This window comes from Mesorhizobium sp. B2-3-10, from assembly GCF_006442275.1.
GTDB classification, from domain to species: Bacteria; Pseudomonadota; Alphaproteobacteria; order Rhizobiales; family Rhizobiaceae; genus Mesorhizobium; species Mesorhizobium australicum.
The window spans coordinates 112798-226858 of sequence record NZ_VFVT01000009.1; the positions used below are offsets into that span (position 1 = coordinate 112798).

Below are 114061 nucleotides of genomic sequence, written 5' to 3' on the forward strand. Positions count from 1 at the left end.
GTTCCGCAGCGCCTGCTTCAGCTTGACACCGAACCGGTGCTCCTCGTCGATCACCAGCAGTCCGAGATTGGCGAAGCTGACGCTCTTGGCCGCCAGGGCCTGAGTACCCACAACCACCGCGACCTGACCGCTCCGCAGCCGCTCCTTCACCGCTCTCGCCTCCGCCGCTCCGACCATTCTCGAGAGGTGGGCGACCTCGAGGCCGGTTCCCGCAAATCTTCTGCTGAACGTCTCGTAGTGCTGGCGTGCCAACACCGTTGTCGGCGCTATCACCGCCACCTGCTTCCCGCAGAGGGCCGCGGCGGCGCAGGCCCGCAGGGCCACCTCTGTCTTGCCGAAGCCGACGTCGCCGCAGACAAGGCGATTCATTGTTCTCCCCGACGACAGGTCGCCGAGCACGTCGCGGATGGCGGCAGCCTGGTCGGGAGTCTCGGTATAGGGAAACCGCGCCGCGAACCGGGCAAGGTCCGCGCGAGAGGGTTTTATGATCGCGGCAGGCTGGCTGGACCTGGCATTGGCAAGGTCCCTCAAGCGCTTGGCCAGCCTGTCGATATCGCGCAGCGCCGCCTTGCGTCGGTTGAGCCACCCATCGCTGTTCAAGCGATCGAGCGGCACTGCACCGGGTTCCGAGCCGTAGCGCCATATCCGCCCAAACTCATCGACCGGGACCAGCAAGGAAGCTCCGTCCTGATATTCCAGCCTGACGACATCCTGCTGCTGACCGGCCAACTCGACCTGTTCGACCGCCACCAGCGTGGCCAGGCCATGGTCCTCATGGACGACGACGTCGCCGATGCGCAACTCGGGTTCGAGTATGCTGGTGGCCGCGCTGCCGTTTGCTTTCAAGGCGTGGCCAAACAGGTCGGCCGCGGCCACCACCGCGATGCCAGATTGCTCGTCGACAAAGCCTTCGTCGAGAACGATCTCGGCCTTGAGAAGAGAGCCCCTTGGGGCCGAACGGATCCGCGGCCAGTCCGCCACTTCCCCCATTCGCCGACCAAGCTTCTGATCGAGCAGGCGATCGGCTCGCCGCAGTTCGGAGGCCTCGCCCGCGAACGCCACAGTGACACCCGACCTTGTCTGCCTTTCCGCAAATTCGGCGAACTGATCCCCGGATCGCGCCTGCTGGAAGAATTTGGGAACTCGCGCGGCAGAAACGGCGAGACTCGTGCCGTGGCGTTTACGGACTGCGACGTTCCATTCTTGACGCGACAGGTAAAACTGTTCCGGCAAGGGTTTGGCGGGCGCGGCAACCTCCTGCCTTGCACCACGAGCATCTTCGATCAGGCCCAGGAAGCGGTCGAGCGGCGCGCCTTCGAGACCTTCCGCGATGGAGACACAGGCGCCGGATGCCACATCGAAGACCGACGGCATGCTGCCGTACAATGCGACGAGGCGTTCTTCCATCGACGTCGCGCGCATCGCTGCCAACTCAGGATGATCCCCCGTTGCGAAAATCAGCTCGGATGCTGGCCCAACCGTGACCGACTCGCGCGACTGTTCGCTAAGCTGGCTGATGGGGTCATAGGTCTTGAGTTCCCGGATGCAGCTATCTGTACCGATGACGACGCGAACCGGGTGATCGGCGCCAGCAGGGAATATGTCCATGAGGTCGCCCCGAAAGGCTATCTCGCCCGGTTCGTCGACCCTTTCGTCGACACCGTATCCAATCGCCTCTGCTCTCGTTCGGAAACCATCCGGGTCGAACTCTTGTCCGAGTTCCAGAATTGTAAAACCGCCAGCAATGACTGGTGCGGGCGGCACCCGCTGGAGAGTAGTCTCGATCGACAGAACCACGATGCGCGGACGTTTTGGCTCGCTCGCGATCTCACGCAGAGCGCGAAGCCTCCGCCCCATATTGGCGCGTGTCGGCCATACCCTGTCGTAAGGCAGGCAATCCCAGGACGGCAGGAAGATGACGTCCGCGCTCGGCAGAAACTGACGCAAAGCCGCAGCGGCCTCTTCGGCACTGCGTTCCGAGGCGGCTATATGGACAATATGCTTGTTTGGACCGCTCTCAAGGGAGTCGGCCAGCGCCGCCGCGATTGCGGCGGAAGGCGAGGCGCCCTGGTCTCTCGCGAGGTCCCCGTCATTCGACGGGTGATCCATTTCTTCGATGATTTCCGTCCGCGAAATGGGTCTGTTCACTGAGGTCTCACCTTGCCACCGTCGAGAACGTCAGTGGGACCACTCCGTTCCTGAGGCGCGGATTAAAGTGTTGCAGGCAGTGGCAGCGCGCGCGGTCTTGCGTTCTTATCTGGCGACGCGCCAAAGATGCGCCTCTCGATGAGCCGCTTCCGTTGGCAGCGGTGCCGTCGCGGACGATGGCCGTTTAGCGACCATCCTTCCAGATCTCCCCTATGCTTGAACGAACTTGTAGCGGGCGCTAGGTGTCAGTCTTGCCGACCAGCGGGCTAGAATGGCCGCCTTGCTCGGAGACCTGGCTAGAACCCGTATGGAAGTCAGAGAGGCCGCCGCCGTCCGCGCTCATAGAAGAGGCACCGTGGGCGTGTGGCTTCAGGAGCTTCGCTTCCCGGACCAAGGACGACCAATTGAGCCCTAGCAGGGCTATCAGTTCGCGGGCGTCTTTTTCGCTGACGCTGGTTTCCTTGATCAGGCGATCAATGAAAGCTGTCTTAGGCTCATCCATGGCGAACTCCCCGAAGAGTCCGACTAACCGCGAACGCCTACCCTACGTTCCGGCGGAGCTGCGTTAGGTATGAAAACGTACAAAGCCGTGGGTGCGTTTGTTCCATGGGCTGCGGTTTTGATCGCGCCTTTGGCAAACCAGGTTCTGCTCATTCGGATTTCACCGCCATCCGGAACTTTTGGCTGGGATAAAAGTTCGGTGGGCAACATCAGCTAGGTAGCCATTTTGTCCCCCTCTTCGTCCTCGGATGTACTTATCCGCAAGCTTCAGACCATCTCGGACATTCGAGAAGCTGAAATCGCGGTTTTGAAAAGCATACCGATTCAGGAGAAAGATTTTTCGGCCAACCACGACCTGGTGCGTGAGGGTGACCATCCTGTTTACTCGTTTGTCGTCCTGGATGGTTTGGTCGGGTCCACCAAATACACAAGCGAAGGAAAGCGACAGATCACGTCTTTCTTCGTGGCCGGGGACATTCCCGATCTGCACGGGCTGCATCTGTCGGTCATGGATTGTAATTTCTCGACCATGACGCCGGCCCGAGTGGGCTTCATGCGACACGATGTTCTCCGCAGCATCTGTGACCAGCACCCTCGCATCGCCACCGCTTTCTGGCGGTCGACGCTGATCGACGCCGCGATGTACAGGGAGTGGGTCACCAACGTTGGAAGACGTGAGGCTTACACCCGCATGGCTCACATTTTGTGCGAACTCATATTTCGCTTGCGGGCGGTGGGACGCATTCAAGATCACATTGCGGATATTCCCATAACCCAAGCCGCACTTGGCGACGCATTGGGTCTGTCGACGGTCCACGTCAACCGAATGCTTCAGGAACTACGACGTGAAGGCCTGATCGCCACCACGGGGTCGAGAATGCATGCACTCGACTGGCCCGGCCTCACTCACGCAGGGGATTTCGACACGACTTACCTGCATCAAAAGAACCCGGCAGATTAGTGGTGACGGAAGCTCTCCCATGGCACGATTTTTCTTTGACACCGGCGATCGCGATTTGGTCTTGCAGGATGAGATAGGTGTCGAATGCGCTGGCCTGGAAGAGGTGCGCCGAGTCGGATTCGAGGGCCTTATCGATCTTACGAGAGACGCATTGAAAAGCGTCGACGGACAGAAATTGTTTGTCGAGGTGCGTGATGAAAATGGCGACAAGGTTCTGCGGCTAAGCCTCTCGCTTCAGATCAAATTGATGAGATGAATTCGGCCGATTTTCGCGCCATTATCGGATCAGCCCCCCACCCAACCAGCTTCAACATGGCCATCGGACTGCATCGAGCGAGAACTCTCGAAGAGCCGCGAGCCATAGGATCACTCAGGGCTCGGTCATGGAGTGGATCCATCGATGCAAGCGGGTGGGCGCTTTAATCTATGTAAGTGCGCCTAGTCGGCGACCGGATTAATTGGGTCTGTGCGTGCCGGGGGACAATGCACCCTTGCTCGCACGCAGGACCCTGCTGATGACGGGCCCGAGTATCAGCCTGGAGCAAAACATGACAATTGTCGCTTCTTGGACCCTTCACCCCACCAGATCAGACCGACACGAACCAGGTCCCATGTCCCTGGAGGATCGGTGTGATGGCTGACCACCGTCGCAAGCTCAACGCGTCCGATCCGGCGCTTGCGGAGCAGACACAGCCCGCTACCGACCCTGGCGGATCGTCCTTGCCATGTTCTGGCGAACAGACGAACCTGGTCGACCTTGTTCCCGCATTGCGGGCATTCGCACGTTCGCTCAGCGGCAGCATCGACGAAGCTGACAATCTTGTCCGAGAAACACTGGTCAAAGGGATTGCAGATCTCGATGGTCTTGACGGAAGCCGGGTAAAGCCCTGGATCTTCGCCACCCTGCGTAGGGCTTCCTTGGCCAGGCTTGAAGGCGCAGCCCCCCAGCCTCGAGGACCGGCGAGCTGCTTGTCAGAACCTTTTGCCACGGACACACAGGAACAGATGGAAGCCGGCCCAAGGATAGCGCATGCCATTGACCTCCTGGCGGATCCGGAGCGGCAGGCCATCGTTCTGGTTTGCATGCTCGGACTGTCCTATGAAGACGCCGCCGACATCTGCGATTGCGACACAGCCACCATCAAAGGCCGGATACAGGATGCGAGGACAAGAATGGCTGTCCTGTCGGGCGTCCCGGCGGAAGCCACGCCTGAAAAATCGAATTGACGGTGAGCAAAGCGGCCGTGTTCAAGGCAAAAAATTCGGGATGCCTTTCAGGCAGCCACACATCGCTTGCCTTGAGGTGGCCCATAGCTCAACCGCAGGTTTGTTATGCATGACAGGGAACCATGAGGGGATCCGCCGAGTTCGACCCTCGGACAAGTTCGGGTTCCCAACATGGAAGAAATCGGCAAGGCGCAACAGAAGGCCATAGCCCGTCTCATACGTCAGTGGATTGCATCGGACGCCAGCCGTCGCCAGCTTCGCCAGTTGCTGGACCGACCGACCGATGCGGACATGCCGCGCGAGCATCGGTCGTTGCTCGACGAACTCGACCGAAAGCTCGACGAATAAATGCATGCTTGCCGAGACACGGACGCTCAGTCGTCATCTTCCCAGCGGCTGCCGGGACAGCTGTTCAAGCTCGTTCTCGTCCGTGATCCCGGCTTGGTAGTAAGCAAGGATGCGCGATGCGCGCCGTTCTCTCTCGGCTTCAGTCTCGTTCTTGAGATTGCTGCGTGCAAGGACACGGCTCAGTACGGCAAGTTCCGATGGGGTATAGGCATCCCTATGCATTTCATCCCGCCCATGCACTGCAAGAAACCTACAATAAGGATTCTCCGGCGCGCCCCAACGCTGGTCGGGACAGAATGTTCCATGGATTTTCGTGGAAGGAGAAAAAGCTTATCAGCGCTAGGTGTGAGTTTCTGGGGCTTGCCGAGCGTTTAAAAGCTGCGAAACGGCGGTTATGATTTGCGGCAGAAAGAAGGGCTTGGTGATCATAATGCTGTTGGGCACTCCTTCCGCTCCCCAGTGTACCGCGCTGTCGCCGCTCATATAGACAACTGGAATGGTCGAGTTGGACCTACGCAAATGCCGGGCGATCTCCCACCCGGATTGTCCCGGCCCCAAACGGATGTCGGTGAGCACGGCCTTGAACCTGGTGGGATCGGGGTCGAAGGCCGCCAGCGCCTCGGCAGCATTTCGAACGCCGACGACCTGAAAGCCAGCCTCCTCCAAAGCTGACTCGAGGTCGAGCAGTATCATCGTCTCGTCTTCGACGATCAGAACAACGCCATCGCTCATCCGGGATATCCCCAAGTCGCCACGCTACTACGATCTCGGCGTCAACTTGGTTCCATATGACACGCATCGGCCTGTTGTCACCGCGACCTCGCGGCGGAGTCATGAGAAGCCCGCCTCGGAAAGCCGAGACGGGCTGAAGCTGCTTCGACAGCCTCGAAGGCCAAGACAAGGGAGGATTGTAGGCCCGCGACCGAACCTTGAAGTGCAGCGAATGTTCCTCTGGATGTAGGCTCTTATTCGATTAGCCTCCGCGGCAGCCCGCCTCCAATGCGGGGCATTTCGTTTTTGCTCAAGATTTCTCCTGATCTCCAGAAGCTTGCTGGATTTCCGTCATCACCTGCCGGGGATCGACATTCTCGGCCAGTTGCGGCAGCTCCTGATCGGCCGGTGTGGAGACATTGAGGCGCTCCGTCAAAGCAGCCACCATTTCGATGAGCCTCGTGGTTTCGTGCTCGTTGAGAAGGCTGATCTGCAGATCCAGCTCCGCTCGGCGCTCGCTGTGTTCGGCCATTCTGTTTTGGTTGATCAGCACGAAGGTGGACAGGAAGATCGCCTCGACCGAAGCCACCATGGCCAGGATCACAAAAGTTGGGTCCCAAGCTGGGACGGCCGGTATCAGGCCAAGGTTCGCAAGGATCCAGGCGACCAGAATTGCGAGATGCAAATAGACAAAGGGCATGCTTCCCGCGAAGCGCGAAATGATGCCGGCAATTCGCACCTGAACGCCTTGGTGCTCCTCCTGTTGTCGCCTGTGGTCGACCAGAGCCTGTATGTTCTGCTGAAGGACCGACTGCATGTCGGCGGGATGCTGATCGTTCATCTTTGAAAGCCCGGTTTGGCGGCCAATGTCGTCCGAGCGTTGCTCATCGCCCGCCTGGCACGTCCGGCGAGGCTGTACCGCCTGAACTCGCGGGCTCATGGCCGCCGGTCTCTTCAGACGAGGAGTGTCGTCCTGCAATCGTGTCCACCATGGCGATCACCGCCCCCGGGGCGCTCTGATGAACCATATGGCCGGCGCCCTCAACGACGTCGAGGAGGGACCCACCGACCTCCGCATGCAGGCGTCGTGCCTCCCCCTCGGCGTCGAACAGCCGGTCTCCAGAACCCGCCAGGATGCCTGTCGGGACACCAATGTCCGTGTAGCTGGCCTTCGTCAGCAGGGCCGCCGCCAGCATCGATGCCGATTCCGAACACACCGCCCGCAGTTGGGAAGGGCGGCTGGCGATATCTTTTGCGAGAACGGCGAAGTCGGCAGCGACATCCGCTGGGTGGAAGATCTTCTGCATCGTCCAAGGCCAGGCAAGCCTCACAAGCACCGGCAGCAAGGTGTGGCGAAACGCGGTGCCGACGAATGGCAGAGCCGGGAGGGCGGCCAGCGCAAGATCAAGCCGCGGCGGCGGATAGTAATAGCCGGAGACCAGCACGACGCCGGCAACCGAACGAGAATGCCTGCGCGCCAATTCGAGGGCTACCCAAGCGCCCCACGAATGTCCAAGCACGATGTAGTTCTCGATACCCAGCCTGCCGGCGGCGGCATGTATGAGATCGGCTTGGTCGCGGGCAGACCACCGCCGGCCGCGCGACCGCGTGCTTCGCCCGAAGCCCGGCCGATCAAATGCGAGTACCCGATAGGTTTTTGCCGCCTGATCGAAGATGCCGCTCGACTTGAAATCCTGTGCCATGGATCCGTTTCCATGCAGCAGAATGAGCGGCATGCCGGTGCCGGCTTCGATAAAATGCAGGCGAAGACCGTCAACCTCCATGACATGGCCGTGCGCCCGGCCAACAAGCGCACGTTTGGCGCGGGCGTGATTGTACCCGGCAAGTGCCGACAATGCGGCGATGAGCAGCACGGTCGATAGCTTCGGTCCATCCCTGTCGAACGCCATGCCCATCCTGCCAGCAACTGCCCTGCCCGGTGCCCTGCCTGCCCAAACCTTCGGAGTGGCGGCTTGTTCCGCTGGACAAAGACGACGCTTTGTAGCCGGCTCAAACGGCCTAGGCGGTAAGCTCTCTATGGGCATGGGACGCGGCGATGGCAGCTTGTCCAAACGCGACCGCAATCTGATTCAGCGCTTTCACAACGTCGCCGATGGCGTACATGCCGGCGACGGAAGTCTGCTGGTGCTCATCGACCGTGACGTAGCCCTCCGCGCAACATCTCGCGCCGACGGCCAGGGCGAGGTGCGAGCGCACCTTGCATCCCAAGGCCGCGTAGACTGCATCGAAGCGGCAGGTCGCTCCATCCTGCAAAATCGCCGCACAACCGTTAGCAGCCGGGCTGAGCCTGTCGAGAGTGTGACGGACGACTATCCCTCTTTCGGCCGCCGCGCGACGCGTGCTGGTTGAAAAGTCCGATGCGTGGGTCCCCAGCATCGTTACGTGTGGTGTGAATCGGCTGAGGAAAATGGCCTCGTGCAAGGCTCTGTCACCCTGCCCCACGACCGCTATCTTCCGGTCGATCACCTCATATCCGTCGCACACCGGACAAAGCCGAACGACACCGGCCGCAATTGCCTCCGCCAAGCGGGGCAATTCGGGTGTCGTGTCGACAATCCCGGTCGACAGGAAAACCTTACGCGCGCGGATTGCGCCGATCGAGGTCTCAGCATCAAAGCCTCCCTCGCCAGCGGCCAGCGAAAACACCTGCCCCCGCATCAAGGTTGCTCCGTACAAGCTCGCGTGGCGGCCAAGCCGATCGAGAAGGTCGGGGCCACTTATCCCTTCGGGAAAGCCCGGACAGTTATGGCTTTTCGGGATCAGAGCGGCACGGGGCTGGCCGGCATCGACCACCAGCACGCGATGGCGAAAACGGGCGAGATATTGGGCCGCGGTCAGTCCCGCTGGCCCGCCTCCGACGATCAGCACATCTTCAGCGTCGGCGAGCGGGTGACCGGCATGGCTTTCACCGCAGGTTTGCTCCATCAGCGGCGAACTATCTGGTTCGTTCGATGTTCCAGCACGACACGCGGAGAGACCGCATAAGCCCGGCCGGCTTCAGCCGCAGCCAGAGAGCTTCGATCTCGTTGTCACACCGGTCCTGCTCGGCGTCGAAACCTTCTTACCGCTTCGGGGTTAATCCTGACGGACAAGGTGAGCACCTGCGAAACACAACCGCTGACCTCGTCCTCAAACGACGTCGGGCGGCTCGCAGGCCATGAATGATATAAGTGAAGAGCTGAGGCCGCCGACAAAGGGCGCTGCCGAACTCGCTCAAACGGGGAGCGCCATTTTATGAATGGATGCCTCAAGGCTTCAGATGATCCGGGTCGCTACCTTTAACGTAAACGGCGTCAACGGTCGATTGCCGGTTCTGCTCAAATGGCTGGGTGAGACGCACCACGACATCATCTGTCTCCAGGAATTGAAAACATCGGACGAAAAGTTTCCTGCCGATGCCATCAGCAACGCCGGCTACGGGGCGATATGGCACGGACAGAAGTCGTACAACGGCGTAGCCATTCTCGCTCGGGGCAAGCAGCCGCATGAGCGTCGGCGCGGGTTGCCCGGTGACGCCGATGACACGCATAGCCGTTACATCGAGGCGGAGATCGACGGTCTCGTCGTTGGTTGCCTATACCTGCCCAACGGCAACCCGGCGCCTGGTCCGAAGTTCGACTATAAGCTCCGCTGGTTCGAGCGGCTGATCGACTACGGACGGCTCCTGATCAAGGACGCGCCCGCCAGCCTGCTTTGCGGCGACTACAACGTGGTGCCGGCGCCGATCGACGCCGCGGTTCCGGCACGATGGCTGGGCGACGCCGTCTACTTCCCGGAGAGCCGACAGGCTTACGCCGACCTGCTTGCCGATGGCTGGACCGACGCCGTCAGGCTGATCCGTCCCGAGAGAGGCGTCTATACCTACTGGAATTTTTCCTATCGGGGCGGTTACGACCGCAGCTCCGGCCTTCGCATGGACCATCTTCTCGTGAGCCCCTCGCTCACGAACAGGCTGGGCGGCGCGGGTGTGGATGAGTCGGTACGGGGATGGGACAAGCCAAGCGATCACGCGCCAGCCTGGATCGAACTCGAATGGCCCCGGTGAACCGAGACATCGGGCTTCAGCCAGACCGCATGACGCCAGGTTCGTCCGCCTCTTTTAATCGTTGCGAATCCTCGGGGGCGGCGACCAGATCCTGGAATCCAAGTGTGACGACGAGATAACCCGCCTCGTCGTAGACTTTCGTCACCCAGCTGGTCGGGTCCGCGCCATCGATAATTCCGTCAAGCATGGCCTCCTTGGCTGCGCGCTTCGCCTCTTTGATGGCCTCATCCCGATCAGCCATGTCGGCGAAGATTGCAGGCTGGGACATGCCTTCGATAAACTCGAAGCGATATTTCGGCATCGATCCCTCCTGTCGGTGGTGATAACGGATCGGCCATTGCTGGCAGGGTGAAGGTCAACGCCACCGTTTCGAAAAGGATGCACCGATTGTGCGTGCCTGCATCGGCAGAGGTCAGGCAGCGTTGCTGGCGTCCTTTTGCCAGTCGTCCTGCCAACGCGCGCGCACGGCAATCATCAGCATGGCCGATTCCGTGATCCCGGTCTGGAACAGCCTGATCAGCTCTCTCGCGATGGAGTGAGCCGCAGCGGTGTCTGGCAAAATGGCAAACTCCTGGCACATCGCGTCGAAGACCGCGCGAAGCGTGTCCAGGTCATTCGGGTAGAGGGTATCCGTGCGAATGGGTCGGTCAAGCATCAAGCGTCTCCAAACGAGCGAGAGTGCGATGGTCTCCCAAGCAGCGGAGCCCATTACATGCCCGCTGACCTCTCGCTTATGCGGCACAGCGCACGACGTGTCGCTAACCTATGATGGACCGAGGCAAGTTCGCGCACAAAAGATCCAATGCGTATAGCGACGCGGCTAGCGCCACGCCCAATGGAAGCCGCACGACCGTTGGAACCGCGAGTGTTCTAAAGTTCAAGGCGACCAAAGGGACATCGTAGATGTTTCTTGCCGTTCAAGCCGCGTCTCGTCGTGTGTCACTCAAGGTGTTCGCGCGAACCGCCGGCCTGCCCGTCAAAGAAGCGTGCGGGCCGCAATGGAACTCTTGGCCGTCAACTGCATTATCCAGTCCGGGCAAAACGGGGGCGATATGGGGGTCACTTCAGGCGATCGTCAATCTGAACTGCAGCGCTTCGAGCTGTTGGCGGCGCTGGGCGACCGGATTCGCGAGATTACTGATCCTGCCGAACTGGCCCACGCTGCCGCGGAACTGGTAGGGAGACATTTCGATGTCAGCCGAGCCGGATACGGCACGATCGATCTTGAGAAAGAAACCATCACGATCGAGAGGGATTGGAACGCGCCAGGCATCAAAAGCCTGGCTGGGACCCTGAATTTCAGGAACTACGGCTCGTATATCGAGGACTTGAAGCGGGGCGACACCGTTGTCTTCGAAAATGCCGAGACAGACCCGCGAACAAGGGATCATGCGGAGGCTCTCAAAGCCATCAGCGCCCAATCCGTCATCAACATGCCGGTTACCGAGCATGGCGGTTTGGTGGCGCTGCTATACCTGAACCACTCCGCGCCCAGACGCTGGGCCAAGGAGGAGGTTGCCCTTATTTCGGAAGTGGCGGACCGGACGCGTACCGCCATCGAGCGGCTTCGCGCTGAGCGAGCGCTGCGTGAGAACGCCGAACGCCTGGCTTTTCTCGACCGTCTTGGAAGGGAGATTGCCCTCGCGGCCGACGCCGACGCCGTCATGGCGATCACCACTCGTCTGTTGGGCGAACATCTTGCCGTCTCGATTTGCGCCTACGCCGACATGGAACAGGACCAGGACCATTTCACCATCCGTGGCGACTGGAGCGCACCCGGCTCGCCCAGCATCAGAGGGTATTACAGTCTTACCGATTTTGGTCGCCTGGCGGTCACCAATCTCAGCGCCAATCGGCCGCTCATCATCAACAACAACCTCGAGGAAATTGCACCCGAGGAGGCAAAGACCTTTCAGGACATCGGCATAACGGCAACCATCTGCATGCCCTTGGTAAAACAGGGCCGGCTGACCGCCCTGATGGCCATTCACGACAAGCAGCCCCGCGTCTGGTCACAGCGCGAACTGTCCTTGCTGACGGAGGTGACGGAGCGGTCCTGGGCTCACATCGAGCGCGTTCGCTCGGAACAGGCGGCCCGGGCCAGTGAGGAGCGCCTCCGGCTCGCCACGGACGCAGCCGCTATCGGGACCTGGGACTACGATCCCGTCACCAAGGCGCTGCGGTGGGATGACCGGTGCAAAGCCCTTTTCGGCCTCCCGCCAGACGCGGAGGTAACATATGAAAGCGCGTTCCTGGCGGGTATTCACCCAGAAGATCGGGCCCGCGCCGACGAGGCCGTACGCCAGGCGCTCGCGCCGGGCACGTCTTCCCGCTACGACATCGAATATCGGACGGTCGGCTTGCACGACGGCAAGGAACGCTGGATTGCGGCAGCGGGCGAGTCGCTTTTCCAGTCAGGGCGTGCGGTCCGCTTCATTGGTACCGTCATGGATATCACCGCGCGAAAGCGGGTGGAGCATCAGCTTCAGATGATGAACGTCACCGCTGCCGCGGTAGCGGCCGAGCTCGACGTGGAGCGGATTGTTCAAACGGTAACTGATGCCGGCGTAGCGCTGTCGGGCGCACAATTCGGAGCTTTCTTCTACAATGTGATCGACGACAAGGGCGACAGCTACATGCTCTACGCTCTGTCGGGCGCACCTCGCTCCGCGTTCGAAAATTTTCCAATGCCTCGCAACACGGCGGTGTTCGACCCCACTTTCCGCGGGACAAGCGTGGTGCGCTCCGACGACATCCTCGCCGACCCCCGCTACGGCAAGAACTGGCCCCGCAAGGGAATGCCGGAGGGCCATCTGCCAGTGCGTTCCTATCTTGCGGTACCGGTCGTCTCGCGTTCGGGAGAGGTGCTGGGCGGCCTCTTCTTTGGTCATGCAGAGATCGGCGTCTTCGCCGAACAGCAAGAGAAGGCCTTGCTGGGGCTTGCGGGCCATGCCGCGACGGCAATCGACAATTCTCGACTGTTCAAGGCGCTGCAGACGCTCAATGGCACCCTTGAACAACGTGTCATGGACGAAGTCGCCGAACGCACCAGAGCAGAAGAGCACCTGCGGCAGGCCCAGAAGATGGAAGCTGTCGGACAGCTTACCGGTGGCATCGCGCACGACTTCAACAATATGCTGGCTGTCATTATCGGCGGACTGAACCTTGTGCAGCGCAAGCTCAGAAACGGCGATACCAACGTCCACCAGTTCGTGACCGGCGCGATCGATGGAGCCCAACGTGCTGCAGAACTTACCAAGCGGCTGCTTGCCTTCTCCCGCCAGCAACCTCTGGCGCCCAAGCGCCTGAATCCAGATCGCCTCGTCTCGGATATGAGTGAATTGCTGAGCCGGACGCTTGGGGAGACAATCCAAATCGAGACCGTGCTCGCCGCGGGACTTTGGCATGTGGAAGTCGACGCAGGGCAGCTGGAAAGCGCGTTGCTCAACCTTTGCGTCAACGCGCGGGATGCCATGCCCGCTGGTGGAAGGCTGACCATCGAGACATCCAATGCCCATGTCGACGACCGGTATGCGAGAGAAAACGCAATACCCTCCGGCCAGTATGTGATGATAGCTGTCACGGACACCGGAGCCGGCATGACTGCTGACGTGTTGGCCAGAGCCTTCGATCCGTTCTTCACCACAAAGGGGGTTGGCAAAGGCACCGGGCTGGGGCTCAGCCAGGTTTATGGATTTGTTCGCCAGTCCGGCGGCAGCGTCAAGATCTATTCCGAGCAGGGTATCGGAACCACTTTGAAAATCTATCTGCCACGCTCGCACGGCGACGTGGTCGACAGCCCGGCCGAGTCCGTGGCGGGCGAGCACCCCGGCAGTGAGGACGAGATCATCATGGTTGTCGAGGATGAAGATCGCGTCCGGCTGATGGCTGCGGAGGCGCTGCGGGAACTGGGCTATTCCGTGTTGGAAATGCAAGGGCCGCGGGACGCGCTGGCGGCCGTCGCAAGCGGGCAAGTGCCGTCGCTTCTGTTCACTGACGTCGTCATGCCGGAGATGTCCGGCCGGGAACTGGTGGATCAGGTCAAGAGCATGCACCCGTCGCTAAAAGTGCTCTACACCACCGGCTACACACGAAACGCGATTGTCCACAACGGCACACTTGATTTTGGAACGGAGCTTTTAACCAAGCCCTACACGATTGACGAATTGGCAGAGAAGATCCGTAAGGTGCTGGATCGCAAGTGAATGGTCACTGTCCGAGGCACACCAATCCCTCTCCGCTTCAGTTACTTTACGGGACGCCGCGCTTGGGCGGAATTGATGCCTTCGGCAAGACAACTGCCGTACCGCAGAGGCTATTGGGGCTTCGTGCACCCAACAGTGAAACCTTTTCCCTACTCGCAGCTTGTTTGCGACACCGGAGGAAACGATCGTGTCAAGGCGAGATGGAGAAATGGGGGATCAACCGACCAAGAGGCGTCGTACACGTCCCTTGAAGGGCGAGGACGCGGAGGTCCGGCATGTCGTCGAAACGCATGACCTGTCGCCCGCTCAGGCAAGGGAGCTGGTACGTCGCCACGGCAACGATTGGCGCAAGATCGATGAGGCGGCGAAGTCATACAAGGACAGCACCTGACGGAAGCCTCCAGGTCTCTCGGGAAGACGCTAAATCCTATTTACAGCAGCGGCTCATCTCGCCTGACAGGCTTGTTCGAGAGCCCGCGATTTCCAATTGAAAAAGAAAGCCCACTGCCTCGGGGGAGTGCAGCGGGCGATCGGCTAGGAGTTGAGGGGACATCTCCACGCTGGGTAAACAACAGATCAACAGCGGATCGGTTCCAACGCTGCTCTCCGTTCATTCGCTTCGCAATACGCGCCCGTGGCAAGGGAGCCGACGCCTAATCTCTTTCCGTGCCTTGTTCATCATCAGAATGATCGATGAATTCCCCCTCTTGCAAGCTCATAACCGGGTATCAACCGCAAACCCAGGCAAGCCATGCTCCCGGCGTATTTGAATGCACCAGCAGCGGATCAGGACCATCACCAGGATTCTCGGCCCTCCCGCAGATGGATAGACGTCCCGGCCTACGCCCTGGATCAAGGTGGCCCGGCGCTGCGCCTTCATCAGAAGTTGGGCCCGGCGTTTGCGGATGTCGGGATTGCCGATCAGCTCAAGAAAGTCGCGGCCCAATATTCCGAAAAAGCCGCCGTGCATGACGGCGTGAATCAACTGTCGTATTTCGAGCTTGCAACTGCCGTCGAAGTCCTGTCCCGCCGGATCGCTGCCGTCGTTCCCGTGGGGCAGCCGATCGGAATTTATCAACCAAACTCCGTCTGGTACATCGTTGCTGTCCTGGCGAGCATGGCGGCGGGAAGGATTTCGGTTCCCCTCAACGCCCGGGACCCAATCGCCCGTGTCAACGAGATTGTCGGCGTCGCGCGGCTCCGCGCCATTCTTGGCGTTGGACACCGGCATGCGGGTTTACCCGAGGACATCCGGTGGATCGATGTGACTGCCAGCCCCGAGTCGACGGCGCCGCTGTCATCGACGCAATTGCCTGCCGTATCCGTCGATGCACCGGCGATGGTTCTTTACACGTCTGGCAGCACCGGATCTCCAAAGGGCATAGTCAACAGCCAGCGCAGCCTGCTCTGGCGGGTGCACCAATATGCCGATGCGTGTCACATCAATTCCGACGATGTCTTCCTCCCCTTGACCGGGCCGGCCACCATAGCCGGATGTCGAGAAATCCTGACTTCGGTCCTGTGCGGCGCCACTTTGCATATGGTCGACGTGGAAGCGATCGGCCTGCGTGCGGTTCGCGAGCGAATGCAGCAGGTTGGCGCGACGCTTACTTACCTCGTGCCCGCGCTGCTTCGCGCCCTCATGACCAATGCCCCCGCCGATGCGTTCGGATCGCTCAGGGTGGTCCGCGTCGGCGGCGAGAAAGTGCTTTGGACCGACATTGCCCTTTTGCGAAAGGCGATTCCTGCTCATTGCCTCGTACAGATCGGCTACTCGTCAACCGAGACGACCGGGTCACAATGGTTTCTGCCTCGCGTTCAACCAAAGAACCAAACGTCCGTACCGGTCGGCCGGCTCTTGCCAGGAATAGCTTTTGCGATCGTCAACGAGGACGGTGACAGCGTACCGCGGGGCGGAAGCGGGGAACTCGTCATCAAGAGCCCCTACGTCTTGCTCGGCCACTGGGAAAACGGCACCGTCATCCCTGCCGAGGCGGATCCCGATGATCCAAGTCAACGGATATTCGCGACCGGCGATCTCGTCCAATTGGACAATCGGGGCCTGCTGAGGATCGTCGGCCGCAAGGGGCGGCAGATAAAGATCAACGGTCGGCGCATCGAGCCGGCCGAAGTCGAGAGGATCCTGCGCTCCGCCTCGTCAGTCGAGGATGCGGTGACGATCGTGACCGAGGCCAACGAACTGGTCGCTTTCGCGATCCCCAGGAATTCCGCCGGTCCGGCCTTCGCCGACGACCTTCGCCAGCTGCTTGCAAAGACGCTGCCGCCGCCACTGCGGCCGCTTCGGCTCCACAGGGTAGAGGACATTCCGCGCCTGGCGGGCGGAAAAATAGATGTGGCGAAACTCGGGAAAATGGATCTTCTGGCCAAGAAGCCTACCCAAGTTGCCGATCCACCGATTTCAGGCAGCGATCTCAAGGCCCATCAAGCAGTGCAGAATGCCTGGACCAGGGTCCTCAACACGCGGGCAGCCGTCGGGCGATGGGATGAAGCGGGAGGGGACTCGCTGAAGCTGCTCCACTGCGTCATGGAGATCGAGAACGAAATCGGCCAGGAACTGGATCTTGAGGCATTTACCGTCGGGATGAGCGCCGAAGCGATGGTCAGCGCGGTCGCGTCCGCACAAGCCGGCAATGCGCCCGATCATGTGCTGGAGCATGATCGGCCTTTTCTCTTTCTGTTTCCCGGCTCCGTGGGCTATGGGCCTAGTCTTGCAGCCTTCGCCTCAGCCATGGGCAAAGTCGCAACGGTCCGTCCGATAAGATATCCCAGCCTCGCGACCATTCTCAGCGGCCAGAACGATCTTGCCGCCATGGTGGACGCCGCGCTTGAACAGATCAACCGCATCCAGCCGTCGGGCCATGTAAGGCTACTCGGCCACTCGCTCGGCGGAGCCGTCGCATTCGAAGTTGCCGTGCGCCTGCTGAAGGAGGGAAGGTCCGTCAAGTTTGTCGGTATCCTCGACACCAGCCTGGCTGGCGAGCGGAGCCGTCCGTGGGAGACAATCACCCGCACCTTGCGTCGGGTCCGGTCCAACCGCATGTCACCCTATCGAATGGCCTGCCGTGTTTTGGCGAAGCTCACGGTCAAGCTCGGCCAGGAAGCTCGTCTTGCCCAAGCCATCGACCACTTTTCCCGAGGACAATTCAACGCAACCAGCTTCCGCATCAAGCTGGAGCTGCAGGAAGTCTTGCGTGCGCAGGCCTTCTTCCGTTGGTTGGAGCAGCCAAGAACGGTGCTCCCGATCACCGGAACGCTGTTCCGTTGCGCGCGACCGGGAATGCCTCTTGCGATCGGATGGGATCGGGTGTTCGCGGACCTGCAGGTCATCCCGATTGCTGGTAACCACATTGATCTGGTCGTCGAACCTCACATCGGCGTCAATCGTCCGCTGATCGAGGAGGCGGTCGCTCGCACTTATTCGCCGGCCGAGTCTTCAACCATGAAAGGCAGCTTCGCGTGACTTCGCGGTTCGGCAAGGATGTTCTGGCACTGGATGCGGCCGCGGAGGTCGACCGCATCGTAGCATCCGTGCGCGAGCAGGTATTGGTCACGCTCCGCCGGCGCGGAGTGGTGGTCGGGCTCTCAGGCGGTATCGACAGTTCGGTGGTCGCGTCGTTGTGCGTGGCTGCCTTCGGCAAGGACAGGGTGCTCGGGATCTTCATGCCGGAGCGTGACTCGTCCGGGGACTCGCTGAGGCTGGGGCGCGTTATCGCCGGTCAGCTGGGCATCGACACCATCGCCGAGGACATTGCGCCGGCGCTCGACGCCATCGGTGCCTATAGCCGGCAGATAGAGGCCATTCGCACCGTTGTTCCGGACTACGGCGAAGGGTGGAAATGCAAGCTGGTGCTGACCTCGGTGCTGGAGAGCAAAGGCCTCAATATCACCCGTCTCACCGTTCAGGACCCCCAGGGGAAGATCGATACCGTGCGCCTGTCAGGAGCGGCCTATCTGCAGATAGTGGCCGCGACCAATTACAAGCAGCGCATTCGCAAGATGACTGAGTACTATCACGCGGACCGTCTCGGCTATGCGGTGGCGGGCACGCCTAACCGGCTCGAATATGATCAGGGTTTTTTCGTCAAGCAAGGCGACGGAATCGCTGACCTGATGCCGATCGTCCACCTCTACAAGACGCAGGTCTATCAACTGGCGGAATATCTCGGTGTGGACGGGGAGATCCGGCGCAGGCCGCCGACGACCGACACCTTCTCCATGGCGCAGAGCCAGGAGGAGTTCTACTTCGCCCTGCCCTATCATCAGACGGACCTATGCCTCTACGGCGTGAACCATGGCATCTGCGCCGATGATGTCGCTGATGTTGCCGGGTTGTCACCAGACGAGGTCCAGAAGGTCTTCAAGGATATCGAAGCCAAGCGTCGAGCGGCGCGCTATCTGCACGCCCAGCCTTTGCCTTCGGTGCCAATGACGGTGGACTGAACGGATGTGCGGGATCGCCGGAATTGTCGCGCTGAGCGCCACTGCCCCACCTCCTTCGCGGGAAGCGCTGTTGCGTATGGTGGGCGCGCTTGCACACCGCGGACCCGACGAGCGGGGGCTGTATCGCGACCGACGCGCGGGTTTGGCGCATGCCCGCCTGTCCGTGGTCGACCTGCTGCACGGCCAGCAGCCACTCGCCGACGTCAGCGGCCTGACATGGATCGTCTTCAACGGTGAAATCTTCAACTACGTCGAATTGCGCGACAAGTTGATCGCGCTTGGTCACCGCTTCCGCACGCATAGCGACACGGAAGTCGTGCTCCACGCTTACCAGGCCTGGGGCCAGGCCGCCTTTGAACGGATGAATGGTCAATGGGCAGTCGCGATATGGGACTCTGCTGCCGGCCGCCTGATCCTGTCGCGTGACCGCTACGGCATCTGCCCGCTGTATTATTGCGAGCACGACGGCCGCGTCTTCTTTGCAAGCGAAGTCAAAGCCATTTTCGCTGCGGAAACAGCGATTCCTCGCGCCTTTGATCCGACAGGAATCGATCAGACGTTTACATTCTGGACGGTGATCCCGCCGCAGAGCGTCTTCGAAGGCGTCAAGGAACTGCAGCCTGGACATATCCGGCTCTATGAGGGTGGCGTGGCCCGGGAGACGGCTTTCTGGGAGCCGCATTATCCGCGAATTTCCGGTTCCGAGCCTGAATGGTTCACCGGCTCGTGCGACGATGCCGTCGAGGCGATCCGCGGTGCGCTCGAAGCCGCGACGGCGCTGCGGATGGTGCAGGCCGACGTGCCGGTGGGCTGCTATTTGTCCGGTGGGCTCGACAGCTCGCTTGTCGCGGCGCTTGGGAGACGTTTCGCGGGGGAGCGCTTCCAGACATTCTCCTTGCGTTTTGCCGACGAGGAATACGACGAGACCTATTTCCAGCGCCTGGTCGCCGCCGCCACCGCGAGCGAGCACCACGAGGTGGTGATTTCCCGCCGCGACATTGCAGCGGTTTTTCCCGAGGTCGTCTACCACGCCGAGCGGCCAATCCTGAGGACGGCCCCGGCACCGCTCTTCCTTCTGTCCAAGTTGGTCCGCGAGCGCGGCATCAAGGTTGTGCTGACAGGGGAAGGCGCCGACGAGATTTTCGCCGGCTACGACCTTTTCCGCGAAGGCAAGATTCGCCGCTTCTGGGGGCGTCAACCTGCTTCGAGCCGGCGTGCGCGACTGCTTGAGCGACTCTACCCCTATCTGTCGCGCTCACCGGTTCACCAACAGGCCATGGCGCGACAGTTCTTCGGGCGCGATCTTCATGCCTGCGACAGGCCCGGCTTTGCACATGACACGCGGTGGCGCACCACAAGCGCCATCAAGCGCCTATTCTGCCCCGACATGCGCGGCGCCTCGCAGCACCGCAATGCGGTCTCCGAACTGCTCGCCCCTCTCCCCGCCGAATTTTCGCGATGGAGCTTCCTTGCCCAGGACCAGTATCTCGAAATCCGAACGCTGATGTCGGGCTACCTGCTCTCCTCGCAGGGCGACAGGATGCTGATGGCACACTCGGTCGAGGGACGCTTCCCCTATCTCGACGACGATGTCGTGGCGCTCGCGAATTCGCTTCCGGATGCTTACAAGCTGCGCGTCCTCGACGAAAAGCACGTGCTCAAGCGAGTGGCGCAGCCGATCGTCCCACCGCAAGTCGTTGCCCGCACGAAGCAGCCCTACAGGGCGCCAAATGCGCTTAGTTTCGTTGGTCATGATGCACCAGATTACATTCGCGAAGCACTGTCGGACACGGCATTGCGCGCGGCAAACGTCTTCGATCCGAAATCGGTGGCTTTCCTGCTTGGAAAGTGCCGGTCCAGGGCCGGCGGCGGCGATCTCTCCAACTCCGACAACATGGCACTGGTCGGCGTGCTGTCGACCCAGCTTCTGCATCAGCAGTTCATCGCGAGCCGCCCGGGCGGAGCGGACAAAGCCGAGCTCAGGATCGACGTTGATCACGAACAGCGGGAAAGGGTCCTGGCATGATCCACGGCGCCGTACCACTCCTGCAGGACTACCTCATCCATTCCGCCGTCCGGCTTGGCGGCAAGATCGCGTTGGTGGCCGGCAAGCAACGTGTCACCTATGCGGAGATCGATGAGCGCTCCGACAGGATCGCGCATTTCCTGGCCGCGGCGGGCGTCGAGCGTGGCGACCGCGTCATGATCTTCGCCGACAATACGGTCGAAACCGTCGTCAGCTTCTGGGGGGTGCTCAAGGCGAACGCCGTGGTCTGCATCGTCAACCCGCTTACGAAAAGCGAGAAGCTTCATTACCTGCTCAACGATTGCCTGCCAGCGGCGCTGATCACGGACAGCCATCTACACTCGATATTCTGCCAACCGTCGCGCGACTGTCACTCGCTGCGGGCGGTGATTGTCTCTGGGACGATCAACGAGGCCGAGTTCAACCGATTGCCGCACGCCGTGCGCTGGGACACGATCGTCGACAGACCTTCTGTTGCGCCGCCGCGCAAATCGATCGACATCGATCTCGCGGCCATCGTCTACACCTCCGGATCCACCGGCGAACCCAAGGGGGTCATGTTGACGCACGGCAACATGACTGCCGCGTGCACATCGATCGCCTCCTACCTGGAACTGCGTGAAGATGAGGTGATCCTCAACGTCCTGCCCCTCGCCTTCGACTACGGGCTCTATCAGATGATCATGGCCTTTCGCACCGGCGCACGGCTCGTCCTCGAGCGCTCCTTCGCCTTTCCGGCGCAGATCCTTCAGGTCATCAAGGACGAGCAGATCACAGGTTTTCCGGGCGTGCCCACGATCTTCGCGGCGCTTGCGGAGCTCAGATCGCTGAAGAGCAACGATTTCGCGAGCATCCGCTATGTCACCAATACGGCGGCCGCCCTGCCGCTCAAGCAGATTGCCATGCTCAGGGAGCTGTTTTCGGGCGCACGCATCTATTCCATGTACGGCCTCACCGAATGCAAACGCTGCAGCTATCTGCCGCCCGACGATCTCGGGCGAAAGCCCCTCAGCGTAGGCATTGCCATTCCCAACACAGAAGTGTGGATCGTCGACGAGAGTGGCAGGCGGGTCGGTCCGGGCGTCGTTGGCCAACTTGTAGTCCGCGGCGCAACGGTGATGAAAGGCTATTGGGGCAAGCCCGAGGCCACGGCAAGGAAGCTGAAGCCGGGGCCGCTGCCGGGCGAGCAGGTCCTCTACACGGGCGACTACTGCCGGATGGACGCTGAAGGCTATTTGTACTTCGTCGGCCGTGGTGACGAGATCATAAAATCACGAGGCGAAAAGGTCGCTCCCAAAGAGGTGGAAAGCGTGCTGATGGACGTCCCTGGGGTGAAGGAAGCCGCGGTCATCGGTGTTCCCGACGACCTCCTCGGGCAAGCGGTCAAAGCATTCGTCGTCATCGAGCAGGGAAGAATTGTCGGCGAAAGGCAGCTCCTGATGGAGTGCCGGAAACGGCTGGAGAATTTCATGGTGCCAAAGACCATCGTCATCGTGCCCAGCCTGCCGATGACCGATACCGGAAAACTCAAGAAAGCGGCCCTGTCGTAGATTGTTTCAGAAGCGCGATCGCAAGTCGCCTTTGCAACGGAGGATGGATTAGATGGATTCCATGATATCGGCCGCGGAAAGCGACGACATTCATATCAACCAGATCCGCAGCTTCCTGGCCTCGAATTTCTACATCGCGGACGTCAAGGCGCTATCCCTCACCGCATCATTGCTCGATCAGGGGATCGTCGACTCGACCGGAGTGCTCGAGGTGATCGGGTTCATCGAAGAGACTTTCGGCATCACAGTGGAAGACAGTGAACTCCTGCCGGAAAACCTCGATTCGATTCAAGGAATCGCGCGGTTCATCGTTCGCAAGAAGAAATGATCTGGACGGTCGGCCCGATACCGGCCGAACGCGGTCATGCCTGCCGCCTGGCCCCTGCCAGGACCACCCGCACTTCACCGGCATGGTTGGCGAAGGTGCGTATCTGCTCGTAGCCCTTGCTGCGCTCCAGAAGACTTATGACCTGGCGGTCCTGACCAAGCCCCACCTCGAACAGCAGGACGCCGCCTGGTCGGAGGTAGCGCAGCGCGTCCTTGACGACCCGCATATGAATGCTGAGCCCATAAGGACCGGCCGCGAATGCCTCTCGCGGCTCAAGCACGACCAGATGGCGGCGATCACCCTCGAGCCGCTTCTCCGAAATGTAGGGCGGATTGCAGACGATGGCATCAAGCGTGCCGTTGAGCTCCAGTCCGGACACGCCTTCGAACAAATCACCCTGATGCACTGAAATCCGGTCAGTCAAGCCATGATGAACGACATTTCGCCGCGCCGCGTCGATACAGCCGTCGGTAAGATCGCAGGCCCAAACTCGGGCGGATTGGATATGGCTAGCGATCGCGCAGGCCAGGTTGCCGGCGCCACAGCACATGTCGACGACACGCGGCGCCGGCAGGTCCATTGCGCGCAGGACATCTACGGCAACGGAGCCGAGCAGCTCTGTTTCCGGCCGCGGCACCAGTGCACCGGGCGCAACCAGGATCTTCATTCCCATGAAGATGATGCTGCCTTTGTTGTAAGCGCCGGCGACGCTGATCTCTTCGCTCACGACCGTTCTCGCAACGACATCGAAGATATTGCCGCTACCGGCGACGCCGGCAGCGATTGTCTATTGCACCGCCGCGTTTTCGAGCGCGCTGCTGAACCTGACCTCGATCGTATCACCCGGCGCCACCGCGGTATCCTGGTCGGCCGGCTGCTTGCGCCATTGCGCATCGACGGAGCGGATGATCGTCACCTGGGCCCGCACGGTTTCGCCGCCGATCGGCTGCGGCAAGGCGGATGCTCCCTGCGGCTGCAATTTCTGGCTGACCGCGTGCAGCCTTGCGGTGATGTCGGCAAGGCGCGCCTGTGTATCCCGCAACTCGTTCAACAAACCGGCACGCCTCTGGTTGTCATTGCGCTCGATCTGCCTTGCAAGATCATCCTGTTGGCGCCGAGCCCTCATGAGTTCGACCGAAGTTTCAAGCGCACGGCTCGAGGACAGAAGCACCGCGCGCCGGACATCGGCGAGCCGGTTGTTGGTCAGGTTGCCAGCCTTGAAGAGCTTGGTCACCTGCGCCAAATCCTCTTCATCGGCCTTGACTCCATCGGCTTCGTCCTGCTCGCGCTGGAGCAACGCCTGGACCTGGGTCGCTGCATCCTTGGCGCCCTTCTCCAGAAAGCTCTGCTCCTGCCCGAAATTGTCCAGCGAGAGCTTCAGCCCTTCTGCCTCGGCCTGCGCGATTTCGGTTGCGAGGGAAGAAGACAGCGGAAAGCCCTGGGGGGCCTTCATGTCGAAATCGGGCTGCTTTTGAAGTTCGGCACGTATGCGCGCACTGTGGAAATAGTCCTTGATGTATTCTCCCCAGATCGTCTCATAATCGCGCTGCAGGTCCGTTGGGTCCGGCCCAGCCTGGTTCGCCCGTGCACGCAAGAGGCTGAAGCCGCCGGCGACGGCTATCGCCTGCCGAACCGTCATGAGCGGACGAAAGGCTTGCTGCCCAGGAGCGAGCACTTCGCCAGTCACGTAGATTGGACGGTATTCAGCGATGATCGCCGTCACGTCGCCGGGCCTGACGACCGCCACCTGCTCACGGCCGTCCGGCATGCGTATGTGGTAGATCTTGGTCGGCAGGATCGCCTGCAAGCGCGTCTGAAGTTCGGACGGGGTCAGGCCGGCGACAGGCACCGTGCCTGCCTCGGCGAGAACGATGGTGCCGTCCATCTGCACCACCGCACGCTGCGTCCGCTCGGGAAGCGAGGTGATTGCGACCTCGATGGTGTCTCCGGGCGAAATTCGATAGATCGTCCCATCGGCTGCCGCAGCCATCGGCAGGGCGCAAAGCATCGCAAGTGTCGCAAGGAAGAATCGGCTAAGGTTGACCATTCGCGACAATCTCCTTCTTGTCCTGGTTTTCGGGCCAGTCGACGCGGGTGACGAAGTCGTAAACCGGTCCACCGGCCACGCCCCAATTGCTGGACCAGATCACCTGTGTGCCGTCCGGCGAAGGTGACGCATGCGTCTCGCTCCAGTAGTCGAAGGGCGCGTTGCGTGTCTGCACGATGCGCCGAACTTCGCCGCTGCCGTCGATGCGCAACGCGATGACTTCCCGTGCATATGGTGCCCAGCCTGGATTGGCCGATACCTCCTCAGGGTTGCCGCCATAGGTCAGGAAGACCCAGCCGGGCCGCTTCAGAGCCCGCGACGATGCATGCTCTGCTTCGCCGTATCCGGTCAGGGAGGTCACCTTCCCATCGGACAGTCTTCGCTTGACTACGTGATACTTGTCGGGGCCGGATTTGCTGATGCCTACATAGACCTCGCTGCCGTCGTCATCGAGCGTAAGGTCTCCGTGGCCCGGGCGGTGATGGTCTGTCCACCTCTGTCGCAAGGTACCATCGACACTGAAAATGGCCCTCTGCTCGGTGCCGTCTGCCAGGTTTTGAAAGCAAAGGATGTTCGTGCCGAGCGGGGAGATGGTGCAGGAGCTGGTGGTTCCAGGAACCTGAGCGAGATCGATGTCCGGGAATTTGAACCGATCCGCGAGATCGAAGGCGAACACCACCGCTTTTCCATCGGCGCGGACAGCGCGGACGGCTATACGGTTGCCGTCACGGCTTGGATTGCCCTTCGACGGCCCAAACTGCAGATCGTGGTATTGAGCCGTGACGAAGACAACGTCTTCGTGGTTTGTCCTTGGCGCCCATGTCGAGATCTTCCGATCCTCAACGCAGATCATCACGTCTGCGTTTCGAGGATGCCATTCGCATTCACCGCCTTTGTCGCGGTGGAATAGCGGAGCATATGTCTTGCCGTCGAGGAAGCACAGCCCGTTGCAGCCATTGGCCAGCACGAGCAGGCTCTGGTCCGCATTCCAGGCTTGAGCGCTCGAATAGCGATGACTGCAATATTTCGTCCCACACACGACACCTCCCCCAAGTGCGCCGGGTTTGGTGATGCGCATGAAATTCGTGCCGAATGCCGGATCTGTCGCGGGATGCAGATAATCTGGGAGATCCATCGGCATTGGCGCGACGAACGTCGTGGACATGCTGTTTCCCTGGCTGTCGGCCGCCCGCAGCAGGACGGCAAAGGCGATCAGGAGCAGTGCCAATGGAAATGGGTAAAACCTCATGTCATGTAGCTCATTTCGCGGCGCACCCGACCTTCGCCGAGGCGCGCCCGCCACCAATCGATGGTTCTGGCCAAGCCGTGGCGCAAACTCGTTTGCGCAGTCCATCCGGTTTCGCGTTCGAGCCGTGATGAATCGGCCAGCAGAGCGCGAACCTCGGAGTTTTGCGGCCGCAATCGACTCTCGTCGCGGTGGACGGGCTTCTTGCAGTTGCTCAGTTCGCGCACGAGATCGAGCACGTCCGATATGGTCACGGCACGCTGGCTTCCAGCATTGTAGGCATGGCCGAATTCGAGTGTGGCTGAACCCGCGCTCAGGAAGGCAGCCGCTGTGTCCTCGACGAAGGTCAGGTCGCGGACCGGGCTGGTATCTCCCACCATGATCGAAACACATTTTGGATCGAGCGCCTGCCGGATGATTGTCGGTATTATGGCTCGTTCGCTTTGTCGCGGCCCGAATGTATTGAACGGCCGGAGGATCACGACGGGCAGGTCGAACGATCTGGCATAGGACTGCGCCATCATGTCGGCGCCGATCTTGGACGCCGAATATGGCGATTGTCCCTGAAGAGGATGGGACTCGCTGATCGGCATGCTGAGCGCCGTGCCGTAAACCTCACTGGTCGAGGTGTGAATGATCCGTTCCGTCTCCCATTGGCGGGCCGCTTCAAGGACATTCAGCGTCCCCATGATATTGGTTTCCACATAGGACTGGGCGGCCGCGTATGAGTACGGGATCGCGATAAGCGCAGCGAGATGAAACACGACGGCTTGGCCGCGCACGATCCGGTTCAGGAATGCACCGTCGCGTACATCGCCTCGAACGAGTTTCAGATGACCTCGGATGTCGTCTGGCAGATCATCCAGCCATCCATGACTGTCGAACGAATTATAGAGGGCCAATGCGGTCACCTCGGCACCGTTGCGGACGAGTGCCTCGGTCAGGTGCGATCCAATGAACCCATCCGCGCCAGTGACCAGAACTCTCTTGCCATTGTAGCTCATAACCAGGTGTTCCTTCTTTCACCTGAAGCGCTCCGGTTGCCGAGCGCGCACACAGAAACAGCCTTCAACGCCTGAGTAGCCCGACAGGCACCCAGCCGATTACCGCCAGAAAACCGAGGATCATCCACACAACATCCGAAGCGATGGTTCGTCGGGGATAATAGGAAAGATCGAACTTGGCTTTGATCGGAAACAGCGCCTCCCTGTAGAAGGACGACAGGTCTCCTGAGGCCGGGTAGAGAGAGGCTTCGTGACGGAAAAGAACTTGCGTCGGGCCGACCAAGCCGGGTTTATATCTTAGGACCGCCTCGAAGCCGCCATGGAAGCAGTCAGCAAAGGCGAGGCTTTCCGGCCGTGGCCCGACGATGGCCATGTCGCCTCTGAGCACGTTCCAGAGTTGCGGCAACTCATCCAGTTTGGTGCTGGCCAAAATGCGCCCGATCTTCGTCAGCCGATGGTCGCCTACGCTGGTCAACGCAGGACCCTGAGGATCACACAGAACCTCGAATTTGCGGAATTTATAGATATGAAACATGCGGCCCCCTGCACCGATGCGAGGCTGCCGGAAAAGCACGGGGCGTCCGCCCTCGAGAAATAGGGCAAATGCAATCAGCAACATCAGCGGCGCGAAAACGATCGCGGCCAAGGATGCGGCCACGACATCCATCGCCCGTCTGCCAAAACCATGGCTCACGCCTGACACGACGGGCGGGTGGATGGACAGATCAAACGCGTTCATGCGGCGGTTCCCGCGTGGATGCCGCTATTGAGCGCGGTCGCCAGGACGTCCACCACGGCTTCAACCGCGGGCGCGGTAATCTGAGGATGCAGCGGAATGGTCAACTCGCGTTCCGCGAAATCCTCGGTGCGCGGCAGGTGGGTACCCGGGTAAAGCTCACGGTAGAGGGTCATCTGATGAACGGGCGGGTAATGGACCGTGGTTTGTATGTCCTGCGCCCGCAGCTCATCGACGACATGCTGCCTATTGACGTAGCGCGGCAAGAGGATCGGCATGATGTGGTAAGCCGAGGCTCGCGGTTCTTCGAAGGGTATTGTGATTGCCGGGCAACGCAACGCGATAAGGCGCCGGTACAACACGACAAGAATGCGCCGTATCTCGTTCCACTCCTGCAGGTTCTGGAGTTGAACCAAGCCGATCGCGGCCCGCATTTCGTCCATTCGGTAGTTGAAGCCGAGCATGGTCACATCGTAGTGCGCGGTGCGGCTGTTCAGTCGCTGGCGTGTTCCGGTGGTCATGCCGTGCGCGCGAGCCTGGCGAATCCTGTCCAGCAGTTGGGGGTCCCGGGCAATTACGGCCCCGCCCTCCGCCGTCGTCATGTTCTTGTTGCCGTAGAAGCTGAAGGCGGCGCCCGCACCAAAGGTGCCAACCGCTTTTAGGCCGGGAGCATGTGCCGCATCCTCGATGATCGAGAGCCCGCGTGCGCTGGCGAATGCTTGCCAGGCGTCCTTGTCGGCAAGATAGCCGGCGAAATGAACCAGGATCACGGCCCTGGTGCGAGGGCTGCAGCGTGCTTCTGCTTCCTTGAGCGACATCAGAGGGACGTCTGCCGATTCTATGTCGACAAAGACAGGAGTGGCGCCGACATAGAGCACTGCGTTCGCGGTAGCCACGAAGGTCAGCGAAGGAACCAGCACCTCGTCGCCCGGACCAATCCCCAATCCGTGAAGGATAAGATGAAGGGCTGCGGTGCAGGAACTAACCGCTACGCAGTCCTCTGCCTCGTGCATCAAGGCAAACGCCTCTTCGAAAGCCCGGACCCGTTCACCCATCGTCAGCCAACCGCTGTCGATCACTTTCGCCAAAGCCGCTTTTTCTGGCACTCCCAGGACCGGGGAACTTACCAAGAGCATCGTCACCTCCTCGATGATCCTCGCGCCTGGCCGTTACGCTGCCGCGGCGGCCACTTCGATGGACGCCGACTGCTCTTCCCAGGAAACTGTCTGCGCGTTCTGGAAGTCCTCGACGCGTCCGATGTCGAGCCAAAGACCTTCGTGCTTGTAGACATGCACGACGCGTCCGGCCTGGAGCATCTGCAGCATGAGGTCGTCGAACCCAAACGGTATCCCGGATGGGATGAAGTCGAGGACGTCCGGGTTCATGCAGTAGATGCCCATGCTTACCAGATGCGACAGCGCAGGCTTCTCGCGGAAGACCTGGACGGTGTTGTCAACCTCGTCGATCACACCGAAATCCATCTTGGTAAGCCGCAGCGAAGTCGCTATCGTGACGGAGTCCTTGTGCAGGCGGTGCGCTGCGGTAAACCGGCTGATGCTCAGGTCGGTCAGCACATCGCCGTTCAGGACAATGAACGGCTCATTCAATTCGTCTCTGATCAAGGAAAGCGGGCCGATCGTTCCGAGCGGTTCCATTTCCTGCGTGTAGCGGATCCTCAGATTCCACTGCGAGCCGTCACCGCACACGCTCCGGATCAGGTGCCCGAGATAGCCGGTGGTGACGTAGACGTCTTCGATTCCGCTACGCCGCAGCCATTTCAGCAGCAACTCGAGGACTGGCCGCGCGCCAATTGGCATCAGCGGCTTCGGCAAAACCGATGTAAATGGCCGAAGGCGCGTTCCCATGCCACCGCATTGAATTACCGCTTTCATTCGATCCTCCCTACGCACATGGCCAGAGTTGGCCTTGACGGCTGAAACTGCATCCGGAGCCAAGACGGCGAACCGCCTCGCGCAGCAGGGTTTCAGTTGTCCGAACCTGCGAGAGATTAGGGAGCCAACCGGGATACTGTCGTCGTGCGTTTGAATGGCACGGGCGAATTTCTCTGATCCCGGAACCGTAGGGGACGAAACATATCCCGCGGACCTGACGGGCGTGGTCGAGACGCGCAACAGACCAAGGTCCCACTTGAATTGCGATTGAAGGTAAACATTTTCCTAAAACCGAGCTACATTAGCGTACGGTAATTAGCAGGACGGGGTTGTAGGACGTCGGGGTCCACCTTTCTGGACGTACCGGCGCTCCTGCAAGGCGCGGCCAGGTAGTGCGGGTTGTTTGTGCGTGGGGGTTTCTATGTACAAGATCGTCATAGCCGATGATCATGGCCTTTATCGACGTGGCTTGCGCATGGCGCTGACAGCCGGAATCCCTGGAGCCGAAATAATCGAGGCGACCTGTTTTGATGCCGTGGTTGGGCTCCTGGCCGAACACGAAACAATTGATCTTGCGATCCTGGACCTGAACATGCCCGGGCTGCTCACCCAGGAAGTGCTCGGCGACGTTCTCGCCGCCTATCCCAAAAGCAGGTTTGCGATTGTGTCAGGAAACGATTCACGATCGGAAATTTTGTTGGCCCTTTCAGTTGGCCTCCACGGCTACATCGTGAAGTCGCAGCCGGATGAGGAGGTGGTGCTGGCCGTCAAAGAGATCTTGTCAGGCCGCATCTATGTACCAGCCCTCCTGTCGCGAAGCTCTGGCGCAGCCGCGCCTCAGACGCATAGATCTCCCGTGGAGGCTTCGCACCAGGCCTTGGCCAGCCCAGGTTCTCTGGGAAGGCTCACGTCAAGGCAAAAGGACGTGCTCAAGCTTATGGCCGAAGGTTATTCGAACAAGGAGATCGCCCGCGATCTCGACATCGCCGAGGCCACGACGAAGATCCATGCCGCCGCAATCTTGCGTGAACTGGGAGTCCGAAACCGCACCGAGGTGGCTGTTTTGATGAGGACATGGCTTGGAACGATCTGAGTTAAGGCTGAATCTCGCCCTGGGATAGGCGTAGCTGATATCGCAACCCACCAGCCGACATTTCCAGTTTCGAAGAGTGACCGACCAAGGGCGTTCCATCGGCGCCAAGGACAATCGACCCAAAACCTTTCCGCAGGACAGGCTTGGCATTTCGGCCGCCTCGTTCGATCCAGTCGAACACGATGTCGCCGTCCGAGCCCTCGGGTGCGACGCCCCACCTTACCTCCACCTGGCCTTGGGAGTTCCCGAGCACCCCGTGCTTGACCGAATTTGTCGTGAGTTCGTGGACGACCATCGCGAAACTTTCCGCGGCGCCTCCGACGATTCTGACATGAGGCCCTGTGATCGTTGCTCTGTGTGCCTCCGCGTAGGGGCGAAGCGCATGTGCGACAATATCGCGGATCGTAGATGATAACTCTGCATTGTTGATCAACAGCAGGTGCGTGGATTCGAGCGCCCGAATTCGCTCTAAAAGATCTCCTCTGTACTTGGAAATATCCTGGTCTGAAGCAGGGATCATTTTCACGACAGCCGTGATCACGGCAAACAGATTACTGAGCCGGTGCCGCTGTTCAAGTATAAGCCGCTCCTGTCTTCTCACCGCGGCCCGCAACAGTGTCGTCTGCCGCCGCTCGGTAAGGTCAGCCGCGATCCCGAACCGCTGATGATAGCCATCGCGGATGTCCTCACGGCCGCGCAGGGCAATCCAGCGGAACTGTCCGTCCGACCGCCGAACTCGAACCTCTGCGTCGTAGTTGGCGGTTGCCGCGATGAATTCTGAATGAGCCCCGAGTTTTGGCCAGTCCGCCGTATGAATGATCGCCGACAGCTCGTCCAGAGGACGGGAAGCGGCTGGCGGCAAACCAAGAATTTCCCAAAATTGATCTGAACCGGAGACAATTCTCTCCTTGTAGTCCACGCGCCATGTGCCAAGCCTTCCGGCGAGCAGCGCAAGGTCCAGCCATTCCTTTTGGCTCAAGAGCGCTTCGCTTGCAGCCCTGCGTTCAGTGATATCCTCGAAGACGACAAATATGCCCATCGGCAGTTGTTTCTCCGGACCAGACCAAGAGAGGGTCACGCGAGCCCAGAAAACAGTGCCATCCTTCCTTCTCAAGCGCATTTCCAAGCCAAACGACGGCGCCTCCGCGCTTAGACCACGTCCAAGCCTGGCGAACAGATCGCGTTCGTCAGGATGAACGAGCGTTTCGATATGCTGGCCGACGAGCTCTTCCTGTGCGTAGCCGGACATACTGCACATGCACATGTTGACCTGCAGCAGCTCACCACGGTCATTTGCGGTCGCAAATCCCAAGGCGGCCCGCTCGAAAGCCCAGCGATATCGCGCTTCGGTCGTCTCGATGGCGGTAAGCCTGTTCTCGGCGACATCGAGCGCGCTCCTCAACTCCTGCCTTGAACGATGGAAAAGAAAGGCGATCATCCCGCCGGACAAGGCGAGGAGAATGGCCCCGGAAAGATCATCTCCGACCAACTGACCGTTCGCCGCCAGGCGAACTGCCAAGCCGACAGCCACCATGGCAAACGTGGCAGCCATCGCAGGCCAGCGGTCCTCCAGGAAGGCGATGATGACAATCGCCGGCACACATTCCAGAAAGGCCGCACTGCCACCACCTGTCAGCGACGATTTCATCTCGATAAAAAGGGTAGCCAGCAGGACGGCCGACGAAACCAGATGTTGTCGTAGCCTGTCCGACAGTACGGGACCGCCTATCCGCAATCTCATCCTGACTACCTACAACTTTTGGCTTAGCCAATGCGGCTTAGAGCCTTTGGTTATCGGACCTAGTGCTGCTGCTCGCTTTCGCGCGCCGAAATGTCAGCCTATCAGAATCATCAGAAGAAAGTTCCAACACTTAGCCCATGCGCTGGCGCCGATCTGACAGCGAAACCGGAAAGTGGTGACGACAATGAACCTGGTCGAACGGCCGAGAAGTACTGTTTTCCAAGTGCAACGTGCGATGGCGGCCATGGGGCCTGGCAGCAGGCCGTCTCCCTTGCGCCATGCCCAAAGCTCCGACCGGCAGGTTGAAAGGCCTGCTGCCGCCACCGAAGGTGACCAACCGCCGCTGCATTCTTTCCCGGGTATGCTTGATCGCCTTGGCTACGGATGTCTCGTGCTCAGCGAAACCAGGAAAGTCCTCAAGTGGAACGCCACCGCGCGCGTCATTCTCAGCGGTTACGGCAGCCAGGTGAACAACGCCGACGGCCTTTCGGGAGCGCTCAGAAGCCTGATCGCGAACGTGCCGTGCCACCTCAATCCCGGATCGTTTGCATGGATTGTGGTCCGCAGCAGCGGAGATCGTCCCGTTGTCATCAACGAGCGCGGCCTCTTCGCAGCCGACAACACGATCGTCGTCGCCCTGTTGGACCGAGAGACGAAATCGGCGCCCAATCCTCAAACCCTGCAGCGAATGTTCGGTCTAACCGGAGCCGAGACACATCTGGCGGTGCGGCTGGCAAAGGGCTACACCCCGTTGGAAATCGCTGAAAGCTGTGCGCTCAGCCGGACGACCATCCGAACCCAGCTCGCATCACTGTTCGCCAAAACTGAAACCAGGCGTCAGGCAGAATTGGTCACCCTTCTCGCACGCGTCTCGGTGTTGCCCTAGTTCCCTGAACATCCGGGGATGATCGTGTCCAACCTTGCCGCACCGCAGGGGCGGCCGCCGTGTTCCGTGTTCCATAAATTGGTTCGGCGCGTGCCGCGTCCCGTGCGCGGCCTTGAACGGGTCAGCTCCATCACTGTCTTCGGGTATACCATGGCCCTAGGACCGGGCGGATCCTGAACAGGTATTCCACGAGGTACTGGCTTGCGATCTTCATCACTGATGGGCGAAGAATTTGCAGCGTGTCGCGGATAGTCACGGGCAAGGACTGGTGATGAAATCTGGCGGGTACGCGTGCAACCCGCAATGCTCGCAAGAGGCTCTCGGGGTCAGGAAGATTCCTTCTGTTTTCGAGCAGCTGCCAATTAAGCTGCTTAACGGCAAGCGTAACTTCGTCCACTTCCGTGTAGCTCTTCGATGTGGTGATGCTCGGATGGTTCGTCGCGTCGTAAAAAATCAGACCCTCATTAATCGCAACCATGTCTCCGTGACCGGCCAGGTCCACGAAGAACAGTTGGTCAACGCCGGCGGGGATCGATTTGTGTGCACGCATTCGGCATCCAGCCTGAAGAACCTTGCTGTTGATCAACAGTGTCGAGGGAATGATGCCGAGGCTCCTCGTCGTCCGGACAAGGTAAAGATCCCTGAGGCATTGCTGGCTCGAATAGACTGAAACGCGGTTTTCCTCCGATGGCGTCGAGCGGAGCATGATCCTGCCGTCTTCCACGATATTGGCTGCACAGGTCATGAATGCGGCCGAGGGATGCTCCTTGGACACCTCGGCAAATCGCTTGAGCGCGCCGGGCGCGAGCCAGTCGTCGTCATGCAGCAACTTGATCCAGGTGCCGGTGCAAGCCAGCATGGCATTGTTGGTATTCTCGACCTGGCCTCGCCCCCTGCCGTTCTCGACAATCCGGATGCGACCGTCGGCACGCGCATAGTCGTCGACGATCCTCCAGGACAGCCCTCCTTGCCCCTCGTCGTCGCTAACCACCAGTTCCCAATTCGCAAAATCCTGCTGGAGGATGCTGTCGATTGTCCTTCGAATGGTATCTGGCCTGCGAAAGGTCGGGATGGCCACTGAAATGAACGGCCGCAGTGTCACCAACTCCGCCGACCCCTCATCTTGCGAAGGTCCGACCCCTGTTGGCAAGGCTGCGGAAGGAAGGGGGTCGCGACTGTCCATCTGCGTCATGTTATCTTTCCTCCAAGGCGATGCACCGGCTGCGAGGCGACGTCTCGTCCGGTTGAACACTTTGCTTCAACAGATAGAGAGAGGCTGCCGTCTTGATGAAGAAGCCCCCGGCGCCGCCGGCAGCCATGAGATAAATGACAGTGAGAGGTTCCCAGCCAGCTCTGGCGCCGGCTAGAAGCGGACCAAACACGAGCACCGTCCTTACGGCATCGACGACCAGGCGCACCTCCTGCCGTCGCAGGAGAGCCGGCACATCCTGAAGCGGCGTCGACAAAGCTTGCACCGCGCCCATGAAAGCCAGCGCCGTCATGATTTCGGCGGCGGGCAGCCATGGCCGTCCCAATAGGGGTACGACGAGCTGCGGTGCGGCGAGGCCAAGAGCCAGAATGGGCAGTGAAGTGAGCCCGCCGGCAAGGATCAGCAGGCCTCGTGCGAGGCCGAGCAGATGCCTGCGGCCGCCGCCCTTGTTGGCTTCGGCGACAAAGACATTGCTGAGCGGCGTGGCTATGAGCGTGACGGGGCCGGTGACGAGCCGCGACGCGACGCCCAGATAGCCCGCATAGGCGGTCCCGAACATTGAGCCGACGAGTATCGCCGGAAGGTTGTTGATGGCGAAACTTGCGACCGTTGCCGGGATGTCGAACAGTGGAAATTTGTATTCGCGCCTGGCCTTTTCAAAGACCGTTTGCCACGGCGCGCGGGCAATACCGCACACGTCCTCCCAGCGGAAAATCCGAACGCCAAGGAACCCAATGAAGATGAATTGGCTGAGAATGTGAGCGTGCACCATCGCCTCTCCTCCGAGATGGACGATGCCGAACATCAGTTGCAACAACGCCATCGTCGCGGGCAAGATCAAGCGGCCGAGCGCGAAGTCGCGCAGCAGGCCGGCACGCAGGCTCCAGCAATTCATGGTCTCCACAAGACCTGCGCCTGCCATGCCGATCGGAACCAGCCACACAAGGTCAACAGCGCGGGCCGGAACGGTGCTCGACAACATAACCCCCGCCGTCAAGGCAAGAACGCCGGTTGCCGACACGGCCAAAAGAATGAGCTTAACCGTGACGTATGCCTGCGCGTCGCTCTTGACGCCGTACAGCGAAGCCTCAAAGCGCAGTGCCGCGACCGCCCCCAGTATGTTCACGGTCGAAAGATAGATCGTGAACAAGCCGAAATCAGCAGGAGAATAGAGCCTGGCCAACACCGGAATGGTCGCGACAAGAATGAGCTGACCGGCAATCGCCATGGCCGACACGCCACCGGCCGCTCGAAGGACCTTGCCGATCGGGCTTTGAGGAATTCGGATCATGGCGAGCCTTGCTTACGGCCGGTGCCGGTCGAATTCATGAGATCCTCTCGCGCAAAAGATCGGCACTGTCGCCAAACCGATACCTGCCGTACCGGGTGAGGTTCACCCGGGTAAGGACGCTCGCCACCGGAACCGAGAGCGTTCCGTCGCTCAGGAGCTGCTCCACCACCCCGCGCGCGACATGCCGCGAGGTTCTTGCCCAGCGAACGGTAACGAGAACCGCGTCCGCCCAGCTCTTGAGGAACATGGCTTCTGGCCCAGCCAGCCCCGATGGCCCGTTTATGATGACGAGGCTGTACGCCGAGTGCAAATCTTCCCTGCACTTGGCGGTGTCGACACGCGCCAGGAGAGCCAAGAGATCTTCTGCAGGTGCCATGGTCGTCAGGTCGATGCCAATTTCGGGAATGCTGGCGACCGCGTCATCCAAGGTACAACGACTGCTGATGTAATCCGCGAAGGAATGACGAGCCTTGGGTCCGTTGAACTGGCGCAGAAACTCGGGCGTAAGTTGGGAGCCCGCCCGCTGGAGATCCACCAGAAGAACACGATTGCCCAGTCGGGTGGCCGCCAAGGCCAGGCCCCACGCAAGCTCGGTCGCTCCGTCAGCCCGGACGCTTGGCGTGAGCAGGATCGTGTGCGGAGCACGACCCCTTGCCTGATTTGGCGCGGCCGCGACCAGCAGCGACGTCACCGCACGGCTGTAGGCCGACTTGGGCTGGCCCAAAACCAAGTCACGCAACTGTTTGGCGTGCATCCTGCCCGGTTCGGGCACGAGCCCCACGCACGGTATCCTGAGCACGGCTTCCGCCTCCGCTTCACCGCGCAAGGTGCGATCGAAGCGATTTCGCATGAGGACCAAAACGGCGCCAAGGAGGCCGAACGCAATCATTCCCGGTGGAACCAAAAAAACCGGCGGCAATGTCTGCGGAATTGTCGGCGGCCATGCAACGGAAAGGACCGAGACCCCGGCGGACGGAGCTCCGATGCGCCGCTTCAGGTCCTGCTGGCGGCCGAGAAGTTCGTTGTAGCGTTGCGTCAGGAGGCTGACTTGAGGTTCGAGCGCCCGCAAACCGGCGAGCCGGCTGGCCGTGTCGGCCGCGACCGTATCGAGCACACGCATTCGATTTCCCAGAGCCTCGACCTGGGCACGATAGATGTCCGCTTCAGCGACGATATCAGCGATTACCTTTTCGATCGCGACGGAAAAGGCATTGGCCAGATCCTTGTCCGCTGGCGCCCTGGCCACGCGAGCCGAAAGGTCGGCCAACTCCTGCGTGCCGGCGGCCTCGGCCAGGGTCGCGGCCGGCGCGCCCTGCTTTCGAAGCTCCTGGATACGCTGGAGCCGGGACTCCAGCGCCGCCAGATCCGCTTTGGACATCGATATCTGTTGGCTGAGATCCGCCCTCTCCCCGGCCACCTTGTCAGCCGAGCCTTGATCGACCGCGCCATGGCTCAGCCGATACTCCTCGAGCCGATTGGACGCATCCACCAGTTCATTCTGCAGTTTGGGCAAACTGGCGACGACGGCGTCAAGTTCCTGCATGTTCGACGCCTGACTTTTCTGCGCGAGGTCGTCGACATAGATCTTGGTGAATGTATTGGCCACCAGCGCCGCGCGCGCCGGGTCATCGTCCGAGAAGCCGACGGAAATGACCCGGGACCGGAGCTCTTGTCCGACCCTTACCCCTTTGCGCAGCGCTTTCATCTCGGCGGCCTCTGCTGCTTGCGGCGCATTGGTGGATACAACATCCCGCGGCCAAAGGCGCTTCAGCAGATCGCCAGCGAAAGAGTGCGATGTCGGCGGATCGGCGGGCGTTGGCCCCTGGCTGGAGCTTCCCTTCCCGGCTTGCGGTTGTGCGGTCGCGTTGGCCGGGCTCGGTTGACGCAGCGCTGCGGCGACTCGACGAAGGTGGCTCTCCGACGAGAGCATCGTGATGTGGTCGTCAATGCTTGAATCGATCATGTCCTGCGCTGAGCCCGGGCTGGCGGGAAGGGCCGCCCTGGCAGGAGCGTCTATGATAAGCTGGCTGGTGGCTTCGTACATGGTAGGGCGGGTTATTCCCGCCAAGGCCGCCAAGATGCCGCCGACAACCGCGAAGAGCAGAATGATCCATTTCCTGCTCGCCAATGTCACCAGCAGTTGGCGAGACGGGGTTGCTGAATTCGGGGCGCTTCTGGGAGGCCGTACGCGGGCCCTGCTTTCAGGAGCCGGGGCAGCCACCGGGGTGGCTCGTGGCAATTCAATTCGGCTGACTGCGGAACCCGCCATTTCATACTCCTGCCAGATCGAGTTCACGGGATGAGTTCGATGCCGACGCCTGCCGCTTGGCCTCGTTGCACCAGGCTTGAAACATCAGCACCGACCACAGTTCACGGGAGCGGTCCTGTCCTGCAACGTGATCGCGCCAGCAGGCGTCCACCTTTGTGCTGTCCAGCAAGCCTTCGCCCTGGTTGCGAACATCGGACAGAATATCGGTGGCCCAGCTGCGCAACGGGCCCCGCAGCCAAGCCGCGATCGGCACGTCGAAGCCCTGCTTCGGCCGGTCGATCAGCCGTTGCGGAAGATAACGACGCAGCACATTTCGAAGGATCCACTTGCCTCTGCCGTTGCGAACCTTCATGGCAGCCGGAAGGCGCCAAGCGAATTCGACGGCGCGGTGGTCCAGCAGGGGACAACGCGCCTCGAGGCTGTTGGCCATGCTGGCTCGATCCAGTTTGACGAGAATGTCACCAGCGAGGTAACCGGACATGTCGTCGTACAGGAGGCGAGACAACAGCCCGTCGAGCCGCGGTGCGGAGACTATGGATGCAGGAGTCTCGTGCCGGGTGAGGTTTTCGGCCGATGATCCCGTCAGCCGCCTGTGCAGCTCGTCTTCATCCTTCGCGGCGAGAAGCCAGGCGAAGCGAGTGAGCCGATCGCTGCGCAGCGCATGCCGCACATGCGACGGAAGTGGCAGGTTGCCAATGAAATCGTGACGAGCCGCCCTGGACAGCATCCCTGCGCCGGCCGCCACCGTTCGTCGTGCACTTGCGGGTAGACCTTGGTACCGTTTCAGCCGGTCCGCCATGAAGTGGCGGCCATAGCCTGCAAAGCACTCGTCTCCGCCGTCCCCCGACAGCGCCACGGTCACGTGCTGGCGGGCCAGCCGCGCCACCAGCAGAGTCGGTATCTGCGATTCGTCGGCGAATGGCTCATCCCACACCGTTGGCAGTTCGGGGATCACGTCACGCGCGGCGGCGGCCGAAAGGTGTAATTCCGTGTGGTCGGTGCCCAGATGGCGCGCTACCTCGGCGGCGTAAGGGGCCTCGTCAAAGCCGCTCTCCGCGAAGGCGATGGTGAAAGTGCGCACGGGATTTGGAGATTGAGCCTGCATCAAGGCTGCAACGGTAGAGCTGTCGACGCCTCCCGACAGGAAACCGCCCAACGGAACGTCGGCGATCATGCGCTCGCGAACGGCAAGCCGGAGCAGATCATCCAGTTCATTGGTCAAATCGTCGTCACTGCCGGCGATCTGGTGTTCTCGCCCGTTCTTGGCGACTTCGGCCAGCGACCACCAGCGACTTGCGCCCTGCGAAAGGGATGCGCCGCCGCGCCCCTCCGCCACAGTCGCGGCCGTGAGGGTCAGGACAGAGCCGGGTGGCAGCTTGAAGACACCTTGCCAGATGCAACTCTGATCCGGGACCCACCCCTTGGAAAGCATTGCGGTGGCGGCATCCAGATCGATCTCCGGAGAGTAGCCCGAAAAGCGGCTGATTGCTTTCAGTTCGGAAGCAAAGACCAGCGCATGCCTGGCTGAAGCGACGTAGAGGGGCTTTTTGCCCAATCGATCCCGGGCGAGATGGAGGGTCCTCGTCTTCAGGTCCCACAAGGCGAACGCGAACATGCCAGCAAAACGCTGGAGTGCGGCCTCGAGGCCCCAGCTCTCGATCGCACACAACATGACTTCCGTGTCGCTGGTGCCGCGGAAATGGTGCCCGACGCCTTCAAGCTCGAGACGCAGGTCACGGAAATTATATATCTCGCCGTTGAAGGTGATCGCATACCGACCGCTTGTGGACAGCATGGGCTGTTGCCCCGTTTCCGACAGATCGACGATCGCCAGCCGCCTGTGGCCTAAGGCAATGCCTGCTTCGCGATCCGTCCAGAGTCCTTCGCCATCCGGACCGCGGTGACGAAGCGCCATCATCATTTGCCCGATCTGATCGAGCGACTTGGGGTCGGCAGCATTGGACGCGAGAAGTATCCCGGCTATCCCGCACATCACATCACCTCTGAAGGCTCAAGCTCGCGCCGGAAAACGCTTGGCGTTCCCGCGACGAGGCAGAAGGTCAATGCAAACCACACGATCGGATGACGAATGATGAGGTGCGGTATGCTGAACACGGCTGCGGACGCCACGAGCACCAAAAGCGCGTCGTAGCGAGCGCGCCAGGCGGACATGGCCGCCAATCCAACGATCCACAGCAAGGCGATGACCGCGACCAGCCCGCCCTGCAGATAGAGGTCGAGAACCGTATTGTGCGCTTCGAACGGCCGCTCCAGAAATTGCATGTCGGCCGTCGGCGGGCGCTCCAGGTGGGGGCCAGGACCGAGGCCGAGCGATGCCGATTGCAGCCCCTTCTGAAGCGCCTCATCCCACAGATAAACCCGAAGTTCGAATGTTTCAGCCGTGGCCTCGCCGCCTCCGTCCTTGGTGAGGCTCTTGGCAAAATTCGCCGCAAAGCTTTCCTCGCTAAGAAGATAGGGGGTCATCGCTATCACCAGGGGGACAGCGCCGACCATCAGCAGAAGTGCGATCTGCCTGGGCAGGCTGGTTCGATTGCCATCGGATGCCAACCATGCCTTCAACCGCAACCCGAGGAAGGCGACGCCGCTTACAATCGTGGTGTAGAGATAGGCATCGCTCCTGGTCAGGCGGCCGACAAAAAAGATGAACACGAGGCTTGAGAGCGCAAGGGCCTGACCCCACCGGTTGCGAGTAGTGGTTGCAAGGTGCAGCGCCAGCGGACCAAGAAGCGCGCAATAGAGCGCGAGCTGGTTCGGGTTTTCAGACCAGCCGCGGAAGCGGTCCCAATACCAGGGATCGACGCCGGGCTGATGGAGCCAGCCCCACGCGATGGCGAGTTGGATGGCAAATATCGCGTCGGCGAACGCGATCGCCCACCAACCGCTGCGTCGAAGACGACGCCCCGCGTCCGGCTCAACACTCGCCAGGCAAGTGATGCTGGCCAACAGCACGTAGGCCATTGTGTCGTGCAACAACCCTGTCGGGTAAAGCAGGGTGGTCAAGTAGCCGACGATCGTGCCGATCCCCAATGCGAGAGAAAGGAGCAGCCAAAAAGTCGCGAGTTGCGCGAAGGCTGGTGTCGCTTCGACGCGCCCGCCGACCAACATTCGTCCGGCCGACAGCATGATCCAAAGCGCCAGGAGCAGTTCGCCATAGCCGAATGGCATGCCGGGGACGGAGAGCTGCGACGCGGCTGACAGGATGACACCGCCGGCAAGCAACGCGTCGCGCATCATTGCCGCGCCCCGTCCAACCGGCGGTTCGCAATGCCGCTCTCCAGAGGCGATGGAGCAAGCAAGCCGCGAGATTTGGTCCTGAGATTGCTCTTATAGACATCGCAGTACTGGTCGACGATGCCCGGCAGGGCAAAACGCTCCCTGACAAGCGAGGCGGAGCGCTGCCCCATGGCCGCTCCCAAGGTGCGGTCCGACAGTATGTCGACTATCCGGTCCGCAAGGGCGCGAGCATCGCGCGGCGTGACCAGATAACCGTTCCACCCATCTTCGACGACGTCGCTGCAACCGGGCATTCGCGATGCGACTATCGGCAATCCAGCGAGTCCGGCTTCCAGCAAGACGCGCGGAACGCCCTCCCGATATTGTGTTGGGAAGGCGAACAAATCAGCCATGCCAAGCAGACTGGGGACATCATGCCGTTTGCCCAGCACGGTTACATGAGAAGCAAATCGTTGGATTTCGGACTTTTCGACGGCGAATGGTCCTTCCGATTCCCGTGGGCCAACGAGCACGAAACGCGCATGAGGTCTTTTGGAGAGAATGTGCGGAATCGCCTCGAGAAGGGTCGGAATGCCCTTAAGGCGGGTGAGCCGGCCGACAAAAATGACGATCTCGGCCGATTCCAGTCCGAATTCCCGCCGCATTGCCGCTGGTGATGAGGCAAGACGTCTTGCCACCGCGAATGCATTGACGTCGATGCCCGACCCCTGAATAAGGCGTCCGCTGCCGCGTGGGATCAGCCGATAGCGCTCAAAAAAGGCTTGGTCGTCGCGATTTTGGAAAACCGTGGCAGCAGTCCAGAAGGAAGCAACCCACTGCAGACCGCAGAAGGCGGGCCGCATGGCCAAGGCTCGCGGCTCCAGCGATGAGAAGGTCCAGCCCAAGCCGTTGATCGTGCGGACGACCGGGACTTCTCCCCGCACCGCCAGCGGGGTTAGCAAATTGGGTTTCGTATCGAAGCTTTGGACGATGTCGGGGCGGAGTTCCCGCAACAACCTTCGCAATGTCCTGATGGTCCCGGCTTTGCCGCTGCCATTGGCAAAGCGATTGAACTCGTAGCGGCGGTGCGGAATGCCGTGCCGTAAAAACAGAGCTTCATCGCCGGTCGAGACCGCGGTGACCCGAAAACCCCGCTCACGGAGTTCCATCAGAAACGAGATCCTCAGGGCGTGATCCTCGCCGCCGATGCAGACCAGGTGCGGGTTCATCGTGCCGCTCCCGAAATCCAGCGGGCCTTCGGCTCCCATAAGCGGCTCGAACTTGGATCGTTTCCCATGGCCCGATTTCGTTGCGATTTACACCAGCAATTCAGGCTACGGGCAGGGCTGGCCGTTGTCCTCGTCCGTTCGAATGACGCAACTAGAACCATGCTTGCGTGCCAACGGCGCAAGGATCAGACCGCGGGCTGGACTGTTTGGATCGAGACGCCGTGCGCTATGGGATCAGCCGCGCGAATGCGCATTCATCGCGAACGGGTGATCGGACTATCAAGATTGCTCGTTGGGGTGGGTTGAGGTCGATCCGAGAACGTATATTCATAGGCTCGGCGGCGGCCGTCCTGCTCGAATACCCGGATCCAGCGGACCTCGGAAGCACGAAGCGTGATTTCCCGGTTTGTCGCGAGCTTGGCTGCTCGAAACGGAGTTGGTGCGACTACCTTGTGGGTCACCACGACTTGGCCGGCGAAAATCTCCTCGACTTCGTAGCTTGGCACGTCATCCATCCCCTGCGCGATGGCACCAAACCACGATCAAGGCAGAATGTTCCCGCAATGCCTCGGACGGCAGCCGTTTTTAGCCCAAAAAGCGGCGTGCGCGCTCAACTCGACGGCGAGCGGAGAAGCCGACCGGCAGGAGCGCTCAGCTCCTGCCGGAAGCACAACCGCGCGCGTCAAACCACGAAAAAGGAGCTCGCGCCAATTGAGAGATGCGGAGCAACGGTCGCAAACTGCGTCTGAGCATGGCCGCCGATACCGTCACTGTCGAAAGAGAGCGCGCCGGTCGAACTGTTATAGATGATGTGGTCGCTTCCATCATGCGCACCTTTGCCGATGTGGAAGTTCGCGGCCGAAAGGGCGCCCTGCTGGAGTCCGGTGAATACGCTGTGATCAAGTTGGATCTTGTCCTGGGAAACCTTGAAGTCGGTTATCTTGTCGATATTTCCAGAGCCAAGCGCGGTGTTGAACACGAAGACGTCCTTGCCGCCAAAGCCCGTCAGCGTATCGGAACCACCCCCGCCATTGATCTTGTTGGCGCCGGCATTTCCTTGGATCGTCTGGGCAAACTCGTTGCCGGTCAGGTTGATTTGCCCCGTTCCCGAAGCCTGCGTGGTCGCAAGTTTCTCGACGGATGAGCCCGCCGAGAGAGCATAGCTCACCGAGGCGAACACCGCGTCCTTGCCGTTGCCTGGCTGCTCCACCACCTTGTCATGCACATTGTCGACAAAATAGGTGTCGTTGCCGCCATAGCCTTTCATTGTATCGGCGCCGCCTCGACCATCGATCTTGTTGGCGCCGTAATTGCCATTGATCGCCTGGCCGAACTCGTTGCCCGTCAAGTTGATCGTATGTGTGCCGCCCGTCTTGTCGGTCGAGAGTTGCTCGACATGCGAACCAGCAGACAATGCGTAGCTGACCGAGGCGACCACCTTGTCGAAGCCGCCGCCTGATGCCTCCATCACCTTATCATGTGCATTGTTGACATAGTAAACGTCGTCCCCGCTGGTCGAATGAAATACGTCCGCGCCAGGGCCGCCATGGAAGATGTGATGGGTCGACTGCGTGGGATCGGGGACAGTCGGCGTGGTGGGCGTAGGCGTTGTCGGCTCGGAACTCGGAGGCGGTGTCGAAGGACTAGGGCTGGCGAGGTTGTGCTGGCGAAAAACGGCCTGCAACTCAGGGGAGTTCTCCAGGGCGGTGTCGCCATTCTGAGAACCCCAGGCATACGCATAGTCGAAGGCTGGGGACGGAACCAGCTTTGCCCAGTGATCGATCATCGTTTGCATTTGGGTCGACGTTGGCATGACGTGCTTGCCGCCGGTGTCCGTCTGCCAACCGCCGCCGCCAAATGTCTGATATACAGGAACGATCTTGTCAGCCGGAATGCCTGATTTCACGGCCGCTGCCACGGCTCTGTCGATCATGTTGTAGTCGACGCTGCTTATCCCCGTGCGAACCGGGTATGGGTCCAGTCCATAGTAGTCGATCCCGGTGTTGGCGGGATTATAGGTGTTGGAAAAGTCCGGGTTGGTGGACGACCCCATATTCATCATGGTGATGAAGGTCTTGGCGCCCGGGAAGTGGGAATGGATCCAGTCGGATTCAGCCTTCAGATTTGCCGCACTCGCGTAGGTGCCCCATCTGCCGGTAGGATCCGGCTCGTCCATCAGGAAAAATCCAAACACTTTTGGATTGTTGAGGAAGGGCGTGACTTTTTCGATGAACGACGAGGTCACCCCGTCATGAGCGCTTAGATAGACAAGCCCCTTCATTCCGCTGGGCAGCTCATTGACCTGCGAAAGATACTGAACGTCCGCCAGGTTAAATCCGGCGCCCGCAACTTCGGCAGCCGAACCGCCTGATGCATAATGGAGAGTCGCCATGCGTTTTCCTTCTTGTTTGGCAACACCCCGCCCTGGATGGGGGTTAGACCGAAAGCTACATTAGATGAAAATCACATACCAACATCTTTGAACGAAGTTTTTGATCGCTGTGGGGATGGCCACATCAACGGGTCAGTGCAATTTACTGTAAAGTCAGTGGCTTGCAGCGAAATCTGCGGGTTTTCCACTGACGACCGCATGCACAGTTCTCCACTGTTTTCACAGGCACCCCTCTCCCCACCCCGACTCCCGGCCACGATTTCGCTTCATTTTGCATAAAGTTCGCCATATGTTAGCTAGCCATCATGTCCGGGGGGCGCATGTGATATGGTGGAATCAGAAAGGTTACCCATCGGATGAACAAAGAAAGACACGCGACAACGTCGTGTCATAGCAATAAGCTATGAATAAAGAGCCACAAAGCGCCTCTCCGCTACGCTCCGCAATACTAGACTGCCTGCCTGGAATAGCTGGCATCGGACTCTTTTCCGCAATGATAAACATCCTTGCGTTGACCGGATCCGTTTACATGCTGCAGGTCTATGATCGCGTCCTGCCGTCGCAAAGCGTCCCGACCTTGGTCGGGTTCACCATCGGAATGCTGGGCCTCTATGCGGCCTACGGTCTGCTCGATTTCGTGCGGCTTCGTCTACTGGTCCGAATCGCCAGTCGATTCTACTGCAGTTTGCAGCAGAGAACATTCGCAATTTCGTTGCTTCTCCCGCTCAGGGCCGGTCGAGAAGCGGACCGGGTGCTTCCGTTGCGGGACCTCGATCAATTGCGCGGATTCCTTTCGGGAACGGGGCCGACGGTTCTTTTCGACGCGCCGTGGATCCCGTTTTATCTGCTCATTATCTACATGTTGCATCCGTCGCTCGGCGTGCTTGCGACCCTCGGCTCCGTCGCCGTCGTCGTGCTGACCATCGTGGCTGAGATCATCAGCCGCCGCCCTGCGGCGCTGGCGTCCGAAGCGATCCTGACACAGCGCGCGCTTGCTGATTCCGGCCGTCGGAATGCCGAGGTGGTCCACGCGATGGGCCTCTCCGAACGGCTGGCGGGGCGCTGGGGCGAAGTCACTCACGCTTATCTCTCCTATCAGGAGCGGCTCTCCGACATCGTGGGTGGAATCAGCTCGCTGTCGAAGGCGCTTAGGATGGTGCTGCAATCTTCGGTGCTAGGGCTCGGCGCGTATCTCGTCATCGGAGGCGAAGCATCCCCTGGCGTGATCATCGCGTCGTCGATATTGCTGGGTCGCGCCCTAGCCCCGGTCGATGCGGCGATTGCGAACTGGCGGGGTTTCCTGTCCACCCGGCAGAGCTATTCCCAGTTGAAAGCGGCGCTCCGTGCGTTCGAGAGTCCAATCGAATCCATGAAGTTGCCGCCGCCAGAGGCCCGCCTGGCGGTCGATAGTTTGGCGGTAGCGCCTCCGGGTACACCCAGGCCGACGCTCGTCGATGTAAGCTTCCAGCTTTCGAGCGGCGCGGGAATGGCCGTTATCGGCCCAAGCGGCTCGGGAAAGACAACATTGGTGCGCGCGCTGGTGGGAGTTTGGAGCCCTCTGCACGGCACGGTGCGGCTGGACGGGGCCTCTCTCGACCAGTGGGACGCGCAACGGCTCGGCGCCCACATTGGCTATCTGCCGCAGGATGTTGAACTGTTCGACGGGACGGTGGCGGACAATATTTCGAGATTTGGCGGCAAGAGCGACCCCCAGGGCGTGCTCGCCGCGGCGAAAGCCGCGGGCGTCCACTCGATGATCATGCATCTGCCGGCAGGCTTCCAGACGCGCATCGGCGAGGGAGGCAGAGCGCTGTCGGCAGGGCAAAGGCAGCTTATCGGCCTTGCCCGGGCGCTCTACGGCAACCCGTTCCTGGTCGTGCTGGACGAGCCAAACTCAAATCTCGACGTTGAAGGTGACGCCGCCCTGGCCGGAGCCATCATGGCCGTCCGCCAGCGTGGAGGTATCGTGATCGTTGTTGCACACAGGCCATCTGCCCTCACCAACATCGATCAGGTCATGGTCCTGGCGGATGGCAGGCTGCGCACCTTCGGCTCGCGCGAGGAAGTGCTTGCCGGCATGCGGCGGCCGCCCTCGCCTGCCGCGCAACGTCCATCTTCGATCGCGCCCATCCACTCGGGAGTGACCGGACATGCGTGACATCTTGCCCCGCGTGCTTGCGTTCATGCCGACACTTGCCCGGTTCGGAACTCGATACCAGCCCGCCGAAACCGACTTGCCCAAGGTGCCAGACAGCATCCTTGCGCCAGGGACCCTTTGGCCAAGCATGACGCTGGGGCTCGTTGTGACTGGCCTGCTGGTGGTCGGCGGCGGAGCATGGCTTGGCTTGACCAAGATAGCCGGCGCCGTGATCGCGCCCGCCACGGTGGTGGTCGAAAGCAACATCAAGAAGGTCCAGCACCAGACCGGCGGCACGATCGGCGGCATCTTTGCGCAAGACGGCGACCATGTTCGGGCCGGTGACATATTGGTCCGGCTGGACGGCACGCTGCCACGGGCCAATCTGCAGATCATCAGCGAAGATCTTGATCGGACCACGGTGCGGCTTGCGCGACTGGAGGCCGAACGCGGCGGTTTGCGTGAAATGCAGCTTCCAGCCGGCCTTGAGGCCGGGATGCCAAAGCCGGAGCTGGCCGCCCTTGTCAGCGGCGAGCGCGCTCTGTTCGAAACCCGTGCCTCGGCATTGGCCGGGCAGAAGGCGCTCTTGTCGAGCCAAACAAAGCAACTCGAGCGTCAGATCGATGGCCTGAAGGCCCAGCAGGTTGCAGCCGATGAATCAGCGGCGCTGCTGAGCACTGACCTTACGGATGTCGATGCTCTCTATTCGAAGAAACTGGTGTCCAAAGAGAGGATTAGCAACGTCAGGCTGGATGCGACCCGTGCCAAGGGCGAGTCGGGACGACTGGCAGCCGCGGTAGCAGAGGCACAGGCCAAGATCAGCGAGATCGAGTTGCAAATCCTGCAGCTCGACGAGCAACGGCGAAGCGATGTGACCGGTGAACTGCGCGAGACTGAAGCCAAGCGCACCGAACTCAACGAACGCAAGATCGTGGCGCAAGACGAACTGACCAAAACCGAGATCCGCGCTCCGCAATCCGGCACAGTTCAGCAGTCGTCCGTTCACACTGTCGGCGGCGTGGTCGCCCCGGGCGAACTGCTGATGACGATCGTTCCCGAGGCCGACAACCTTGTCGTGGACGCGTTGATCCCTCCTTCCCGCATAGACGACGTCAACCCGGGACAGAGCGTTTCGATCCGGTTTCCAGCTTTCGATGCCGGGACTACCCCTGTTTGCAACGGCTCCGTCAAGTACATCTCGGCGGACCTGATCAAAGATCCGCAACGCCAGCTTTCGTACTTTTCGGCCCGTATTAAGGTCGACAGTCAGTCGGAGTGCTTGAAGGAAGCCAGGCAACTCAGACCGGGCATGCCGGCGGAAGTTCACATCCGCACGGATGAACGCAATGTCTGGTCGTATATGCTGAAACCTCTCACGGACCAGATTTCCAGGGCTTTCCGCTAAGCAGGCCTGGAGTTCGCATGCCGGCAGTCCAGCCCGAGAGCCATGGGCTGGACATATCATGCGTCCGCAGGATGCCGGCTTCACGGCGCAACCTATAATGCCTTCTGATGAAGGTACTGGTCACCGGCGCTGCCGGCTTCATAGGCTATCATGTCGCCAGGCGGCTCCTGGAGCGCGGTGACGAGGTCGTCGGCATCGACAACATCAACGATTACTACGACCCGCAAATCAAGCAGGCGCGGCTGCGGCTCCTGGACGAGGCGAGCCGCAAGACCAATGCCGGCTATCATTTCATCCACGGCGATCTCGCCGACAGGGGCGTGGTCGACGGCTGCTTTGCCGACCATGCGTTCGACCGGGTGATCCATCTCGCCGCCCAGGCCGGCGTGCGCTACAGCCTGGAAAACCCGCGCGCCTATGTCGAGAGCAACATCATCGCCTACACCAACATGCTCGAGGCCTGCCGCGGCAGCCGTGTCGGGCACCTGACCTATGCCAGCACCTCGAGCGTCTACGGTGCCAACACCGACATGCCGTTTTCCGAGCATCGGCCGGCCGACCATCCGCTGCAGTTCTACGCCGCCACCAAGCGTGCCAACGAACTGATGGCGCACAGCTACAGCCACCTGTTCGGCCTGCCGACCACGGGGCTGCGCTTCTTCACCGTGTACGGCCCCTGGGGACGCCCTGACATGGCGCTGTTCCTGTTCACCAGGAGCATCCTGGCCGGTGAGCCGATCAAGCTATTCAACAACGGCAACCACACGCGCGACTTCACCTATGTCGAGGACATCGCCGAGGGCGTGATCCGTGCCAGCGACAGCCCCGCCGCAGCCAACCCGACCTGGGATTCCGGCCGTCCGGACCCGGCGACCAGCAGCGCGCCCTGGCGCATCTTCAACATCGGCAACAACAACCCGGTGAAGCTGACCGCCTATGTCGAGGCGCTGGAAAACGCGCTCGGCCGCAAGGCGGTGATCGAGCTGCTGCCGCTGCAGGCCGGCGACGTGCCCGACACCTTCGCCGACACTTCGGCGCTGCAGGCGGCGGTCGGCTATCGCCCCCGCACCTCCGTCACCGAGGGGGTGGGGCGGTTCGTCGAGTGGTACCAGGATTTCTACAGCTGACGGGTCGGGTTCGCGAGGCCCGGGCCGCAGCCGACGGTTTAAGAGCGGGGCGTGGTTTTGCGGGTCGAGCCATCACTTACTGATGCGCCGGAACACCGCGAAAGTTGCGGTGCGCGAGAGCAAGGGGCGCAGCATCGAAGGCGATGCAATCAGGAAAGGACCCGCTATTGGAAAAACCTTCTCCAATAGTTTCGACCGGTTATGGGGAGAGTGCTAGTGGTACCGTTGGCTGGGATCGAACCAGCGACCTCCGGATCCACAATCCGGCGCTCTAACCATCTGAGCTACAACGGCACGTCTTAACGTTGGTAGCAGGATCGGGGTGGAAGGTTCACTCTCCGCGATCCGCTCTTTCGTTCGGCGATGCGTCCTTACGGGCTTATGAATTCTAATTCAAGGCTTTTGCAAAGCAAAGGCCACTTCCCTACAGCGGCGCCCCTTTCGCCGGGCAAAGAAAAAGGCCGGCGGGAGGAGGTGCCGGCCTTTTCCTGTTACGAGCCAGCGGGAGGAGGTGCTGGCTGGTCACCCCGAAGAGCAGAGGGAGGAGGTTCCACTCGCCGGGCATTCGCTCGGTCGCCACTATCTCACATCTATTTGTCCGACAAAATGCGACCTTTTGTTGCATCCGCGGACGATGCGCACTTGTTAGGCGGCCTTGATTTCCTTGATCGCCTTCTCGAAGGCGGTCTTGATCGGCTTCGAGACGTCCTCGGCCGCCTTGGAGGCAACGGCCTGGAAGTCCTTGGCCTGCTCGACGGTCAGTTCGACGCGCTTACGCAGGAACGCGGTCTGCAACTCGATGACTTCCGACAGCGACTTCGCGCCGATCAGGGCTTCGAGATGCGAGAAGCCGGCCTCGGCGTTGGCGCGCAGCGCGGTGATGGTCTTGAGCGACAGGTCGCTGGAAACAGCCTTGGCGGTTTCGTAGGTCGACTCCAGGGCCTTCTGGGTTTCCTCGGCACCGGTCTTGAGCTTGGCGTAGGCCTCCTTCGACTGCTCAACGCCCTTTTCGGCGAAAGCGCGCATCTGGTCGGTGGCCTTGGAAGCGTCGAAGCTCGGGAATTCAACGTTTTCGATCGTCTCGGCGGTCTTGGTCCTGGACATTTTCCATCCTTTTCAGCGGCAGCGGCTTTGACAGAAAGCCGTCTCGTTCATGTATGATGGCAATATAAAGGCAAATCTTGTGCATTGCAATATCTTTGTTGCAGTGCACAAAAAAATGTTTTCGGCCGTTAACCAAACGGCCAAAATTCAGCCTTTGCACGTTCTGGCTTGTGGACCTTCGTGGCTGCGGCTTTTATTAACAAAGCGTTAACTGCAAATTCGCCGCTCCGTGAGGGTTCGCCAAGCGCATGCCGTCCGAATATTCCTTCCTCGACGTCGCCGTGCTTGACGCGGTCCGCCAGCGGTTTGCCGCCGGCGACGCAATCGCGATCCTGTCGGTGGACCTCGAGCAGGTGATCTGGGCCAACGGGCCGGGCGCCGCCATGTTCGGCTATCCCGACATCGAAGCGATCATTGGGGCCTCGGCGCGGCTGCCGCTGGTCGCACGCCGCCAGATCATGGCGACCAGCGGTTTTCCCCAGATCGGCGTCGATCGATCGATTACCGTGCGCCTGGCGACCGGCATGACCAGTCGCGCCGTCGGCTTTCTTGCCAGTGCCGTGACGCTACCCGACGGCGAGAATGCCATCATGCTGGCGGTGCCGGCCGCGCAGACCGGCTCGCGCAGTGCCGCCGAGATCGCCGGCCGGGCAATCAGCGGCTTTACCGAAGACGGCCATTTCATCGCCTTCATCGATGCCAAGGGCAATGTCGAGGCCGCCTCGGAGGGATTTTCGGCGCTCGGCATCCAGCCCGCGACACTGGCGGCCCTGGTGGCAGACGTCGCGGCCGAGGGCGAGCGCATCGTCAAGCGCCTCGTTCCGGGCGGCAGGACCTCCTACCCCGCCGGTCTCGCCCGGCTGACGCCGGAGCGGCATCTGCTGGTGGTGATAGACGAGGACCAACTCGAGGACAGCGCGGCTCCGGCAGACGGTTCGCCCGCGACCACGGAAAGCCCTGCCGAGGAGGTTGGCGTTCGGATGGTGGGAACCGCCGCGACAGAGGCGAGCGAGCAGTTGCCCGTCGCTGCCGCGACCGAGCACGAACACGTCCCTTCCGAACCCATGGCTGGCGAGATGCCGGAGCCGACAGCGCGGGAAATCGAGGAGCCGGCCGGGCCGACACCCGCTGCCGCCGACAATGATCAGCCGGCGGCCGGCACGCCGGGGCAGCACGATCATTGGTATTTCAATGCCGGAGAAGACGACGCGCCAGCCGCGCCGGAACCGAAACGCGTGGCAGAGGCGGTCGGCACCGAAGCTGCGGCGCACAGCGTAAAGCAAGACGAGGCCACCTCGCCCGTAGCCCCGACCGCGACCGTGGTCACCCGGACGATAGACCGCTCGGCCGCACCGCTGCGTTTTGTCTGGCGGACCGACGCCGAGGGTAAGTTCAGCGCCCTGTCGCCGGAATTCGCCGATATCGTCGGCCATCCGGCCGCCGACGTGATCGGCCGGCGCTTCCGAGATGTGGCGGCGGCCTTCGGCCTTGATGCATCCGGCGAGATCTCCGGCCTGCTGGAGCGGCGCGACACCTGGTCCGGCCGCTCGGTGCTGTGGCCGGTCGTCGGTACCGACCTGAAGATCCCTGTCGACCTGGCGGCATTGCCTGTCTATGGGCGCGGCCGCGCCTTCGAAGGCTTTCGCGGCTTCGGCGTCGCGCGAAGCGGGGATGCGGTCGTCGATCCGGAAGCGATCGGCATGGCCCTGGTGCCCAATGGCGAGATGCCGGCGGCACCCAAGCCGAAAACCGTGGAGACAATGCCGGAAGACCCAAAGGCCGAAGAACCAAAAGCATCGGATCCGTTCAAGGGCGAAGTGCCGGCGCTGACCATCGTCCCGAAACCGGAGCGGCGCTTTGCCGACAAGGTCATCCGGTTGGCCGAACACCGGCAGCCGGCCAACGACAAGGGGCTGTCCTCGCTGGAACGCAGCGCATTCCGCGAGATCGGCGAGCGGCTGAAAAGAGATAGTTCCACGGCAGAGCCGCCGGCGGGAGCCGAGCGGGCAAGGCAGGCGGAACAAGGTGCCGGAGCAGGGTCTTTGCCCGCGCCGCTCGACGCGGCCAAGCCGGAGGCCGATGCGAAGCCGCGGGCGGATATCGCCAACCCGAATGCCGGACCAGCAGGCTCGAGCCAGGAACCGGCGAGCGGCCCGGCGCATGAGATACCAGCGCCCGATGCGGAAGACGAGCCGGATGCGGGCGAATTTTCCCCAAGCGATGCCGAGGATCAGAGGGATCTGGCGCGGCTCGACGGTGCGCAACCGGACCAGGCCGAACAACAGGCGCCGGCCTCCGGATCCCCGCCGCCGGAGGCCTCGGGCTCCCTGCTCGACTATGCCGCCCACGATAGCGACAAAGAGGCGACGACGGCCGAGGATGGCGAGGCTGCGGCGCAGGCAGAACCTGCCCAGGCACCGGCCGATGACGACAGCATGACGTCAGACGATTTTCGCGACGCCGAGGATGACGAGGATTGGGCCGGCGACGCAGCAACTGCATCCGGCGATCAAGCGATTGCGGCCACCGGCGGAACCGGCGGCACGCATCACGCGGCCGAGACGCTCATCCAGCCGCCACGGCTGCAGGTACCGCCGCTCAAGACCGAAGGGTTCATGCCGTCGGCTTTTTCCGTCGGCACAGAAAACAAGACGCCGGATACATCGCTGCTCGGCAAGCTGCCGGTGCCGCTGATCATCCATTCAGGCGACCAGTTGCACTATGCCAACGAGGAATTCCTCGACCTGACCAGGTACGCGACGCTGGAGGACCTCGAGGATGCGGGCGGCCTCGGCGCTTTGTTTGCCGATCCCTATGCCGATGACGGCGCCTCCGACGGCAGCGACCGGGCGCTGCGGCTGAAGACGCGCGACGGGCAGGAATTCCCGATCGACGCCATCCTGCGCTCCGTGCCCTGGCGCGACGGCAAGGCCCTGATGCTGGTCGTTCGCCGTTCCGGCGAGGATGATGCGCCCGCGGCAGCGCATGCGATCGGCGAGGAGCCGACGCAGCCCGACATTTCCGAGCTCAAGGCACGCATCGCAGAGATGCGCACCATCATCGACACAGCTACCGACGGGGTCGTGCTGATCGGCAGCGACGGCACCATCCGTTCGATCAGCCGCCCGGCCGAGGCGCTGTTCGGTTTCGACAGCGACGAGGTGACCGGCAAGCCCTTCGCCTCGCTGTTTGCCATCGAGAGCCAGCGCGCGGCGCGCGACTATCTCACCGGCCTGTCGGAGCCTGGTGTGGCGAGCGTCTTGAATGACGGCCGCGAGGTGATCGGCCGCGAAGCACAGGGACGCTTCATCCCGCTGTTCATGACCATCGGCCGGTTGCCCAACGACAGCGGCTTCTGTGCCGTGGTGCGCGACATCACGCAGTGGAAGCGAGCCGAAGAGGATCTCACCCAGGCGCGCGCGGTGGCCGAACGCGCCTCCTCGCAGAAGACAGATTTCCTCGCCCGCATCAGCCATGAGATCCGCACGCCGCTCAACGCCATCATCGGCTTTTCCGAACTGATGGTCGACGAGAAGTTCGGGCCGGTGGCCAATGACCGCTACCGCGATTATCTGCGCGACATCAACCGCTCGGGCAACCACGTGCTCGACCTGGTCAACGACCTCCTGGATATCTCGAAGATCGAGGCCGGCCAGCAGGAAATGGCTTATGAGGCGGTGTCGCTCAACGATACGCTGGCCGAAACCGTGGCGATGATGCAGCCCCAGGCCAACCGCGAACGCGTCATCATCCGTTCCAGCTTCGCCTCGCGGCTGCCGGAAGTGGTGGCCGACCTGCGCAGCGTGCGCCAGATCGCGCTCAACATCCTGTCCAACGCCGTGCGCTATACCCAGGCCGGCGGCCAGGTGATCGTCTCGACCGCCTACGAGACCTCGGGCGACGTCGTCATGCGGGTCCGTGACACCGGCATCGGCATGAGCCAGGCCGAGATCGAGCAGGCGCTGAAGCCGTTCAAGCAGATCAATGCGCTGAAGCGTGGGCGCGGCGACGGCACCGGCCTTGGCCTGCCGCTGACCAAGGCGATGGTGGAAGCCAACCGCGCCCGCTTCACCATCAATTCGACGCCCGGCGAAGGCACGCTGGTCGAGGTTGCGTTCCCCTCGACCCGGGTGCTCGCGGAATAGCAAGCCAAGAAAAAAGGCGCCCGGTAAGGACGCCTTAGGAAATTGGATTGCTGTCACAACGGGGCTTGAGCTGAATTCAGATCCTCGGGGCTGAGGAACGGGATTTCTCCCTCAAGTTACGTGCGACTATCGACGCCGGGCCTTAACAAGTCCTTACCGGGTCGCCAAAAAATTTACGAATGTGTACCACTCGTGAAATCTAGGTAAATTCGGGCGACATATTTCGTTAACCATGCCGGTCGCGTTCACTGCGCGAGCTGCGGCAAGTCGCGGAACAGCTCCAGCGCTTCCGGGTTGGCCAGCGCTTCCTTGTTCTTGATGGCGCGGCCGTGGACCACGTCGCGCACCGCAAGCTCGGTGATCTTGCCCGACTTGGTGCGGGGGATGTCGGAGACGGCGACGATCCTGGCCGGAACATGGCGTGGGCTGGCGCCGCCGCGGATCTTGGCCCGGATGCGCTTTTCGAGATCGTCGTCGAGCTTGACGCCGGCGGCAAGCCGCACGAACAGCACGACGCGCACATCATTGTCGAAATCCTGGCCGATGCACAGCGCCTCCAGGATTTCCGGCATCTGCTCGACCTGGTTGTAGATCTCGGCCGTGCCGATGCGCACGCCGCCGGGGTTGAGCGTCGCGTCGGAGCGGCCATGGATGACCATGCCGCCATGATCGGTCCATTCGGCGAAATCGCCATGGCACCAGACATTGTCGAAACGCTCGAAATAGGCCGCCTGGTATTTCCTGCCGTCGGGATCGTTCCAGAAGCCGATCGGCATGGACGGGAAAGCCCTGGTGCACACCAGCTCTCCCTTCTCCTGCCGGACCGGCTTGCCGTCATCGTCCCAGACGTCGACGGCGAGGCCGAGGCCCGGCCCCTGGATCTCGCCGGTCCAGACCGGCTGGGTCGGCACGCCGAGCACGAAGCACGAGACGATATCGGTGCCCCCGGACACCGAGGCAAGGTGCACGTCCTTCTTGATGCCATCATAGACGAAGCGGAAATCCTCGGGCGAAAGCGGCGATCCGGTGGAGGATATGGCGCGTATCGTCGACAGATCATGGCTGCGGATCGGCTTGAGGCCGGCCTTGCGCACTGAATCGATGAACTTGGCCGAGGTGCCGAAAAAGGTCATCTTCTCAGCGTCGGCGAAATCGAACAGCACATTGCCGTCGGGATAGAAGGGAGAACCGTCGTAGAGCAGCAACGTGGCGCCGGAAGCGAGGCCCGAAACCAGCCAGTTCCACATCATCCAGCCGCAGGTGGTGAAATAGAAGAAGCGGTCGCCATCGCCGAGGCCGGCATGCAACCGGTGTTCCTTGACATGCTGAATGAGCGTGCCGCCGGCCGAATGGACGATGCATTTGGGAACGCCGGTGGTACCGGACGAAAACAGGATGTAGAGCGGATGCGAAAACGGCAGCCGCTCGAAGGTGACGGGCCTGACGGCAAAGGGCGACAGGGCCTCTTCCATCGCCACTGCCTTGTCGATGGTATCAGCCACGTCGGCGGAGGTGCCAAGATAGTCGACGAGCAGGACTTTGCGGACGCCGCCGAGCCTGGCCGCGACCGCCTTGACCTTGTCGGCGACCTCGATCGCCTTGCCATTATACCAATAGCCGTCCGGCGCGATGAAGATGACGGGCTCGATCTGGCCGAACCTATCGAGCACGCCCTGCTCGCCGAAATCGGGAGAACAGGATGACCACACCGCCCCGATGGAGGCCGCCGCCAGCATGGCGGCGACGGCTTCGGGCATGTTGGGCATCATCGCCGCTATACGGTCACCCTTCTTCACCTTGAGCGCCAGGAAAAGCTGCTGCAGGCGCGAGACCAGGCCATGCAGTTCATTCCACGACAGCCGCCTCTCGACCTTGTCCTCGCCGCGAAAGACGATGGCCTCGCCAGCGCCGGTCTTTTTCAGAAGGTTTTCGGCGAAATTCAAAGATGCGTCCGGAAAGAAAGAGGCGCCGGGCATCTTCTCGCCGTCGAGCAGCAGTCGTTCACCCTTGTCGCCTTCAAGACCGCAGAAATCCCAGACGAGACCCCAGAACGCCTCCCGGTTCTCGACCGACCAGAGGTGGAGGTCGGCATAGGACGAGAATGGACTGCCGGTACTCGCTGCCGCGGCCTTCATGAAAGCGGTCAATGGCGAGGCATCAATCTGGTCTTGCGTCGGGGTCCAGAGCGGTAGTTCGCCAGCCATGATCGATCCTCCCACGGTCGCCATCGCTTATGCATATCGCTGCGCGGCAGAGCAAGATTTTGTTGGGCCGATGCGGTCAGGTGTGCGCAAATGCCATCGCCGGGCCATAAAGACTTGAAATGCGTCGGCCCTAAGTCGTAGTGACGACAGGGGTTATACCCGTCGGACGCTCGTTTTTGTCGGAATGGAAGCATACGGGGCTATATGCCATCATCCTTGATCCGCCGCGGAGTATGGGCGATCGGCGCTGCCGCGATCGTCATCGCTCTGGTGGTCGCGGCCCTGCCGCTGATCGCCTCGACGCGGATCGTGCGTGACCGCATCGCGTGGGAATTGAGCGCCTGGAGTGGCTTTCGGGTTGCCATCGAGGGGTCGCCACGAATCGAGGTCTGGCCGAATTTCCGCGCGATCCTGACCGATGTGACGCTGTCAAAATGGACCGACGGCGATGCGCCGCCGGTCGTCGAAGCCGAACGGGTCGAGGTCGACCTCTCGGCCATGGCGGCATTGCAGGGCGATGTGGTGTTTTCCACGGCACGGCTGGTGCGGCCGACGATCCGGGTCCAGCGCACGGCGGACGGTCTGTTCCTGCCCACGGCGCCGACCGGCGGGCGCATCGCGCGCTCCATCGATGCGGCCCGTGGCCTGGTCAACGCCGACCCCGCCAAGCCCGACCTCGACAAGCTGCCGGCCGACACGTTCGGCACTGTGGAGTTCAGGGACGGCCGCATGGTGGCGTCCGTCAACGGCAAGGATGAAGAGATCCTGAGCAGTCTTAGCGGCCAGGCCAACTGGGCGGCGATGAACAGCAATGCAACACTGTCCGCGACCGGGATCTGGCGTGGCGAAAGCGTGACCGTGGATGCTGCCTCGCCGAGGCCGCTGGTGCTGTTTGCCGGGGGCATGGCGCCGCTGACCCTGTCCTTCAAGGCGGCGCCGGCCACCTTTTCCTTCGACGGCACGGCCAGCATGTCCGAAAACGCCTATTTCGACGGCCAGGTAAAATTCGCGGCTCCTTCGCTGCGCCGCGTACTGGAATGGTCGCAGGCCGGCATCGCGCCGAGCGCCGCGATCGGCTCGGTCAGCATTTCCAGCAAGGTCACGGCATCGGCCGGACGCGTCAAGTTCGAGAACACGGCGCTGGCGCTGGACAACAATCCGGGCATGGGTGCGCTGGACGTGTCGCTTGGCGAGGCACAGCCGGTGATCTCGGGCACACTTGCCTTCGACACGCTCGACCTCAGGTCGTTTCTATCCGCCTTCACGTCGCTGGGACCGGCGAGCAGCGGCGAACCAGGTCAGATCGACACGAGTTTCGCCGACCGGGTCAACCTCGATCTCAGGCTGTCGGCGGCGCATGCGACCGCAGGGAGCATCCAGCTTGCCGATGTCGCGGCCACCGCGCAGGTCAAGGATGGCCTTTCCGTCTTCGACATCTCCGACGCCTCCGCCTTCGGCGGCAACATCCAGACCAGCCTTCGTTTCGACCGCAAGCCCGAGGGCACCCAGGTCGAGATCCGGCTGCTGGCCTCCGATGTCGATGGCGGGGCGTTCGGCACCGCGGCCGGGATGACCCGGCTGGTGCCGGTCGGCACGGGCACCGTCTCGGTCATCCTCAAGGGACCAGGAAGGACCTGGGATTCGGTTTTTGAGAACGCCGACGGCTCTGTCTCGGCGACCTTTGGCCCTGGCGCGCTCAGCAAGTTCAACCTGCCGGCCTTTCTCAAGCATACCGAACAAGGCGGCTTCTTCGCGCTCGACGATGTCTCGGACGGGACGCTGCCCATCGATGGCGCCGAAGTGAAGGCAACCATTTCGCGAGGCGTGGCCAGACTGGACAAGGCCGAGGCCAATTCGGCGAAATACAAGATCTGGCTTTCCGGCATCGCATCCTACGCAGGACGCGGACTGGCGCTGTCGGGCGGTGTCATCCAGCCGGATCAGCCAGCAACGCAGAAGAGCGGCCAGCAGGGGCCCAACCAGTCGTCGTTTTTCGTCGGCGGAACCTGGAGCACGCCGTTCATTTCACCCATCAGCCGCGGCGTTTCGGGCGAATAAGGCCTGGCCCCTCAGTTGAAACGCTTCTAACCGCGTTGCGCGGCCCGCTCGTCAAGCTGCCGCTGCACCTCGCGCCGCTTATTGGCGACGGAAGCGATGATGACGCCAACCGTGACGATCGCGATCAGAAGGGTGCAGGCGGCATTGATCTCCGGCGTCACACCGAGGCGGACCTGGCTGTATATCTTCATCGGCAGCGTGGTGGCGCCAGGGCCCGAAGCAAAGCTGGCGATGACCAGGTCGTCCAGTGACAGCGTGAAGGCCAGCATCCAGCCGGACACGATCGCCGGCAGAATGACTGGCAGGGTGATCTGGAAAAAGGTCTTCACAGGCGGCGCGCCGAGATCCATGGCGGCTTCTTCCAGTGAGCGATCGAAGCTGACAAGCCGCGACTGCACGACAACAGCGACAAAGCACATCGTGAAGGTGATATGCGCGAGGATCACGGTCGTCATGCCGCGATCCATGCCGATTGCGACAAACAGCAGGAGCAGCGACAGGCCGGTAATGACATCAGGCATGACCAATGGTGCGAAGATCATGCCGGAGAACAGGACCCTGCCCCGGAAGCGTGTGTAGCGGGTCAGCGCCAGGGCCCCCATTGTGCCGAGAACGGTGGCCACGGTCGCTGAAATCAGACCGACGCGGATGGTCACCCATGCGGCGTCCATCAGACCCTGATTGTGGAACAGCGATACGTACCATTTGGTGGAAAAGCCGCCCCAGACGGTGACGAGCTTGGACTCGTTGAAGGAGAAGACGACGAGCAGCACGATCGGCAAATAGAGAAAGGCAAAACCGAGCGTGATCGAGGTGATGTTGAAGCGGCTCCAGGTGGTGTTCATTTGTCCTGCTCCTGCGCGCGGGCCTGGGCATGCTGGAACAACACGATCGGTACGATCAGCAGCAGCAGCAGGATGACGGCAACGGCCGACGACACCGGCCAGTCACGATTGGCGAAAAACTCGTTCCACAGCGTCTTGCCGATCATCAGCGTCTGCGAGCCGCCGAGCAAATCGGGGATGACGAACTCGCCGACGGCCGGGATGAACACCAGCAGGCAGCCGGCTATGACGCCGGGCAACGACAGCGGAAAAGTGATCTTCCAGAAGGCTGACGTCGGCGGGCAGCCGAGGTCCTTGGCTGCCTCGATCAGCGAATAGTCCATTTTTTCCAGCGACGAATAAAGCGGCAGCACCATGAACGGCAGGTAGGAATAGACGATGCCGATGAAGATGGCCGTGTAGGTGTTGAGGATCACCAGCGGCTGGTTGACGATGTGCAGCGACAAGAGCAGCTGGTTGAGCAGGCCCTCGGGCTTGAGGATGCCGATCCAGGCATAGACGCGGATCAGGAACGACGTCCAGAACGGCAGGATGACCAGCATCAGCAATGTCGGGCGGATTGTCGCCGGAGCGCGGGCCATGCCATAGGCGATGGGATAGCCAACCAGCAGGGTCAGCACCGTCGAGATGGCAGCGATGACGACGCTGGTGAGATAGGCCTTGAAATAGAGTGCGTCCTGCGTCAGCCAGACATAATTGTCGAAGTTGAGGTCGCGAAAGCCGGCGAAGAAACCGGAAACGCCGTCCCTGAAATCGAGCACCGGCGTATAGGGTGGCATGGCGATAGCCGTTTGCGACAACGAGATCTTGAAGACGATGACAAAGGGGACAAGAAAGAAGAACAGCAGCCAGAGATAGGGAACGATGATGACGAGCCGGCTGACGAAGCCGGCACCGAGCCGCGTCAGGAACGGATTGGCGGCGGTCGGTGGCGCGGCGGCATCCGTAACGGCGATGTTGGACATGGCCGTCCCCTACCGTGCCAGCACGACGCCGGCGTCGGGCCGGAAAGACACCCAGGCACGGTCGTTCCAGGTCAGTGGATCCTCGGTCAGACGGGCCGCGTTCAAGGCGCTTGCCCGCACGATCTGCCCGTCGTCCAGCCTGACGTGATAGACAGTCATGTCGCCGAGATAGGCGATGTCGTAAACCTCACCTTCCAGCGCGTTGACGGCATCGGCCGGCTTCTTAGACGAGACCCTGATCTTCTCCGGCCTGACGGCGAAGACGATATCCGCATTGGCCTTCGCAGCCGCGCCACCGTTCTCGACGACGATCTGAGCTCCGCTTGGACCTGTAATGCGCGTCGTGTTGGCCGCCTGTTCGGCAACCTTGCCCTCGAACATGTTCACGTTGCCGACGAAATGGGCGACGAAGCGCGACGTCGGGGCTTCATAGACTTCCGGCGGCGTCGCCACCTGCATGACTTCGCCCTTGTCCATGATGGCGATGCGATCGGCCATCGTCATCGCCTCTTCCTGATCATGGGTGACGACGACGAAGGTGAGACCAAGCTCCTGCTGCAGATCCATCAGTTCGAACTGGGTTTCCTCGCGCAGTTTCTTGTCGAGCGCGCCGAGCGGCTCGTCGAGCAGCAGCACCTTCGGTCGCTTGGCGACCGAGCGGGCAAGCGCGACGCGCTGGCGCTGGCCGCCGGAAAGCTGGTGCGGCTTGCGCTTGGCGAACTGCTCGAGCTTGACCAGCTTCAGCATGTCGGCGACGCGTTTTTCGATATCCGGCTTCGGCATGCCTTCCTGTTTGAGACCGAAGGCGATGTTCTTCTCGACGGTCATATGCGGGAACAAGGCATAAGACTGGAACATCATGTTGACCGGCCGGCGATAGGGCGGAATGCCGCGCAGATCCTGGCCGTCGAGCAGGATGCGCCCGGCCGTCGGCTCCTCGAAGCCGGCAAGCATCCTGAGCAGCGTCGACTTTCCGCAACCCGATGCGCCAAGCAGAGCGAAGAATTCACGCTCGAAAATGGTCAGCGACAGATTGTTGACGGCGGTAAAGTCACCAAACTTCTTGGTGACATTGTCGAACTGGATATATGGCTTGGCGTTCGGGTCGTTCCATGGCGCGAAGTCCCTGCGGATGCTGCCAAGCGATTTCATATCCCCACTCCATACTTTTTTATTCCCCAAAAGAAATCGACCCCGGCAGTTGGCTGCCGGGGTCGCGCCGGATTGCCTACTGGCCGGTGACGATCTTGGTCCAGCTGCGCGTGACGATGCGCTGGGTCTTGGGATCGTAAGGCTGGGTGGTATAGAGCTTCTGCAAGGTCGCGGCGTCCGGATAGACCGAGGGATCGTCGAGCAGCGCCTTGTCCACGAATTGCTGCGATGCCTTGTTGCCGTTGGCATAAAGGACATAGTTCGACGACTTAGCGATCACTTCCGGCGTCATCATGTAGTTGATGAATTCAAGCGCCTCGGCGACGTGCGGCGCGTCGGCGGGGATCGCCATCTGATCGAACCACATCTGGGCGCCTTCCTTCGGCACGGAATAGCCGATTTCCACGCCTTGCTTGGCCTCGACCGCGCGGTTGCGAGCCTGGAACACGTCACCCGACCAGCCGACCGCCAGGCAGATATCGCCATTGGCAAGTGCGTTGATGTATTCGGACGAGTGGAACTTCCTGATATAGGGACGGACCTTGAGAAGAGCTTCCTCGGCCTTGGCGATATCGTCGGGCGACGTGCTGTTGGGGTCGAGACCGAGGTACTTCAGCGCCGCCGGCAGGATGTCGGATGGAGAATCCAGCACATAGACGCCGCAATCCTTCAATTTGGCCAGGCTATCGGGGTTGAAGAAGGTATCCCAGCTGTCGATCTTGTCGGTGCCGAGCGCTGCCTGCACTTTCTTGGTGTTGTAGCCGATGCCGACCGTGCCCCACATGTAATTGACCGAGTATTCGTTGCCGGGATCGTATTTGGCGGTGCGCTCCGTAACCGTGTCCCACATGTTGGAGAGGTTCGGCAGCTTCGACTTGTCGAGTTTCTGGAACACACCGGCCTGGATCTGGCGGGCCAGGAAATTGCCGCTCGGCACGACGACGTCGTAGCCGCTGCCGCCGGCGAGCAGCTTGGTTTCGAGGATCTCGTTGGAATCGAACGTATCGTAAACGACCTTGATGCCGGTTTTCTTGGTGAAATCATCGATGATCGAACTGTCGATGTAATCCGACCAGTTGAAGACGTTGACGACGCGGTCCGCGGCGTGACCGGCGGGCGTCAAAAGCGCCAGAAATACCGAGGTTGCCGAAAGCCAGAGCGCTTTGCGGATCATGCTATTCTCCTTTGGTGAGTGTTCCATTGCCGGCGCGTCGCGACATGCTCGCGCGGCCGGGCATTTGCTTTAGACTGTTGAGCTTTCCAGAGGTCGACGACCGCCATTCGGCACGCTGCCGACGGCCGCCCACTCGGTCGGGGCGGGAAGGAATTGCGATGCCGTCAGAAGCTTTCGCCGCCGTACGGTCAGAGATACTAGAATGTGGTCCGGTCTCGATCGGGCCGCCGGGGAGACTTGGCAAGATACGCCTGTCTTGTTGTTGCCGTGTTCCCAGCCTGCCCGGGTGGCAGCGACATTGTCAATGGGCAAAGCTTCGGCGCCCGCATCAATTAGGCGAAGGCACCCCGGTGACCCCAGCCCGCTGAGGCCGCGCCTGGCGCTTGAATTCGAGCCCGATATGGACAAGCAGCGCCGTGACCACCACCGCGCCGCCGACGATGGTGCGCCCGGACGGCACCTCGGAATGGATGAGCCAGACCCATATCGGCCCCAGGATCGGCTCGAACGTGCCGAGCAACGCCGCGATAGCCGCCGGGATCAAGCGCGCGCCAGTGGCGAAGAATGCAAGGCCAAGGCCGAGATTGACCACGCCGAAGACGAGGAGAAGGCCCATGTCGCCGGCCGACACCGCGAACGTCGAGGCCTGCGAGGCAGCGAAGCCCGCCGCCAGAATCGTGCCGAGACAGGTCGCCGGCGTCATGCGGACGCTGGAGAAGCGCCGGGTGATGACGGTGGCGATCGAGAACATGAACGCGATCAGCAGCGCCAGTCCATCGCCTATGGGCGAGACGGCGCCGTCAACAGATTCAGACACCATGATGGCGACGCCGGCGATGACGGCGACGATTGCTATCCAGGTCGCGACGGTTACCTTTTCGCGGAACAGCGCCCAGGCAAACAGGGCCGCCAGAAGCGGCACGCCGGCTTGCATCAAAAGAATATTGGCGACGGTGGTATAGGCAAGCGCCACCACGAACGAGGTCGACGCAATGGCGAAGCAGAACCCCACCGCAATGCCTGGCAGGCCCATGTCGCGGAATGATTTCAGCATGCCGCGCCAGCCGTCACGCCAGACCATGAAGCAAAGCAGGAAGACGGCAGCCCACGCGGAGCGCCAGAATATCACGGTCCAACTGTCGCCGACCGTGATGAACCGAGCGATGGTGCCGCCGAAACTCCACATCAGTGCCGACAGGAACACCAGAAGGAAGCCGATGCGCTCCTCGCGCGGCGGGATGGCCGCGGACGTGGCGATCTGCCTTGATGTGGTGTCGGTCATGGGCGCGACTGTCGAGATTTTGAGGACGGCACGATGCGCAGGAGACGACAAGAACGTACCCTGTTCGCGTACCGCAAAGGCATTGGCGAGGCGTGATCCAGTGCAGTGTTCCGTTTGGCGCACTGCCGGCACCCTACCGGCGCGCCCGACAACAGTCAGCAGCGCTTGGGCGACGCCTACGACGTGCGCTTGTTGCCGCGAATGAAGCGCCAGACTCCGGCCAAGGGAACCAGCAAGATCAAACCGAATTTCTTCAGCGCAATGAGCGCCACGGCCAGAAGGCCCGCCTTCGCCGCCAATTTTCCCGCTATGAGGCCACCAATGCCAACTGCCGCAACTGTATCGGAGCCGGGTATGAAATCAGTGTATTTCTTCCCGGTATTGAAGGCGGCGAGGCCAAGGACTTCGTCCAGGCTTTGCCTTATCTCCGGCAATTGCTCCACCGTAGCGATATAACTCATCACAAAAACGCCCTCCTTACCCAGAAAACGGACGTCGTAGTTGAGCGTGTGGACGGTATCGTCTCCGAATTGCAGTTCCTTTGCCCAGTGCAAACGCTTGTTGACCGAGTCGTAGACTGGCGGCGAGGCCCAGCCGATCAAGGTAATGGGAGGAAAGCCATCCTTTGCCCTTTGATCGTTGCCTGACAATGTGTCCGCCTGCATGGTGCGCAGCAACTCGCCGTAGTCGATGGATGCGGCGTCGCCATCATCGACATAGCCTATCTTCTCCCATCGCAACTCTATGCCCCAATTGCCATCGGCAATGGGATCATATTTGGCCGGAAAGATCATGCCGACCGAATCGGCAGCGGAACTGGCAGGATTGCCCCAGGCTTCTGTCAAAACAGAGGCAGTGTCTTTCTTGTTAAGAAAATAGAACTTATCGCCGAGGGTCAGGTGTACACCTTCGGCAAGGTCCACCGTGCCGATCTTCGGCTCGATTTTGTCCAGGAAAGCCTTGCCGTCGTCATTGTACCCTTGGTAAGATTTAAAAAAATCCGAGGATTTTTCCGCCTGAGCGGGCCAGACCGAAAGGGCAAGGCCCAAACCAAGCCAAAGAGCTATCCGGCTCATCAATCCCCCCGATCGCTGCACAGATTGTCGTTGATATCTTAACAGCAATGCTCAATCAATATTGCATCCGCTATGTTTAGCGTGACGGCTTATTGTCTTCCTGAGTAGGAAGCAGTCTTCTTCTTCGCGCGGCAAGTCACCACGACATCACTGGAAGTCGAAGGCACTCAAGCCGGTGACCATCTCGTCGAGGCCGAGCGGTCGCGTCACCGGCGGCTCTGCGCGCGCCAGGCAGCCGGCGCGCTCGCAAAGCCGGCAGGCGGGGCCGACAGGCGTCGCCGCGACGGTGCCCGCCCCCATCTTCGCGCCGGTCGCCGCGCCAGGCAGCACCGTGCCATAGACGATGTCGTCGCGAAAGCCGATGTCGCAGCCGAGCAGCAGTGCCGTGCGGCGGGGTCGTTCGGAGAACGCGCCTTGCGGCCCCTCCAGCGTGCGGGCGATGCACAGGAACTCGGCGCCGTCGGGCATTTCCACCGCCTCGACGAATATCTGGCCCGGCTGAGTGAAGGCGACATGCACGGGAAGCTTGGCACAGCCCCCGCCGAAGCGGCTTTGCGGAAAGCCCTGGCTGCCGGCCTTGCGGAAGCGGTTTCCCGCATTGTCGATCTCCAGCATGAAGAAGGGCACGCCGGAAGCAGCTGGCCGCTGAAGCATGGTCAGCCGGTTTGCCGCCTGCTCGAAGGAAACGCCGAAGCGCGAGCGCAGGACATCAATGTCGTAGCGTGAGCGAACGGCCGCCGCGTGAAAGGGCAGATAGGGCATCATCAGCGCATGGGCGGCGTAGCGGCCGAGTTCGAAGCGGGCAAGGCGGCGCGCCTCGTCCGTGGTCAGCCTCAGTGCCTGGATCTCACTGGCGACCGCAACCGACATGCGGATAAGGCAGGCCTCCATCGCGACTTCACGCAACTGGTCGAACGGCGACAGACGCTCGGACAGGAACAGGCGCTGCGAGTGGCGGTCGTAGCGGCGGCGCCAGTTCGGCATGGTGGCGACCGGGAGAACCTTGACCACGATGCCGTATTCGCGCTTCAGCCATGCCTTCAAGGCGCCAAGCAGGTCGTCGCCGGGATCGAGCACCGACGTGAACGCCTCGGCCTCTTCCTCGAGCGAGGCGAAATGGTTCGGTCGCCGCTCGAAAATCTCGCGCACCTCGTCGATCGGCAGGCGGGCGCCAGAGAGGGCGGTCGCCCGGCCCTCGCGGGCCAGAAGCTCGTTGAGATCGGACAGCCGCTCGGCTTGCTCGCGATAGGCGCGGAACAGTTTTATCACCGCGGCGGAGGCGTTGGGCGCCGCCTCGGCAAACTCGATCAATTCCTGGTCTCCCGGCAGTTCGCCGACCAGCAGCGGATCGGTGAACACCTCCTTGAGGGCAGCGACCGATCCCCTTGCCTCGCCCTGAAGCTCATGCGGATCGACTTTGTAGACGGAGGCGAGCTTCAGGATCAATTGCACCGTCAGCGGCCGCTGGTTGCGCTCGATCAGGTTGAGGTAGGACGGCGAGATGCCGAGCCCCTCGGCCATCGCCGTCTGGGTCAGGCCCTTGGCGCCACGGATGCGGCGGATGCGCGGCCCAGCGAAAATCTTCTGGTCAGCCATCGCCAATTCTTGACAGGAGTTTACACGCCGCCAGCTGCATCCCGCCTCTCTTCGCTTTACAGGATTGACAAATTTACAGTGCCTTGCTGTCAAACACAACACAGATTTTCCGTTATATCCACTCGGTTCTGCTGATTTTTCTAGCTCATGCGGCGCCAAAATGTAAATTCAGTCACATAGAAGCGGCCCGAGAATTGGCTGTGCAGAAATCTTCGGAGTGACCAATGACTGATTTTTACAACCTCGTCCCCTCGGCGCCTGAAGGTCGCTTCGACGGCATTGAACGTCCCTATTCGCCGGAGGACGTGAAGCGGCTGCGCGGTTCGGTGCAGATTCGTCAGAGCCTTGCCGAAATGGGCGCCAACCGGCTGTGGAAACTTATCCACGAGGAGGACTTCGTCAACGCGCTCGGCGCCATGTCCGGCAACCAGGCGATGCAGCAGGTGCGCGCCGGGCTGAAGGCGATCTACCTGTCGGGCTGGCAGGTCGCTGCCGACGCAAACACCGCCTCGGCGATGTATCCGGACCAGTCGCTCTATCCGGCCAATGCGGCGCCCGAACTGGTCAAGCGCATCAACCGCACGCTGCAGCGCGCCGACCAGATCGAAACCTCCGAAGGCAAGGGGCTTTCTGTGGAGACCTGGTTCGCACCGATCGTTGCCGACGCGGAAGCCGGCTTCGGCGGTCCGCTCAACGCCTTCGAGATCATGAAGGCGTTCATCGAGGCCGGTGCCGCTGGCGTCCATTACGAGGACCAGTTGGCGTCGGAGAAGAAGTGCGGCCATCTCGGCGGCAAGGTGCTGATCCCGACCGCGGCGCATATCCGCAACCTCAACGCGGCGCGGCTCGCGGCCGACGTGATGGCCACGCCCACCTTGGTCGTGGCACGCACGGACGCGGAAGCTGCAAAGCTGCTGACCTCCGATATCGATGAACGCGACCAGCCCTTCGTCGACTATGATGCCGGCCGCACGGTGGAAGGCTTCTACCAGGTCCGGAACGGCATCGAGCCTTGCATCGCGCGGGCCATTGCCTATGCGCCGCACGCCGACCTGATCTGGTGCGAGACCTCGAAGCCCGACCTGGCGCAGGCCAAGAAATTCGCCGAGGGGGTGCGCAGGCACCATCCAGGCAAGCTGCTCGCCTACAATTGCTCGCCGTCGTTCAACTGGAAGAAGAATCTCGACGACGCGACGATCGCCAAGTTCCAGAGGGAACTGGGCGCCATGGGCTACAAGTTCCAATTCATCACGCTGGCCGGCTTCCACCAGCTCAACTACGGCATGTTCGAACTCGCCCGCGGCTACAAGGCGCGGCAGATGGCGGCCTATTCCGAGTTGCAGGAAGCGGAATTCGCGGCGGAAGCCAATGGCTATACCGCGACCAAGCACCAGCGCGAGGTCGGCACCGGCTATTTCGACGCGGTCTCTATGGCGATCACCGGCGGCCGGTCGTCGACCACGGCCATGCATGAATCGACCGAGCACGCGCAGTTCAAGCCGGCCGCGGAATAGCGACCAGGAAATACAGAGGAAACGCCCAACAGGGCCTCAGACACAGGAGAAGACCAATGGCATCGATAAGCCGCGTCAAGGAACGGGCCGAAGAGCAATCGACCACGATGAGCGTCGACCAGCAGGCGACAATCCGCATGCTGGCCAACGACCTGCACAGGCTCAACCAATCGGTGATGAAGGCGGTCGAGGCGGGCGTCTCGGTGGAGCTCGTGCGCTCCGCGAGGCACCATGGCGGCGACGGCAATTGGGGCGACCTGCTGATCCCGGTCATCGTTACACAACAAAGCCATGGCTGACCCGGAAGCGCTACAACCGGCCATTTGCCCGCGCCGCGTATGCGTAGGTGAATTTTATTTTCACGCAACCAAGCTATGGACAGGGCAGTACAGTACTGTTGCTTGAATCCACTGTGTGGGAGACGGTTTCAGAAGTCTTTTATTTCAACTTGACATAGGGTGCGATCTCACGCCAATTGTCCGCAGATTCAACTCTGCATTGAAATAGGGGCAAGATTCTTGGCCGACTTGGGTGCCTAGTGAGTGACGAGGGGGAGAGTACAAAACATCTGAATCGGGTGACCCGGGGTTCAAACATTGAGACGATCCGAGATCCTTCGCGGGTGCTTGTTGTCGGGAAGTCGCCGATCAATCGCGTCGTGGTGTCTAAAATCGTCGAGCGTTCCGGGCTCAAACCAATCTCGGAATCGCCTGAAATGGCGGTGAAGACCTTACGTTCGCTTATCCCCGGGGCGGTTGTCCTCGATGGTGGCCCCGACAACAAAGACTGCGACACGCTGATGTCCAGTATCGACACGTTGCGGCGAGCCGCGGGCAAGGCACTTCCTCCCGTGATCCTGCTTTCAACCAAGAATGGCACGCCCGAGAGCCTGGGCCTGGCGCATGTTGTCGACGCGGTGGTGGCCAAGCCGATCACGCCCGAACGGCTGCAACCGGTCATCGATCGCCTGACCGGCCGCTAAAACGATTCCAAAAGGCGAAAACCGTTTTTCCATCCAGAATTGCGCGAAAAAAGCAGTCGGAGGTCTACGATCAAACTCTGTTCCTGATGCTTTCGACAAGCGCGGGCAATTGGCTGAGATCCGATATCTGGCGGAAACGCGGCTCGGCGACCGGCGCCTCCACATGTTCGAGCACCCAGGTCAATTCGTGCGGCACATAGACACCCCAGCCGCCGGCCTCGATGGCGGGCACCACGTCCGACTTCAGCGAATTGCCGACCATCATGCTCCTTGCCGGGCCATCGCCATGGCGGTTGAAAAGGCGCGCATAGGTCGCGGCGGTCTTGTCGCTGACGATCTCGACGGCGTAGAACAACTCGCCCAGCCCGGAGCCAGCCAGCTTGCGCTCCTGATCGAACAGATCGCCCTTGGTGATCAGCACGAGGCGGAAGGTGCCGGCGAGCTTCTCGACCGTCTCGCGTGCATGCGGCAAGGGCTCGATCGGATGGCCCAGCATCTCGCGGCCGGCGTCGAGAATCTCCGATATGACGGAAGCCGGCACGCGCCCGTCGGTGACCTCTATCGCCGTCTCGATCATCGAGAGCGTAAATCCCTTGATGCCGAAACCGTAGATCGCGAGATTGCGCCTCTCGGCTTCCAACAGTCGAGCCGAGATCTGCTCGCCCTCGCCATGATCGGCCAGCATGGCGGCAAAGCGCTTTTCCGTCATGCGGAAGAACCGTTCGTTCTGCCAAAGCGTGTCGTCGGCGTCGAAGCCGATCGTGGTCAGTTCGTTGCTGGATCTCATCGCCGGCTTCTCGAGTGCGGGAAGACGCCAAACCTATGCCGACCGGCAACCGGTTTTCAACCCGCAACGGCAAATGCCCGCGGCGGCTCCCCTTCCCTTCGGTCGCACGGCACGGCTATACTTGAAAATCCGCAACCCAATCTGGTGAATGATGCCGCCTGCAAAAAAGGAAGTCCGTCCGTCGAGCCGCGGAGGACGGGCGCGCACGCCTGCCTTCGTGAAAAACCTGCGGGGTGTGAAGAACTGGAAGGAAGTCAGCGATTGGCTGGAATGGCGCGGCATCGAGGATATCGAATGCATCACGCCTGATCAGGCCGGCGTGGCGCGCGGCAAGATGATGCCGTCGAAGAAATTCACTTCCAACACCTCACTGGCGCTGCCTTCGGCGGTCTTCATGACGACGATTTCTGGCGGCTATCCGGAGGACGGTAACGGCTTTCACTATCCGGAAGACGACGGCGACCTCAAGCTGATGCCGGACCTGTCGACATTGACCGTGGTTCCCTGGGAAGAAGACCCGACGGCCGCCGTCATCTGCGACCTCGTCCACCAGGACGGCCGCTCGGTCGAGTTCACGCCGCGCAATGTGCTGAAGCGCGTGCTGGCGGCCTATGACAAGCTTGGGCTGAAGCCGGTCGTGGCACCCGAAATCGAGTTCTACCTCGTGCGCAAGAATCCGGACCCGGACTATCCCCTGACCCCGCCTGTCGGCCGCTCGGGGCGCGCGATCGGCGGCGGCGCCGGCTATTCGATCGCCGGCGTCAACGAGTTCGACGAACTGATCGACGACATCTACCATTTCTCCGAAAGCCAGGGCCTGGAGATCGACACGCTCATCCACGAAGAGGGCGCCGGCCAGCTCGAGATCAATCTGCGCCACGGCGACCCGATCGAGCTCGCCGACCAGGTGTTCATGTTCAAGCGCACCATTCGTGAAGCCGCGCTCAAGCATGAGATCTACGCGACCTTCATGGCCAAGCCGATTCAGGGCCAGCCGGGCTCCGCCATGCATATCCATCAGTCGATCGTCGACAAGAAGACGGGCAGGAACATCTTTTCGGCCGAGGATGGTTCGGAGACCGAGGATTTCTTCCATTTCATCGGCGGCATGCAGAAGCACGTGCCGAATGCGCTGGTTATGTTCGCGCCCTACGTCAATTCCTACCGGCGGCTGACGCAGGCGGCCTCTGCCCCGGTCAACAACAAATGGGGCTACGACAACCGCACCACGGCGTTCCGCGTGCCGCGTTCCGATCCAGCGGCGCGGCGCGTTGAAAACCGCATCCCGTCCTCCGATGCCAATCCCTATCTGGCGCTGGCGGCTTCGCTTGCCTGCGGGCTGATCGGCATCACCAGGAAGATCAAGGCCGAGCCTCCCGTGCTGACCACCGCCAACGCGCACGAGATCGACCTGCCGCGCAGCCTGCTCGAAGCCGTCGACCTGTTCGAAGGCGACGAGGAACTCTGCGCACTGCTGGGCAAGTCCTTCGCCGCCACCTATGCGGCGATCAAGCGGGCGGAATTCGAAACGTTCATGGAAGTGATCAGTCCGTGGGAGCGGGAATATCTGCTGCTGAATGTGTGATGGTGAGTGAGTAGTGAGTAGTTGGTAGCGACTACTCACTACTCACTACTCACTACTCACTACTCACTACTCACTACTCACTACTCACTACTCACTACTCACTACCCGAACTCCCTCGAGTCTTCGCTCATCATGAACTACCAATCCCCCATTTCCCCCGGCCGGTCCTGGTATGAGGACACGGCTGGGCCGCGGCCCGAATATCCAACGCTCGACGGTGACCGGACCTGCGACGTCGTTATTATCGGCGGCGGGTTTACCGGCCTGTCGGCAGCGACACATTTGGCCAAGGCCGGTACCAGCGTTGTCCTGATCGAAGCATATCGTTTTGGCGATGGCGCTTCGGGGCGCAATGGCGGCCAGCTCGGCACCGGGCAGCGTGCCTGGGCCGAGGACCTGGAGGCCGAATACGGTCTGTCCCGCGCCAGGGCCCTGTTCGATCTCGCCGAAGAGGCGAAAGCGCATCTGCTCGACTTCGCCGCCCTCAACCAGATCGATATCGACTATATGCCAGGCCAGCTCTCGGTCGCGCACAAGCCGCGCTATGTCGACGACTACAAGGCGCATGCCGAAATCATGGCCGGCCGCTTCTCATACCCGCACATCTCCTTCATGGATGCGAAGGAGACGGCGGATCGGCTGGGCTCGAGCGCTTATTTCGGCGGCACGCGCGATATCGGCACCGGCCATATCCATCCGATGAAGCTGGTGATCGGCACGGCGCGGGCGGCGGCACAAGCTGGCGCCCACTTGTTCGAAGGAACGCCATCGACCGGCATCGTCTCGGCAGGCGGCAAGATCAGGGTCTCCACGCCGAGAGGGACGATCTCGGCGCAAAAATGCCTGATCGCGGTCAACGCCTATGGCGGCACGCTCGAGCCGGTGAGCGCCGCGCACATCATGCCGATCGGATCCTTCATCGGCGCGACCGTGCCGCTGGGGTTGGATTCGAACGTGTTGCCGGGGGGCGAATCGGTCGACGATTCCCGCTTCGTCGTGCGCTATTTCCGCAAATCCAGGGATGGACGGCTGCTGTTCGGCGGACGCGAGGTCTATGGCGTCAACGATCCCAAAGATATCCACATCCACATTCGCCGTCAGATCGCGGAGCTCTATCCGGCGCTCAGCGATGTCGAGATCACCCATGGCTGGGGCGGCTATGTCGGCATCACGGTGCCGAGGAAGCCATTCGTGCGCGAAGTGATGCCGAATGTGATCTCAGCCGGCGGCTATTCCGGTCACGGCGTCATGCTGTCGAACTTCTTCGGCAAACTCTATGCCGAAACCATCACCGGCAACCGCGACCGGCTGAAGCTGATCGAGGAGCTGAAAATCCCGCCATTTCCTGGCGGCCGCCGGTTCCGGGCGCCGCTGCTTTTCCTTGCGCTCAACTGGTTTGCGCTGCGGGACAGGATCTAATGCGTCGCGCGAAGTGACCTTTGGGAGGAACGACATGCACAACAAGATCCAAGTGCGTTGTGGAGCCTTTTTCGACACGACGTGCTTAGGCTGCGATCGGATCGCCGCTATCCCTGCGATCACGAACTCATGTAATATTGTAATATCCATGTAATATTTGTTGCCCGGGCGACACATTGCGGAATTGCGGGCAAAAGCGCAGAATCCTTGGTAAGGGCGTACTGACGCCACAATCGCGGGCGAAAGGTCCGCATCTGGGCGATTGTTCGGGGATTGTTGCGGGCCCGCCCGCGTTTGGGACCGATGCTGATCGAACGCGTGACTTGCGATATTTGATCGAAAGAACACCGGCCCGCTTATGGAGGTGGCAAGAGTGAGAGAGCCCTTCAGTTTCGGTGCTCCGGAACGTCGGCGCTTCGCCATGCAGTTCGGCTATGACATGCGCCCGTCATTCTGGCAGGGAGTCCGTTCGAACTCGCACCTGGTTATCGCGGCAATAGGCACCGCGGCACTGCTTGGCGTTGCCGCAGTGGCGCTCTGGCTGGCGTTGCCGACCGGCGAGAGGCAAGCAGCCGCCAGCCCCGAGCAGAGCATTCCGACCATTCCGGTGAAGACGACGAAAGTTCCCTCCTCGGGGACGACGGTGACGGCGGCGGCCGTGACGCCGCAGGCGGAGCGCAAGTCCAGCCAGGTGTCACCGACCAAGGCAGCGGCGGCGGTGGACATACCAGCGCTTGCCGCCAATGATCCCCGCTGGACAGGGGCGCAGCCGAAGGCTGCCGCGGCAACTGATCCCGATCAAACGGCGGCTCCCAGCCAGGTAGTCAAGCAGCCCGAGCCGGCGCCAGACAAAACAGCGGCGGCATTCGCCCAATCGTCTGCCGGTACCGATGCCACCGACGAGCTTGCCAAGGTCGCCGCGCCGAGCCCGCCTGCCAATAGCAGCAATCCCGATGGCGCGCAGACCGCCGCCATTCCGGAGACGCAGCCGCAAGCACCGGACCAAAAACCCGCGAATGCACAAGGCGAGGACAACGCAGCCAAAGCGAAGCCGCGCAAGGTGGCGGCGACGGGCAACGGCCGTATTCTCAGAGCTGTGACCATGCGCAGTGCTCCAAAGAAGGGGGCCACCCCCATCGGTACGATCCCTGCCCGGACCTCGGTGCAACTGATGGGCTGCAAGCAGTGGTGCGAGATCGTCTACAACGGCAAGCACGGCTGGGTGTACAAGAGCTACGTCAAGCCCGGCACGTAATATCCGACGATCGCCGCGTTCAAATGCAGCGCCCGCCATCGACCTCCAGCGCGACCCCGGTGATGAAAGCGGCCTCGTCCGAGGCCAGCCATAAAGCCGCGTTGGCGATATCGAGCGGGGTCGACAGCCGCCCGAGCGGGATCGAGGCGCGGAATGCCTCGCGGATCTCGGGCGTGTCGGCGCCCATGAATTTTTCAAGCATGCCGGTTTCACCGGCGACCGGGCAAAGGCAGTTGACGCGGATGTTCCTGGGCGCGAGTTCCACCGCCATCGACTTGGTGGCGGTGATCGCCCAACCCTTCGAGGCATTGTACCAGGTGAGGCCGGGCCGCGGCCGCAGGCCCGCGGTGGAGGCCGTGGTCAGGATGACACCACCACCTTGCCGCTCCATGATCGGTACCACCGCAAGGGCGGCGTGATAGATCGCCTTCATGTTGACTGATGTGATCAGGTCGAAGGTTTCCTCGTCGACCTTGAGCATGTCGCCATTGCGATGGGTGAACCCGGCATTGTTGACCATGATGTCGACACGGCCGAAGGCGCTTTTGGCGGCATAGACCATCTCGTCGAACTCGGAGCGCAACGAAACGTCGGTCTGCGTCCAGATTGCCGCCTCGCCGATCTCATCGGCGACGCGTTTGGCACCCTTGGCGTTGACATCGGCGACAACGACCCTGGCGCCCTCTTCCGCGAAGCGCTTGGCCATGCCTTCGCCGAAGCCCGATGCCGCACCGGTGATGATGGCGACCTTGTTTTCCAGACGCATGCTTTTCCCGCTCATGGACTTCCTCGATATCACTGCACAGCTTGCACAAGGGCTGGCGACCGATGCGATCGATGCCGCAAGGATGGCGCGCCGATTTCTCCCTTAGCTTTCGTCACATTCACGTTCTATGCTGCAACTGCGAAAGCTTCCGGAGTCTTCGTTCACCGACAAGCCTCCCGGCGGCGCCAGTGTCAAGCGCACACGTGGACCGACGCAAAATCCAGCGGTTGGTCCTCGATGTGACACCATGGCACTGGAAAATTTAAATCGATTAGAATATATCAGCCGCGTATTTGCGACCGGCGTCAAAGCGGACAGACCATGACCAGCCAGATCATCCCCGTCGACCCTTTCGACTTCATCATTTTCGGTGGTACCGGCGACCTGTCGGAACGCAAGCTGCTGCCGTCGCTCTACTATCGCCAGCGCGACCATCAATTCTCCGAGCCGACGCGCATCATCGGCACGTCGCGCTCGAAAATGAGCGACGAGGAGTTCCAGGCTTTCGCCAAGCAGGCGATTTCGGACCATGTCAAGCCGGCCGATATCGATGCCAAGGAGTTGAAGACCTTCCTCGCCCGGCTTTCCTACGTCCCGGCCGATGCAACGAGCGGCGCCGGCTTCGACAAGCTGAAAAAGGCGATCGGCGAAAGTGATCACATCCGCGCCTTTTACCTGGCCGTGGCGCCGGCGCTGTTCGGCGACATCTCGCACAAGCTCAAAGAGCACAATCTGATCACGCCGAATTCGCGCATCGTGCTGGAGAAGCCGATCGGCCGCGATCTTGCCTCAGCGCAGGCGCTCAACGACCTGGTCGGCGACGACTTCCACGAAAGCCAGATTTTCCGCATCGACCACTATCTCGGCAAGGAGACGGTGCAGAACCTGATGGCGCTGCGCTTTGCCAATGCGCTGTACGAGCCGCTGTGGAATTCCGCCCACATCGACCACGTGCAGATCACCGTCGCCGAGACCGTGGGCCTGGAAGACCGCGTCACCTACTACGACAAGGCCGGTGCGCTGCGCGACATGGTGCAGAACCACATGCTGCAGCTGCTTTGCCTCGTCGCCATGGAAGCGCCCTCGTCGATGGACGCCGACGCGGTGCGCGACGAGAAGCTCAAGGTGCTGCGGGCGCTGAAGCGCATCAACGGCAACGAGGCGCCGAAGCACACCGTGCGCGGCCAGTACCGCGCCGGTGCGTCGGCCGGGGGACCGGTGAAAGGCTATGTCGAGGAACTCGGCAAGGACAGCAACACCGAGACCTTCGTCGCCATCAAGGCCGAGATCGGCACCTGGCGCTGGGCCGGCGTTCCATTCTACCTCAGGACCGGAAAGCGGCTGGCGACCCGGGTTTCGGAAATCGTCATCGAGTTCAAGCCGATCCCGCACTCGATTTTCGGCGACAGCGGCGCGGGGCCGATCTTTGCCAACCAGCTGGTCATCCGGCTGCAGCCGGACGAAGGCGTCAAGCAGTTCATCATGATCAAGGACCCAGGCCCTGGCGGCATGCGGCTGCGCCAGATCTCGCTCGACATGAGTTTCGCGCAGTCTTTCGACGGCCGCGCGCCTGACGCCTATGAACGGCTGATCATGGATGTCATTCGCGGCAACCAGACTCTGTTCATGCGCCGCGACGAGGTGGAAGCCGCCTGGAAGTGGATCGACCCGATCCAGAATGCCTGGGAAGGCGCCAAGCAGGAAGCGCAGGGCTATACGGCAGGCACATGGGGGCCGTCGGCCTCGATAGCACTGATCGAACGTGACGGGCGGACATGGCACGAGAGCAATTGAACGGCGCCAGCTACAACTGGAACGCTTTTCCCGACCGTCCGCAACTGGCCTTGGCGCTGGCTGGCCGCGTCGCCGATGCCCTGACCAAGGCGATCACCGGGCGCGGCACGGCATTGCTGGCGGTCTCGGGCGGCACGACACCGGCAAAGTTCTTTGCCGCGCTCTCCGCGGCGCCGATCGCCTGGGACAAGGTGATCGTGACGCTGGTCGACGAACGTTTCGTGCCGGCCTCCTCGCCGCGATCCAATGCCGGGCTGGTTGCCGCCAACCTGCTGCAGAACGCGGCCAAGGCGGCCCGCTTCGTTCCGCTCTACCACGAGGCGGTCGGCATCGAGGATGCCGCGGCATCCGACGATGCGGCCCTGCGATCCCTGCCCTGGCCGCTCGATGTCGTGATCCTCGGCATGGGGCCTGACGGCCATACCGCCTCCTTCTTTCCCGACGCCGACGATCTGCCGAAGCTGCTCGACCCCGCCTCGGACAGGATCATCCTGCCGGTTCACGCCGCAAGTGCGGGTGAGCCTCGGCTGACCCTGACCCTGGCGCGGATCATCGACGCCGGTTTCATCGCGCTGCACATCGAGGGCGAGGACAAGCGCACCGCCTTCGACGGCGCGGCCGCGTCCGGGCCGCGAAAGCCGATCCGTGCCGTGCTCGACGCATCGCCCAAGCCCGTGGAGGTTTTCTGGGCGCCCTGATTTCAAGTTTACAAGTGGTCCCGGCAACGGCGGGAGGATGTTTCCGGGACCTCGCCTGAAAGGACCTGATCCCATGACCGCAAGACGCGACATCGAAGCCATCACCGAACGGATACGCCAGCGCTCCAAACCGGGCCGGGAGCGCTACCTCAGCCGTATCGCCGAAGCGTCGAACCAGACCGCCAACCGGTCGGTGCTGTCCTGCGGCAACCTTGCCCATGGCTTCGCGGTCTGCAGCCCCTCGGAAAAGCTGGCGCTTGGCGCCGACAAGGTGCCCAATCTCGGCATCATCACCTCTTACAACGACATGCTGTCGGCGCATCAGCCCTTCGAGACCTTCCCTGCCCTGATCAAGGAGGCCGCGCGCGAGGCGGGCGGCATCGCCCAGGTCGCGGGCGGCGTGCCGGCGATGTGCGATGGCGTGACCCAAGGCCAGCCCGGCATGGAGCTGTCGCTGTTTTCGCGCGACGTGATCGCCATGGCAGCCGCGATCGGCCTGTCGCACAACATGTTCGACGCCGCCGTCTATCTCGGCGTCTGCGACAAGATCGTCCCGGGTCTGGTGATCGCCGCATTGACCTTCGGCCATCTGCCGGCGGTGTTCATTCCTGCCGGCCCGATGACGACAGGCCTGCCCAACGATGAAAAGGCCAAGGTCCGCCAGCTCTATGCCGAGGGCAAGGCAGGACGCGCCGAACTCCTGGAAGCCGAGTCCAAGTCGTATCACGGCCCGGGCACCTGCACCTTCTACGGGACGGCGAACTCCAACCAGATGCTGATGGAGATCATGGGCCTGCACACACCGGGCGCGTCCTTCGTCAACCCCGGCACGCCGCTGCGCGACGCCTTGACCCGCGAAGCGACGAAACGGGCGCTGGCGATCACCGCGCTCGGCAACGCCTATACGCCGGTCGGACGGATGATCGACGAACGTTCGTTCGTCAATGGCGTCGTCGGCCTGCATGCCACCGGCGGCTCCACCAACCACACCATCCACCTGATCGCCATGGCCGCCGCCGCCGGCATCGCGCTGACCTGGCAGGATATTTCCGACCTCTCGGAAGCGGTGCCTCTGTTGGCACGGGTCTATCCGAACGGACTTGCCGACGTGAATCATTTCCATGCAGCCGGCGGCCTCGGCTTCCTGATCCGCGAACTGCTCGACGAAGGCGTCCTGCACGACGATGTGCAGACGGTGTGGGGCGAAGGCCTGCGGCCCTATGCGGTCGAGGCAAAGCTCGGCGCCGACGGCGCTGTGCTGCGCGAGGCTTCGCCGCGCGCAAGCGGCGACGAAAAGGTGCTGGCGCCGTTCAACAAGGCTTTCCAGGCGACGGGCGGCCTGAAGGTGCTGGCGGGCAATCTCGGTCACGCCGTCATCAAGACATCGGCCGTCAAACCGGAGCGGCGTGTCATCGAGGCGCCGGCCAAGGTGTTCGACAGCCAGCAGGGCCTGAACGACGCCTTCAAGGCGGGCACACTCACCGGCGACTTCATCGCCGTCATCCGCTTCCAGGGTCCGAAGGCCAACGGCATGCCGGAACTGCACAAGCTGACCACCGTGCTCGGCATCCTGCAGGATCGCGGCCAGCGCGTCGCGCTGGTCACCGACGGGCGCATGTCGGGCGCCTCCGGCAAGGTGCCGGCGGCAATCCATGTGACGCCGGAAGCGGTCGAGGACGGGCCGATCGCGCGGATCCATGACGGCGACATCATCCGCCTCGACGCCGATGCCGGCACGCTGGAAGTGCTGGTGCCAGGCACCGAATTCGCCTTGCGCCGCACGGCCGAAGTCGATCTCATCGGCAATGAATTCGGCTTCGGACGCGAGTTGTTCGCCGGCTTCCGCCAATTGGTGGGCCGCGCCGATCACGGCGCCAGCGCGTTCGGCACTGCCTGACGCATTCTGTCCGGCATGAAAAAGGGCGGCACGTGGCCGCCCTTTTTGCGGTCGAAATCGCAATCCTCATTGCACCGTCAGTTCAACCCGCTCTCCGGCCTTCACGGTCACGGCGCCTTCCTTCTTGCTGTTGTCCGACTTCTCCGAAACCACGGCGTAATCGCCGGCCGCTATCGCGGCCTGATACTTCTCGTCATAGGCATAGCCGATCGACTTGCGATTGCCATTGATGTCCTTCTTCGTCTCGAAGATCTCGATCTTGGAGGTGCCAGGCGCCGTGATTGCCAGCACGCCGGCATTCATGGCGACCTTGAGGTCCTGGAACTCGCCGACCTTGACGCTGAAAGGCTGTTCCACGACGGCGAGATCGACCGTCGCGATCAGCACATAGTCATCGGGCGGCAGATCGAACTTGCTGTCGGGGCCATAGGCATAGGTGACCTCGTCGCGGGTGCCATCGATCTTCTTCTTGGCCTTGAGCACCTTGAAGCCGATGCCTGAACCGTCAGCCTTGTCGCCGCCGGCCACATAGTATGCGTTGGCAACGACATGGCCGACGCCGACGATGATGTCCTTGTCGATCACCCTGCCCGCGGCGAGCGGGATCGTTTCGGTGACCACGCCCTGCCCGATCGTGACGGTCACTTTCTCGTCGCCGGCCGGCAACACGACTTTCGTGTCTCCATAATAGGTCGGAGGGTTGTCGACGCCCGGATAGGCGATCACGACAGCCGCCCCGCTGGCCACATCGGCACCTTGGCTCGGGCGCGGATGCAGGATGAGCGTGCCGGCATTCAAGGTGAACAGCGGCTTGTAGACCTGGCCCGCCTCGATCTTGATCTTCTGCTCCGTCTTGGCCTCGCCGTCGCGCGCGACGACGATGTAGTCGCCCGGTTCCAGATTGGCTTTGTAGTCGCCGTATTCGGTGGTGACGTTGTCGCCGCGCGTGCCGTCCGATTTGGCCTTGTAGACTTCCCAGGCATTGCCGTCGGTGACAGGATCGCCGCCCTCGGTCAGCACCACGGTCGGCATGAAATTGAACTCGGGCTTCGCCGGCTCGGGCGCTGGTGCCGGAGCGAGGGCCGGTGCTGGCTCGGGCGCCGGTGCCGGCGCCGCGACGGTCTCGACCAGCGCTTCCTGCAGCGCCTTCTCGTCTGAAGCCTGGATGTATTTGCCGCCGGTGTTGTCCGCGAGGCAGGCAATCTGCTTGCCTTCGTCGGCGGTCAGGCCGAAGCCGACGACGTCGGCGGTGAAATCGACGCCGGAGGCTTCGAGTTCCTTGCCCAGCGCACAAGGGTCGCCGCCGCACGTTTCGAGCCCATCGGTGATAAGAACGACAGTTGCCTTGTCCTCGGTGTATTTCAGCGCTTCGGCCGCCTGCTTGACGGCTGCCGTCAGCGGCGTCTTGCCGAGGAACTTCATGCTGTCGGCGGCTGCCGAGATGGCGCTTGCCGAGCCCGCCTGGGGCGGCACGATCAGTTGGATGTCGTCGCAGCTGCCTTTTTCGCGATGGCCATAGGCCATGAAGCCGATCTCGTCGTCGGCGGGAACCGATTGAAGCACGGTCCTCAGCGATTCGCGGGCGATTTCCAGCTTGGGCTTTCCGTCGATCTGCGCCCACATCGATCCCGACGCGTCGAGGATGATGATGACCTTGTTGGCGGCAAAGCCGAATGTCGTCGTCGACAAAAGGAGGATCGCCGCAGCGACGCTCCGCGCAAGTATCGCCATCGAAATCTCCTGAGTTAGCCACCCCGTCCGCTGGCCGAAGCTATTTGAGCGCGTGCAGGGACACAAGCCACCGCTATCAACGATAGCTCGCATAGGGCCCGTGCGTACCCAATTCAGTATGTCGTGCGGCGCTCTTCCGAGGGCGGGCGGCCAAACTGCAGCCGATAGCTCTGGGCAAAATAGGAATGCGAGGTGAAGCCGGTCGCGATCGCCACGTCGAGGATCGGCATGTTGGTCTGGCGCAGCAATTCGCGCGCCCGCTCCAGCCGCAGCCGCATATAGTAGCGTCCGGGCGTGACGTTGAGATGGCGCAGGAACAGCCGCTCCACCTGGCGCACCGAGAGGCCCGCCGACTTGGCGAGCTGTACCGCCGACAGCGGCTCGTCGAGATGGTCGGCCATCAGTTCGACGATGCGTCGCAACTTCTCCGACTTACCGGTGAGGTCACGTTCCGGCCCGACGCGCTGGCGGTCTCCAGCGGAGCGGATGCGCTCGTGCTGGAACTGGTTGGCGACGCCATTGGCGAGGTTGGAGCCGAAATCGCCACGCACGATCTCCAGCATCAGATCGATCGAGGTGGTGCCGCCGGCGCAGGTGTAGCGTTTGCGGTCGATCTCGAAGACGTTGCCCGTGCAGTTGATGTCGGGAAAGCGCTCGACGAAGCCGGCGCGGTTTTCCCAATGAATGGTGCAGCGATAGCCTTCGAGCTGGCCGGCCTCGGCCAGCAGGTAGGATCCGACCGACAAGGCACCAAGCGCGTTGCCGCGCCGGCCCCAGCTGCGCAAGGCGGCCAGAACCTTGCTCTTGCCCGGAAATTCTGTCGTCAAGCCGACCGAGACGAAGAGAATATCGACCGGCGGCAGGTCGGCGACGGCGTAGTCGATCTTGAGCGGCAGGCCGTTGGAAGCCATCACCGGGTCACCATCGGCCGATACAGTGGTCCAGCCGTAGAAATCGCGGCCGAGCAGGCGGTTCGCCGACCGGAACGTATCGATCGCGGCGGCCAGCGAGAACATGGAAAACTTGTCGACCAGCAGGAAAGCGAACTGCCGGCCGCCTTGAACGGGATCATTCGTGACCGGCCGTTCCGGGGAAATAGTGGGGTTCGGCAAAGCTGCGGCTTTCAGGGTCAACCCGGGCTCAGAAGGAAGGCCGCTTCAATCCGGCCGCAAGGTAGGCCGAAGCTAACGTATTGGCCATCAACATGGCAATGGTCATCGGCCCGACACCGCCGGGCACCGGAGTGATCGCGCCGGCCGCCCTGGCCGCTTCGGCATAGGCGACATCGCCGACGAGACGCGACTTGCCCTCGCCTTTCTCGGGCGCCGGAATGCGGTTGATGCCGACATCGATGACGGTGGCGCCAGGCTTGACCCAGTCACCCCTGATCATTTCCGGCCTGCCGACAGCGGCGACCAGGATGTCGGCCGTGCGGGCAAGCGCCGGCAGGTCCTTGGTGCGGCTATGCGCGATGGTGACGGTGCAGTTGGCGGCAAGCAGCAGATTGGCCATCGGCTTGCCGACGATGTTGGAGCGGCCGACGACAACGGCGTTGAGGCCGGACAGATCCTTGCCGCGCACGCGCTCGATCAAAAGCATCGAGCCGGCGGGCGTGCAGGGAACGAAGGCCGTGTCGAGTTCACCAGTGCCGAGCTTGCCGACATTGATGAAATGGAAGCCGTCGACGTCCTTGTGCGCCGCGATCGCCTGGATGATCTTGCCGGCATCGACATGGGCGGGCAGCGGAAGCTGGACCAGGATGCCGTTGATTTCAGGATCGGCGTTGAGTTCGGCGATGAGCTTGAGCAGCGCCTCTTGGGACGTTTCCGCCGGCAGCGTGTGCTGAAGCGAATGAAAGCCGCATTCCTTGGCGGTACGGGATTTGGAGGCGACATAGACCTGGCTCGCCGGATCCTCGCCGACGATGACGACGGCCAGGCCTGGCTTGGCCTGGCCCTTGGCGACCAGCTCGGCGGTCAGCGCCTTGACCGTCCGCACCACGTCTTCGGCAACGCTTTTTCCGTCAATCACTTCGGCCATGCCACCCTCAACATCGTTCCGCCCAACGCCGCTTCGAGAACATAATGCCGCGGCGCAGGCAATCTGCAGCGCGGCATTGTCACGAAAATACAAGCTCGCAATCCCGTCAAAGCGCCTTCCCATGCCGTTTACGCGAAACCGGCACGGTTTTGTTCGGCCTCCGCAGCCTATCTGATGGTTCAGAAGTAGCGGCGGCGGGTGCGGTTTTCCGTGAGTTCGCGGACCGCTTCGCGGAATTCACGCAGGCTGGCGCGAATCTCTTCGACCGATGCTTGTTCGCCACCCTCCTCGACCGGGGTCGGCCTCGCGGGCGCGGCGGCCGGTGGCTGCGCCGGAGCGGGCGGCGGCGGATACGGCATCTGCGCCGCATAAGGTCCCGCTGAGCTTTGCCTGGAGGGATGGCCCGCTTGCGACCAGGGCTGCGCCTGGGGGTAGCCCAACGGCTGTGCATAGGGAGAGGACGGAAACGGGGGAGCCGGGTACGTTGCCTGTTGCGGCATCAGGGGCGAGCGCGAAGGCAAGGTCATCCGCTGCCCATACCCCGCATCGGGGCCCGGCTGGAAGGGTGACTGCGAATAATCCAGGCCGGCCGCCTGCCGAGGCCCGAAACCGGACTCCGGATGGCCAGGAAATAGCGGAGCGTTGACAGGCCGTCCGTTGTCGGCGAAGGCGGGTAGGCCGAACCCGCTGGAGATGTCGTCGTCGGCTTCGGCGGACGGCTTGCGGGACATGGCCTTGCGCAGTCTCGACATGAGTGCGCCAATCCTCCCGGAGCTTTCGGCGGGAGCGGCCTCGGTCCGCGTGACCGGCGGCGGTGGTGCGGGCGGCAGCGGCACAGGCGCTGCCGGCATCGGTGGCTCTGGCGGAGGCTCCGCCCGGAATGCCTGCTCCTCGCGAGGCGCTCTCTGGTCAGCCAACTTGCGTTCGTCCACCTTGCGCTCGCGGCGTGAGCGCGCGCTTGCCGTCTCGCGCAGGCTGTCATAGGTGCCACGCAGAGCGCCGAGGCCAACACCGGCAGCAAGGCCAAGCAGCAGGCCGGCCAGCGCCACCAAGGCCCGTGAGGGTCCATTTGGCTCGAGTGGAGCCTGGGCGGGAGTGATCACATTGATGTTGGTCGTGTTGATGCCCGTCTGTTCACCAGTCTCCTTGGCGCGCAGGAGATATTGTTCGTAGACGGAACGCTTGGCGGTGGCCTCGCGCTCCAGCTCCCGCAGGGCAACCAGGTCGCTGTTGACGTCGCCGCTTTGGACCTTTGCCTGGGCCAGCCCGGAAGCGAGGTCCTGTTCGAGCTGAACCGCGCGCTTCAAGTCGACCTGCAGCGAAGAGGCGATGCGGCGCAGTTCAGCCGCGATGCGCTCGCGCGCGCCGGCGATCTGGGCGTTGAGGGCCTGGAGTTCTGGATGACGCGGTCCCAGCCGGACCGCGGCACGATCGGCCTCCTGCTTCAGCGTTGCATATTGCGAGCGCAGATCGCTCATGGCGTTGGAGTTGATCTCTTCCGGCAACGTGCCGGTCAGAACGGAATTGACGTCCAGCGAACGCGTCGACGCCGCCCGGGCATTGAGTTCCAGCGTGCGGGCGCGGGCGACCGAGAGCTGCTCGTTGAGCTTCAGCATTTGATCGTCGCTGATCAGATGGCCTTGCGCGTCGACCAGGCCATGCGTGGCCCTGAAATCCTCGACCTTGCGCTCGGCCGCCTCGACCCCCTTGCGCAGATCATCGAGCTTGGACGTCAACTCGTTCGTCGCGCGTCCGGCCATGTCGGACTGGTATTTGGCGGCTTCCTGCTGGAAGACGGTTCTCGTCGTATTGGCAATGAGCGCCGATTTGTCGCCGTTCTGGGTTACGGCGCTGACGGAAATGACAAAAGTCTTGCCGCTGCGTTCGACCGACAGGCTCTTGGCCAGATTGCCGACAGCCTGAGCCTGGCGGCGAACCTCATCGACGCCGCCCGGCCCATCGTTGCGTGACACGATCGAGCGGATGAGCGACATGACGCCGAGGCCGCCGGAGCCCTGGCCATTGAATTCCGGATCGTTGACGAGGTTGAGATTCTTGACGACCTGATCGAGAACGGTGCCCGAGGTGAGCATCTTGATCCGGGTTTCGACGACGGCCAGCGCGGCATCGGGCTGGCCTACCGGTTGGGTGAGATCGCGGTCGGAGAGCTTCAGGTCGCCCGGCTCGATGATCAGTTCGGTCGTGGCTTCGTATTTCTTCGGCATCGACAGGGCGACGGCAACGCCAAGTCCAGCGCCCAGTATCGTGGTCGCAACGATCAGCAGCTTCGACCTGGCAGCGCCGCGAACGACCAGCATCGGATCGATCAGCGGCTTCCACTGCTGACTGTCCGCCCCGCCATTGGAGGACGGGTCGGCTCCGCCCGCAGCGCGGGACCCGATTGCATCATGGGCGCCACCCGTGCCCGAAGGTTCCTCCGGGGCGGGCCTTGCTTGCGGCATGTCGGGTGGCAAATCGCCGGTGCCGGTTTCCCCCCGCGAACGCCAGGCGCCCTCGGATACAAACGGCTGCTCCTCGTCCAGGCGAGACCGTTCGGCGTTATCGGCTGCCGACCGAGGCGGGCTCGCCTTCGTCTCGCGACGGGAACGAGCCAGGCGATGGCGCGTGGCGGCATCCTCGCGCCATGAGGGGTCCGCGCGGTCTCCTATCGACACCAGCGAAGCATCGTCCTCGCCACGCACGGCTTCGCCAAGCGCCAGCAAGGAGCGCTCGCGCTTCCAGTCTTCACGGTTTTCCCTGTCGACCATGTCGTGGAGCTTTACTCTTGGCCGCTTGGCAGCGGCGGTCGGCCATTCGTTAAGTCACGCTAAACAGGCATAGGAAACAAAAGGTTAATTTTCGAAAGAGGACGGCAAGAATTCACGCCACGGTTGCAACGATTTTCAACACAGCTGAAAGCTTCAGAACGGCGCGTTAAACTTTCCAGCCTATGCATTTTCCTCGACGTATGACTGAGGCCAGCGACATACCGCAAAGGCGGACCTTCGCGCGGATCGGCACCTTGATGGCCGAACGGCGGGGGCTGGTGCGCGACTATTTTTCGGCGATCAGCGGCGCCGGCGGGCGACTGGTGTTTTCACTTGCCTATTTCATCGCGCTCGCCAATACGCTGTCGATCGCAGAGTTCGGCATGTTCGCCACCGCCTCGGCGGCCGGCGTCATGCTGTCGAGGCTTCTCGCCTTCGGTTTCATTTCGGCACTCTACCGCACCGCCACCATCCGCCCCAACCTGATCGGCACGTTCACAGCGGGTTTCCTGCTGCTCGGCGCCGTCTCGCTGCCGCTTTTGGCCGTGGCCTCGTTCGGCGTCTACCTGATCTTCTTTGCCGGCACCGTGCCGCTGTCGGTATTCACGGCGATCGTTTTTGCCGAGGCGCTGCTGTGGCGGCCGGTGGAAGTGGCGCTGATCGTCAACAACGGGCTGGGCAAATTCGGTCGGGCAGCCGTGCTGGCAATCCTGGCCACCGCACTGCGGGCGCTTGGCGCGGTGTTGTTCATGGTCTCGCCACAGCATGGCATTTGGATGTGGTCGTGGTTCTACATAGGGGCCAACGCCGCCTCGCTGCTTTTGGCTTTCGGCTGGTTCTATCCACGCCAGCGGCTGCGGCTGCGCATCGAACTCTATCTGCGGCGGCTCGCCGATTCCATCTATGTGGCCGGCGCCGAGGTGTTGTTCTACCTGCAATCGGAATTCGACAAGCTGCTGGTGCTGGCGATCGGCGGCCCGCATTTGGCCGGCATCTATGCCATCATCATGCGGCTCGTCGACCTGACGGCGATCCCCATCCGTACCTTCTCCATGATGCTCGTGCAGCGCATGATGCGCGCGCCGGAGCTGCTGTCGCGCCTTGCGATAAAGAGCGGCATCGAGGGCGGCGTGTTCCTCGTTTCAACGCTGGCGCTGGCAGCGCTTGGCATCGTGCTGCATTTCTTTCCCAACGCGCTCGGCAGGAATGTTTCCGAGGCCTCACCCCTGGTGGCGCTGGCGATCTGTGTGCCTGGACTGCGCAATCTGGTCGAATACCAGGCCGAGCTTCTTTTCGCGCGCGGCCAGACGCTGGTGCGAGCGCTCAATCTCGGCCTGCTCGCCGCCCTCAAGGCGCTGCTGCTGATCTATGTGCTGACCACCATTTCCGAAACATCTGATCTGGTGCTGTCGCTCAACATCGTCTTCCTGCTGCTCTACCTCGCGTCCATGCTGCTGACCTATTCGGCGCTGCGCAGACCGGCCAAGGCAATCTAGGACAATCAGCGATCAAGCCCGATCAGGCGTCGGATCCGGCCTATATCGGTGCCGATAAAGGACTGCATGCCGATTGCCACCTGCTCTGGCGCCATGCTGGCAACGAAGCGGCGGAACTCGTCGTCCGACAGCGCCTCGCCCGTCCAGTGGACGCGGCAGAATTCTTCCGAACCGTGGAAGTGGCCGGCTCCGTCCAGCAGATCGTCGACATAGCGTCCGTAGATCATGCATTCGGAGAATTTGCGCGCCGAGCCGATGACCTCGACCCAGTCGCGGCCATGGACCTTTTCGATCCGGCCGCACATGGCAAGCACCGTGTCGCGGCGCCAGGCGATCAGCGTCGAGATATAATCATGGACCGATCTCCGGGACGAATCGATGCCAAGTGCCGTTCCGGCATTGCGCGACCACAAGCGATGCTCGTCATGGCCTTCATCGGCGAGCACACCATCCCGGCGAAACAAACGCGCCTTGCCATCGCGCCAGAAGGCACCGCAATCGAACGCCTTCAGGAAAGCGACGTCGGAATCGCAGAAGATCAGCACGTCTTCCCCTGCGTGCGCCGATATGGCGATGCGGCGCAGCTGCTGCACGTGCCAGCCACGCAGCGGCTGGGTCTTCAGGCTGAGCCAGACGCGGCGGCGAAACAGGCTGAGCGGATCGTCGAAGGAGCGCAGCCAGTGCGGCAGGAGATCCCGCTCATCGACGACCGAACGGCGGCTGGTCTCCAACTGGCGGAAAAGCGGAAGGTCGCGATGTTCCACCAGAATGTAGTGGTGCGCGGCGCCCGAGACATGCCGGTCAAGCGTTTCGCACAGCAGTCGGCAGCGTTCAAAATCCGGGGCGTAGCTTGCCGTCACAACCGCTGCCGTCGGCGTCTTCGGCAACAGGCGTGGGCCGGCCAGCGGGTCTGGGACGAACCGCTTGTTCAACGAAACTCTCCGGGAGCATCTGCGACGGCCTCGGCGCCGCGCGCCCATTTCTGCTTGACGACCCGCCACAGGAACAGGGGGTTGCCGACCACGTAGCGGCGCCAGAGCCGGCCCGGCTCGACCGCCAGACGGAACAGCCATTCCAGCCGCAGGCGGCGCATCCACAGCGGTGCGCGCGGCACCGAGCCGCTCAGGAAATCGAGCAGCGCGCCGACCGCGATCGGCAGCGTGCAATGGCGTTCGTCGATGTGACGTTCAATCCACAATTCCTGGCGCGGCACGCCCATCGCGACCAGCAGCATATCAGGCCGTAGCTTTGCGATCCGGTCGATGATCTCCGGCTCCTGCGCGGGTGAGAAATAACCGTCGTGAATGACCACGAAGTTGTGCTGCACGGCAAGTGCCGCCAGCTTCACCGACGCCGCCTCGGCGTTGACACGGGTCGCACCGAGCAGTCCCACCGTCAGCGGCCTCTTGGAAGCCTGCAGGAAGGCCGGCACGAAATCGGTGCCGTTGAGATTGTCGGGAAACGGCGCGCCGTAGAGAAGCTTCGCTGCGAGATCGACGCCGATGCCGTCCGGCAGGATGAGGAAATCGTCGAGCGCCTCGGCGAACACCGGGTCGGTGTGGGCGATATTGGCATTGTGGGCGTTGAGGAAACTAACCTTGGTGAAGCGCCGCTCGGCGATCAATCGGTTCAGCAAGGCAATCGCATCGTCCCAGCGGATCGCCAGCACCGGAATGCCGAGGATTGCCTTCAGGCTGTCAAAGCCGAACGCGGCACGGGCGGCGTGCATGTTCATGCAAACACCTCCTCCCGCACGGCGCCGATTTTTTCGAGACCGACACGAACCGCGGCGTCGAGCGCCTTGACCTGCCGGCGATGGAAGGTGCTGCCATCGACATCGTTGATGTCGGCCGCGGCTGCCTCCAGGGCCTTGGCGAAGCCGGCCGGATCGTCGGTGACGACGCAATTGTCGGGGCGATGGTCGATACCGCGCAGCGACCGGCTGGTGGCGACCGAGGGCAGGCCAAGCTCGAAGGTCTCGATGGTCTTCAGCTGCACGCCGCTGCCCGCGGTGCTGATCAGCGGGATGACGGCCGCGCCGCGCACGAAAGCCCTGGCATCCGCGACACGGCCGACAAACTCGACGCCCGGATGCGCGGAGGTGACGCCGGAAGGCATGTGACCCGCTATGCGGATGCGGAAACCAGGCCGCAGATGCGGCACCACCTTGCCCAGGAACCAGTCGAGGCCGATGCGGTTCGGCTGCCAGGTCCAGGTGCCGATCAGGGCCGCGTCACAGTCGATCGCGCGCCGGCCGTTCCGGACTGGCGCCGTGGCGCAGGTCACCAGCGGCAGCACCGCCGAACGATCATCCGAGGCGACGCCAAGTGCCCCGCGATCCTCCTCGGCCAACGTGAAGACAAAACGCGCGCGGCGGCAGAGGCGCTCTTCGACCAGTTTGAGCAGCCTTGCCTCGCGCCGAAACAGCAGGCGCTGGAAAATGCCGGCGGCGGCAACGGCATTCTCCCGCGCCGAGAGATGCTCGACATTGTGGGCGACGAAAATCGAAGGCCGGTCTTCGAAGACCCGTTCGAAAGCACCGGCGAACTGCACGGAATTCAACACATAGCCATCGAACGGACCGGCTCGTTCGAGGGCGGCCTGAACATCGTGGCTGGACACCGCACGCAACTTGACCGACGCGAAGGTCAGGCCTGAAAACATCGCCTTGCCGACCCAGACAAGCTTTTGCAGCGGCGAAGCACTTTCGGTGCGCACGTCGACCGCCCCCAGCACCACGGTATTTTCGGGATCGGCCGCGGCTTTTCCGGGCCAGGTGAAGCCGATGACCGTGACGCGCGCGCCGGCGCGCCGCAGGGCGGCGATAATCGCGGCGTTGGCTATCTCGTAGCCCGAGGCGAGAGCACCGTCGGGCACGATCGATGTGGCGAACAGCAGATGCATCTTACCTATCCTGTGGTGTAGCCGGTAGCAAAGCGCGGTGAACCCTTGATTAAACGAGCACGATCAACGCCCCAAAACCCATGTCTGGCGGGCCTCTCCGTGCAAGGTGATTAACGAAACCTTATCATCGTGGTGCTACCAGAACGCGACTCACGACGCGGCTGGACACGGATGATCCCTTTGCCATTGGACGGTTCGGTATCGATCGCGGGACGATCTCGCCTGCTCGACGTGGAGGCCGTCGAAGCGATCGTCACCTTACCGACGTTCAAGCGGCCGCAACAGGTGCTGGAGACACTGGCGTCGCTTCGCGCGCAGCAAACCGACAGGCGCTTTGCCGTCATCCTCATCGAAAACGAGGCCGAGGCGCGGGAGGGCGCCAAGGCGGTGCTGCCGCTGTTCGAGCGCGGCGAGATACCGGGCATGGTCATCATCGCGCATGAGCGCGGCAATTGCAGCGCCTACAATGCCGGCTGGCAGACGGCGATCCTGCAGTTCCCGAACTTCAAGCATCTTCTGGTCATCGACGATGACGAGACCGCCGATCCGCAATGGCTGGAGCGGATGTGCCACGCCGCCGAAACGCTCGCCGCCGACATCGTCGGCGGCCCGCAGGTGCCCGTTTTTGCCGATCCTGCCCATGCCAAATGGGCCGAGCATCCCGTCTTCGCACCCCCCTACCGGGAGACGGGACGGGTGCCCGCGCTCTATTCGTCCGGCAATCTTCTGGTCGGGCGCAACGTGCTGACCGCGATGGGGCCGCCCTTCCTCGATCTCAGATTCAATTTCATGGGCGGCGGCGATTCCGACTTTCTCAGCCGGTCGGCGCAACGCGGCTTCGTGCTGGGCTGGTGCGCCGAAGCCAAGGTGCGGGAGACCGTTCCGGCCCGGCGCGTCGAGACCGACTGGATCCGCGCCCGCAGCCTACGCAACGGTGTCATCTCGACACTGGTGGAGAAGAAGAGGCGCGCCGGCATGCCGTTCGCCGGCGCCAAGGTATTCGCCAGGAGCCTGGCGCTGCTTGCCGCCTCGCCGCTTCGCGGCATCATGCGGCTGGCGCGCACGGGATCCCCGGCGGCCGCCATCTACCCCGTCCATGTGGCGCTGGGCCGCGTGCTGGCCGAATTCGGATATGCCAATGAGCAATACCGCCAGCCTGAGAAGAACTGAGCGCGCGCCGCTCAGCGCCGCGTTCACGCGCGGTGGCGTGGCGACCGCGATCGCCGCGCTGCTGTTCACCGTCATCATGGTGTCCTTCCGCCCGTTCCAGCCGGCCGGCGCCGAACTCACCGGCGAAGGGGGCGACATCGTCAATCAACTCGGCTTCGGCTCGCTCGGCGGGATTTCGATCTTCGCGCTGATGGCCTTCGCCGATCCGCGCGTCGTACGCTCGCTGCTCAGCCCGTCCTGGATACTGATGCTGGGCTTCTTCTTCCTGTCGGTGGTGCTGGCGACCGATCCGCCCTCGGCAATGCGCGCGGCGTCCTTCACCATGATCGGCATCCTGACGATGGCGACGATTCTGGCGCTACCCCGCGACGCGGAGTCCTTCTCCAGGGTCATCATCTTCACCGCGGTCGTGGTCATGGGCCTGTCCTATCTCGGCCTGATCGTCTTTCCGCACGAGGCGATGCACACGGCTGACTCGCAGGAGCCCGAACATGCCGGCTTGTGGCGCGGGGTGTTCACCCACAAGAACATCGCCGGCCCGATCATGGCCTGCTTCAGCTTCGCCGGGCTTTATCTCTACCGACGCGGCCAGCGCTGGTGGGGCGCGGGTATCTTCTGCGCGGCGATGATCTTCATGCTGCACACCGGCTCCAAGACCACCGCCGGGCTGGTGCCGTTCTCGATCCTGATCGTGATGTTTCCGAGTCTGATGGGCATGCGGCTCGGTACGCCGATCCTGTTCATGCTGGCGATCATCGCCACGGCGGTCGGCACGCTGGGCATCGTCTTCCTGCCGCCGGTGAAGCATCTGGCGGCCATCTACTTCCCCGACCTCACCTATACCGGCCGGACGACGCTGTGGGAGTTCGCCGGCTCGATGCTGGCGAAGAAGCCGTGGACCGGCTACGGTTATGAGAGCTTCTGGGGCACGCCGCTGCTGCTCAACCAGGACCAACCCTTCGATCGCCCGTGGGACATCAGGACCATCGTGCACGGCCATGACGGCTATCTCGACATCGCCGTGCTGATGGGCATCCCTGCCCTTTGCGTGGCGGTCTACACCTTCCTCATCGCACCATTGCGCGACTATATGCGCATTCCGCCGCGCAAGGAGAACATCTATCTCGGCGATTTCTTCATGATGGTGGTGCTGTTCACCGCACTCAACGCCTTTCTCGAGAGCTTCTTCTTCCATCGCGGTGATCCGGTCTGGCTGTTCTTCGTGCTCGGCGTGCTGGGCCTCAGGCAAGTGTCGTTGCGGCCGATCGCGGTGCGCACGCCTGTTCAGCGGTCCTGAGAGGGCTTCCCCACCGACCCGCGAGCGTCTATGTCATGGCCTTTCCTCGGAGGGCTCTCGATGACGATCAGGCTTGTTCTCGCCGGTTGCGGCAATATGGGTTACGCCATGCTCTCGGGCTGGCTGAAGTCCGGCAAGCTTGCACCCTCGGCGGTTTTAGTGGTCGAGCCCAATGCCGAGCTGCGCGATCGCGCAGTGGCGCTTGGCTGCGGCTCGGCAGCGGATGCCGGGGCCATTCCGGCGGATGCCGTGCCCGATCTGGTCGTCATCGCGGTGAAACCTCAGGTGATCCGCGACGTCACCGCCGCGTACAAGCGCTTCGGCGATGGACGCACCACTTTCGTCAGCATTGCCGCCGGCACGCCGTCCGCCACCTTCGAGGACATCCTCGGCAACCGCGCCCCCGTTGTGCGGTGCATGCCCAACACGCCGGCGGCCATCGGCAAGGGCATGATGGTGGTGTTTTCCAATCCCCTGGTTTCCGCCGACGCCAAGCGCTTCGTCGCCGACCTTCTGTCGGCCGGCGGCGAAGTGGCCACTATCGACGACGAGGGCCTTATGGATGCGGTGACCGCCGTGTCCGGATCGGGTCCGGCCTATATCTTCCATTTCATCGAGGCGCTGACGGTGGCCGCAGAGAAGGCCGGCCTGCCGGCGGCGACCGCCAGGCTGCTCGCCATGCAGACCGTCTACGGCGCGGCCTCGCTCGCCGCCGAAAGCCGCGAGGACCCGGCTATGCTGCGCAAGCAGGTGACCAGCCCCAACGGCACGACGGCGGCGGCGCTTGGCGTGCTGATGGGCGATGACCGGTTGACCAATCTCCTTACGCAAGCGGTGGAAGCGGCGCGGCTGCGGTCGATCGAACTAGGGAAATAGAGCAGACTCCCTAGGCCAGATCGGTATGCGAGAAGTCGTTGCCTTTGTAGAGCAGAGCAGAGCCGCGGCCCTTTGCGCAAGCATAGGACAGGCAATCGGCCAGGTTGAGTTGGGCGGGATGCCCGCGTCCTTTTCCATAGTCTGAAAAAGCTTGGACCGCGAGCTTGGCGTCGCCGGCGTCGATGGGAACGATTTCGATTTCGGCCTCGCGCAGAAAAGCCTCTATCGCCACTTCAGCGACGAGCGGCTCGACGGCCAGCATAGTTGAAAGCCGCATAGCCGCTTCGAGCACCACCAGCGCGGAAGTAATCCTGCGAGGTGCTACCGCGATGCGGTTGCTCCACTCGCCAGCATCTTCTTCTCCCGAAAGAATTGCGACGACCACCGAGGTGTCGACAAACATCAGGAGTGGCCCCACATCTCATCGATCTCATCCTTGTGTACGGGCCGGCCGCCCTGGCCAGCTCTGGCTTTGAGTTCATCGGCGATGGCAGCCAGCCGCTGCGCCAACGGAGCGCGTCCACTTTCCCGTTTCAGTTCGGACTCAAGAGCTTCGATCACCGCCTCGGTCATCGAAATCTTGCGTTTGGCGGCGAGCCGCTGTGCCAGTTCACGTGCACGCGGGTCCCTGATCTGGAGGTTCATTGGTCGATCCTCGGCGTCATCTGCCATTACAATATAGCGCATCTGTCATGACAGCGCCACAACGGGCTTGTTTCCGTACAGCATCTCGTCCTGCAGGCGGCGCAGCGCGAACAGACTGGTCGTCCGGTCTGGCGCTGCATTGTCGGTGGTCAGCAGTGCACCTTTCCTGACCGGCTTCAGCACCTTGCCGCCCTCGAGCAGGCCGACCGGCACGGCGCGCTGGGAACGCGCGTCGCCGACGGTCATGGTCCAGGAGCGATAGCAGGTCTCGCCGATCGCATCGAAGGTCTCGCCGGCGGCGAGATCGCGCTTGGCGACGGCGCAGACCTCGGCAACCGGCCGCGGCAGCGGCACCATGTCGGGCTTGCCGAACAGCACGATGCGAGCGGCCGTCAGCGGCACTTCCAGTGAGGTCAGATGGTAGGGCCGGAACAGGCTGTAATAGGGACCGCGGCCGATATGCAGGTCGTCCATGCGTTCGATGATGCGCGGATTCGTCGCCTCGACGATGACGAAGACACCGGGCGCCACACCCTTGCCGATGGTGTAGTCGACGACGCCTTTTTTCAGCAGGAGGCCACCATCCTCGCGCGGGATCAGCACCTTGACGAGGTCATCGCGGTCGGCCTTGGGACCATGCATGCCGGGCACGTCAGGCACCAGCCCGGTGGCGTTGGCGATGGCGCACATCTCGACCATGGTCTTGGAGCCGTCGACGAACTCGACCAGCATGCGCGGGTTCATGTTGCGGCGGGTCGCTTCCTCGCGATAGTCGTCAGGCACGGCATCGTGGTTGAGCGGGTTGTTCTTGCCCTTGCCAGCCGAGACGATGGTAAGGCCGAGTGCGGACGCGAACTCGATCAGTTCCATGCAGCTCGACGGCTCGTCGCCGGCGCCGACCGAATAAACCACGCCAAGCCGGTCGGCCTGCTGCTTGAGGTAACAGCCGATGGTGACGTCGGCCTCGACATTCATCATCACCAGGTGCTTGCCGTGCTCCATCGCCATCAGGTCGAAATCGGCGGCGACGCCCGGCTTGCCGGTGGCGTCGATGACGACATCGATCAGTGGGTTGGTGACCAGCATCTCGTTCGAGGTGATGGCTATTTTTCCAACCTCGATCGCCGCGGTGACTTTCGACGCGGTGTCGGCTTCGACCGCCATCGCCTCGTCACCGTAGGCGATGCGGATGGCGTCACGCGCGGTGTGCGGGCGCCGGGTCGAGACGGCGCAAACCGCAATGCCGGGCATCAGCATGCCTTGCGTGACGAGGTCAGTGCCCATTTCGCCGGAGCCGATGATGCCGATGCGCACCGGGCGGCCCTCGGCGGCACGTCTGGCGAGATCGCGGGCAAGCCCGGTCAAGGCGACATTGGTCATGCGGGATGTCCACAGCTTCTTGGTCTGGACGCGAATTAGCAGGGACCCTTCCCCTGTGCCAACAAAACCGCTCGCGACCGGCGATTTCCAACGAAAATGACCCGTGACAAGCGTCGTCGCCTTGGCCGATTGGCCCAAAGGCTTGCCAATTGACATTGTCGCGAACAGTCTCAATAAAAACATTCGTTTGCCAACAAAGGCAAATGTTCATCGAGACAACCGCTCGGAGGGGCACTCGTCTCGCGGCATCTGGGGAGTGCCTTTGCGCTAAGGTGGCGGCAGAGGCTGAGAGAAAGGAGCACCGCGAAGCTTTAGGCTCGGGGCTCCAGGGGAGGAAGAATGGATACTCTACTCGCTGGCCTCAAGGGGGCCATCGACACGCTCGGCGCGACAATCCTGCTGCCGATCGTCATTTTCATCATTGCCGTGGTTTTGGGCGCCAAGGTCAGCAAGGCCTTTCGCGCCGCCGTCACCATCGGGGTCGCCTTCATCGGTATCAACCTTGTGCTTGGCCTGATGTTCACGTCGATCGGCGACGTCGCCAAGGCCATCGTCACCAACACCGGCATTCATCGCGACATTATCGACGTCGGCTGGCCCTCGGCGGCCGCCATCGCCTTTGGCTCCTCGGTCGGGCTTTGGGTCATCCCGGTCGGCATCCTGGTCAACATCGTGCTGTTGCTGACGCGCATGACGCGCACGCTCAATGTCGACGTCTGGAATTTCTGGCACTTCGCCTTCGTCGGCTCGCTCGTCGTCGCCGCCACCGACAATCTGGCCTACGGCATTGCCATCGCGGCCCTGGTTGCGGCGCTGTCGCTGCTGTTCGCCGATTGGTCGGCGCGCGCGGTGCAGCAATTCTACGGCGTTCCCGGCATTTCGGTGCCGCATCTCGCCTCGGCGCAAATCCTGCCGATCGCCATCATCCTGAACTGGATCATGGACCGCATTCCCGGCATCAACCGCATCAACATCAACACCGAAACCATCGAGCGCCGCTTCGGCGTGTTCGGCGAACCGGTCGTGCTCGGCCTGATCATCGGCCTCGTGCTCGGCGCCATCGCCTTCTACAATGCCGGCGATCCCGGCACGGTGCTGGCCAAGGTGCTGGGCACCGGAATGACACTTGCCGCGGTTATGCTGCTGCTGCCGCGCATGGTGAAGATCCTGATGGAGGGCCTGATCCCGGTTTCCGACGCGGCGCAGGAGTTCGTGCGCAAGCGCACCGGCGATCGCGAGCTTCTCGTCGGCCTCGATTCGGCGATCCTGATCGGCCATCCCGCCGCGATCTCGTCGTCGCTGATCCTGGTGCCGATCGCGATCATCCTGTCGGTGATCCTGCCGGGCAACCGCGTCATCCTGTTCGCCGACCTGGCGGTCATCCCGTTCATCGTCGCCATGACCGCGCCGCTGGTCAAAGGCAATGTGTTCCGCATGGTGGTGATCGGCACGGTCACCTTGGCGATCGGCTTCTATGTCGCCAACGCCCTGGCGCCGCTGTTCACCAGTGCGGCCGTCGCATCGGGCTTTAAACTGCCGGCGGATGCTTTGCAGATCACCTCGGTGGTCGACGGCTTCCTGTGGGTACCCTATGTGATCATAGAGGCGATCCAGGGACTTGGGCTGATCGGCATCATCGTGATCGCCGTGGTCATCGCGGCGCTGTTCGTGCTCTATCGCCGCAATCCGCTCGGCTGGGAACGGGCGGCGGGCGCCGAGGACGAGCCGGCCGAAGGCACGGCCTGAACGCAAGCGTGCCTTCATCTGAAACGATCGTGCGCCTTCGCCGGGCGCACGATTTATCGACGGAGCAAGACATGTCCGACGCCCTCATGCAGCTTCTGGATCCCGAAGCGATCGTGCTCGGGTCGGACGCGTCGACCAATGAGGAGATCATCCGCGTCCTGGCGGGACGGCTCGAGGCCCTTGGCTATGTCAAGAGCTCCTATGCCGACGCGGTCGTGCGCCGCGAAATGACCATCCCGACAGGATTGCCGCTGGAACGCGCCGACAATGTCGCGGTGCCCCACACCGATCCCGAGCATGTGCTGAAGCCCGGCATCGCAATGGGCACGCTGAGAAAGCCGGTGATCTTCGCCAACATGGAAGACCCCGACGAGAAGCTGCCGGTGGGTTTCGTCTTCCTGCTTGCGATCAATGACAAGGACAAGCAGATTGAAGCGCTGCAGTCCGTCATGGCAACGATCCAGAATCCAGATGCATTGGACGGCTTGAGGTCGGCCAGGACGCTTGACGACGTGCGCACCGTGCTCGGCTGCTAATCAAGGGAAAGCAAAGATGGCCAGACAGAAGACAATTCTCTTTGCCTGCGGCACCGGCATCGCCACCTCGACGGCGGTCAACGTCGCCGTTACCGAGGCGATGAAGATGCGCGGCCTTACCTTCAACGCGCAGCAGGCCAAGGCAACCGAAGTGCCGGGGCTCGCCGATAGCGTCGACTTCATCGTCGCCACCACGCCGATCTCGGCTTCGGTGACCAAGCCGGTCATCAAGGGCCTCGCCTTCCTCACCGGCATCGGCAAGGACAAGGTGCTCGACGAGATCGAGGCGCAACTGCGCAAGTAGGTCGCGGACAATGCGGCTTTCGGTGGGCTTGGCTCAGACCACTCTGACGTAACTCGTCATGCCCGATTTCTGGTGCTCGATGATGTGGCAATGCAGCAGCCAGTCGCCGGGATTGTCGGCGACGAAGCCAAGGCTCACCTTCTCGTTGGGCTGGATGAGATAGGTGTCCGAAATCAACGGCTGCACCGGCCGCGTCGAGGATGACAAAACCTTGAAGCTCATGCCGTGCAAATGCATCGGATGCGATTGCGGCGTCAGGTTCTCCATGTCGATGACATAGCTCCTGCCAAGCTTCAGCTCGGCGAGCGGCGCGGTTGGATCGGGCGTATCGCCCGGCCACGGCACCTTGTTGATCGCCCAGAAACTGTAGCCGAGAGAACCGCAGATGCTGTCGCTCGGGACGTTCTCCGCCGTGGCGCTGAGCGACAGGGAGATATGCTGGGCCGAGCCGAGATCCACTTCCGCCACCGGATTCACTTCCAGCGGCGCAACGTCGCGAACGTCCCGCTTGAGCGAGTTGCCCGTCGCGCGCAGCGTCGCCAGCACCTTGGGCTTGGTGCCCCTGACGTCCCGCAGGCTGACGATCGCGCCCTCATCGTCGGGCATGCGGATGGCGAGTTCCATGCGCTGCCCCGGTCCAAGCAGCAAGGCATCGGGCGCAAAGCGCTCCGGCACCGGATTGCCGTCCAGCGCCATCACCATCGCTTCGGCGCCGTCGACGCGAAAGGCATGGATGCGGGTGACATCGGTAATGGCGATGCGCAGCCGCACCAGCCCGCCGGCGGGCGCGTCATATTGCGGCTGATCGAGCCAGTTGGCGGTACGCACCGTGCCGTAAGTGCCGGTTCTCGCGGCATCGCGCGGCCGGAACTGGTCGATGAACTGGCCGTCGTCGCCAAGGCGCCAGTCGCGCAGGTTGAGGACAAACTCGGCGTCGAATTCCGGATCGTTCGGGTTTTCAACCACGATCACGCCGGTCAGGCCGTGCCCCATCTGCTCCAGCGTGTTGCAGTGCGGGTGATACCAGAAGGTGCCGGCATCGGGCGGCGTGAAGGCATAGTCGAAATGATCGCCGGTGTAGACGTAAGGCTGCACCAGGAAGGGCACGCCATCCATCTTGTTCGGCAGGCGAATACCGTGCCAGTGGATGGTCGTCGGATCGTCGATGGCATTGTCGAGGCGCGCGGCAAAGGGTTCGCCTTTTTTCATCCTGAGCACCGGCGGCATTCCCGCTTTGCCGTAAGTCAGCACATTGTTGGTCTGGCCGACATCCATCAGCTTCGCCTGGATTTTCGCCGTCCGCAGCACCACCGGCTCAGGCGCGGACGCCGCCCAGCCGCCAATCCTGCCCATGGCGGCAAGCCCGAGCCCGCTCGCACCGGCAACGGCGGCTGTTTTCAGCAGTCCGCGGCGTGTAAATACGGTCATGTCGCACTCCAACGGAAAAGCTGACTGCTCTTCGCAACTTTGCCGTCATAGCCGGACACGCATGCCTTGCCAACGGCCCGGTCGCGGCCGCCCTCCTCCTGTCAGTGCAATGAGGCCAGCAGGGCTGGACTCATTCCGGTCGATGGCGGCTGGTCGGTGGCCTTGCGGCGAGTCTATACCTGATCCACGCTTTCCAGGAAGCGGGCGAAGATCGGGTTGAAGCGGTCGGGAGAATCCCAGAACGGCGCATGGCCCGATTTGTCGAGCAGATGCGCCTTGCCTTCCCACAGGTTGGAGAACTTGACCGCTGAGACAAAATCGGTGTTCACGAAAGGCTCGTCGATGCCATTGAGAACGGCGATCGGAGGCGTCTTGCCGGCGACGATCTCGCGCTGGTTGCGGCCTGTGCCGGCGGCGAATTTCTCGAACATCAGGCGCCGCGCCCGCCCGTCGGTGCGCGCCACCGTGTCGAGGAGGAACGGTTCGAACGGTTCCCCGCAAGTGCTGCGCGCATAGGCCTCGACATCAGCGGCGGTGAAGGCCTCTTGTCCGGCAAGGTGCATATGTGGACTCGACTTGAAGCCGTTGCCGACCTCCTCGGGCGCTACCGGTGGAGTGCCTGATATCATCAGTCCGAGCAGGCCAGGATAACGGTCGATCATCTCCAGCCCGATATGACCGCCGAGCGACCAGCCGAAGACGATGCCCTTGTCGATACCGAGCAGGCCGAGCACTTCGGTCATCGCATCGGCATAGCCTTCCATACTGTAGGAGCGGTCCGGATCGATCGCATTGCCGGAAGCCCCGTGGCCCGGCAGATCGGGGGCGATCATGTGGTAGCGCTCGCCCAGCGGGCTCTCGAGCTGGTTGCGGAAAACGGCACCGGAAGACGAATTGCCATGAATCAGCAGGACGGCGGTGCCTTTGCCGCCGGTCTCGCGAACGGCGATCCTGCCGTGACTGGTTTCAAGGGTCTTCTGCGCGATCGTCATCTTTGGCTCCGTCTGGAATCGCTCGTTTCGAAGCAGTTGCACAACAAAGCGCCGCCGCCTCCCCTAGCCCTGCCATAACATTTTCCCGGTCTCGTGCCGTTGAAAAATCCTTTTCAAATAACATCAATTGTGCGTAGATTGTCAATTATCCAACTCCCGATGAACGGGAGGAGAACAGGGAACGGCACGATGAAATCCAAATTCGCAGGCAACAGACTCCGCCATATGCTGATGACCACGGCCCTGATCGCGGCGTTTGCCACGGCAAGCGCCCCCGCTTTCGCCGATGTCGTCAAGATCGGCCTGCTGGCGCCGATCACGGGCCCTGCCGCGGCGGACGGCCAGGAATTCCAGCGCGGCGTGCAGATGGCAATCGATGAGGCGAATGCCGCCGGCGGCGTTGCCGGCAACACATTCGAACTGGTGGTCGGCGACGTCAAGGATCAGTCCGCCGGCAACGTCACCAGCGCGGTCGAGCGCCTGCTTGGCGATCCCGGCGTGCAATTCATGCTCACCGGCTACGCCAGCCTGACGAATTTCGAGATCGACAACATGGCCGAGGCCGAGATGCCCTACATGCTGGCGGCCACCTCGCAGCAGACCAGGGACATCATCGCGCCGAGTCCAGACAAGTACATGTGCTGTTGGTCGCTAACGCCGTCCTTCGACGCCTACAACACCGACGTCACCTTGTTCGTCGAGAAACTCGCGGCCGACGGCAAGATCACATTGCCGACCAAGAAGGTCGCCATCATCTCCTCCGACAACGCCTATTCGAAGACCATCTCGGAGGGCATGAAGAAGACTTTCAAGGAGAAGGGCTGGACTATCAGCGTCGATGAGATCGTGCCCTTCGGCGAAGTCACCGACTGGCGTTCGATCCTGGCCAAGGTGCGCGAGAATGTTCCCGATGTCGTCATCAACACCGATTATCTGCCGGGCAATTCGGCGTCTTTCCTGAACCAGTTCCTCGAACAGCCGACCAAGAGCCTTGTCTTCCTGCAATATGCGCCGAGTGTTCCGGAATTCGTCGAACTCACCGGCAAGAAGTCGAATGGCGTCATCTACAATCTCCTCGGCGGGGCGCTGACGACGCCGAAGAACCCGCGCGCCGATGAGGTGGCGGCCAAGTTCAAGGCCAAATATGGCGTCGAGAGCGGCACCTATGGCGTCGGCCTCTATGAAATGACCAACGTCTATTTCGACGCGGTCAAGAAGGTCGGCGGCGCATCCGACCACGCCGCGATCATGAAGGCGCTGTCGGAGACCGACAAGCAGGTCGCCGAGGGCCGGTTGAAATTCGATCCCGCCACGCATCTCGCCACGCAGGGCGACGACTATATCCCGATCACCTTCTTTCAGATCTGGGACGGCCAGCGCACGCTGATCTCGCCGGAAAAATACGCCACCGGTGCCTTCAAGCCGCAGCCCTGGATGCAGTGAGGGCATGGCCCTGCTTGAACTGGACGACGTATCGAAGGCCTTCGGTTCGCTGAAGGCCGTCGATGGCGTGTCGTTCAAGGTCGAGGCCGGCGAGATCTTTGGCATCGCCGGCCCGAACGGCAGCGGCAAGAGCACGCTGTTCAACATCATCACCGGCATCCCGTTCGGGCCGGACAGAGGCCACATCCGCTTTGACGGGACCGCGATCAACGGCAAGTCTGGACATGCCATAGCGCGCCTCGGCCTTGCCCGCACCTTTCAGCGCGAAACCAGCTTCGACGGCCTGACCGTATTCGAGAACGCGCTGATCGGCGCCAGCTACGGCAGAAAGGAGAAAGCTGCAGCGGCGGCCGCCCGCGAGGCGGCCGCAGAGGCACTGGAGTTTGTCGGCTTGGGTTCAGTGTCCTTCGGGCGGCTGGCCGGCGAGCTTTCCGTCTTCGAGCGCAAATGCCTGATGCTTGCCACCGCGATCGCCATGCAGCCACGCATGCTGTTGCTCGACGAACCGGCATCGAGCTTGACCAAGCCCGAGATCGAGACGTCGATCGGTTTGATCCGCCGCACCGCCGAACGCGGCATCACCATCCTCCTGATCGAGCATGTGCTGACCTTCCTGATGAGCCTGTCGCAGCATCTGCTGGTGCTTAACAATGGCCGCGTGCTCGCCGCTGGCGAGCCGGCAAGCGTGATCGCCGACCAGCGCGTCATCGAGGCCTATCTCGGAACCCGGAGGGCGGTGGCGTGACTCCCATCCTCACCGTCGAAGGCGTCACCGCCGGCTATGGCCGCGTCACCGTGCTGCACGACATTTCGCTGGAAGCTGGCCGCTTCGGCAATGTCGGCCTGTTCGGACCCAACGGCCATGGCAAGACGACCCTGTTGCGCACCGTCTCCGGCCTGCTGCGGCCGAAGAACGGCCGCATCCAGTTCGACGGGCAAGACATAGCAGGCCTCAGCGCCCGCGCCATCGTCGGCGCCGGCCTGATCCACGTGCCGCAAGGCAACCGGCTGTTTCCCGACCTCTCCATCGCCGACTGCATGGCGCTGGGCGCCTATTCGCCGCGCGCCCGTCCGCATGAGGCGGAGAACCGCGAGAAGGTGATCAAACTGTTCCCGAAACTGGCGGAACGCTGGCGCCAGCGCGTGCGCACGCTGTCGGGCGGCGAGCGCCAGATGGTGTCGATCGGCACGGCGCTGATGAGCCATCCGCGCCTCCTGATCCTCGACGAGCCGACGCTTGGGCTGGCGCCCAAGATCAAGGACGAACTCTGCGCCTCCGTCATGGACATTTCGCGCGGCGGGGTACCGCTGATCGTCGTCGAGCAGGATATCGAGTTCCTGCTGGAACTGACGCAGCAACTCTACCTCGTCAACCACGGCGCGGTGGCGACCGAGATCAAGCCGGGCGAGAGCCTCGACCACGGCGAGATCATGTCGATGTATTTTGGCCACTAGGAACTCGGCATGAGCGCATTGGCGGAAATCCTGTTCGGCGGCCTGTTCCAAGGTTCGCTCTACGCCATGATGGCGGTCGGGCTCGCTTTGGTCTGGACGACGATCGGCGTGTTCAACTTCAGCCACGGCGTGTTCATGATGCTGGGCGCCTATGTCGCCTGGCAATTGGTGGAACTCGGCCTGCCGGCGGCGGTAGCCTTTCCCGTCGCCGTGATCGTCATGGCCGGCGCCGGCTGGATCCTGCAGGCAAGCGTCGTGCGGCCGCTGATCGGCCGGCCCAACATCGTGCTGGTCGTCGTCATCACCACGCTTGCCGCCGGATCGCTGATCGAGAACGGAGCGCTCACCATCTGGGGGCCGCGCTCCAAGCAGATTCCGGCGCTGGTCGACGGCAACGCCATCATCGGCGGCGTCGGCGTTTCGCTGCACCAGATCGCCATCATCGTCATCACGCCGCTGATCCTGGCGGCGTTGTGGATGTTCCTTAACCGTTCGCGCCTCGGGCTGGCATTGCGTGCGGTCGCGCAGAACGAGGACGCCAGCCATCTGGTCGGCCTGAATGTCACCGCGCTCTACGGGCTGGCCTTCGCCATCGCCGCTTCGCTGGCGGGGCTCGCCGGCATCTTCATGGGCGGCTATCGCTTCATGTCGCCCGTGATGGGCTCAGACCCGCTGCTCAAGGCGCTGATCGTCGTCGTCTTCGGCGGCATATCGAGCATATCGGGGCCGATCTTCGCCGCCTATCTGATCGGCTTTTTCGAGGCCGCCTGCAGCTATTATTTCGGCCTCTACTGGACGCCGGCATTGCTGTTCGGCGTGCTGATCCTGACCCTGATGGTACGTCCCGAGGGCATTTTCGCCAGCCGCTCGCGAGGCCTCGCATGACCGACACGACCTCGCCGATCACCCAGATCCGCACAGCGGCGGCAACCCCGATCGCACCTGGCCGCACGCCGTGGAAGCACGAAGCCATCGGATTCGTGCTCGGCTTGGCCGTGCTGGCGCTGCTGCCGCTCGTCTTCGGCGACACCTATGCCCGCCACATCCTGATCATGGCCTTTATCTACGCCATCGTGGCGTCGAATTGGGATCTCAGCCTCGGCTATGGCGGCGTCTTCAATTTCGGTCATCTGGCGCTCTTCGGCATCGGCGTCTACGCCTACAGCCTGCTGACCAAGCTGGCCGGGCTCGATCCGTGGATTGCGCTGTTTGCCAGCGGCATCATCGCCACGCTTGCCGCGATCGTGGTGACCATCCCGATCCTGCGCCTGAAGGGCATCTATATCATCCTGGTCACCTTCGGCTTCGCGCAATTGGTCATGCAAGTGATCCTCAGCCAGTCCGACATCACCGGCGGCACGCAAGGGATCGTGCGTATCCCCGGCCTCTACTGGTTCGACCACAATATGGTCCGCGACGCCAAATTCGCCTATTTCTACATCGCGCTGGCGCTGCTGGTGGCGAGCACGCTGTTCCTGCGTGTGTTCGTGCGCTCGCGCGCCGGCGCCAGCATCGTGGCGCTGCGCGACAATGAGGAATACGCCGTCAGCCGCGGTGTCTCGATCGTGCACCAGCGCATGCTGACGCTTGCGGCAAGCGCCTTCTTCACCGGCATTGCCGGCGCCTTCTATGCCGCCTACCAACGCAACGCCTCGATCGACGTGTTCGGCATGAGCCTGGCGACCATCATCCTGTCGATGGTGCTGCTGGGCGGCACCAGCACCATCTACGGCGCCATCGTCGCCTCTTTCGTGCTGACGGTTTTCGCCGAGTGGATGGCTGATTTCGGCGCATGGCGCCCGATGATCACGGCGGTTCTGATCATTGGCGTGATGCTGGCCTATCCCAGCGGACTGGCCGGCATGATCAAAGCGGCTTGGGGTGCCGTCGCCGGGCGGATCAACCGCCCGGCGTGACCGCCTGAAAAGCAAGCCCTCTTAGCGCACGCCGCACCAGTCGATGACGGATGCCGCGAGCACCTTGGCGGTCTCGACCACCGATTCCACTTCGACATATTCGTTGGCGCCATGGAAGCCGTCGCCCGACGGACCGAAAATGACACCGTCGACACCGGCGCCGGCATAGTGCGCTGCATCGCACACGGCGACGAAGCCGCTTGTCTGAGGGGCCTTGCCGATCGCCGCCTTGCGTTTCATCAGCGACGTCACCAGCGCATGGTCGACCGGCGTGTTCATCGGCGGGAAATGCAGCCCGCCGAGCTCCCACTGGATGACAGGCGGGTTGTCGCGCAACCAGGCGTCGGTTTGCGCGAAATGATGGACGAAATTCTCGAAATCGCGGCGATAGTCGGCTGAATTCTCATCCGGCAGAAACTTCATGTCGAGATCGAGCACGGCAACATCGGGAATGATGGCCGGATTGGTCATCACCGTCGGCAGGCCGTGTTCGCCAAGGCCCGTTCCGCCATGCATGACACCGATGTTGATCGTGTTCATGCCGACCGGCAGCAGCGGATGGGACTTTGCGCGTGTCCGGTCGAGCTCGTATTGGCGGACGGCGGCAATGAACCGCGCCGCGATCTCGATGGCGTTGACACCCGGCTTCAGCCGGTCCTTGTCGTGCCGTTGCGGGTAGATTTCGTTGTAACGCAGCGCCGAATGCGCGTTGCGACCACGGATCGTCACCCGCGCCCATTCGAGCCCGCCCTCGACCGGGAGGACATCGCCCCAGGTCGGCTCGGCGACAAGCACCGCCTTGGCGAGTTTGCCCTTCTTGACCGCATCCATGGCGCCGAAGCCACCAGCCTCCTCGTCGACGACGGAGTGGACGGCCAACCGGCCTTGCAGTGTGATACCCGCCTTGCGGATCGCGTGCGCGGCGGCGACGCAAGCCGCGACGCCGCCCTTCATGTCGACCGCACCCCGGCCATAGAGCCGGCCATTCGTGATCTCACCGCCAAACGGATCGACCGACCAGTCCTTCATCTCGCCGACCGGCACGACATCGATATGCCCACACAGGATCAGGCTGCGCTCCTCGTTTCCAGCCCATTCGCCGACCAGATTGGGCCGGCCGGGCAAGGCGTCCCACTGTTCGGTCTTGAAGCCATCGTGCTTGAGGATCGGCTCCAGCAGAGCCTGGACATCCGCCTCGCGGTTGATCGCCGGATTGGCCTCGAATTTGGGATTGACCGAAGGGATGCGGACCATGTCGCGGACAAGCCCGATCAGCCAGTCGCGGTCTCTCTCGATTTCAGCCTGCACGGCATCGATGATCGTCTGGGCGTCAGCCATGGTTATTCCTTCCTCGCACCGCCGCGCCGGGCGCATTGATGCTATTTCCTGGTGGTTCTTGGTTTGGCGGTTTCGTTGTCGGACGGCGACAAGGCGGCATCGAGGGTGACGGCATTGGCGCTGCGGATCTTCTCGATGTCCTCGATGCGCTTGCGCACCCCGGCGCCATGGCCTTCCAGCGCGTGGGCGAAAACCGTCTCCATCTGAGCCACGGCGGTCGCCAGCGTGTCGAAGGGCGAGTTGGCGTCGATCGCCGCGACCATCGTCAGGTCGGCGACGTCAGCGATCGGCGACAGCCACACATCGGTGAACAGCAGGAGGGAGACGCCCCGTTCCTTCGCCTGCCGCGCAAAGCTAACCACGTCCGACTGGTAGCGCCGGTAGTCGAACACGACGAGAAGGTCGCGCTTGCCGAGGTCGATCAGCAAGTCGAAATCCGCCGGGCTCAACGAGCCGATGTCGCGCACGCCGGAGCGGAACTGCAGGAGATAGCCGGCGAGCATGGAGGCTATGTGGCGGCTGAAACGGCCGCCCAGCAGGACGACCTGGCCCTTGGTCTCGAGCAGCAAATTGACAGCGCGTGTATAGGCCTGCAGGGGGACCGCCGTGCGCGTGCGCTCCAGACTGTCGGAAACCGAATGGAAATAGGCCAGTGCCGTGCCCTCGCTGGAGCCGCCCGGGCGCTTGGCCTCCATCATCAGCAACGGCGAATGCAGTCTGGATTCGACTTCCGTCAGCAGCCGCGCCTGGAAATCGGCAAAGCCGACATATCCGAGCTTGCTCATCAGGCGGGTCACGCTCGGGTCGCTGACGCCGGCGCGTCGCGCCAGCCGGGTCGCCGTTCCCAGCCCCGACATCGGATAATCGGCGAGCAGGACCTGAACGATCTTTTCTTCCGCCGACGTGAAAGCCAAGGTGGTGTTGGCCAACTCTTCGCGGATCGACATGGTCATCGCCTCTCGCCAACGGAAAGACGATTATCTTACAATTTCATACAAGATTGTCAAATTTGGAAAGTATCTTACAGACTTGCGCGTCGACCTATCTGAATCTGGCGATGGGCAGGAATTTCACAGCGGAGCCGGTGAAGCGGCGGTGATCGGACGTCTGTCCTCGTGGCTGGAAGCCATCGAGATAGACCTGCTCCGGCGCCGTGCGGATGAAATTGGCGGCAATGACGGTCGCCGCTGTCGAGCCGGTTCCGGTGATGCGGCGCCCGGCCTCAACCGATTGGCCGGTCGGCGCCGCTGGCAGAATGACGGCGGTGGCTTCGGGATCGAGACGTGGCTGGACACGGTCGGCCTTGGGGCTGGTCCTGACACGGTCTTCAGGTTTCGATGCAGGGACTGCAATCCGCTGTCCAGCCAGCGAATCGAGGCTGTCATCGACGTGATGCGTGGCCAGCAAGGCACCGATTGCATCGGCGGATTTGGCCGCCTCCGGTTGACGCGCGGGGCCCGTCTGGTCTTGCGGTCGCCATGTCGGGACAGGGATGTTGAGCGCCAGCATGTCCGGACCGGCAATCGCGGGGGCGGCATTCATCCTGGCCACGGGATTTTCGGCACCGGTCGCGGCCGGTTCAACCCGCGCGGTGGATGCGCTGCTGGCTACGCCGAACGGCACGGCTTGCGGGATTGGAATGGTGGCGGCGAACCCGGTGCGCGGTGCGAAAGCGGGTATCGGCACCCTGCCGGGCGGCATCGCCATGACGATCGCTTCAGGCGTCTTTGCAGACGTTTCTTCGGCCGGATCGGCGGAGGGGGTCTGGACGTCCGCCCGCTGGGCTGCCTCCGACGCCACGATAGCAATGCCCTGGCCAGCCGTCTTGGAGTCGCCAGGCATCTTGGGATCACCGGCCGTTTTAGGTTCAACTGACTTGGTCGGCTTGCGTGGCGCAGGCGCCGCTTCCGCGGCATCGTCCGCTTCATCCGCGCCGCGCCCGCCCAAAAGCGTCGCCAGCAGGCCGCGCGCTGGCCTGCGTTGGCCGCGATCGGCGCTGGCCAGTTCGATGTTGGGCGTGCCGGCGGCCTTGCGTGACTCGTAGGCGGCAAACGCCTGCTCGTAGCCAGGCAACGGTTTGCCGTCGCTCGGCACATGCAGCGTGTTGCCGTTCGGGAAGACCCTGGCGAGCTCCAGGCGGCTGATGCCAGGCCAATGCCGCACATTGCCGACATCCATATGAATGAACGGCGAACCGGAGGTCGGATAATAGCCGACGCCGCCGCCCTGCATCTTCAGGCCGATGTCGCGCAACTTTTTCAGCGGCACGTCCGGCAGGAAGAAGTCCATGGCGCGGCCAACCATGTGCTGGCTTTCGCGGGCCACGCCCTTCGAACGACCGCGCAGCATGGCGTTGGTCGCCGGCGAGCGATAGGCGCTGACCACATGGATATAGGCCGTCGAGCCGCTGGCGCGGTAAGCCTGCCAGACCAGGTCGAGCAGGCGCGGGTCCATCCTGGTCGGCTCGTTGCGGCGCCAGTCGCGCAGCATGAAGTTGATCTTCTTCAGGCCCGCGTGATCGTAGCGCCCATCGCGCTTGAAGACGATCTCGGCCTTCTCGCCCGTATGAAGATGCTGAATCCGCAGGGCACGCGTCTCGGCGAACGCATCGGTGACACACATGCAAAGCAACGCCATCGCAATGGCCGGCAACCATGTCCAACGACGGGAAGCGCCGAGCGGGTTTTGTTCGCTTTCAATCCCATTCATGCCTTGCACATCGTTCCTGTTTCAGGCGATTTGACGTCTTCGCTCAGATGAGGAGCTTTCGTTCGGCACTCTCCCCGGCCATGACTTGACCAGCCGGACAGGCAGCCGTCCGACAACCCGACATGCCGAAGAACAGCATCTTGGTTAACGAATCGTGCCATGCCGAGCATGCGTTCGACCGATGAGGGCGCGCCACCGGCAAGCACTATAGACCTGTTCACATTGCCGGCGGCCATCGATTGGTGATGAAATTGTGCTGCCGCGCCTTGTCGATCGGCCTCGCGGGGACGCCGACCGCGGTGCTCCCCGCCGGAATATTCCTGGTGACAACGGCACCCGCGCCGATAAGCGAGCGGCTGCCGATCGTGACCTCTTCTACGATGCACACGTTCGGGCCGATATAGACCTCGTTCCCTATCGACGCGGATTTGCCAAGCGTCGCCCCGATCGTCACATACTGGGATATGTTGCAGTTGTTGCCGATCGTTGCCGTATGATGGACCACGCACGGGCCGCCATGGCCTATGTAGAAGCCATGGCCTATGCTGGTCTCCACGGGGATTTGTATGCCGAATTTCCTCATCTTCAGCGAGAGGAAGAGACGGGCTATCCGGCACACGACGGAATTGTCCGACTGCGCGATCCGGTGCCCGGCGCATGCCGTGACTTCATCGCCTGTCCGTGCCGGAAAGACGGTGTCACAGGCCGCGTTGTTTGCAGGGTGTCTGGTGCTGCGAGAGAGGATTGAACTCTCGACCTCTCCCTTACCAAGGGAGCCAGAACGAAGCCGGAACAGGGGCTTAAGCATTCTGACGATTCCTAACGGTGGCCTGCGACGCCTTACGGCACAAGGACGTGGCTCGCAATGCGACCCACTTGCGACCCACCGTTTTCAGCTTGCACTGCGAATCTGCGTAATCGTAGACTCCGCCTCTTTGAGGAGGCAAGCCATGGATGAACGCACCTTCCAACTTTACCGCAGCTACAAGGAAGAGCTGGGGGTCTTCACCCAGCCCTCAGCCCTGTGGTTTCTCAAAATGAAAGTGAAGCGGGAGGGCTACACGAAAGCGGAGATGAATGCGGCCTTAGCTGAAATCGAGCGCCAGAAAGTGGATACCTCGCCCATGGTGCACCTAACCCAGCGCCAGCTCGATGCGCTCCTGCTGCGCAGCTTGCCCTTTGAACTTCAAACCTCGGCCTAGGCAGAAGTGCTCCACTGCGCTCTATTGGGTGGGCGGAGTGGGGGTGCGAAGCACGGGCGCTGGTAAACATTTATAGGATTTGGCGGACTGGAGGGCGGCGTCGAGATTATAAGTTTGCTTAGTTCCCCACGGCTCAACAAGAGTTCCGTCCTCAATTTCCGCTGTGCAGTTCATGCCGGTTTCAGCACGTCTACGCATGTCGCCACGAGCGCCCTCCAAAGCCCCCACCAGTTCATCAATCACCTTCTCGGCGGCTGCGAAGCGGGAGGCGGCGTAGGCTTCCACAATTTGCGTCGCTTGGTCGGTGACATTATCGCCACCAGATGTCTCAAACAGAGCCGTCAATTCGCATACTACTTCCCCCGCCGCGCTCACGTCCTCCGGCTGGGCGTCTTTACCCATAGCAATATTCCAAGCCTGTACGGCTTCAGAAACCGTCCCCTTCTTCGGCCCTCTCAATCCGCAACCACAGACAACTAGAAAACCGTTCTTGCTAGTTTCCGTTCGGTTCTCGCGCGAAGGCCCAAAGGGCATTGTCTGGGCTTTTTTTCCGCATCCGCACGGTTTTAGGTTATCGCTCATCGCGCTTGCTTTCATTCATTGCTCTAAGCCGCGCGACGATGTCGGCGGGCTGGTAGTTCTCGTCTCTCATTCGGTCGAGGGGATTAGCTGGCGCTTCCGGTCGCTTCGGCTCTAGGGCTTGAAGGAACGAAAGCTGGTCCATGGCTAGAGGTAGCCTGCCGCTTCAACTCCGTCCTCTCGGAAGAACAGCCAGAAATCCAACAAGGGGTGTTTCTCGCGCATCGCAACTAACCACGCCTCGGGCGGGCTCCACGCCGTCTCGAAATAGACGTCTATCGAATCCTCGTCCGCCTCGTTGACCTGAAGTTCGCAGGCATCCCATTTGGTGCCCCACTTTTCGCAATGCCAGTCATACCAGTTGCTATGGCCCGTCTCGGCAATTGCTTGGTCAATTCGCGTTTTCTGCTCGGACGTTGGGTCGCTAGGGGGTGGTGCGCTTATACCCTCAAGGATAGCAGGCATCGGCAGTGTCTGCTGGAATAAGCCCGCCCACTCGGCCTCCGAATTTTCCTTTGCCGCGTTGTTTACAATCGTAATGAAGGCGCCCATGGCCTTCATCGCTTCTTGGCTGTCGTCTACCGGAGTAATCCGCAGCTCGTTTGAACACCAGTTTGGCACATGCTTGCCTCCCCTTAAGCCCGCGCAACGGCGCGGCTGTTGAGGTGCTCAGCTTGCCGCTTGGCGGCTGCCGCCATCCCCAGCAACACATCGTCAATCTCGGACACGTTGCCGAGCTTGGTGACGATGGCGAGAGCCACATCGCTGGCATGGCAGTCAAGGCCGGTAAGCTGGCCGTACTGGTCGAAAGTCGCTTCCGCGAGAACGATGGGCTTGGCGAAGGCGCCGCTGATGACACCACCGCGAGGGTGGTCCCACTCGAAGCCACTGGCGGTCAGCGTAGTCTCCAGAACAAAGGAGGTGGAATAGCCAACCTTGTCTCCGTTCCAGAAGTCGGGGGTTTCCTCCACGTCTTCGCACGAGATTTCTTCGGTGGTCAGGCGCAAACCCATGTCCTGTTCAACATCTTGGGTATATTGGTAAAGGCGGTCGGTTCTCATGTTTTCTCTTTCGTTGTGGAAGAATCTTGCGCCGACTATTAGTAGTTGTAAATACTTTTTGCTATAATTCTATCCACACCTAAACATCTCACCATCTTGCCCTGTACCGGAATAAGCCTATAACCACCGTATTCCCTGCCGGAGATTCGAAATGGCCAAGCTTCCCGACCTGTCCAGCCTTTCCCTTGATGAGCTGAACGCCCTGATAGCCGAAGCCACCAAGCTGCGGGACGAAAAGGTGCAGGTTCGCCGCGCCGAACTCCTGAAGGAACTGGAAGCCCTGGGTGGCCTGCCTTCTGGCGGCAAATCCAAGCCATCGGCGGAAGGCCGAACCCGCTCCTCGCCGCGCGTCCAGTTCCGTGGCCCGAACGGTGAGGAATACACCAATCGCGGGCCGCTGCCGAAGTGGGCGCGCGACCTCGGCATCAAGGACAAGGCCGGGCTGGAAAAATACCGCGTGGCTGAATAACCCCCTCAATCTCTCGGCCTGAGTGCAGAATCTGAGGCCGTGGAAAACCTGGCGCTCCCGGTGCTGCCCAGCATCCGCCCGCACTTGGGAGGATGTGGGTGGGTCTCTGTAAGAGACGGGCGCAATAAACCCTTCCTACCCGTTGTACGTTGCTTAAGTGGCCTGTACGCTCGCCTCTTTCCTTGGGGGTGATTTATGACCGCATTCATCGTTATCCTGGTCCTCGTCGGCGTCGGCGTGGGTATCTGGCAATATTCGAAGGCGCAGGAACGGCGGGAAGAATATGAGGCGCGAATGGCTGAACGGAAGCGCGATGCAGCCGCTTTCGAATTCAACATCAAAAACCGGGCCATCCACCAAACAGGCAAATCAGCTGGCAAGTCCGGCCCCTACTACAGCAGCCCCAGCAGCGCCCCGCAATCCCACGCCAGCCGGGCGGCAGAGGCAGCGGCACAGGCGCGGAGCCACAGCATGACGCCCGAAGAACGTTCGCGGGCGGCGCGGGAGCGGAAATAGCTGCGGCGCAAAAGATGCCCCTCCGATTTGAAGGGGCAATGTGGGCGCACTCTGGTGGGACTTTTCCTGCGAAGGCAGCGGCAGTCCAGACATTCACCCAGCTGGCAGCGGGGCCGATCCCGCTGATTTCCAGACAGGCTCGCGAGGGTGAGGTGCATTGACACGGGTTCACGATGTTATCGCGCCCGCTCTCAGTCTCGGCTCCCCTCCTAGAAGGGAAGGTCTTCCGTGAAGTAGTGCGGTTCCCAATGGGGCCGCAGCTCCAAAGTCTGCTGTATCGCTACCATCTGG

General features: G+C 62.0%; 99 protein-coding genes and 1 tRNA gene (2 of these 100 running past the window's edge). 43 read left to right on the forward strand and 57 right to left on the reverse strand.

Going from position 1 to position 114061, the window contains the following annotated elements; all coding sequences use genetic code 11:
- Window positions 1-2148, reverse strand: the 5' portion of a protein-coding gene (locus FJ943_RS24585) for a DEAD/DEAH box helicase (RefSeq protein WP_181174622.1). 1194 nt of this gene lie to the left of the window's left edge; only the first 2148 of its 3342 coding nucleotides appear in the window; it begins with the start codon at window positions 2146-2148; its stop codon lies off the left edge, out of view.
- A gap of 238 nt (window positions 2149-2386) precedes the next feature.
- Window positions 2387-2650 (reverse strand): hypothetical protein, encoded by a 264-nt coding sequence (locus FJ943_RS29725; RefSeq protein WP_181174623.1) that lies wholly within the window; start codon window positions 2648-2650, stop codon window positions 2387-2389.
- A 225-nt stretch (window positions 2651-2875) separates the two neighbouring features.
- Here FJ943_RS29725 and FJ943_RS24595 point away from each other — a divergent pair, with 225 nt between their 5' ends.
- The 4 genes from FJ943_RS24595 to FJ943_RS29730 all read left to right on the forward strand — a co-directional run bounded on the left by FJ943_RS24595 (window position 2876) and on the right by FJ943_RS29730 (window position 5185).
- A complete protein-coding gene (locus FJ943_RS24595) occupies window positions 2876-3610 on the forward strand; it encodes a Crp/Fnr family transcriptional regulator (RefSeq protein ID WP_140725731.1) in 735 nt (244 codons plus the stop codon).
- Between the two features lie 19 nt (window positions 3611-3629).
- A complete protein-coding gene (locus FJ943_RS24600) occupies window positions 3630-3866 on the forward strand; it encodes a hypothetical protein (RefSeq protein WP_015316415.1) in 237 nt (78 codons plus the stop codon).
- 377 nt (window positions 3867-4243) lie between these two features.
- The gene (locus FJ943_RS24605; RefSeq protein WP_140725734.1) at window positions 4244-4837 is read left to right on the forward strand and encodes a sigma factor-like helix-turn-helix DNA-binding protein; all 594 of its coding nucleotides are present in this window, start codon (window positions 4244-4246) and stop codon (window positions 4835-4837) included.
- 171 nt (window positions 4838-5008) lie between these two features.
- Complete coding sequence (locus FJ943_RS29730; RefSeq protein ID WP_181174624.1) at window positions 5009-5185, forward strand: hypothetical protein; 177 nt, start codon at window positions 5009-5011, stop codon at window positions 5183-5185.
- A gap of 339 nt (window positions 5186-5524) precedes the next feature.
- Here the strand turns inward: FJ943_RS29730 and FJ943_RS24615 are convergent, their stop codons facing one another.
- The 4 genes from FJ943_RS24615 to FJ943_RS24630 form a co-directional block, all read right to left on the reverse strand.
- A complete protein-coding gene (locus FJ943_RS24615) occupies window positions 5525-5917 on the reverse strand; it encodes a response regulator (protein ID WP_140725737.1) in 393 nt (130 codons plus the stop codon).
- A gap of 289 nt (window positions 5918-6206) precedes the next feature.
- Complete coding sequence (locus tag FJ943_RS24620) at window positions 6207-6737, reverse strand: DUF1003 domain-containing protein (protein WP_140725922.1); 531 nt, start codon at window positions 6735-6737, stop codon at window positions 6207-6209.
- Between the two features lie 43 nt (window positions 6738-6780).
- Complete coding sequence (locus tag FJ943_RS24625; protein WP_140725739.1) at window positions 6781-7806, reverse strand: alpha/beta hydrolase; 1026 nt, start codon at window positions 7804-7806, stop codon at window positions 6781-6783.
- Between the two features lie 109 nt (window positions 7807-7915).
- A complete protein-coding gene (locus FJ943_RS24630) occupies window positions 7916-8842 on the reverse strand; it encodes an NAD(P)/FAD-dependent oxidoreductase (protein ID WP_140725742.1) in 927 nt (308 codons plus the stop codon).
- A 334-nt stretch (window positions 8843-9176) separates the two neighbouring features.
- Between FJ943_RS24630 and xth the strand changes: the two genes are divergently transcribed.
- A complete protein-coding gene (gene xth, locus FJ943_RS24635; RefSeq protein ID WP_140725925.1) occupies window positions 9177-9962 on the forward strand; it encodes an exodeoxyribonuclease III in 786 nt (261 codons plus the stop codon).
- 16 nt (window positions 9963-9978) lie between these two features.
- Here xth and FJ943_RS24640 read toward each other — a convergent pair whose 3' ends face one another.
- Both FJ943_RS24640 and FJ943_RS24645 read right to left on the reverse strand, forming a co-directional pair.
- The gene (locus FJ943_RS24640; protein ID WP_140725745.1) at window positions 9979-10263 is read right to left on the reverse strand and encodes a hypothetical protein; all 285 of its coding nucleotides are present in this window, start codon (window positions 10261-10263) and stop codon (window positions 9979-9981) included.
- A 111-nt stretch (window positions 10264-10374) separates the two neighbouring features.
- A complete protein-coding gene (locus FJ943_RS24645; protein WP_140725748.1) occupies window positions 10375-10617 on the reverse strand; it encodes a hypothetical protein in 243 nt (80 codons plus the stop codon).
- A gap of 397 nt (window positions 10618-11014) precedes the next feature.
- Here FJ943_RS24645 and FJ943_RS24650 point away from each other — a divergent pair, with 397 nt between their 5' ends.
- The 7 genes from FJ943_RS24650 to FJ943_RS24675 all read left to right on the forward strand — a co-directional run bounded on the left by FJ943_RS24650 (window position 11015) and on the right by FJ943_RS24675 (window position 22532).
- A complete protein-coding gene (locus tag FJ943_RS24650) occupies window positions 11015-14167 on the forward strand; it encodes a GAF domain-containing protein (RefSeq protein ID WP_140725928.1) in 3153 nt (1050 codons plus the stop codon).
- A gap of 247 nt (window positions 14168-14414) precedes the next feature.
- A complete protein-coding gene (locus tag FJ943_RS29735) occupies window positions 14415-14558 on the forward strand; it encodes a hypothetical protein (protein WP_167331116.1) in 144 nt (47 codons plus the stop codon).
- A 360-nt stretch (window positions 14559-14918) separates the two neighbouring features.
- Window positions 14919-17648 carry an AMP-binding protein gene (locus tag FJ943_RS24655; RefSeq protein WP_140725751.1) on the forward strand — a complete coding sequence of 910 codons (2730 nt, stop codon included), beginning with the start codon at window positions 14919-14921 and terminating at the stop codon, window positions 17646-17648.
- A complete protein-coding gene (nadE, locus tag FJ943_RS24660; RefSeq protein WP_140614629.1) occupies window positions 17645-18628 on the forward strand; it encodes an NAD(+) synthase in 984 nt (327 codons plus the stop codon). The genes FJ943_RS24655 and nadE overlap by 4 nt, the downstream gene beginning before the upstream one ends.
- 4 nt (window positions 18629-18632) lie before the next feature.
- The gene (gene asnB / locus FJ943_RS24665; RefSeq protein ID WP_140725754.1) at window positions 18633-20654 is read left to right on the forward strand and encodes an asparagine synthase (glutamine-hydrolyzing); all 2022 of its coding nucleotides are present in this window, start codon (window positions 18633-18635) and stop codon (window positions 20652-20654) included.
- Entirely contained in the window at window positions 20651-22204 is a 1554-nt protein-coding gene (locus FJ943_RS24670; protein WP_181174625.1) for an AMP-binding protein, read from the forward strand. The genes asnB (FJ943_RS24665) and FJ943_RS24670 overlap by 4 nt, the downstream gene beginning before the upstream one ends.
- A 61-nt stretch (window positions 22205-22265) precedes the next feature.
- Window positions 22266-22532, forward strand: coding sequence for an acyl carrier protein (locus tag FJ943_RS24675; RefSeq protein WP_023771446.1), 267 nt, complete (start codon window positions 22266-22268; stop codon window positions 22530-22532).
- A 34-nt stretch (window positions 22533-22566) separates the two neighbouring features.
- On the opposite strand, the gene FJ943_RS24680 is transcribed toward FJ943_RS24675, so the two are convergent.
- The 7 genes from FJ943_RS24680 to FJ943_RS24710 form a co-directional block, all read right to left on the reverse strand.
- A complete protein-coding gene (locus FJ943_RS24680) occupies window positions 22567-23259 on the reverse strand; it encodes a class I SAM-dependent methyltransferase (RefSeq protein WP_140660810.1) in 693 nt (230 codons plus the stop codon).
- Between the two features lie 60 nt (window positions 23260-23319).
- Window positions 23320-24579: a polysaccharide biosynthesis/export family protein gene (locus FJ943_RS24685; protein ID WP_140725757.1), complete on the reverse strand. Its 1260-nt coding sequence runs from the start codon at window positions 24577-24579 to the stop codon at window positions 23320-23322.
- Window positions 24566-25828: a hypothetical protein gene (locus tag FJ943_RS24690; protein ID WP_140725760.1), complete on the reverse strand. Its 1263-nt coding sequence runs from the start codon at window positions 25826-25828 to the stop codon at window positions 24566-24568. Before FJ943_RS24690 ends, FJ943_RS24685 begins: the two co-directional genes overlap by 14 nt.
- A complete protein-coding gene (locus tag FJ943_RS24695) occupies window positions 25825-26829 on the reverse strand; it encodes an SDR family NAD(P)-dependent oxidoreductase (RefSeq protein WP_140614634.1) in 1005 nt (334 codons plus the stop codon). Before FJ943_RS24695 ends, FJ943_RS24690 begins: the two co-directional genes overlap by 4 nt.
- A gap of 64 nt (window positions 26830-26893) precedes the next feature.
- Window positions 26894-27568, reverse strand: coding sequence for a sugar transferase (locus tag FJ943_RS24700; protein WP_140725763.1), 675 nt, complete (start codon window positions 27566-27568; stop codon window positions 26894-26896).
- Window positions 27565-28701 carry a DegT/DnrJ/EryC1/StrS aminotransferase family protein gene (locus FJ943_RS24705; RefSeq protein ID WP_015316393.1) on the reverse strand — a complete coding sequence of 379 codons (1137 nt, stop codon included), beginning with the start codon at window positions 28699-28701 and terminating at the stop codon, window positions 27565-27567. Before FJ943_RS24705 ends, FJ943_RS24700 begins: the two co-directional genes overlap by 4 nt.
- Before the next feature lie 33 nt (window positions 28702-28734).
- Complete coding sequence (locus FJ943_RS24710) at window positions 28735-29457, reverse strand: NDP-sugar synthase (protein WP_015316392.1); 723 nt, start codon at window positions 29455-29457, stop codon at window positions 28735-28737.
- A 421-nt stretch (window positions 29458-29878) separates the two neighbouring features.
- On the opposite strand from FJ943_RS24710, the gene FJ943_RS24715 reads away from it, so the two are divergent.
- The gene (locus FJ943_RS24715; RefSeq protein WP_015316391.1) at window positions 29879-30550 is read left to right on the forward strand and encodes a response regulator transcription factor; all 672 of its coding nucleotides are present in this window, start codon (window positions 29879-29881) and stop codon (window positions 30548-30550) included.
- Between the two features lies 1 nt (window position 30551).
- On the opposite strand, the gene FJ943_RS24720 is transcribed toward FJ943_RS24715, so the two are convergent.
- Entirely contained in the window at window positions 30552-32291 is a 1740-nt protein-coding gene (locus FJ943_RS24720) for a PAS domain S-box protein (RefSeq protein WP_140660807.1), read from the reverse strand.
- 184 nt (window positions 32292-32475) lie between these two features.
- On the opposite strand from FJ943_RS24720, the gene FJ943_RS24725 reads away from it, so the two are divergent.
- Window positions 32476-33177: a helix-turn-helix transcriptional regulator gene (locus FJ943_RS24725; RefSeq protein ID WP_224531203.1), complete on the forward strand. Its 702-nt coding sequence runs from the start codon at window positions 32476-32478 to the stop codon at window positions 33175-33177.
- 130 nt (window positions 33178-33307) lie between these two features.
- On the opposite strand, the gene FJ943_RS24730 is transcribed toward FJ943_RS24725, so the two are convergent.
- The 8 genes from FJ943_RS24730 to FJ943_RS24765 all read right to left on the reverse strand — a co-directional run bounded on the left by FJ943_RS24730 (window position 33308) and on the right by FJ943_RS24765 (window position 44802).
- On the reverse strand, window positions 33308-34369 hold the full coding sequence (locus tag FJ943_RS24730; RefSeq protein ID WP_140725766.1) for a glycosyltransferase family 2 protein: 1062 nt from the start codon (window positions 34367-34369) through the stop codon (window positions 33308-33310).
- Window position 34370: 1 nt separating this feature from the next.
- A complete protein-coding gene (locus FJ943_RS24735) occupies window positions 34371-35615 on the reverse strand; it encodes a lipopolysaccharide biosynthesis protein (RefSeq protein WP_224643202.1) in 1245 nt (414 codons plus the stop codon).
- Window positions 35616-35712: 97 nt separating this feature from the next.
- A complete protein-coding gene (locus FJ943_RS24740) occupies window positions 35713-37947 on the reverse strand; it encodes an exopolysaccharide transport family protein (RefSeq protein ID WP_140725934.1) in 2235 nt (744 codons plus the stop codon).
- A gap of 1 nt (window position 37948) precedes the next feature.
- Window positions 37949-39940, reverse strand: coding sequence for an asparagine synthase (glutamine-hydrolyzing) (gene asnB / locus FJ943_RS24745; protein ID WP_140725772.1), 1992 nt, complete (start codon window positions 39938-39940; stop codon window positions 37949-37951).
- Window positions 39940-41202 carry an O-antigen ligase family protein gene (locus FJ943_RS24750; protein ID WP_140725775.1) on the reverse strand — a complete coding sequence of 421 codons (1263 nt, stop codon included), beginning with the start codon at window positions 41200-41202 and terminating at the stop codon, window positions 39940-39942. Before FJ943_RS24750 ends, asnB (FJ943_RS24745) begins: the two co-directional genes overlap by 1 nt.
- Window positions 41199-42410, reverse strand: a complete 1212-nt coding sequence (locus FJ943_RS24755; RefSeq protein ID WP_041163711.1) for a glycosyltransferase — start codon at window positions 42408-42410, stop codon at window positions 41199-41201. The genes FJ943_RS24750 and FJ943_RS24755 overlap by 4 nt, the downstream gene beginning before the upstream one ends.
- A 254-nt stretch (window positions 42411-42664) precedes the next feature.
- Window positions 42665-42916, reverse strand: coding sequence for a hypothetical protein (locus FJ943_RS24760; RefSeq protein WP_140660803.1), 252 nt, complete (start codon window positions 42914-42916; stop codon window positions 42665-42667).
- A gap of 176 nt (window positions 42917-43092) precedes the next feature.
- Window positions 43093-44802, reverse strand: a complete 1710-nt coding sequence (locus tag FJ943_RS24765; protein ID WP_140715624.1) for a calcium-binding protein — start codon at window positions 44800-44802, stop codon at window positions 43093-43095.
- Window positions 44803-45205: 403 nt separating this feature from the next.
- Here FJ943_RS24765 and FJ943_RS24770 point away from each other — a divergent pair, with 403 nt between their 5' ends.
- From FJ943_RS24770 to FJ943_RS24780, 3 genes are all read left to right on the forward strand, one after another.
- Window positions 45206-46960 carry a type I secretion system permease/ATPase gene (locus FJ943_RS24770; protein WP_140725778.1) on the forward strand — a complete coding sequence of 585 codons (1755 nt, stop codon included), beginning with the start codon at window positions 45206-45208 and terminating at the stop codon, window positions 46958-46960.
- Window positions 46953-48344: an HlyD family type I secretion periplasmic adaptor subunit gene (locus tag FJ943_RS24775; RefSeq protein WP_140725781.1), complete on the forward strand. Its 1392-nt coding sequence runs from the start codon at window positions 46953-46955 to the stop codon at window positions 48342-48344. Before FJ943_RS24770 ends, FJ943_RS24775 begins: the two co-directional genes overlap by 8 nt.
- Window positions 48345-48451: 107 nt before the next feature.
- Entirely contained in the window at window positions 48452-49471 is a 1020-nt protein-coding gene (locus FJ943_RS24780; protein WP_140725783.1) for an NAD-dependent epimerase, read from the forward strand.
- 217 nt (window positions 49472-49688) lie between these two features.
- On the opposite strand, the gene FJ943_RS24785 is transcribed toward FJ943_RS24780, so the two are convergent.
- Window positions 49689-49765, reverse strand: a tRNA-His gene (locus tag FJ943_RS24785).
- Between the two features lie 351 nt (window positions 49766-50116).
- Window positions 50117-50575 carry a phasin gene (locus FJ943_RS24790; RefSeq protein WP_015316319.1) on the reverse strand — a complete coding sequence of 153 codons (459 nt, stop codon included), beginning with the start codon at window positions 50573-50575 and terminating at the stop codon, window positions 50117-50119.
- A gap of 248 nt (window positions 50576-50823) precedes the next feature.
- Here FJ943_RS24790 and FJ943_RS24795 point away from each other — a divergent pair, with 248 nt between their 5' ends.
- Window positions 50824-54720, forward strand: coding sequence for a PAS domain S-box protein (locus FJ943_RS24795; protein ID WP_140725786.1), 3897 nt, complete (start codon window positions 50824-50826; stop codon window positions 54718-54720).
- 245 nt (window positions 54721-54965) lie between these two features.
- Here FJ943_RS24795 and FJ943_RS24800 read toward each other — a convergent pair whose 3' ends face one another.
- Window positions 54966-56924 (reverse strand): acetoacetate--CoA ligase, encoded by a 1959-nt coding sequence (locus FJ943_RS24800; RefSeq protein ID WP_140725789.1) that lies wholly within the window; start codon window positions 56922-56924, stop codon window positions 54966-54968.
- A 204-nt stretch (window positions 56925-57128) separates the two neighbouring features.
- Between FJ943_RS24800 and FJ943_RS24805 the strand changes: the two genes are divergently transcribed.
- Window positions 57129-58982 (forward strand): AsmA family protein, encoded by a 1854-nt coding sequence (locus FJ943_RS24805; RefSeq protein ID WP_140614648.1) that lies wholly within the window; start codon window positions 57129-57131, stop codon window positions 58980-58982.
- A 26-nt stretch (window positions 58983-59008) separates the two neighbouring features.
- Here FJ943_RS24805 and FJ943_RS24810 read toward each other — a convergent pair whose 3' ends face one another.
- From FJ943_RS24810 to FJ943_RS24840, 7 genes are all read right to left on the reverse strand, one after another.
- Window positions 59009-59827 (reverse strand): ABC transporter permease subunit, encoded by an 819-nt coding sequence (locus FJ943_RS24810; protein WP_015316315.1) that lies wholly within the window; start codon window positions 59825-59827, stop codon window positions 59009-59011.
- Window positions 59824-60792, reverse strand: coding sequence for an ABC transporter permease subunit (locus FJ943_RS24815; RefSeq protein ID WP_140725792.1), 969 nt, complete (start codon window positions 60790-60792; stop codon window positions 59824-59826). The genes FJ943_RS24810 and FJ943_RS24815 overlap by 4 nt, the downstream gene beginning before the upstream one ends.
- A 9-nt stretch (window positions 60793-60801) precedes the next feature.
- Window positions 60802-61944: an ABC transporter ATP-binding protein gene (locus FJ943_RS24820; protein WP_140725795.1), complete on the reverse strand. Its 1143-nt coding sequence runs from the start codon at window positions 61942-61944 to the stop codon at window positions 60802-60804.
- 76 nt (window positions 61945-62020) lie between these two features.
- On the reverse strand, window positions 62021-63118 hold the full coding sequence (locus FJ943_RS24825; RefSeq protein ID WP_023772832.1) for a polyamine ABC transporter substrate-binding protein: 1098 nt from the start codon (window positions 63116-63118) through the stop codon (window positions 62021-62023).
- Window positions 63119-63446: 328 nt separating this feature from the next.
- The gene (locus FJ943_RS24830; protein ID WP_140715805.1) at window positions 63447-64400 is read right to left on the reverse strand and encodes a DMT family transporter; all 954 of its coding nucleotides are present in this window, start codon (window positions 64398-64400) and stop codon (window positions 63447-63449) included.
- A 176-nt stretch (window positions 64401-64576) separates the two neighbouring features.
- The gene (locus FJ943_RS24835) at window positions 64577-65476 is read right to left on the reverse strand and encodes a DUF2167 domain-containing protein (RefSeq protein WP_140660795.1); all 900 of its coding nucleotides are present in this window, start codon (window positions 65474-65476) and stop codon (window positions 64577-64579) included.
- Between the two features lie 147 nt (window positions 65477-65623).
- On the reverse strand, window positions 65624-67072 hold the full coding sequence (locus FJ943_RS24840; RefSeq protein ID WP_140725798.1) for an XRE family transcriptional regulator: 1449 nt from the start codon (window positions 67070-67072) through the stop codon (window positions 65624-65626).
- A 224-nt stretch (window positions 67073-67296) separates the two neighbouring features.
- Here FJ943_RS24840 and aceA point away from each other — a divergent pair, with 224 nt between their 5' ends.
- The 3 genes from aceA to FJ943_RS24855 all read left to right on the forward strand — a co-directional run bounded on the left by aceA (window position 67297) and on the right by FJ943_RS24855 (window position 69568).
- Complete coding sequence (gene aceA, locus FJ943_RS24845; RefSeq protein WP_023772829.1) at window positions 67297-68586, forward strand: isocitrate lyase; 1290 nt, start codon at window positions 67297-67299, stop codon at window positions 68584-68586.
- A gap of 56 nt (window positions 68587-68642) precedes the next feature.
- Complete coding sequence (locus FJ943_RS24850) at window positions 68643-68885, forward strand: hypothetical protein (protein WP_006202762.1); 243 nt, start codon at window positions 68643-68645, stop codon at window positions 68883-68885.
- A gap of 269 nt (window positions 68886-69154) precedes the next feature.
- Window positions 69155-69568: a response regulator gene (locus FJ943_RS24855; protein ID WP_167331149.1), complete on the forward strand. Its 414-nt coding sequence runs from the start codon at window positions 69155-69157 to the stop codon at window positions 69566-69568.
- 70 nt (window positions 69569-69638) lie between these two features.
- On the opposite strand, the gene FJ943_RS24860 is transcribed toward FJ943_RS24855, so the two are convergent.
- Window positions 69639-70355 (reverse strand): HAD family hydrolase, encoded by a 717-nt coding sequence (locus tag FJ943_RS24860; RefSeq protein WP_140725800.1) that lies wholly within the window; start codon window positions 70353-70355, stop codon window positions 69639-69641.
- Window positions 70356-70503: 148 nt separating this feature from the next.
- On the opposite strand from FJ943_RS24860, the gene FJ943_RS24865 reads away from it, so the two are divergent.
- The 3 genes from FJ943_RS24865 (at window position 70504) to FJ943_RS24875 (ending at window position 74614) form a co-directional block, all read left to right on the forward strand.
- Window positions 70504-71940: a glutamine synthetase family protein gene (locus FJ943_RS24865; protein ID WP_015316305.1), complete on the forward strand. Its 1437-nt coding sequence runs from the start codon at window positions 70504-70506 to the stop codon at window positions 71938-71940.
- 132 nt (window positions 71941-72072) lie between these two features.
- Window positions 72073-73359: an FAD-binding oxidoreductase gene (locus tag FJ943_RS24870; RefSeq protein WP_140725937.1), complete on the forward strand. Its 1287-nt coding sequence runs from the start codon at window positions 72073-72075 to the stop codon at window positions 73357-73359.
- 373 nt (window positions 73360-73732) lie between these two features.
- Window positions 73733-74614, forward strand: a complete 882-nt coding sequence (locus FJ943_RS24875) for an SH3 domain-containing protein (RefSeq protein ID WP_181174626.1) — start codon at window positions 73733-73735, stop codon at window positions 74612-74614.
- 19 nt (window positions 74615-74633) lie between these two features.
- Here the strand turns inward: FJ943_RS24875 and FJ943_RS24880 are convergent, their stop codons facing one another.
- Window positions 74634-75380 carry an SDR family oxidoreductase gene (locus tag FJ943_RS24880; RefSeq protein ID WP_140725939.1) on the reverse strand — a complete coding sequence of 249 codons (747 nt, stop codon included), beginning with the start codon at window positions 75378-75380 and terminating at the stop codon, window positions 74634-74636.
- Window positions 75381-75701: 321 nt separating this feature from the next.
- On the opposite strand from FJ943_RS24880, the gene zwf reads away from it, so the two are divergent.
- The 3 genes from zwf to edd all read left to right on the forward strand — a co-directional run bounded on the left by zwf (window position 75702) and on the right by edd (window position 79769).
- On the forward strand, window positions 75702-77174 hold the full coding sequence (gene zwf / locus FJ943_RS24885; protein ID WP_015316300.1) for a glucose-6-phosphate dehydrogenase: 1473 nt from the start codon (window positions 75702-75704) through the stop codon (window positions 77172-77174).
- Window positions 77156-77872: a 6-phosphogluconolactonase gene (gene pgl / locus FJ943_RS24890; RefSeq protein WP_140725805.1), complete on the forward strand. Its 717-nt coding sequence runs from the start codon at window positions 77156-77158 to the stop codon at window positions 77870-77872. The genes zwf and pgl overlap by 19 nt, the downstream gene beginning before the upstream one ends.
- A gap of 73 nt (window positions 77873-77945) precedes the next feature.
- Window positions 77946-79769, forward strand: a complete 1824-nt coding sequence (gene edd, locus FJ943_RS24895; protein WP_140725808.1) for a phosphogluconate dehydratase — start codon at window positions 77946-77948, stop codon at window positions 79767-79769.
- A 66-nt stretch (window positions 79770-79835) separates the two neighbouring features.
- Here the strand turns inward: edd and FJ943_RS24900 are convergent, their stop codons facing one another.
- From FJ943_RS24900 to FJ943_RS24915, 4 genes are all read right to left on the reverse strand, one after another.
- Window positions 79836-81500, reverse strand: a complete 1665-nt coding sequence (locus tag FJ943_RS24900; protein WP_140725811.1) for a VWA domain-containing protein — start codon at window positions 81498-81500, stop codon at window positions 79836-79838.
- 113 nt (window positions 81501-81613) lie between these two features.
- Window positions 81614-82612, reverse strand: coding sequence for a GlxA family transcriptional regulator (locus FJ943_RS24905; RefSeq protein WP_032922464.1), 999 nt, complete (start codon window positions 82610-82612; stop codon window positions 81614-81616).
- A 28-nt stretch (window positions 82613-82640) separates the two neighbouring features.
- A complete protein-coding gene (gene folD / locus FJ943_RS24910; protein WP_140725814.1) occupies window positions 82641-83540 on the reverse strand; it encodes a bifunctional methylenetetrahydrofolate dehydrogenase/methenyltetrahydrofolate cyclohydrolase FolD in 900 nt (299 codons plus the stop codon).
- Window positions 83541-83719: 179 nt separating this feature from the next.
- On the reverse strand, window positions 83720-86308 hold the full coding sequence (locus tag FJ943_RS24915) for a GumC family protein (protein WP_140725817.1): 2589 nt from the start codon (window positions 86306-86308) through the stop codon (window positions 83720-83722).
- Between the two features lie 200 nt (window positions 86309-86508).
- Here FJ943_RS24915 and FJ943_RS24920 point away from each other — a divergent pair, with 200 nt between their 5' ends.
- Complete coding sequence (locus FJ943_RS24920; protein ID WP_140725820.1) at window positions 86509-87804, forward strand: lipopolysaccharide biosynthesis protein; 1296 nt, start codon at window positions 86509-86511, stop codon at window positions 87802-87804.
- A gap of 5 nt (window positions 87805-87809) precedes the next feature.
- Here FJ943_RS24920 and FJ943_RS24925 read toward each other — a convergent pair whose 3' ends face one another.
- The 3 genes from FJ943_RS24925 to FJ943_RS24935 are packed head-to-tail and all read right to left on the reverse strand — an operon-like array spanning window position 87810 to window position 90708.
- Window positions 87810-88736, reverse strand: coding sequence for a DUF6492 family protein (locus FJ943_RS24925; protein WP_140725823.1), 927 nt, complete (start codon window positions 88734-88736; stop codon window positions 87810-87812).
- Window positions 88733-89539, reverse strand: a complete 807-nt coding sequence (locus FJ943_RS24930) for a WecB/TagA/CpsF family glycosyltransferase (protein WP_015316291.1) — start codon at window positions 89537-89539, stop codon at window positions 88733-88735. Before FJ943_RS24930 ends, FJ943_RS24925 begins: the two co-directional genes overlap by 4 nt.
- Window positions 89536-90708, reverse strand: coding sequence for a glycosyltransferase family 4 protein (locus FJ943_RS24935; RefSeq protein ID WP_140725825.1), 1173 nt, complete (start codon window positions 90706-90708; stop codon window positions 89536-89538). Before FJ943_RS24935 ends, FJ943_RS24930 begins: the two co-directional genes overlap by 4 nt.
- A gap of 171 nt (window positions 90709-90879) precedes the next feature.
- On the opposite strand from FJ943_RS24935, the gene FJ943_RS24940 reads away from it, so the two are divergent.
- Genes FJ943_RS24940 through proC form a run of 3 tightly spaced genes read left to right on the forward strand, consistent with a single transcriptional unit; the run spans window position 90880 to window position 94051 of the window.
- Complete coding sequence (locus tag FJ943_RS24940) at window positions 90880-91878, forward strand: glycosyltransferase (protein WP_015316289.1); 999 nt, start codon at window positions 90880-90882, stop codon at window positions 91876-91878.
- Entirely contained in the window at window positions 91847-93175 is a 1329-nt protein-coding gene (locus FJ943_RS24945) for an O-antigen ligase (RefSeq protein ID WP_140660781.1), read from the forward strand. Before FJ943_RS24940 ends, FJ943_RS24945 begins: the two co-directional genes overlap by 32 nt.
- 60 nt (window positions 93176-93235) lie before the next feature.
- Window positions 93236-94051 carry a pyrroline-5-carboxylate reductase gene (proC, locus tag FJ943_RS24950; RefSeq protein WP_140725828.1) on the forward strand — a complete coding sequence of 272 codons (816 nt, stop codon included), beginning with the start codon at window positions 93236-93238 and terminating at the stop codon, window positions 94049-94051.
- A gap of 10 nt (window positions 94052-94061) precedes the next feature.
- On the opposite strand, the gene FJ943_RS24955 is transcribed toward proC, so the two are convergent.
- The 3 genes from FJ943_RS24955 to FJ943_RS24965 are packed head-to-tail and all read right to left on the reverse strand — an operon-like array spanning window position 94062 to window position 96076.
- Window positions 94062-94454: a type II toxin-antitoxin system VapC family toxin gene (locus FJ943_RS24955; protein ID WP_140660779.1), complete on the reverse strand. Its 393-nt coding sequence runs from the start codon at window positions 94452-94454 to the stop codon at window positions 94062-94064.
- Window positions 94454-94696 carry a type II toxin-antitoxin system VapB family antitoxin gene (locus tag FJ943_RS24960; RefSeq protein WP_015316285.1) on the reverse strand — a complete coding sequence of 81 codons (243 nt, stop codon included), beginning with the start codon at window positions 94694-94696 and terminating at the stop codon, window positions 94454-94456. The genes FJ943_RS24955 and FJ943_RS24960 overlap by 1 nt, the downstream gene beginning before the upstream one ends.
- Window positions 94697-94741: 45 nt before the next feature.
- Window positions 94742-96076 carry an NAD(P)H-dependent oxidoreductase gene (locus FJ943_RS24965; RefSeq protein ID WP_140725831.1) on the reverse strand — a complete coding sequence of 445 codons (1335 nt, stop codon included), beginning with the start codon at window positions 96074-96076 and terminating at the stop codon, window positions 94742-94744.
- A 339-nt stretch (window positions 96077-96415) separates the two neighbouring features.
- Between FJ943_RS24965 and FJ943_RS24970 the strand changes: the two genes are divergently transcribed.
- The 3 genes from FJ943_RS24970 to FJ943_RS24980 all read left to right on the forward strand — a co-directional run bounded on the left by FJ943_RS24970 (window position 96416) and on the right by FJ943_RS24980 (window position 98662).
- A complete protein-coding gene (locus FJ943_RS24970; protein WP_015316283.1) occupies window positions 96416-97822 on the forward strand; it encodes a PTS sugar transporter subunit IIC in 1407 nt (468 codons plus the stop codon).
- Between the two features lie 71 nt (window positions 97823-97893).
- Entirely contained in the window at window positions 97894-98358 is a 465-nt protein-coding gene (locus tag FJ943_RS24975) for a PTS sugar transporter subunit IIA (RefSeq protein ID WP_140725834.1), read from the forward strand.
- 16 nt (window positions 98359-98374) lie between these two features.
- The gene (locus FJ943_RS24980) at window positions 98375-98662 is read left to right on the forward strand and encodes a PTS sugar transporter subunit IIB (RefSeq protein WP_015316281.1); all 288 of its coding nucleotides are present in this window, start codon (window positions 98375-98377) and stop codon (window positions 98660-98662) included.
- 33 nt (window positions 98663-98695) lie between these two features.
- Here the strand turns inward: FJ943_RS24980 and FJ943_RS24985 are convergent, their stop codons facing one another.
- From FJ943_RS24985 to FJ943_RS29740, 3 genes are all read right to left on the reverse strand, one after another.
- Entirely contained in the window at window positions 98696-100090 is a 1395-nt protein-coding gene (locus FJ943_RS24985; RefSeq protein ID WP_140725837.1) for a multicopper oxidase family protein, read from the reverse strand.
- 173 nt (window positions 100091-100263) lie between these two features.
- Window positions 100264-101082 carry an alpha/beta hydrolase gene (locus FJ943_RS24990; protein ID WP_140725840.1) on the reverse strand — a complete coding sequence of 273 codons (819 nt, stop codon included), beginning with the start codon at window positions 101080-101082 and terminating at the stop codon, window positions 100264-100266.
- Window positions 101057-101227, reverse strand: a complete 171-nt coding sequence (locus tag FJ943_RS29740) for a hypothetical protein (RefSeq protein ID WP_181174627.1) — start codon at window positions 101225-101227, stop codon at window positions 101057-101059. Before FJ943_RS29740 ends, FJ943_RS24990 begins: the two co-directional genes overlap by 26 nt.
- 44 nt (window positions 101228-101271) lie before the next feature.
- On the opposite strand from FJ943_RS29740, the gene FJ943_RS24995 reads away from it, so the two are divergent.
- The 5 genes from FJ943_RS24995 to FJ943_RS25015 are packed head-to-tail and all read left to right on the forward strand — an operon-like array spanning window position 101272 to window position 105896.
- Window positions 101272-102525, forward strand: a complete 1254-nt coding sequence (locus tag FJ943_RS24995; protein WP_015316278.1) for an ABC transporter substrate-binding protein — start codon at window positions 101272-101274, stop codon at window positions 102523-102525.
- A gap of 4 nt (window positions 102526-102529) precedes the next feature.
- The gene (locus FJ943_RS25000; protein WP_140614675.1) at window positions 102530-103270 is read left to right on the forward strand and encodes an ATP-binding cassette domain-containing protein; all 741 of its coding nucleotides are present in this window, start codon (window positions 102530-102532) and stop codon (window positions 103268-103270) included.
- Window positions 103267-103980, forward strand: a complete 714-nt coding sequence (locus tag FJ943_RS25005; protein WP_140725843.1) for an ABC transporter ATP-binding protein — start codon at window positions 103267-103269, stop codon at window positions 103978-103980. Before FJ943_RS25000 ends, FJ943_RS25005 begins: the two co-directional genes overlap by 4 nt.
- Window positions 103981-103989: 9 nt before the next feature.
- Window positions 103990-104865, forward strand: a complete 876-nt coding sequence (locus FJ943_RS25010) for a branched-chain amino acid ABC transporter permease (protein ID WP_140725846.1) — start codon at window positions 103990-103992, stop codon at window positions 104863-104865.
- Window positions 104862-105896 carry a branched-chain amino acid ABC transporter permease gene (locus tag FJ943_RS25015; protein ID WP_140725849.1) on the forward strand — a complete coding sequence of 345 codons (1035 nt, stop codon included), beginning with the start codon at window positions 104862-104864 and terminating at the stop codon, window positions 105894-105896. Before FJ943_RS25010 ends, FJ943_RS25015 begins: the two co-directional genes overlap by 4 nt.
- Window positions 105897-105917: 21 nt before the next feature.
- On the opposite strand, the gene FJ943_RS25020 is transcribed toward FJ943_RS25015, so the two are convergent.
- From FJ943_RS25020 to FJ943_RS29745, 4 genes are all read right to left on the reverse strand, one after another.
- Window positions 105918-107234: an ArgE/DapE family deacylase gene (locus FJ943_RS25020; RefSeq protein WP_140725852.1), complete on the reverse strand. Its 1317-nt coding sequence runs from the start codon at window positions 107232-107234 to the stop codon at window positions 105918-105920.
- Window positions 107235-107275: 41 nt separating this feature from the next.
- Complete coding sequence (locus tag FJ943_RS25025; RefSeq protein WP_015316272.1) at window positions 107276-108181, reverse strand: MurR/RpiR family transcriptional regulator; 906 nt, start codon at window positions 108179-108181, stop codon at window positions 107276-107278.
- Window positions 108182-108275: 94 nt separating this feature from the next.
- Window positions 108276-109943: a DUF882 domain-containing protein gene (locus FJ943_RS25030; RefSeq protein WP_140725855.1), complete on the reverse strand. Its 1668-nt coding sequence runs from the start codon at window positions 109941-109943 to the stop codon at window positions 108276-108278.
- Between the two features lie 217 nt (window positions 109944-110160).
- The gene (locus FJ943_RS29745) at window positions 110161-110751 is read right to left on the reverse strand and encodes a serine acetyltransferase (RefSeq protein WP_181174628.1); all 591 of its coding nucleotides are present in this window, start codon (window positions 110749-110751) and stop codon (window positions 110161-110163) included.
- Window positions 110752-110893: 142 nt separating this feature from the next.
- Between FJ943_RS29745 and FJ943_RS25045 the strand changes: the two genes are divergently transcribed.
- Window positions 110894-111145 (forward strand): hypothetical protein, encoded by a 252-nt coding sequence (locus FJ943_RS25045; protein WP_140725858.1) that lies wholly within the window; start codon window positions 110894-110896, stop codon window positions 111143-111145.
- Between the two features lie 21 nt (window positions 111146-111166).
- Here FJ943_RS25045 and FJ943_RS25050 read toward each other — a convergent pair whose 3' ends face one another.
- The 3 genes from FJ943_RS25050 to FJ943_RS25060 form a co-directional block, all read right to left on the reverse strand.
- Window positions 111167-111742, reverse strand: a complete 576-nt coding sequence (locus FJ943_RS25050; protein WP_140725861.1) for a hypothetical protein — start codon at window positions 111740-111742, stop codon at window positions 111167-111169.
- Between the two features lie 129 nt (window positions 111743-111871).
- Window positions 111872-112345, reverse strand: a complete 474-nt coding sequence (locus FJ943_RS25055) for a hypothetical protein (RefSeq protein WP_140725863.1) — start codon at window positions 112343-112345, stop codon at window positions 111872-111874.
- A gap of 14 nt (window positions 112346-112359) precedes the next feature.
- Complete coding sequence (locus tag FJ943_RS25060; protein ID WP_140725866.1) at window positions 112360-112785, reverse strand: hypothetical protein; 426 nt, start codon at window positions 112783-112785, stop codon at window positions 112360-112362.
- A 151-nt stretch (window positions 112786-112936) separates the two neighbouring features.
- Between FJ943_RS25060 and FJ943_RS25065 the strand changes: the two genes are divergently transcribed.
- Together FJ943_RS25065 and FJ943_RS25070 are read left to right on the forward strand one after the other, a co-directional pair.
- The gene (locus FJ943_RS25065) at window positions 112937-113254 is read left to right on the forward strand and encodes a hypothetical protein (protein ID WP_140725869.1); all 318 of its coding nucleotides are present in this window, start codon (window positions 112937-112939) and stop codon (window positions 113252-113254) included.
- A 195-nt stretch (window positions 113255-113449) separates the two neighbouring features.
- Entirely contained in the window at window positions 113450-113770 is a 321-nt protein-coding gene (locus tag FJ943_RS25070; RefSeq protein ID WP_140725872.1) for a hypothetical protein, read from the forward strand.
- 209 nt (window positions 113771-113979) lie between these two features.
- Here FJ943_RS25070 and FJ943_RS25075 read toward each other — a convergent pair whose 3' ends face one another.
- A protein-coding gene (locus FJ943_RS25075) for a hypothetical protein (protein WP_140725875.1) crosses the window boundary here: on the reverse strand, window positions 113980-114061 show its final stretch. It continues 155 nt past the right edge of the window; only the last 82 of its 237 coding nucleotides appear in the window; the start codon falls outside the window, past its right edge; it ends in the stop codon at window positions 113980-113982.

Excerpts from the sequence above, each read along its gene's own strand:
- FJ943_RS29725 (WP_181174623.1), bottom strand. The coding sequence starts at position 2,650 with ATGGATGAGCCTAAGACAGCTTTCATTGATCGCCTGATCAAGGAAACC.
- FJ943_RS24600 (WP_015316415.1), top strand. The coding sequence starts at position 3,630 with ATGGCACGATTTTTCTTTGACACCGGCGATCGCGATTTGGTCTTGCAG.
- FJ943_RS24605 (WP_140725734.1), top strand. The coding sequence starts at position 4,244 with ATGGCTGACCACCGTCGCAAGCTCAACGCGTCCGATCCGGCGCTTGCG.
- FJ943_RS29730 (WP_181174624.1), top strand. The coding sequence starts at position 5,009 with ATGGAAGAAATCGGCAAGGCGCAACAGAAGGCCATAGCCCGTCTCATA.
- FJ943_RS24615 (WP_140725737.1), bottom strand. The coding sequence starts at position 5,917 with ATGAGCGATGGCGTTGTTCTGATCGTCGAAGACGAGACGATGATACTG.
- FJ943_RS24620 (WP_140725922.1), bottom strand. The coding sequence starts at position 6,737 with ATGAACGATCAGCATCCCGCCGACATGCAGTCGGTCCTTCAGCAGAAC.
- FJ943_RS24625 (WP_140725739.1), bottom strand. The coding sequence starts at position 7,806 with ATGGCGTTCGACAGGGATGGACCGAAGCTATCGACCGTGCTGCTCATC.
- FJ943_RS24630 (WP_140725742.1), bottom strand. The coding sequence starts at position 8,842 with ATGGAGCAAACCTGCGGTGAAAGCCATGCCGGTCACCCGCTCGCCGAC.
- xth (WP_140725925.1), top strand. The coding sequence starts at position 9,177 with ATGATCCGGGTCGCTACCTTTAACGTAAACGGCGTCAACGGTCGATTG.
- FJ943_RS24640 (WP_140725745.1), bottom strand. The coding sequence starts at position 10,263 with ATGCCGAAATATCGCTTCGAGTTTATCGAAGGCATGTCCCAGCCTGCA.
- FJ943_RS24645 (WP_140725748.1), bottom strand. The coding sequence starts at position 10,617 with ATGCTTGACCGACCCATTCGCACGGATACCCTCTACCCGAATGACCTG.
- FJ943_RS24650 (WP_140725928.1), top strand. The coding sequence starts at position 11,015 with ATGGGGGTCACTTCAGGCGATCGTCAATCTGAACTGCAGCGCTTCGAG.
- FJ943_RS24655 (WP_140725751.1), top strand. The coding sequence starts at position 14,919 with ATGCTCCCGGCGTATTTGAATGCACCAGCAGCGGATCAGGACCATCAC.
- asnB (WP_140725754.1), top strand. The coding sequence starts at position 18,633 with ATGTGCGGGATCGCCGGAATTGTCGCGCTGAGCGCCACTGCCCCACCT.
- FJ943_RS24670 (WP_181174625.1), top strand. The coding sequence starts at position 20,651 with ATGATCCACGGCGCCGTACCACTCCTGCAGGACTACCTCATCCATTCC.
- FJ943_RS24675 (WP_023771446.1), top strand. The coding sequence starts at position 22,266 with ATGATATCGGCCGCGGAAAGCGACGACATTCATATCAACCAGATCCGC.
- FJ943_RS24685 (WP_140725757.1), bottom strand. The coding sequence starts at position 24,579 with ATGGTCAACCTTAGCCGATTCTTCCTTGCGACACTTGCGATGCTTTGC.
- FJ943_RS24690 (WP_140725760.1), bottom strand. The coding sequence starts at position 25,828 with ATGAGGTTTTACCCATTTCCATTGGCACTGCTCCTGATCGCCTTTGCC.
- FJ943_RS24695 (WP_140614634.1), bottom strand. The coding sequence starts at position 26,829 with ATGAGCTACAATGGCAAGAGAGTTCTGGTCACTGGCGCGGATGGGTTC.
- FJ943_RS24700 (WP_140725763.1), bottom strand. The coding sequence starts at position 27,568 with ATGAACGCGTTTGATCTGTCCATCCACCCGCCCGTCGTGTCAGGCGTG.
- FJ943_RS24705 (WP_015316393.1), bottom strand. The coding sequence starts at position 28,701 with ATGCTCTTGGTAAGTTCCCCGGTCCTGGGAGTGCCAGAAAAAGCGGCT.
- FJ943_RS24710 (WP_015316392.1), bottom strand. The coding sequence starts at position 29,457 with ATGAAAGCGGTAATTCAATGCGGTGGCATGGGAACGCGCCTTCGGCCA.
- FJ943_RS24715 (WP_015316391.1), top strand. The coding sequence starts at position 29,879 with ATGTACAAGATCGTCATAGCCGATGATCATGGCCTTTATCGACGTGGC.
- FJ943_RS24720 (WP_140660807.1), bottom strand. The coding sequence starts at position 32,291 with ATGAGATTGCGGATAGGCGGTCCCGTACTGTCGGACAGGCTACGACAA.
- FJ943_RS24725 (WP_224531203.1), top strand. The coding sequence starts at position 32,476 with ATGAACCTGGTCGAACGGCCGAGAAGTACTGTTTTCCAAGTGCAACGT.
- FJ943_RS24730 (WP_140725766.1), bottom strand. The coding sequence starts at position 34,369 with ATGACGCAGATGGACAGTCGCGACCCCCTTCCTTCCGCAGCCTTGCCA.
- FJ943_RS24735 (WP_224643202.1), bottom strand. The coding sequence starts at position 35,615 with ATGGCGATTGCCGGTCAGCTCATTCTTGTCGCGACCATTCCGGTGTTG.
- FJ943_RS24740 (WP_140725934.1), bottom strand. The coding sequence starts at position 37,947 with ATGGCGGGTTCCGCAGTCAGCCGAATTGAATTGCCACGAGCCACCCCG.
- asnB (WP_140725772.1), bottom strand. The coding sequence starts at position 39,940 with ATGTGCGGGATAGCCGGGATACTTCTCGCGTCCAATGCTGCCGACCCC.
- FJ943_RS24750 (WP_140725775.1), bottom strand. The coding sequence starts at position 41,202 with ATGATGCGCGACGCGTTGCTTGCCGGCGGTGTCATCCTGTCAGCCGCG.
- FJ943_RS24755 (WP_041163711.1), bottom strand. The coding sequence starts at position 42,410 with ATGAACCCGCACCTGGTCTGCATCGGCGGCGAGGATCACGCCCTGAGG.
- FJ943_RS24765 (WP_140715624.1), bottom strand. The coding sequence starts at position 44,802 with ATGGCGACTCTCCATTATGCATCAGGCGGTTCGGCTGCCGAAGTTGCG.
- FJ943_RS24770 (WP_140725778.1), top strand. The coding sequence starts at position 45,206 with ATGAATAAAGAGCCACAAAGCGCCTCTCCGCTACGCTCCGCAATACTA.
- FJ943_RS24775 (WP_140725781.1), top strand. The coding sequence starts at position 46,953 with ATGCGTGACATCTTGCCCCGCGTGCTTGCGTTCATGCCGACACTTGCC.
- FJ943_RS24780 (WP_140725783.1), top strand. The coding sequence starts at position 48,452 with ATGAAGGTACTGGTCACCGGCGCTGCCGGCTTCATAGGCTATCATGTC.
- FJ943_RS24790 (WP_015316319.1), bottom strand. The coding sequence starts at position 50,575 with ATGTCCAGGACCAAGACCGCCGAGACGATCGAAAACGTTGAATTCCCG.
- FJ943_RS24795 (WP_140725786.1), top strand. The coding sequence starts at position 50,824 with ATGCCGTCCGAATATTCCTTCCTCGACGTCGCCGTGCTTGACGCGGTC.
- FJ943_RS24800 (WP_140725789.1), bottom strand. The coding sequence starts at position 56,924 with ATGGCTGGCGAACTACCGCTCTGGACCCCGACGCAAGACCAGATTGAT.
- FJ943_RS24805 (WP_140614648.1), top strand. The coding sequence starts at position 57,129 with ATGCCATCATCCTTGATCCGCCGCGGAGTATGGGCGATCGGCGCTGCC.
- FJ943_RS24810 (WP_015316315.1), bottom strand. The coding sequence starts at position 59,827 with ATGAACACCACCTGGAGCCGCTTCAACATCACCTCGATCACGCTCGGT.
- FJ943_RS24815 (WP_140725792.1), bottom strand. The coding sequence starts at position 60,792 with ATGTCCAACATCGCCGTTACGGATGCCGCCGCGCCACCGACCGCCGCC.
- FJ943_RS24820 (WP_140725795.1), bottom strand. The coding sequence starts at position 61,944 with ATGAAATCGCTTGGCAGCATCCGCAGGGACTTCGCGCCATGGAACGAC.
- FJ943_RS24825 (WP_023772832.1), bottom strand. The coding sequence starts at position 63,118 with ATGATCCGCAAAGCGCTCTGGCTTTCGGCAACCTCGGTATTTCTGGCG.
- FJ943_RS24830 (WP_140715805.1), bottom strand. The coding sequence starts at position 64,400 with ATGACCGACACCACATCAAGGCAGATCGCCACGTCCGCGGCCATCCCG.
- FJ943_RS24835 (WP_140660795.1), bottom strand. The coding sequence starts at position 65,476 with ATGAGCCGGATAGCTCTTTGGCTTGGTTTGGGCCTTGCCCTTTCGGTC.
- FJ943_RS24840 (WP_140725798.1), bottom strand. The coding sequence starts at position 67,072 with ATGGCTGACCAGAAGATTTTCGCTGGGCCGCGCATCCGCCGCATCCGT.
- aceA (WP_023772829.1), top strand. The coding sequence starts at position 67,297 with ATGACTGATTTTTACAACCTCGTCCCCTCGGCGCCTGAAGGTCGCTTC.
- FJ943_RS24850 (WP_006202762.1), top strand. The coding sequence starts at position 68,643 with ATGGCATCGATAAGCCGCGTCAAGGAACGGGCCGAAGAGCAATCGACC.
- FJ943_RS24860 (WP_140725800.1), bottom strand. The coding sequence starts at position 70,355 with ATGAGATCCAGCAACGAACTGACCACGATCGGCTTCGACGCCGACGAC.
- FJ943_RS24865 (WP_015316305.1), top strand. The coding sequence starts at position 70,504 with ATGATGCCGCCTGCAAAAAAGGAAGTCCGTCCGTCGAGCCGCGGAGGA.
- FJ943_RS24870 (WP_140725937.1), top strand. The coding sequence starts at position 72,073 with ATGAACTACCAATCCCCCATTTCCCCCGGCCGGTCCTGGTATGAGGAC.
- FJ943_RS24880 (WP_140725939.1), bottom strand. The coding sequence starts at position 75,380 with ATGCGTCTGGAAAACAAGGTCGCCATCATCACCGGTGCGGCATCGGGC.
- zwf (WP_015316300.1), top strand. The coding sequence starts at position 75,702 with ATGACCAGCCAGATCATCCCCGTCGACCCTTTCGACTTCATCATTTTC.
- pgl (WP_140725805.1), top strand. The coding sequence starts at position 77,156 with ATGGCACGAGAGCAATTGAACGGCGCCAGCTACAACTGGAACGCTTTT.
- edd (WP_140725808.1), top strand. The coding sequence starts at position 77,946 with ATGACCGCAAGACGCGACATCGAAGCCATCACCGAACGGATACGCCAG.
- FJ943_RS24900 (WP_140725811.1), bottom strand. The coding sequence starts at position 81,500 with ATGGCGATACTTGCGCGGAGCGTCGCTGCGGCGATCCTCCTTTTGTCG.
- folD (WP_140725814.1), bottom strand. The coding sequence starts at position 83,540 with ATGGCCGAAGTGATTGACGGAAAAAGCGTTGCCGAAGACGTGGTGCGG.
- FJ943_RS24915 (WP_140725817.1), bottom strand. The coding sequence starts at position 86,308 with ATGGTCGACAGGGAAAACCGTGAAGACTGGAAGCGCGAGCGCTCCTTG.
- FJ943_RS24920 (WP_140725820.1), top strand. The coding sequence starts at position 86,509 with ATGACTGAGGCCAGCGACATACCGCAAAGGCGGACCTTCGCGCGGATC.
- FJ943_RS24930 (WP_015316291.1), bottom strand. The coding sequence starts at position 89,539 with ATGAACATGCACGCCGCCCGTGCCGCGTTCGGCTTTGACAGCCTGAAG.
- FJ943_RS24935 (WP_140725825.1), bottom strand. The coding sequence starts at position 90,708 with ATGCATCTGCTGTTCGCCACATCGATCGTGCCCGACGGTGCTCTCGCC.
- FJ943_RS24940 (WP_015316289.1), top strand. The coding sequence starts at position 90,880 with ATGATCCCTTTGCCATTGGACGGTTCGGTATCGATCGCGGGACGATCT.
- FJ943_RS24945 (WP_140660781.1), top strand. The coding sequence starts at position 91,847 with ATGAGCAATACCGCCAGCCTGAGAAGAACTGAGCGCGCGCCGCTCAGC.
- proC (WP_140725828.1), top strand. The coding sequence starts at position 93,236 with ATGACGATCAGGCTTGTTCTCGCCGGTTGCGGCAATATGGGTTACGCC.
- FJ943_RS24955 (WP_140660779.1), bottom strand. The coding sequence starts at position 94,454 with ATGTTTGTCGACACCTCGGTGGTCGTCGCAATTCTTTCGGGAGAAGAA.
- FJ943_RS24960 (WP_015316285.1), bottom strand. The coding sequence starts at position 94,696 with ATGAACCTCCAGATCAGGGACCCGCGTGCACGTGAACTGGCACAGCGG.
- FJ943_RS24965 (WP_140725831.1), bottom strand. The coding sequence starts at position 96,076 with ATGACCAATGTCGCCTTGACCGGGCTTGCCCGCGATCTCGCCAGACGT.
- FJ943_RS24970 (WP_015316283.1), top strand. The coding sequence starts at position 96,416 with ATGGATACTCTACTCGCTGGCCTCAAGGGGGCCATCGACACGCTCGGC.
- FJ943_RS24975 (WP_140725834.1), top strand. The coding sequence starts at position 97,894 with ATGTCCGACGCCCTCATGCAGCTTCTGGATCCCGAAGCGATCGTGCTC.
- FJ943_RS24980 (WP_015316281.1), top strand. The coding sequence starts at position 98,375 with ATGGCCAGACAGAAGACAATTCTCTTTGCCTGCGGCACCGGCATCGCC.
- FJ943_RS24985 (WP_140725837.1), bottom strand. The coding sequence starts at position 100,090 with ATGACCGTATTTACACGCCGCGGACTGCTGAAAACAGCCGCCGTTGCC.
- FJ943_RS24990 (WP_140725840.1), bottom strand. The coding sequence starts at position 101,082 with ATGACGATCGCGCAGAAGACCCTTGAAACCAGTCACGGCAGGATCGCC.
- FJ943_RS24995 (WP_015316278.1), top strand. The coding sequence starts at position 101,272 with ATGAAATCCAAATTCGCAGGCAACAGACTCCGCCATATGCTGATGACC.
- FJ943_RS25000 (WP_140614675.1), top strand. The coding sequence starts at position 102,530 with ATGGCCCTGCTTGAACTGGACGACGTATCGAAGGCCTTCGGTTCGCTG.
- FJ943_RS25010 (WP_140725846.1), top strand. The coding sequence starts at position 103,990 with ATGAGCGCATTGGCGGAAATCCTGTTCGGCGGCCTGTTCCAAGGTTCG.
- FJ943_RS25015 (WP_140725849.1), top strand. The coding sequence starts at position 104,862 with ATGACCGACACGACCTCGCCGATCACCCAGATCCGCACAGCGGCGGCA.
- FJ943_RS25020 (WP_140725852.1), bottom strand. The coding sequence starts at position 107,234 with ATGGCTGACGCCCAGACGATCATCGATGCCGTGCAGGCTGAAATCGAG.
- FJ943_RS25025 (WP_015316272.1), bottom strand. The coding sequence starts at position 108,181 with ATGTCGATCCGCGAAGAGTTGGCCAACACCACCTTGGCTTTCACGTCG.
- FJ943_RS25030 (WP_140725855.1), bottom strand. The coding sequence starts at position 109,943 with ATGAATGGGATTGAAAGCGAACAAAACCCGCTCGGCGCTTCCCGTCGT.
- FJ943_RS29745 (WP_181174628.1), bottom strand. The coding sequence starts at position 110,751 with ATGCTTAAGCCCCTGTTCCGGCTTCGTTCTGGCTCCCTTGGTAAGGGA.
- FJ943_RS25045 (WP_140725858.1), top strand. The coding sequence starts at position 110,894 with ATGGATGAACGCACCTTCCAACTTTACCGCAGCTACAAGGAAGAGCTG.
- FJ943_RS25050 (WP_140725861.1), bottom strand. The coding sequence starts at position 111,742 with ATGAAAGCAAGCGCGATGAGCGATAACCTAAAACCGTGCGGATGCGGA.
- FJ943_RS25060 (WP_140725866.1), bottom strand. The coding sequence starts at position 112,785 with ATGAGAACCGACCGCCTTTACCAATATACCCAAGATGTTGAACAGGAC.
- FJ943_RS25065 (WP_140725869.1), top strand. The coding sequence starts at position 112,937 with ATGGCCAAGCTTCCCGACCTGTCCAGCCTTTCCCTTGATGAGCTGAAC.
- FJ943_RS25070 (WP_140725872.1), top strand. The coding sequence starts at position 113,450 with ATGACCGCATTCATCGTTATCCTGGTCCTCGTCGGCGTCGGCGTGGGT.